Source organism: Bhargavaea massiliensis (genome assembly GCF_018390575.1).
Lineage (GTDB): Bacteria > Bacillota > Bacilli > Bacillales_A > Planococcaceae > Bhargavaea > Bhargavaea massiliensis.
The window spans coordinates 1-115,343 of the sequence record NZ_JAHBCJ010000006.1 but is presented as its reverse complement, the minus strand read 5'-3'; the positions used below and the strand labels follow the sequence as shown (position 1 = coordinate 115,343).

Sequence of the window (115,343 nt, the reverse complement as noted above, 5' to 3'; positions counted from 1 at the left end):
AAAGCCCTGACTTTGAAAGGGAAGAGGCCCTTGTTCTGCAACGTGAAGCGCTGCTGGAAAAACGGGTGAGGCTGGACAGGATGATCCAGACTCTGGAGAAAACCATACAAGATGCGAAAGGAGAAATTGAAATGACGGATCAGGAGAAATTCGACGGGTTCGACTTCACGAAGAACCCCTACGAGGAAGAAGCCAGGAAGCGATGGGGGGATGAAGCGGTCGACCGTTCCAATCAGACACTGGCCAACATGGGGCCGGAAGGACAGAAGCAGATCGGCGCACAGATGGAGGCACTGTTCAGGAAGCTAGCGGCGATGAGACTCCAGGATCCGGCCTCTGATGAAGTCCAGCAGGCAATCGGCGAATGGCATGCGTTCCTGAACAGCATGGGCCACACTTATTCGCCCGAAGCCTTCAAGGGACTGGGACAGCTGTATATCGAGGATGAGCGGTTCACCAAAAACATGGACAAATTCGGAGACGGATTCGCCCGGTTCATGGCGGAAGCGATGGAGATCCGGGCAGACCGGATGCAGAGCTGAATCACCTCCATTATAAAAGGCTTTCCGGAACTGCTGTTCCGGAAAGCCTTTTTTCTATGGCGGTATCTCAGACGAGATAAACCGCAAAATTCAGGATGAAGAGGACCGCAATCACGTAGAGCGGCTTGGCGACTTCCCGAGCCCGTCCGCTTGCCAGTTTCAATAGCGGATAGAGGATGAACCCTACGGCAACCCCATCCGCAATGCTCTGGGTAAACGGAATCATGGCGATCAGGAAGATCGCAGGAAACGCCTCAGTCAGATCGGATGTATCCAGGTCAGTGATATTCTGAACCATCAATCCTCCGATGATCAATAAAATCGGGGCAATTGAATTATCCGGAATAAACTGGATGACCGGAATGAAGAAAACCGACAACAGGAACAGAATTCCTGTCGTGACCGCGCTGAGCCCGGTGCGTCCGCCCGCTGCAATGACAGCTCCCGTTTCCGCAGTTGCGACCGGCGTGCTCGAGCCGAACAGGCCGGACAGCATGGCGGACAGCGAAGTCGCCTGAAGGGCCCGTTCCGCCTTTTGCGGACGGCCCGCGGCTGCGGTATGTGCCTGCACGAGACCGATGTTCTCGAAGACGGTCACCATCGTCAGGGAAAACGTTCCGACGATAAACGCCATGGACAGCACACTGTCAAACGACCATGCAGCAAACACATCGCTGTATGAAGAAAGTGAAATTTCATCGTTACCGGAAGCATCAGGCAAAATGCCGAACAGTGCCGCGATGACGGTTCCCGCAATCATCGCCCAGAGAAAGTGTCCGGTGATGTTGCGCACAAACAGGACGAGTGTGATGATGAGCGTCAGGACCGTGGCGATCAGTTTCGGATCAGAGAGATCGCCCAGCGCAATCATGGAACTTGTGCCGCGGTCGATGACGCCGCCTTTCTCCAGGCCGATAAAAATCAGGAACAGTCCGATTCCGACCGTGATGGCCACTTTGAGTGATTGCGGAATCACCCGGTTCAGGATGGCCCCCAGTTTCGTGAAGGCGACCGCCACGAACAAGACACCGGAAATGAACACAAGTGTCAGGGCTGTCCGGTAATCCAGTCCCATTGAATGGACAAACGTATAAGTGAACATGACGTTGATGCCCATTCCGGGAACAAGGAGAATCGGCGCGTTGGCCCAAAAGCCCATTAGAAGGCAGCCGACGAACGAAATCAGGATCGTGGCAATCATGGCGCCTTCAAGTGGCATCCCGGACTCGGCAAGGATAAACGAGTTGACCGCTATGATATAGGCAATCGTAAAGAAGCCGACAAACCCGGCCATCACTTCTGTACGGACGGTTGTCCCGTGTCCCTTCAAATCAAAAAAATCTTTTCTCATTGTGAAACCCTGCTATTCAATTATCCCTCTCCCTACCCGCTTCACTCCGTAATGGAGTAAGCCACAATTCTCTATTATACAGCGGATTCTCGGAAAATCAAAGAACCCCCTCCGCGGTTGCGGAAGAGGGAAGGAGAGACCGATCAGGCTTTGCTGCTTGAAGCGACATCTTCGGTCAGTTTCTCAAGCTGGTCAATCAGGCTTCCGATATAGGCGATGGTGTCACGGAGCGGAGCATCCGTCGTGATGTCGACGCCCGCCATTTTTGCGAGTTCAACCGGTGATTTTGTGCCGCCGGCACGCAGGACCTCCAGCCAGTCGTTCACAGCAGGCTCGCCTTCGTCCAGGATCCGCTTGGATACTTGTGTGGAAATCGTCAGGCCCGCACTGTAAGTGTACGGGTATAGGCCCATGTAGTAATGCGGCTGTCGCATCCAAGTGAGTTCGGCGCCTTCTTCGATCGTGATGTCACTGCCCCAAAACTCTTCAAGCACACCGCGCTTCAGTTCATTCAACACGCCTGCATTGACGCTCTGCCCGTCATCGATCCGCTCGTAAACTTTGCGCTGATAGGCGGCTTCGAGAAGGTGGGTGACGAAATTGTGATAATAAGTCCGCGCGACGATGGAGGCGATGACCCAGCGCTTGAACCTCGGGTCATCCGAGTTCTTAAGCAAGTGGTTGGCCATCAGCATTTCATTCATCGTCGATGGAGCCTCGATAAAGTAAAGGGATGGCCGTGCATTGAAGATTCCCTGATGTTTGTGGGCATTATAAAAATGGCCGGCATGGCCGAGCTCGTGCGCCAGGACGAACACATCCTCCATGCTGCCTGACCAGGAAATCAGGATATATGGGTGTACGCCATACGGGCTGGAACAAAATGCGCCCGTCGATTTACCTTTGTTCTGCGCGAAGTCTGTCCACCGTTCGTCATAGGATCGCTTCAGCATTTCCGAATAGTCATCGCCCATCACCGACAGGGCGTCAAAAATATACTTTTTGGACTCGTCGATTGTAATTTTCGGTTCGTACGACGGGTCAAGCGGTACTTTCAGGTCAGCGAAGGTCATCCTGTCGATCCCGTGAACACCCTGAAGCAGTTTGGCATACCTGCGCATATGCGGCGCCAATTCGTTCATGATGAGGTCGATCTGGCGATCATACAGCTCCCGGTCCACTTCCTGGTTGAACAGCAGATAATCGAAGACCGTGTCAAATCCGCGAAGATCGGAAGTTGTCTTCTCCGTTTGGAGGTGGGTGTCATAGGTCTTGGCGGTTGTGTGCTGGTATTCGGCCAGCTTCGAATAGAACGCTTTATAAGCAGCACGGCGTTTTTCCGTGTCCGGATCGCTCTCCCAAGTTCCTTCAAACAGGTTGTAGCTGTTCGGGAACTGCTCTCCGCCTGCTTCGAAATCCGGGAAGTTCATGTCGACAAGCTTTGTGACATTGTAAAGTTCATAAGGCGCATCAAATACGGAAGAAAACGCGGCAAGCACTTTTTCCACTTCCGGATGGAGCTTGTGTGGCTTGAATCGGAGAATATCTCTTAAATAAATGCGGAAGTCCTCAGATTGCTCCATTGCGTTCTTCAGCTCTTCTTCAGGAAGCTGAGAAAGCTCACTTTCAAAAAAACTCATCTCGGAAGAACTTTTTGCCATGAGCGAGCCAAAAGCCGCCCCTCTCATCTGATGGTCGCTGTTTGTCTGATCTTCGCTCTGCAAAAGGCTCACATAAGTACCGGCAGGGACGATCAATTCATAGAGCGAGGCGTAATCCTTGAGTGCTGCAAGAGCGGAAGCAGAATCCGTGACCTTGCCCTTGTATTGTTCGGAAAACTTGCGGACAGCTTTTCGGATCTCATCCAGCCTTGCTTCGTAATCGGATTCCGAAGCAAACAGGTCCTTCAGGTTCCATGTCTCTTCGAGTTTCACTTCTGAACGCGGAATTGCGGACAATGGTGTTTCCCCCTTAGTCTTACGGTAGTCGAATTAATTGTATAACATTCATAACTTTATTGAAAGCAGATTCTGAGCTTTCTGACTTAATGGATGACGTTATCCCTTTGGTTATTTAGGGAATAGAAAAAGAACTAAGTGACAGAAGAGGTGTACTGATGACCAAACAGATTCCAGAAATCAAGATGATCGACAGTACGGTAAACGTGGTCACCGAAGGCTACAACTTTGTCGGCAAGCGGATGTCCCAAATGGATACCGACGTGTTCGAGGCGAGGATCCTGGGCAAGAAAATGATCGTCATGACCGGACGGGACGCAGCGGAATTGTTTTATGATGAATCCAAGATCAAGCGGGAAGGCGCGATGCCGAAACGCATCCAGAAAACGCTGTTCGGCGTTAATGGAATCCATACGAAGGATGGACAAAAGCACAAGATCCGGAAAGCGATGTTCATGTCGATGATGACCGACGAGAGGCTGGCACAGCTCCGGACGATCCTTCAGGAAGAGTGGAAGCGCAAGGGCCTGGAAATGGAGCAGAAAAAGCGGGCCGTCCTGTTTGATGAGTCAGAGGAACTGATCTTGAGGGCCATGTGCCGATGGACAGGCGTCCCGCTGACGGATGCGGAATCCTGGCGGCGGGCCTATGAGGTCGGTGTGATGATTGATGCTGCGGGCGGCGTCGGTAAACGATACCGGGAAGGAGAAAAAGTTCGGACGGAGACGGAAGGTTGGATCCAGGAAGTGATCGAAGCGGTCCGGGACGGCAGGATGAACGCTGAGGAAGGCACTCCGGTTCATACCGTCGCTTTCCATGAGGAAGAAGGGGAACTGCTGGATGCCCATATGGCTGCCATCGAACTCCTCAATGTCATCCGGCCTGCCGTCGCAGTCGCCCGATTTGTCGCGTTTGCCGCACTGGCCCTGCATGATTTCCCGGAATGGAAGGACAAGCTGGCCACCACCAAAGAGCTGAACAACTTTGCCAACGAAGTCCGGCGTTTTTATCCGTTCACGCCATTCCTTCCGGCAGTTGTCAAAGAAGACTTTGAATGGAAAGGCTATCAGTTTAAAGAAGGCCGTCATGTGATCCTGGATGTGCATGGCATCAACAGGGATCCGCGCATCTGGGAAGAGCCGGAGACATTCAACCCCGACCGGTTCAATGACTTTGTCGATGACCGGTTCAACTTTATCCCGCAGGGCGGCGGTGATCCGGATACCGGCCACCGGTGCCCCGGTGAACCGATTACCGTCATGATTATCGAAGAAAGTGTGCGGTACCTGACAGAAAACCTGTCCTACTACGTTCCGGAGCAGGACCTCACCATCAACATGGTCCGCATGCCGACCTTGCCGAAAGACCGCTTCATCATGGACAATATCAGCGTGAAGGAAAATTAAATCAAAGTAGTGGTCCAGCGGATATGTACGGAATTAGAAGAAATTTTTCTGGTCCATTTTGTTATATAAAACGGTTAGTACCTCGGAAACCCCATACATCACGGGTAATCCGAGGTCTTTTTGTAAAAACTGCCCAATTCACAAGGCGAGTGCTCTGGAAAAAGCAAGGGCTTTCGGTTTTCGAGCTATTTTATAGCATGTCCATAAATCCTTAAAACCATCTGGTGTCTGTTGCCGAGACGATCAGCGATATTAGGAACAGGCATTGGATGAGTCTCGGTAAAGGATGGGTTTCAATAAAAAGTAATAAGTATGTCGAAATCACAAAAAAGTTACGACAAACCGCCGTACCGACAGCAGAAGAAAATAAAACATCTCGTTTTGTTTATGGCGAACAAGTCGGCGCAACATGAAAAAAGAATTAGATAATTATGCTCACGACAATACTGAATAATAATGAGGATTAACACAATACGCTTGGCACTAAAAAAGAGAAAAGGGGTAAGGTACATGAAGAAAGTTGCTGTTTGTTTGCTAGTGATTTCATCGCTATTTATGTTTATGAAGATTGATAGAGTAAGTGCAGATCAGCTGAAAACTGAAAGTGTAACCGTTAAGAAAACAAATGTTGTTTTCCAAGATTTTATTGAAAATGCTCCAATTGATGATATTGATGTTATTCAAACATCAGGCGATGTTATTTCAAAAGGAATAAGTATGGAAATCAAGAAGAATTTAGAACATCAAAATTATGAAGCAGTTCTTAGAGGGCTAGAGGAACACGGATTATCTTTGCGATATATTGAAGACAATACTAATCCTATGTTAATCCAACCATACTCAATAGGTTCGACAGTAAACCGCACAGTTCATGTTTATCACTTGGAATATGACAATACAAAAAAGTTTAGAAAAGAATGGTCAACTGCTTTAAAGATTAGTTATAGAGAGAATTCAAATGGTACTTTTACAGCATTAGGTAATCCAACAGTAAATGTAAGCGCTAACTTTGGAGCAGCATTTACTGAAGAGGTCAGCAATATTTCAACGGGATATCGATACACTAGTGGTAACAGAGGAATTGATTTCTATGCTTCTTACAGAATGCGAGGAAGGGTAGTGATTCCAATTGAAATTGGAGGCGTCGAAATCCCCTTAGGGAAATGTTATGATTGGGGATATGTAAATCCAACATATAAATTAAGATAACGTTCACAAGAGAATCATTGCTAATAGAGGGGAGAGTCCGCTTAATGAATAATAACAGATTAATAGGCCTGTTTGTGAGCTTTCTCGTTATTTTAAATGGTCTCTTTATAGGATTAGAACTCTACAAGGAAGCGATTAGAAATCAGTGGGCCAGTAACCAACTGAAAGCCAACGTTGCTTATATGGAACTTAACACATTAAACAACTGGACTGTTTATATTGAATTCGCATTGTCAATTTATATTATTACTGTTGCAGTTTGGCTTATGATAAAAAATCAGGGATTTCTTAAAAAAATTCTAATTGTAAGTGCATTAACTCAAGTCGTTTTTTTGATCGTCGGATGGTTGTTGGCGTTGTATATCGACACTGCGGTATTTAATCTGACTCAACAACTTTTAGGACCAAGCTTTATAGTAGGGGTCTTAATTGTTTATCAAATCATAAGACATACTTGGTTAAACGCCAGAACTTATCAGAAAGTAAATTGAGTTTTTTAATAACAGGCAAAGAAAAGCAAAATGTTTTTCTTTGCCTGGTTTTTGTTTGTCTATTAGCAACTGTATAGACAGAAGTATTTGGAATTTAATCACTGATGAAACCGAATTTAATGTTAACTAAACTCAATTTCAGTTGATTTAACACACATTAGTGTGTCTTACACCTTTGGACGTTTGGTAATCATACGAGGTACAGCTAAGCAATCTCAGTAAATGCATCTGTGGCCAAAAGCGATGCGTGGCCAACAAAGCTCTTCCTGCGACCCTATTCCTTCCCTGTCTCTTTTAATTTGCTAGCAGGAAATCCGGAAAAGCTGTCGAAGAGGGGAAGAAGATAATGGGGAAATAGGAGGGATTTAGATGGTGCGAGAAGCAAAAGAAATCATCCATGCCATCCAGGATGAGTATCCGGACGATTTCGCCTGGTGCTACGGGTGCGGAAGGCGTAATGCAAAGGGCCATCATTTTCGGACGGGTTGGGAAGGGGACGTAACAGTCACCTACTACGATCCTGCGGGCGATGAGCTGGCTCTTCCGGGATTTGTTTACGGAGGCGTCCTTGCCTCACTCGTTGACTGCCACGGAACTGGCTCCGCGTCCCTTGCACTGCACAGGAAAAACGGATTTGAACCGGGTGACGGGGAGGATCCGCCAAGGTTCGTCACTGCATCTCTTCATGTGGACTTCAAAAAACCGACTCCCCACGGAAAGCTCCTGAAAGCGACGGGGCAAGTGGAGGAAATCCATCCGAAAAAGTTCAAGGTAAACGTTGAAGTTGAAGCGGACGGGGAAGTATGCGCTACCGGCGAAGTGGTGGCTGTCGTCATGCCTGATACATTCTTGCAGAAATAAACCACAACAGGAGAAACCGCCCGATCAATCGATCGGGCGGTTTCCCTGCTAACGGAAAACTTGCTTCAGGTACTGCGCTGACGAAAAAAGTCATCCATCTCGCCATTTGCAGATGATCGGCCAGACTGCCGTTGCCTTTCCGGCTAAGGTGTCACACCAGCGACCACCAGAGTTACAGTCAGGCTGTCAAATGCACTTTCACAAAAAACTTACTGTACGCCACAGTCTTTGCCGGCTGTCCTCCGGGTTTCCATTGGCACCATCTCCTGAGTCACGTGCACAGATTGTCCGGAAACTCATTCCGGTCGTTCGTTGCCGAAAACCTAAGCCAAGTCAGGCGGGTTTTCTTGTGTCCTCCTGGTGTCCATTGTCTACCATCCCCTGAGTCCATTGCATAAGCTGTCCGGATTCACTCCGGTCAATTGCTGCGGCAGATACTTGCCTCGATCTGCCTATTTTTTTGTCCTCCTGGTTTCCATGATCCATCATCCTTTTGATGATTCGTCTTGCGGATTAACGGACAGAACCGAGCGGATCGTGTGGCGTTGACGAGAGAAAGCTTCGTCATATCTAGCAAATTTTCCGACAAGGCTGTGCAGTTCTCCACCTTCTGCAGCAATCAAATCGATGCATCTGGTGGTGTTCGCCTTGTACTGTTAGATTACCCGGCAAGATTTGGAGTAAACATTTCAAGTTGGATTTTTTTAAAGTTTTTTAGAAGACGAGTTACTTTCCTTGCAAGTGAAATCCTGTTAGCATTATCTTTAATTCAAGATAAGGAAGAAGGGATCCGATTGAAACATATTTACCAGGAAGGCAAAGAAGGCAAACCGACGCTTCTTCTTCTGCATGGCACAGGTGGAACAGAACATGATCTCTTGCCGATCGGAAACATGATTGATCCGGATGCCGGCATCCTGAGTGTGCGGGGCGAGGTGCTTGAAAACGGCATGCCGCGATTTTTCAGGCGGCTGGCGGAAGGTGTGTTTGATCTGGAAGACTTGGTCGTGCGGACGAAAGATCTGAACAGTTTTATCGGCCAGGCGGCAGACGACTATGGGTTTGACAGGAAAAACGTGATTGCTGTCGGCTACTCGAACGGTGCAAACATTGCAGCAAGCCTGTTGTTCCATTACGAGGATGCTTTGAAAGGGGCAATTCTTCACCATCCGATGGTTCCGATCCGGGATAAAGAACTTCCCCCCCTGAATGGAACGTCTGTCTTCATCGGCGCGGGCACCAACGACCCGATCTGCCCGATGGAAGAAGCAAAGGATCTGAAGAGCTTGCTGGAAGATGCAGGCGCAGAAGTCCACGTCCACTGGGAGAACTTTGGCCATTCACTGACCCGCACGGAAATCGGGGCGGCCGCCGATTGGTATCACAATAAATACTAAGAAAAAGCTCCTGTCCCCGCCGGGGAAGGAGCTTTTTAAAATGGGAGCAGAGATGATGCCGGCCCGGAATCCGCAATGATGGACTCCAGCGATTTTAGGGGAATCGGAAAATAAGGGAAGCCATATACGTACGGAGTCAGCTCATACAACTGGAAGAACACTGTGAGGGAATGGTCGGCCATATAGAAATCCTGGCCCGGAGAGATTGACTCAAACGGTTCAAGTTCCGGAACTTCCCATTCTTTGATCAACCCGCCGATCATACCTGACAGCACTTCGGTATATCCGCTGTCCGGCTTAAAAAGGTCCCCCAGGCGATAGCGTTTTCCGGTGCGGACATCAAAGGTCAATGCTTTGGCCAGCGTCAGCCCATGAGCCCCGCCTGTGAAGGAATAGACGACGAGAAGAAGGCTGAGCACGTCCCGTTCGTTCGTCTTCACTTCATAATACCCCGTCATCTCGACAAGGTTTTGATTCCCGTAACCGAGTTGCTGCAGGAGCAGTGCGAACTCGGTCACGATCTCCAGGTTGATCGCAGACTGGGCTGCCGGGTTGGCCAGTCCGGTCACCTGCGGATACACCAAGTCGATTTTTGGAGATTCCATACGTACGGGATGGGTCACGATTTGTACGGGCAAGTCAAACGGAATCGGAATCATCCTTCCTGTTTTCTTTATTCCATGCTCCGGAGAAAGTTTAGGTGTCATTCTTTTGTAAGAAGTCTGAAGACGGCGGGTGCTCTCCGGGCAGTATAATACAGATACCAACAGCCCGGAGGGGGAGATCATGATGAAAACGACGACACCGCTGACAGATCTGGAAATTGCGAGCCGCGCAGAAATAAAGCCGATCGGGGAGATTGCGGAAAAAGCAGGAATCCCGGAAGAAGCACTTGAACCATACGGCCGATTCAAAGGGAAAATCGATGTGGACAAGCTGCCGGCATCAGATGCGGACGGAAAGGTCGTACTTGTGACGGCGATCAGCCCTACTCCGGCCGGCGAGGGAAAGTCGACAGTGACCGTCGGCCTTGCCGACGCATTCTCCCTGCTGGGCGAAAAGACGATGGTCGCCCTGCGGGAACCGTCTCTCGGTCCGGTCATGGGGATGAAGGGCGGCGCTGCTGGCGGCGGCTATTCTCAAGTGTTGCCGATGGAGGACATCAACCTTCATTTCACAGGGGATATCCATGCAATCACAACAGCCAATAACGCTCTGTCCGCACTGATTGACAACCACCTTCATCAGGGCAACACACTAGGCATCGATCCGAGGAGGATCACCTGGAAACGTGTTCTGGACATGAACGACAGGGCGCTTCGCCATGTGACTGTCGGTTTAGGCGGCCCGTCAGGCGGCATTCCGAGAGAAGATGGATTTGATATTACCGTAGCTTCTGAAATCATGGCCGTCTTCTGTCTGGCAAAGTCGCTGGATGACCTGAAAGAGCGGCTTGCACGCATCGTGATCGGCTATACGTATGGAAAAGAACCGGTGACGGTCCGTGATCTGGGTGCGGAGGGTGCACTGACTCTTCTGCTCAAAGAGGCATTCAAACCAAACCTGGTGCAGACGATCGGCGGTACGCCTGCGCTGATCCACGGCGGCCCGTTTGCCAACATCGCACACGGCTGCAACTCGCTCGCAGCAACAATGACAGCGAAACGGCTTGCGGATATCGTCGTCACTGAAGCCGGTTTCGGCTCCGATCTGGGTGCTGAAAAGTTCATGGACATTAAGGCACGCCAAGGAGACTTCAAGCCGGATGCAGTAGTCATCGTCGCAACTGTCCGGGCACTGAAAATGCATGGCGGTGTTCCGAAAGCAGACCTTTCCGGCTCAAATGCGGTTGCGGTCACAGAAGGACTCCCGAACCTGGCAAAGCATATCGACACGATCCGCTCGTTTGGCATCGAACCGGTCGTTGCTCTGAACCGATTCATCACCGATACGGAGGATGAAATCGAAACGGTTCTCGACTATTGCCGGGAACATGGTGTCCGGGCAGCGCTGGCCGATGTGTGGGCTAAAGGCGGAGAGGGCGGTACCAATGTCGCCCGTCTTGTTCTGGAGCAGATCGGGGATGGCAACCAGTTTGCCCCGGTGTATGACGAACTCGATGCTTTCGAAGATAAAGTGGCTGCCGTTGTCACAAAAGTTTACGGTGGGGCAGGGGTTAACTTCACAGACCGTGCACAAAAGCAGCTGGCCGACATCAGGAAGCGGGGCTGGGACATCCTGCCGGTCTGCATGGCGAAGACCCAGTACTCGTTCACTGACAATCCTTCTGTACTCGGACGTCCGGAAGGATTCACGATTACCATCCGTGAACTGATCCCGAAACTTGGGGCGGGGTTCATCGTCTGTCTGACCGGCGATATCATGACGATGCCAGGCCTTCCGAAAGAGCCTGCCGCCATGCGCATGGACGTCGACCATGATGGTAATGCGGTCGGCCTGATGTAAACACGCATAAAACGGACCTCCCAAAAAATGAGAGGTCCGTTTTTCTATGCTTGCTGTTTGGAAGTATCGTTAATCCACCGTTTGATGGCGGCTGCTGTTTCTGCTGCTGTTAGTAACGTACTGTCAATCCTCAGATAATGGATGTCCGGGAGGAGCCGCTCTACTTCGCCGGTTTTCGAATTCAGCCGATGTTTCCTATGAGTATCCAGCAACTCATTTTTGGAGAATCCAAGATCACGTTTGGACGGTTTGGCCAGCAGCCGGTCCTCTCCGACATTCCTTTCAAGACGAATGTCCAGAGAAGCCTCCAGCTCAACATAAAAGACACTGCCGCCCGCTTGAAAGAACTGCACGAAACAGGTTCTTCCTTGTTTCATCTGACAGGCGAAACGCTTCTTTTGTGTACCCGAGAAATCGTGCGAACAAATCGATTGTCTGGTGATTATAGAGAAGCTGCGCATCCATATGTTTTTCCGGTTCTCTGCCAACCGTCATTTGACCGACGGCTTGGGGACCGGTGACCAGAATCAGCTCCATATCTGTACCTCCTTCAGGATCGCAGGCTTTCCTCGACATACGCTCTTGTGATCGACCTGTCACTTTTAAGAAGCTGTTCGGGTGTTCCGGTGAAGAGAATGTTGCCGCCCGCACTGCCTCCTCCGGGGCCCAGTTCGATTAGGTAATCTGCCTGCTTCATGACATCCAGACGATGCTCGACCAAAAACAGACTGTTTCCTTCATCGACAAGCTGATGAAACAGGTCCATCAGCTTTAGCGTATCGTCGGGATGGAGCCCTTCGGTGGGCTCGTCCATGATGAAAACGACACCTTTCTCATTCAGATGACTCGCCAGTTTCACCCGCTGCAGCTCACCGCCTGAGAGGGTGGACATCGATTGGTTCAGACGGATATAGCCGAGTCCTACCCGATCAAGCGAGATGAGCTGTTCCTTGAACGGTTCGCTCTCGAAGAAAACGATGGCTTCCTGTACTGACATGCCCATCACATCGGCAATCGACTTTCCGTCCACCCGGTACTGAAGTACTTCGGATGCATACCGGGTGCCATCACACACTTCACAGACTGTTTCGATCGGGTCCATAAAATGCATGCCGGTCACGATGATGCCTTTTCCGCCGCAGGCAGGGCAGGCCCCTTTGGAATTAAAGCTGAACAGGGAGGCTGGCGCACCGGTTTCTTTGGCAAACCGTTTCCGGATGTCATCGGAGATGTCCAGATAGGTTGCCGGTGTCGAGCGGGATGTGGCTCCGATGGCTTTCTGGCTGATGGAGACGATCGGGCCTGTCCAATCCTGCTCGAATAGCTGCATGAATGAACTTTTTCCGGATCCGGCAACGCCGGCAATCACGGTGAGTACCCCTAATGGGAGGTCAACCATGACATCTTTCAGATTGTGCAGCGAAGCCTGTTCAAGGCGGTGCCATCCCGAAGGCTTCCGTGGATGGGTGTTCAGAGGAACAGACTGCCGCAGGGACCGGCCGGTCATCGTGCCGGATGCCAGAAGGTCCGTGTAGCTCCCGGTAAAAACTACCTCACCGCCATGTTCGCCGGCATGCGGTCCCATGTCGATGACGTAATCCGCCAGCCTGATGATTTCGGGATGATGCTCGACAATCAGTACGGTATTCCCATGGTCCCGCAGCTTCAACAGTGATTTGATCAGGCGTCTGATGTCAGAGTGATGAAGTCCGGCACTTGGCTCGTCAAATACGTAAACCATATCGGTCAGGGAGGAGTTGATGTATTTCGCGATTTTTGTCCGCTGTGCTTCACCCCCGGACAAGGTGCTGATGCCTCGGCTGAGTGTCAGATAACCAAGACCGATATCGACCAGCGCGCGAAGCCGAAGTTCCAATTCCTTATTGAGTTCGCTTGCCACCGGATCGGTGATGGAACGGATAAATGGGACGGTCTCCTCAATGGGCATGGCTACGACGTCGGCGATGCTTTTGCCAAGGATTTTACAACTCCGGACTTTTTCATTGACCCGGGTGCCGTCGCATTCCGGGCATTGGTAAGTCGTCACCATTTGATCAAGCAGCTTCTGGTGGCGTTTGCCCTCTTTTTGGGTGATGACGCTCCGGTACATGCGGGGGACGATCCCTTCGAACTTGGCGGATTTGGGCCAGTTATCCGGCGGATTCTTGAGCTTGATCTGCGGGGAGTAAAGGAACAGCTCCAATTCTTCCGGAGAATAGTCGCGGATTTTCTTGTCCAGATCAAACAGCCCGCTGTAGGCGTACCGTTTCCACCGCCACGCGCCAGTGGTAAAGGCGGGGAAGTTGATGACTCCTTCATCATTCAGCGACTTATCGAAGTCGATCAGCCTATGGACATCCAGGTCCGTCACTTCTCCGATACCTTCACACCTCGGACACATGCCGGATGGGTGGTTAAAGGAAAAGGCGTCGGAGTAGCCGATGAACGGCTGGCCGGCACGAGAGTAAAGCAGCCGGAGCTGGGCGTAGATATCCGTGTAAGTCCCGACTGTCGAGCGTGAATTTTGAGCAGGTTTCTTCTGATCGAGGATGATGGTCACTGGCAGGTTCTCGATCCTGCCGACCCGTGGCCTGCCGTACTTCGGAAGGTATTGCTGGACGAAACTTGGAAACGTCTCATTTAGTTCGCGGCGGGATTCAGCGGCGATGGTATCCAGGCAGAGAGAAGATTTTCCGGAACCGGAGACGCCGGTGAAAACGGTGATTTTCTTTTTTGGCAAATCCACTGAAACGTTTTTCAGGTTATTTTCACTTGCATCCACGATTCGGATGAATTCCTGGCTGGCAGCTGGCATGGTGACACTCCTTCAAGGCAATCATTTAAATAATTTGTCCCTTATGGGGTACTGTACACTATCGGGAAGGGGATGAGAAAGATGTCATTTTGTCCAAGGATCTGGCCGGAAGACCCTGTTCCGCCGGGGGAACGAGATTGCAGAGAATGCGGGCTTGATCAGCAGGGGACGAGGATGGTATGGGGAGAAGGGAATCCCGAAGCTCCCATCATAGTGATTCTCGACAACCCGGGGGCACGGGAAGACCGGGAAGGCAATCCGTTCGTATGCGGAACCCGCCAGACTTTGCAACAGGCCATTCATGAAACCGGATTGGACAGCAAGTTGTTTTATGTGACGTATATTTTAAAGAGAAGGCCTATCAGGAAATATGATAAAGAAAAGACGAGAGACATTTGTATGCACCGGCATTTGGATGAACAGCTGCGAAATCACCGGCCGGCACTGATTCTCTGTCTCGGCAATGTTGCCGTGCAATCGTTTTTCGGGGATTCCGACCTGGACGTCAAGGGACTGCGGGGCAGTTGGTATGATGTAAACGGCTATTCCACAACCGTTGCCTATCATCCATTGGCCGTCAGGCGCCGCCCTAATCTCTATCAGCTATTTCTCGAGGACATGGCGCTCGTCAAAAGCAAAATTGATGTGAGCTGATCCGGCCACGAAAAAAAGCTGCCCGGCATCGCCGGACAGCAGCAGAATCAGATCAGCAGGCCGAACAGGTAGCTGTCTTTATTCAGTTCTTTATAAGGGAAGCCGAGGGTGTCCATGCGTTCGATCAGGCCCGAGTAGTCTTCCCGGTGCTTGATTTCGATCCCAATGAGGGCCGGCCCGTTTTCCTTGTTGTTTTTCTTAGTATATTCGAACGTTGTGATGTCATCATCGGGTCCGAGTACGCTGTCGAGAAACTGTCGCAGCGCACCGGCACGCTGCGGAAAATCGAGGATGAAGTAATGGAGAAGTCTTTCATGTATGAGGGATTTTTCCCTGATCTCCTGCATGCGGCTGATGTCGTTGTTGCCTCCACTGATCACACAGACGACCGTTTTTCCTCTGATTTCATCTTTGTATTCATCAAGCGCCGCGATCGGTAATGCCCCGGCCGGCTCGGCTACGATGGCATGCTCATTGTAAAGATCAAGGATTGCGGTGCATACCTTGCCTTCTGGAATAGGGAGGATTTCGTCCACATACTCGCTGCAGATTTCGTAAGTAAGGGTTCCCGGTCTCTGGACGGCAGCCCCGTCGACGAACTTGTCGATGGAATCAAGTGCGGTGACCTGTCCGCTCTCAAGGGAAGCTTTCATGCTGGCGGCGCCCGCGGGCTCCACGCCAATCATTTTCGTCTGCGGAGAAACGTTCTTGATATAGGTGGCAATCCCTGACATCAGGCCTCCTCCGCCGATGGATGCGAAAACGAAGTCCGCGGGCTCTTCGATGTCATTCAGGATTTCAACTGCTACCGTTCCCTGTCCGGCCATCAGGACAGGATCGTCAAACGGATGGATAAACAATTGGCCATGCTCCTCCTTATAGGCCAGAGCGTGGGCAGATGATTCGTCGAACGTATCCCCGGTCAGGATGATTTCCACTTGGTCACGCCCGAACATTTTTACCTGGTTGATTTTCTGCTTCGGCGTGGTCTGCGGCATGAAGATTTTCCCCTCGATGCCGAGTTCGGCGCATGCATAGGCGACGCCCTGGGCATGGTTCCCTGCACTTGCGCAGACGACTCCTTTTTCGCGGGCTTCCTGTTCAACAGATTTGATTTTGTAGTAGGCGCCCCGGAGCTTGAACGACCGGACGTGCTGAAGGTCTTCGCGCTTGACGTATATCCGGCAGTCATACTTTTCGGAAAGCCGTTTGTTCAGCTGAAGGGGAGTGTGCTCGACGACTTCCTTCAGCTTCTGGTAGGCGATGAGGATATCCTCCACGTGCAGCAGTTTTGTCCGTTCATTTGTAGCTGGCATTTATAACACGACCTTTTTTGAAAATTGAATGGCTTTATTCTAACACGCCCGAAGCCAAATCACACGGTAATTATCTAAAGATTCTACAACAATTATATGGGTGAAAAATAACCTTGTTATTGGAAAGCGCTTGCATGGCCCGGGACATTGCCGTACAGTCGGATTAAATAGCAGAGGAGGTCATGAGATGGGGCAAAAAAGTTTGGAAGAGGCAAGGGAGCTTGACCGTCAGGACAGCCTGCAAGACTTTCGCAAGGAATTTTACATACAGCCGGAAACGATTTATATGGATGGTAATTCACTGGGCCTGATGTCCCGCCGGGCAGAGAAGGCGCTAATCAGCCTCATGGATTCATGGAAGGCGCACGGCATCAACGGCTGGACGGGAGGAGAGCGTCCGTGGTTCTATCTCCCAGAAGAGCTTTCGGCCAAAATGGCGCCGTTTGTAGGGGCGAAGGCAGAGGAAGTCATGATGACCGGGTCGACCACGTCCAATCTTCATCAGATTCTGGCGACATTCTTCCGGCCTGAAGGGAAGAGGACGAAGATCCTCGCGGACGATCTCAATTTTCCGAGCGATATTTACGCGATCAAAAGCCAGCTGGAGCTCCATGGGCTGGATCCGGAACTCCATCTGGTCAGCGTGAAAAGCCGCGACGGCCATCTGATCGAAGAAGAGGACATCATTAGTGCCATGTCGGATGAAATAGCAGTCGCCATTCTGCCATCGGTCCTTTACCGGAGCGGCCAGGTCCTCAACATGCCGGCACTGACGGAAGCAGCGCACCGGCACGGAATCCTGATCGGATTTGACCTCTGCCACTCGGTCGGTGCGATGGAGCATGCCCTTCATGATTGGGACGCCGACTTCGCCTTCTGGTGCACCTATAAATATCTGAACGGCGGTCCGGGCTCGACAGGAGGGCTTTTCATCCATGAACGCCACTTCGGTACCGCTCCAGGTCTTGCCGGCTGGTTCGGCTCAGATAAGAAAAAACAGTTTGATATGGAACATGATATGACTGCCGCTGCACATGCAGGTGCTTATCAGGTGGGGACCCCCAACATTTTCAGCATGGCACCGCTTGCCGGCTCGCTGGAGCTTTTCGCAGAAGCGGGGCTCGGACGGCTGCGGGAAAAGTCGCTTAAGCTGACTCGCTTCATGATGGATCTGGTTGACCAGGAGTTGGACGGTCACGGGTTCAGGGTGGCCAATCCTCGGGAAGATGGGCGTCGGGGAGGCCATGTCTATCTGGAGCATGAAGAGGCTGCACGTATCTGCAGTGCGCTGAAAGCGGAAGGTGTCATTCCTGATTTCAGGGCACCAAAAGGTATCCGGCTGGCGCCGGCTGCGCTCTATAACTCATTCGAGGATGTCTATGAAACCATCCGGATTCTCAAGAAGATCATGGATGAGGAAGCGTACAAGAAGTTTGAAAACAAACGCGGCATCGTCGCCTGACAAAGGAGGGGCGTGCAATGCCCAAGAAAATTTCTGACCTGAAAAAAGCACTTGAACAGGAAAAGGACATCCATACGGACTTCAGGGAATCGATGACTTATGGTGAATACCTGTCACTTGATCAGATTCTTTCTTCTCAAAAACGCCTGTCCGGGCACCATGACGAAATGCTGTTCATCATCATTCATCAGGTGAGTGAACTCTGGATGAAGCTGATCCTGCATGAGCTCAGGTCTTCCATTGAAGACATCGGAAAAGACGATATGCAGCCGGCGTTCAAGAAGCTGGCAAGGGTATCGAAGATCCAGTCGCAGATTATCCAGGCCTGGGATGTGCTGTCAACCATGACCCCGGCAGAATATCTGGAATTCCGGGACAGTCTGGGACGTGCTTCCGGTTTCCAGTCGTACCAATACCGGCTGATCGAGTTTGCACTAGGATACAAGTCGGAAGCCATCCTGAAAATCTATGAAAAAGATGTTCAGGTCCACCACGAACTAAAAGAGGCTTATGTGGAACCAGGTCTCTATGATGCTGCCATCGGGGCACTTTCCAGGGCCGGTTTCCCGATCAATAAAGACCTGCTGAACAGGGACTATTCGGTTGTTTATGCAGGAGATCCGACTGTCGCGGCGGCCTGGGAAGAGGTCTACCGGGATGTCGGCCGTTACTGGGATTTGTACCAGCTGGCGGAAAAAATGGTCGATGTGGAAGACTGGCTTCAACAGTGGCGGTTCCGCCATATGAAAACAGTGGAGCGCATCATCGGATTCAAGAAAGGTACGGGAGGGTCGTCCGGTGTCGGTTACTTGAGGCAAGTGCTTGACCATCGGTTCTTCCCGGAACTTTGGGATTTGAGGACAACGCTCTGAAAGGAGGAAAAACAGATGGAAACAGGCAGATGGATCGATATAACTCAGCCGCTTACGAATGATATGGCCCACTGGCCGGGAGACACGCCTTTCCGTTTTGATCTTGGGGTTACGAAGGAACAGAGCGGCTCGGTCAACATTGGGGAGATCCGGACGAGCCTGCATATGGGGACCCATGCGGACGCACCATTTCATTTTGACGAGGCGGGCAAAAAACTCCATGAACTGGACGTGAACACTTATATCGGCAGGGCAAGGATCATCGATGTCACCATGTATACATCACTTGGGCAAAACGAACTGGAAGGCTACGACTTGGAAGGGGCGGGGCGTCTTCTCCTGAAAACATCGGAAACAAACAATCCGCTTGTTTTTCCGGAGTCGTTTATCGAGCTGCGGCCCGATATCGGCCCGTATTTGAAATCTGTAGGAGTTTTCCTTCTCGGAATCGATGTCCCGTCAGTGGACCGGACGGACAGCAAGGAACTGCAGACCCATCACTCACTTGGAGACAACGGCATCCATATCGTCGAGAATTTGATGCTGGCTGATGCTGAACCGGGGGATTACGAATTTATCGCGTTGCCGCTTGCCATTCATGGAGCTGACGGGAGCCCGGTGAGAGCCGTCATCAGAAAGATCTAAAAGGCCGGAGAGGAAGTTCTTATAACGGTAAAGACTGCAGATACGGAAGAGGAATTCCTCAGCCGGATCTGCAGTCTCTTTATTTTTTCGATTTGTCCAACGTGTTCGGATTAAGGGAAAGGCATAATGACCCATCCAAGAATAAAGATGACGGCGGTGAAGATTCCCAGGTAGACGGCTATTCCGATACCCCATAGCCCAAGTGACCGGCTATTCCTGCCGAAAAGCGCAATCAGGCCCGAGATGAGTATGGAGGAAATCCAGAATGACAGCTGTTCCATAAATGACAAATCATAACCGGACAGCATGGATATGTTAAGAAGCGCCAGCGCAATGATTCCCGTGATGACACTGAACCATCCGAGCACCTGAAAAGATTTAAGTTTTACTTTGTTCAATTCCATAATTTCACCTCACCCAATTTCATATGTCGGATCATTTGCGAATCTTTTAATGCTTCGACCTCCTGCTTGGGTCCGGTGATCACCGCACCGTATGCGGTGAAGCCATTTTGCTCGATAAATTCAATTCGTTCCTGAAGTTTCAGGTTTTTATGCGACGATACTTCTGCTGCAAGTTCCTCGTACGGCTGAAGTTCCTTGAGCAGCTGCAGGAACGTCTCTTCGTGTGACATTGAATCCCGGAAAGGCGACCAGTATGTCCGGTCAGGCTGTACCGGGTAACCGAGCGGGGAAACCACATCACCATCCGCACTCAACATCTCATCTTCTGTGCCGGTGTAGATGGCTGCCCATACAACGTCAATGCCGGGGAACTCTTTTCTAACATCGATCACTTTATAAAGATCATTGAATGACAAGTAGGCTTCGACAACGGTTTCGTCCGGCAGTCCGGCGAGTACCTGCCAATTGTGATCGCTGTTGAATTCCGGCATTCCCTGTGCCGGATGGACGAGCCACTGATTGGTTTGAGTGGGGTATTTTGGAGGTGTCCTGTCCAGGTTTGAGGTCATCTTCTTATCCACAAGATTGTCCAGAACAAAATGAAGATCATAATGGCGTACCGGATAAAGTTCACTGCCAATCTGCTTGTACTGGTCAAATGAGAGATCCATCGAAAACAGTGAGAATTCCATCTCAAATTCCATCTCTTCCAAAGCGGTGTTCGGCTCGGTCAGATAAAGGACTTTACTGGCAGTATCCATCAGTGTCGTGGACTTCGTACCGAATGCGTAATAGGCGAATGTCAGCATATAACTGGTCGGCACAATCATCAATGCTATTGTGAACGTCGACAAAATCAGTTTCCACCTGGAAACAGTCCGCATTTTTCCAGTAAGCCCGGTTTTATTAGCGCTGCCGATTTGCTCGTTGTATGAACCCATTCCTTCTCCTCCATTTCAATCAATATCAGTTTTCAGCCACGAAGCGAAGACCTCTTATGGTATCTGGATTCGGGAGACCGGGTTTGTGGTATAGGCTACTTAAGTTTTTTTGAATCCCTCCTTACCATTAACGGTTACGGTTCCGGAAAGTTTCGTAAATATGGTAAATTACTGCATGCTTCAGTATCGCTCGCCTTTTTATACTGGACAGCGCGAATTCTGCAATAAAAATAATGATTTTGAAGGAAAAGGTAATTGACAACAGCACATTCCGTATAATACATTACAAAAGCAGTAATAAGGCGAAGGAGGACCGGCGACACGCCCAAATCGGAAAACAATCAAAAGCGCCTGAGCTGGGGAAATCAGAACACAGTCCCAGCAGACGAGGTGGAGGTTCATCGACAATTCGGCGGATGCCTCCCGACCGTGATGTCCGGTTGTCATGCTTTCCAGCAAAACACACAAGTGATTGTGTGAGACAGAGGGGAAAGCCGGCATCAATTTCCGCATGCGGGAGCAGGAATTGCCTGCTCGTGCGGAATCAATCCAACTTGCACGAACAGCGCCCACTGGCCGTTTTGTAAACGGTAAACAGGACGCTTATTTGACTTTGACTGATATTGGAGGAATTGAATATGTGCGGAATTGTAGGCTATATCGGTGAATTGGATGCCAAGGAAATTCTGTTGAGAGGCCTGGAAAAGCTGGAATACCGCGGATACGATTCTGCGGGGATTGCCGTTGCCGGCGAAGAAGGGGTATCTCTCTTCAAATCCAAGGGACGGATCGCCGACCTGCGAATCATTGTGGATGATTCCACTGAAGCCCAGACCGGAATCGGCCACACCCGCTGGGCGACTCACGGTGTGCCGAATGTGAAAAACGCTCACCCCCACCAAGACATATCCGGCCGTTTCACGCTCGTACACAACGGAGTTATCGAGAACTATGAGAAGCTCCGCCGTCAGGAACTGGCAGATGTTCAGCTCGTCTCAGATACCGATACAGAAATCATCGTCCAGCTGATCGCCAAGTTTGTCTTCGAAGGAATGACAACGGAAGAGGCGTTCGCTGAGGCGCTGGGTATGCTTCACGGTTCATATGCAATCGCCCTGCTTGATGAAGAAGAGCCGGACACAATCTTCGTCGCCAAAAACAAGTCGCCGCTTCTCGTCGGCCTGGGAGATGGATTCAACGTGGTCGCATCTGATGCAATGGCGATGCTTCAGGTCACTGACCGGTTCGTCGAACTGCATGACGGAGAAATGGTGATTGTCACGAAGGAAAATGTCCAGATCCGCAAGATTACCGGTGAAGCGGTCAGCCGTGAAGCATACAAAGCCGAATTGGATGCCTCGGATATTGAAAAAGGGACCTACCCGCATTACATGCTGAAGGAAATCGACGAACAGCCTGCTGTTTTAAGGAAGATCATCCAGGCCTATCAGGATGAAAACGGAAATCTCAGCCTCAAGCAGGAAACACTCGAAGCGATTAACGGTGCCGACAGGATCTATGTCATCGCTGCCGGAACAAGCTACCATGCGGGTCTTGTCGGGAAAGAATACTTCGAAAAGCTTGCAGGGGTGCCGACTGAAGTCCATATTTCCAGTGAATTCGGCTACAACATGCCGCTCCTGTCTGAAAAGCCACTGTTCGTCTTTATCTCCCAATCGGGGGAGACGGCAGACAGCCGACAAGTTCTCGTCAAGGTTAAGGAACTCGGCCATCCGTCCCTTACTGTGACGAATGTTCCCGGTTCGACTCTGTCGCGTGAAGCGGATCATACGGTCCTGCTGCATGCCGGTCCTGAAATCGCGGTGGCTTCGACTAAAGCCTATACCGCCCAGGTTGCGGTGCTCGCCATTCTTGCAAGTCTTGCTGCTGAAGCGAAAGGCAAGGAGATTGGTTTTGACCTGATTCAGGAGCTGGGCATCGCTGCGAATGCCGTCCAGACAATGATCGTAAGGAAAGAGGAAATGGAAGGTCTCTCCTTCGACTTCCTTGAACTGAGCCGGAATGCATTCTTTATCGGACGTGGCCTTGATTATCACGTCAGCCTTGAAGGCGCACTCAAGCTCAAGGAAATTTCCTATATCCAGGCAGAAGGATTTGCCGGAGGGGAACTGAAGCACGGGACCATTGCCCTGATTGAGGAAGGGACGCCTGTGTTTGCGCTTGCCACCCAGGAAGCCGTCAGCCCGAATATCCGGGGGAATGTCAAAGAAGTCAGTGCCCGAGGAGCCAAGTCGTGCATCATCTCGATGGAAGGCATTGAAGAGGAAGGCGACCGAATCGTCATCCCGTCCGTTCACCCGATGCTGACACCGCTTGTTTCGGTCATCCCTCTCCAGCTGATCAGCTACTATGCTGCTCTCCACCGCGGGTGTGACGTGGATAAGCCGCGTAATCTGGCGAAGTCTGTGACTGTAGAGTAATTGTAAGGAAGGCTCCGGTATGTTTCCGGAGCCTTCCTTTATATAAGCCCACATTAGCTCTTCGGTAAAAGGAGGGATGGGATGCTTGAGATAAATCCTGGGGATTTTGTATTGAAGCCTGCAATGGCAACTATCCACTGCGAGCCGGATTGGAGATGGAAGAAAAGAAGTCAGCCCATGCCAAACTACGATCTTTTCTATGTATGGACCGGGGAAGGTACGGTCGTGTTGAACAACAGGGCTTATGATGTGGAAAAGGGGCATTGCTTTTTATTTCGCCTGGGCGATCATACGGAAGCCGTCCATCATGCCCAGAATCCTTTCGTTCTGACTTATATTCATTTCGACTTGGCATGCATCCCAAGACAGGTTCCGAGTCCTCACAGAGTTTTGGCGGACCCGATCAGCTTTGAGTCATTGCTCAGCCGGTATGTCCGGTTGTTTCTGGTTGACACGTATGGTGCCGAAACCGAAGGGAAACTGATTCTCAAACAACTCATGATTCATCTTCTGAGGGAAGAACACGAATGCGCATCAAAGGAAATGAACAGCACCAGCCGACGGTTTGAAGAGACCATTCTTGAGATCGCAAACTATATCCGGCAGCACCCGGCGGAGCCGCATACGGTTAGAGGCCTGGCGGAGCGGGCACATCTTTCCGAACGCTACTTCTCCCGGAAATTCAAAGAGATTATTGGCCACACTGTTAAGTCTTACGTGATCCTCTGCAGAATTAAACGGGCCGAGCACCTTCTCCATTTTACCGGGCTGAACGTGACGGAAGCCGCACATGCGCTCGGTTACCGGGATCTTCATTTTTTCAGCAGGCAATTTAAGCAATATACCGGGAAAAACCCGTCGGATATCCGGTGACATAGGAAAATCATAAGGCTGGATGGAGTCAGAGAAGAAGGACTCCGTTCAGCTTTTTTTGTATGGAAAAGAAGCAGGTTTTAAATCTGTGCAAAAAAGTGCAAATCTTTATCCGAAACCTATAAAGACTTTTCCTTTTAACCGCAATAACATAAGACTGTGGAAAGCAGTCTGAACGGAGGCGGATAGCGTTTGGACTATATACGGAACAAATTTGCCGAACGGATCGGGGGTTCCCGCTTCGGGATGGGCAATGAGGTTTACAAGTTCGAGAAAATCAAGCGGGCCAAACGGGAAGCGCTGCAGAGAAATCCGGACAGAGCATTGATCGATTTGGGTGTCGGAGAACCGGATGACATGGCGGATGACGCTGTGCTCAGGGAACTGATGATCGAAAGCAGAAAGCCGGAAAACCGGTTTTATGCCGACAACGGGATACCGGAATTCAGACGGGCAGCAGCTGTTTACATGCATGAAGTGTTCGGAGTGGCCGGCCTCGATCCGGAAACGGAGATCAATCATGTGATCGGGACAAAATCTGCCCTGGCCATGCTGCCTCAAGTGCTGATCAATCCCGGCGATGTGTCGATTGTCACGACCCCAGGCTATCCGGTCCTCGGAACCCATACCCGATATCTCGGAGGAGAAGTTGTTGAACTCCCGCTTCTTGAAAAAAACGGTTTTCTGCCGGATCTTCATTCTTTGTCGGAAGAGATCTTGAAAAAAGCAAAGCTGCTGTACCTGAACTATCCGAATAACCCGACCGGCGCGGTTGCCGACGATGCATTTTTTGAAGAGGTTGTCCGGTTTGCAAAAGCGCATGAACTGATCGTCGTCCATGATGCCGCTTATGCAGCATTGGTTTTTGACGGCAATCAGCCGCTCAGTTTCCTGTCAGTTCCGGGAGCGAAAGATGTCGGGGTAGAACTCCATTCGCTTTCCAAGTCGTTCAATATGACCGGATGGCGGATCGGCTTTATCGCGGGGAATGCCAGGTTGGTATCCGCCTTCGCGGCAGTGAAGGACAACAGCGATTCGGGCCAATTCATCCCGATCCAGAAAGCGGCTGCCTATGCGCTGGCCCACCCGGAAATCACGGAAAAAACAGCCGTAAAGTATGCGGCGAGGCACGAAAAACTGTCTTCCATCCTCCGGGAAAGCGGATTGGATGCGGTGAAGCCTAAGGGATCGTTCTTCCTTTATGTCAAAGCGCCTGCCGGAGTGGAAAACGGTCCGACGTTCTAGAATGCTGAAGCGTTCAGCCACTATCTGATCCAAGATCACTCCATTTCAACCGTGCCCTGGGATGATGCGGGATCTTACGTGCGCTTTTCGGTGACATTCGAAGCCGACGGACCGGAAGAAGAGCAAATGATCCTGAATGAAATCAGAAGCAGGCTCCTGACATGCAAGTTCTTCTTTTAAGGAGGTGAGAAGTTGAAGTTCACGAAGATGCATGGTCTCGGAAACAATTATGTAATTTTCAACCAACTGGATGATCCGGGCAATGTCCTGGAAGAAGACCGGTATCCGGCACTGTCCAGGAAAGTCTCACAGATCAATTTCGGAATCGGTTCTGACGGAATCATCCTGATCGGCTCCTCGGAAAAAGCGGACTTCAAAATGAGGATCTTCAACGAAGATGGTTCGGAAGCGAAAAACTGCGGCAACGGGCTGCGTTGCGAGACAAAGTACGTTTACGATCACGGATACGCCGGCGGGCGGAATTTCACGATCGAGACATTGGGCGGGATTGTCAGCGCAGAAGTTGAAGAAGGCCGGACAGTTGACGACCATGTCAGCTTTGTAACAGTGGACATGGGGAAGCCGGGACTGCAAAAGGGATTGATTCCCATGCAGGGGGATCCGGATGCCCGGACCATCGATGGACTTCACACCTTCGGCGAACAATCACTGCGCATCACCTGTATTTCAATGGGAAATCCGCATGCGATCATCTTCACTGAAGACGTAAAGGCCGCCGAAGTTGAGCGCCTGGGTCCGCTCATCGAATATTCCAGTCTGTTCCCGGAACGGGTGAATGTCGGATGGGTGGAAGTCAAAGGTCCCCGGAAAATCGAGTACCGGGTCTGGGAAAGAGGATCCGGCATCACGATGGCATGCGGCACAGGCGCCTGTGCGGCCGTTGTCGCGGCGTCGCTTAATGGACTGGTTGATCTTTATCAGCCAATCACTGTTCATTTGCCCGGAGGTGACCTGGAGATCATCTGGGACGAAGAGGGGCATGTGCGAAAAAGAGGTGAAGCCGCTTATATCTGCTCAGGGGAACTCATTGCCTGAACGAATTTGAAAAAGAAAAGGAGCTGGGGGGAAATGGATAAACAGCGAGTGATGGAAATGGTGAAGGAAGAGAATGTGCGGTTTATCCGCCTGCAGTTCACAGACCTGTTCGGGACGATCAAAAATGTAGAAATACCGGTCAGCCAGCTCCCGAAAGCACTGGACAACAAAATGATGTTCGACGGCTCTTCGATTGAAGGGTTTGTACGGATTGAAGAATCCGATATGTATCTTTGCCCGGACCTGGACACGTTCGTCATCTTTCCGTGGACGTCCGAAAAAGGGAAGGTTGCCCGTCTGATCTGTGATATCGCCCATCCCGACGGAACGCCTTTTGAAGGGGATCCGCGCGCCAACCTCAAGCGTGTGCTGAAAGAGATGGAAGAACTGGGCTTCACCCACTTTAATCTTGGGCCTGAACCGGAGTTCTTTCTATTCAAACTGGATGCAAACGGGAATCCGACGCTCGAACTCAATGACAGCGGAGGCTATTTCGACCTTGCCCCGACAGATCTGGGGGAAAACTGCCGCCGCGATATCGTACTGGAACTCGAAGAAATGGGCTTCGAGGTAGAGGCTTCTCATCATGAAGTGGCCCCCGGCCAGCATGAGATCGACTTCAAGTATCAGTCCGCACTAAAAGCCTGTGATGATATCCAGACATTTAAACTGGTCGTCAAAACGATTGCCAGAAAACACGGCCTCCTGGCGACCTTCATGCCGAAACCGCTGTTCGGCATCAACGGCTCCGGCATGCATTGCAACCTGAGTTTGTTCAAAGGGGAAGAAAATGCGTTCTATGACCCGGAAGGTGCGATGGAAATGAGCGATACAGCCCGACACTTTTTGGCGGGGATCCTGAAACATGCTCCAAGTTTCACGGCCATCACGAATCCGACTGTGAATTCCTATAAGCGGCTTGTTCCCGGCTATGAGGCGCCTTGCTATGTCGCATGGTCCGGAAGAAACCGGAGCCCGCTTATCCGGATTCCGGCATCGCGGGGGTTAAGCACCCGTGTCGAAGTCAGAAGCGTAGATCCGTCCGCAAATCCGTATCTGGCGATGGCCGTACTTCTTTCTGCCGGGCTGGATGGGGTCAAGAATCAGCTGGAAGCACCGGAACCGATCGACCAGAACATCTACGACATGTCCAGAAAGGAGAGAAGCGACAACGGAATCATCGATCTTCCGTCCACACTGGCTCACGCCCTGGATCTGCTGAAGGAGGATGAAGTCATCATTAATGGCCTGGGTAGCCACTTGTTTGAGCACTTTGTGGAGTCCAAGGAAATTGAATGGGATATGTTCCGCACCCAGATCCACCCTTGGGAGCGGGAACAGTATCTGACTCAATATTGAGCCGCGGCAGCCTGTGAAAACATCTTAGAAAGAGTGAGCATACATGTGTGGAATAACCGGTTGGGCAGATTGGCAGCAGGATCTCAGACAGCAATCGCCGGTGATACAGTCAATGGCCGCCACACTTTCCAGGCGGGGCCCGGACGCGCTGAATATTTGGTGTTCCGAGCATATGGCCCTTGGCCACACAAGGCTTACCGTCGTGGATCCTGCCGGCGGGTCGCAGCCAATGACCAAGGAGTCACAGGGCCGTACTTACCGGATTGTCTACAACGGTGAGCTTTACAATACGGAAGAGATCAGAAATGAACTGATCGGCAAGGGATATCCGTTTCATTCCCGGTCCGATACCGAAGTGCTGCTGACTGCTTATATCGAATGGGGAGAGCAGTGCCTGGAGCGGCTGAACGGAATCTTCGCCTTCGGAATATGGGATGAAACGCTGGATCGGCTATTTCTGGCGAGAGACCGGCTCGGCGTTAAACCGTTATTTTACCGGGCCGGTGCCGAATCCCTGATGTTTGCTTCCGAAATCAAAGCGATTCTGAAGCATCCGGAAATCAAAGCGCAAGTGGACCGCGACGGATTAAGGGAAGTGTTCGGATTGGGTCCGTCACGCAGCCCGGGAAATGGAATTTTCCGCGGAATCGATGAACTCCCGCCTGCGCATGCCCTGACCTTTGACAGACAAGGTATCCGGAAATGGCGATACTGGAATGTGGAAAGCAGGAACCATGACCATGATCTCGCAGAAACACTGGATAGAGTTTCGTTCCTCGTAAAAGATGCCATTCAGCGTCAGCTTATCGCAGATGTTCCGGTCTGTACATTTCTGTCAGGGGGACTAGATTCCAGTATTATCACAGCCGTGGCAGCCGAGCAGTTCCGAAAAGAAGGAAGAGGGAGGCTGAACTCGTATTCCATTGACTATGAACAGAATCTTCACTATTTCAAATCAAGTGTTTTTCAGCCGGATCAGGATGCGCCGTGGATCGAAAAGGTGTCGGACTTCATTGGTACAGACCATCATTCAAAGGTGATTGATCAGCAGACACTGGTCAACGGTCTGGACCGGGCGGTACTGGTCCGGGATCTTCCCGGGATGGCTGATGTGGATGCATCTCTCCTATGGTTTTGTAAACAGATCCGACAGGACCACGTCGTTGCTCTTTCGGGGGAGTGCGCAGATGAGATATTCGGGGGGTACCCTTGGTTTCACAAGTCTGACCTCCTACAGGGCAACCGGTTCCCATGGATGACTTCACAGGAAGAAAGAGAAGAGTTGTTGCGGGGAGATTGGCGGAAAAAGCTATCACTGAAGGAATATATTCAGGACCGCTATGATCGGACAATCGCTGAGGTGCCCGTATTGGATGGAGAGGACCCGACAGAGGCCAGGCGGAGGGAAATGTTTTACTTGAATATGACCTGGTTCATGCCGACATTGCTGGAGCGAAAAGACCGGATGAGCATGGGAGCGGGGCTTGAAGTCCGTGTCCCGTTTGCCGATCACCGGCTCGTCGAATATGCCTGGAACATTCCGTGGGATATGAAGATGTTGGGGGGCCGTGAAAAGGGAATTCTGAGAAAAGCGATGGAAGGTGCTCTCCCGAAAGAAATTCTCGACCGCAAAAAGAGTCCGTATCCGAAAACCCATCACCCGGCATATATGAGACTCGTGAAAGAAAAGCTGCGGGACATTCACGCGAAGCCTTCACCGCTCTGGGAAATTGTTTCGAAGAAGAAGGTCAAAGAAATCCTCGACTCGGATGGTGCCTCTTTCAAGGCCCCTTGGTTTGGCCAATTGATGACGGCTCCGCAACTGATTGCCCATCTTTCTCAAATCCATACATGGCTTGATCATTACAGAATTGACCTTGTAGAAAGCTGAACAGGATGGGGGATTGCCCCCCTATCCTATTACAAAAATACGGGAGGAATGGGTATGGCGGACTTGTTTTATCTGAACAGTGTGTGGATCATGCTGGGTGCTATTTTGGTGATTTTCATGCAGGGAGGGTTCATCCTGCTTGAAGCAGGTTCCACACGTATGAAAAATGCGGGACATATCGCCGGCAAAACGATCTTTTCATTTGGAATCGCTGCAATCGTTTTTTGGGCAGTGGGCTACGGGTTCATCTTTGGAGAAAACAGTAATTTCTTCATCGGGATGAGTGATTTCTTCTACCCGGGCGAGGAAATTCCGGGGAGTCCCTATTCTACCGTTGCGTTCTTTGTCTTCCAGCTGGCGTTTGCAGGCATCGCACTGACCATCGCGTTTGGAGGATTTGCAGAGCGGGCAAAGCTGTCTGTCTACCTCGTTTTCGCAGTGTTGTTCTCTGTCCTGGTCTATCCGGTCATCGCCCACTGGATCTGGGGAGGGGGCTGGCTTGCGGAGCATGGCAAACAGGACTTTGCCGGATCGACGGTTGTTCACCTGACAGGCGCAATGGCAGCCCTGGCGGCCACCATTCTCCTGAAACCCCGGATCGGCAAATACAACAGCGACGGCACGGCCAACAATCTCAGCGGCCACAACCAGGTGTACACGGCTTTGGGAGTTCTGATTCTTTTTATCGGCTGGTTCGGATTCAATGCGGGGAGCACCTTGGGGGTCGAGGACGGTTTCTTCGCATTCGTCGCCCTGAATACCGCGATGGCTGCGGCTGCCGGTGCGGTCAGTGCATTGCTGATTTCCTGGGCGGCTTTGGGGAAATCCGACATCCCGACCATGTTGAACGGAACACTTGCCGGATTGGTTGCCATCACCGCATCCTGTGCCTTTGTGGAAACATGGGCATCCGTCATCATCGGAGCCGTTGCGGGAATCATGGTTTTCTACAGTGTCAGATTCTTTGAAAAGCTGAAAATCGACGATCCGATTTTTGCTCTCTCCGTGCATGGGATCGCAGGCGTATGGGGCACTTTGTCGACCGGTATCTTTGCCACACAAGAGCTGGCTGTTGTCGGGCAGGCAGGCCTTCTTTATGGAGGCGGTCTTGAACAGCTGGGAGTGCAGGCAATGGGCATCACGGTATCCGCGGGTTACGCTTTTGCCGTATCCTTCCTGCTCCTCCTTGGCATGAAAGCAGTCATGAAGGGCCTCCGGGTTACCGAAGAACAGGAACTGGCCGGCCTCGATATCAGTGAACATGGCAGTTATGGGTATCCCGAAGCATTCAACCGGGATGATTCGGACTCTGTCCTTCCACGACACCTGCTGAATGCCCAGCTTCTGAAAGAATAATGATTTGACAAACAGACCCACCGGGCCTTCCGGTGGGTTGCATACTGAGGTTGGATAGAGGGGGGAAATGATGAAACAGGGATACTTGATCTTGGAAACCGGAGAGGTATTTGAAGGTGTTCTGGCCGGGGAGTTTTCGGTAGAAGCAGAAGGTGAAGTCGTCTTTAATACGAGCATGAGCGGCTACCAGGAAATCATTACAGACCCTTCCTATGCCGGTCAGATCATTGTCTTCACCTATCCGCTGATCGGAAATTACGGGGTCAGCGGGGAAGATGATGAAAGTGTGTCCCCTCACTTGAGGGGAATTGTGACCGGAGAGATGTCGTCTGACCTGCATCATCACCGGGCGACCGGCTCACTGGAGGGAAGAATGGAGGAAAATGGGCTTCCTTGCCTGACGGATATAGATACCAGAAGTTTGGTCAGGACCATTCGGAAAAAAGGAACGGTCCGGGGTATCATTTCCGAACGGAAAGATGCCGCGGTTCTGTCCGGTGAGGATGGCGCGATGTATGATCGGGTGACTACGAAAAAGGTGAAGACCTACGGGAATAGAGGGCCGCATGTGGTACTTCTGGATTTTGGCTATAAAAAGTCCATACTGGATTATCTTCTTGAACAACGGTGCAAAGTGACCGTTGTACCTTACCATCACTCCATACAAGACATCCGAGGTCAGAATCCCGATGGGGTCGTCATCAGCAACGGACCGGGAAATCCGGAACATGCAGCCGATCAACTGGAGAAAATCCGGGAGCTCTCAGAAACGTATCCGACCCTCGGGATCTGTCTTGGCCATCAGCTGATTGCAATGGCCTACGGCGCGAAAACAACAAAGCTCCTCTTCGGCCATCGCGGGGGGAATCATCCTGTAAAGGATCTGAAAACAGGAAAAGCCTACATCACCTCACAAAATCACGGGTACGTCGTGCAAGAAGAGACGATCGACAATGATTTGTTTGAAGTGTCATTCCGAAATATAAACGACGGCAGCGTGGAGGGCCTGCGACATAAGAAAAAACCGGTTCAGGCCGTCCAGTTTCATCCGGAAGGGCATCCCGGTCCTCTGGATACGGTGTTCATATTTGAACAATTTGTCGGCCGGCTCAAGGAAAGACAGCTGTCTGGAACATCAATAAGATGACAAAGATCAGGCATTCTGCATTCACGCAGGGATGCCTGATCTTTCGTTTTGAATAGGGAACGGCGTGGCTGCATTTTTTCTGATCGGTGATTTCCCGTTGCTCAGGGATGGTCAAATGTATGGTGATGCCTCTGTTGAATTTGCAGACGAATCTAAGCAGGTTATCAGGAAAGTTGGAGCCATTACCTGGAAATGCACTTTTGGACAGCTCTCTATCAATGCCACGAATATTAACAGTAACTGCATAAGTTCGTTGATAGCCATTAACATTTCTATGGGGTAAAGTGAACCCAAAGGAGATGAGCGGGATGATCGGCACCAATATTCGTGTGTTAAGGAAGCGGAACAAACAGAGCCAGGAATATTTGGCGGAGCGCCTGGGGGTATCCAGGCAGACGATCGCTAAATGGGAGTCGGGGGAATCACTTCCGGACGTGTATAAATGCCGCGTGCTCGCGGATCATTTTCAGGTGTCCCTGGATCAGCTCTCGGGGGATTTGACAGAAGAGGAAGCGAATCGTTTGGCGCCTCGCGGAAAACACTTTTTCGGAGTGGCCCAGGTGAATGAGGCCGGGGCGCTCAAAATTCCTGCACAGGCGCTGGAGCGGTTCGGGATCCGTGCCGGAGACCAGATGGTCGTGCTCGGTGATGACAGCTCGATGGGAATTGCCCTTATGAAGCGTGACACAGTCCTCGGCTTTGCGGAAATGATACGGAATGCCGAGCCGGAAAGAGGGGAATGAAATGAGCAGAATCGTTTTCTTCTCTTTGCCGGCACACGGTCATACGAATCCGACTCTGGCGGTAGTAAGGGAGCTAACGGAGAGGGGACATTAGGTCTGGTATTACTCATTCAGGGAGTTCCGGGAGAAAATCATAGCAGCCGGTGCCAAGTTTATCGGGTGTGATAAATTTCTTCCTCAGGCGACGGATATTGAAATCAGTAAAAAAGCCGGTAAGGACTTTGCTGCGCTCATTGAAATGACCGTGGACACGACACTGGCGATGCAGGAGAAAGTGCTTCAGGAACTCTCATCCGCCATGCCGGACTGTATTGTGTCGGATTCAATGAGTATATGGGGAAAGCTGTATGCACAGAAGCTGGGCATTCCTTATATCTGCTCGACGACCACTTTCGCATTTAATCAGCATACTGCCAAGATGATGAAACCGGGATTCAAGGAAACGCTAAAAATGATCATCGGAATGGGAAGGATACGGGGGAAAATCAAAGAACTGCAACAAGCCGGTTATGAAGTGAACAGCTTTACATCTCTGATCGAGAATGACAATGATACGGAGACGATCGTGTTCACCACCAGGGAATTTCAGCCGCTTGCCGAGACATTTTCCGATCGGTTCGCGTTTGTTGGCCCTTCTATATCGGAAAAAGGCAAAAATACTGTGGAGAATGAGAAACCCGGCACATTGGTGTATGTCTCGCTTGGAACGGTCCTGAACGACACCCATTTCCATAGGAACTGCATCAGCGCTTTGGCAGACATCAGTTCTGAGGTGGTCATGTCGGTCGGAGAGAAAACCGACATCGGGCAATTTGGAAAGCTTCCGGATAATTTTACTATAAAGAAAACAGTCGATCAGATAGCGGTTCTTGGACAGGCAGACCTCTTCATTACTCACAGCGGGATGAACAGTGTCAGTGAAAGTCTGTATCAGGGTGTCCCAATGGTCCTGTATCCGATGCACAGTGAACAGAAATTTGCTGCACAACGGGTTGCTGATCTGGGTGCAGGGATCCTTCTTAAAAACGACCGGCCGCAGACAATCAGGGAAGCTGTCCATCAGGTCCTGGAGGATCCACAGTATCGAAGAAATGCCGCCACGCTTTCCGGGCAGTTCAGGAATGCAGGCGGTGCTGCGGCGGCAGCTGAAGTAATATTGTCGAGGATCAAAACTGAGGAGCCATGAAAAACCGGGGTTGTCCAGAAAGTAAGTTTGAATGAATAAAAAGCAAACAGCACGGACTCTATATCTTAAATGCAACATAATGAGTTAATATTCCGATAAAATAGCTATTCAAAGCTTGAACGCAATCCTTACTATCATCATGGAGCACGTCTACTGTGGAAGGAGAAGATTCGTCTATGAAACTAGTCGGTGTTTCCGGCGCTCTTGCCGGTGAAAAAACATCCGCTGCTGTAGGCAGCGTTCTTGCCGCTGCCCGACTATTGGATTCCAGTATCGAAACGGAAATGATTGATCTGAGGGAATATGAAATTGAGTTCGCCGCCGGCCTTCCGCTGGCAGCTTATAATGAAGACACCTGGAATGCCGTTAAAAAAATCCAGTCCGCCGATTTTCTTGTTTTCGGGACCCCCATCTATCAGGCATCCCTTACAGGGGCCTTGAAAAATCTGTTCGATCATATGCCGGAACATGCATTCAGAAACAAGGTGACCGGAATGGTGGCAACCGGACAGACGGAAAAACATTTCCTCGTACTCGAATATCATCTCGGTTCCATCCTTTCCTATCTGAAAGGACTGATTCCCACAGACAACGTCTTTATCCTGAACGATGCTTTTGATATCGAGACGGATGAACTGATGGATCAACGGATTCTGGAGAGAATTCGGAAACTGGCCGAAGAGATGATCCAATTGCAGTACGGTATCATGAACAGGGGCTAATCCTCCCCATGTAACTGATACTCCTAATCTAAGGGAGGGATTGGATTGGAAATAGATCGGTACCTGCAACGGATGAATTGGAATGGCCCGATTCAAGTGAATATGGACACGCTCCTTCAACTTCAGGAACATCACATGCTTCATATCCCATTTGAAAATCTGGATGTGATAAAAAAGTCCGGATTCCGCTTGATGTGGAGACTTAATTCAGGAAAGTGGTGTTGAATCATCGGGGCGGTTTTTGCTATGAGCTGAACGGATTACTCAACTGGCTGCTCCGGAGTTTAGGCTTCAATAGCCGTTTGGCATCCGCTACAGTCAAACGGCCGGATGGCGGCTGGACTCTGACGGGAAGTCATGCCTGCCTGATCGTTGAAATGGAGCAGCCTTACCTTGTCGATGTCGGCTTCGGTGATTCAGTCAGGGTCCCGCTCCCGTTATCGGGGGAGGAGAGGGAAGATGTCAGCGGAACTTACCGGATGGCAAATTCAGGGGATGGTAAATTCGATCTTCAACAATATATGAAGCAAGAAGGCTGGAAAACGCGCTATCGCCTCGATACGGCCCTCAGAACACTCAATGATTTTGAGGAGGTCTGCCAGTTCAACCAGTCTTCCCCCCGTTCCCCGTTTACAAGACAGCCACTTGTTTCGTTGGCGACTCCGGACGGCAGGGTGACACTGTCGGGGAACACCTTTACCACAACACGAAGTGGTGAAAAGCAAAAAACGGTGATCGACGACAAGAATATGGCATGCGTACTGAAACAGTATTTCGGAATTGAACTGGACCTGAATCATTAATCGAAACCATCTATTGGGGCAGGGGATAGAAATTGAAGACAGTTAAGCTTTATCAATATGATGCTTTCAGCACTGAGCCAGGCAAGGGGAACCCCGCTGGAGTTGTGTTGAATAGTAAGGGTCTTTCAGATTCTGATATGCAGGAGATCACTGCAAAAGCAGGATACAATGAGACAGCGTTTTTGCTGGATTCGGATCTGGCTGATTTGAAGATCCGTTTTTTTACACCAGGTTATGAAACGGATCTTTGCGGCCATGCGACCATGGCGATGGTCTATGCACTTGCCGGCAGAGGCAAGCTGGACGGCAAGGAGCTGCTGACGATTGAGACGAAGGCAGGCATTCTGCCTATAAAAGTGACCAGGAACCAAGACGATGAGTGGTCCATTGCGATGAAACAGGCAGCTCCGAAGTTCATTGAATACGAAGGATCAAAAAGAGAGCTGATGCATTCGATCGGACTAAAGGAATCCGATCTTCATCCGACTTTCCCGATCCTATATGGAAGTACAGGAAGCTGGACACTTCTCGTTCCGGTCAAACATCTTTCGGCATTTCAGGAAATGAAGCCGTATAATCAGCGGTTCCCTGATGTCCTGCAGGAATTGCCCCGAGCCTCCATTCATCCGTTCTGCCTGGAAACACACGATCCGGCCGCGGACATGCATGGCCGGCATTTCAGCTCGCCTTATGCCGGAACAGTGGAAGATGCCGTCACAGGCACAGCCTCAGCAGTTATGGGAGCTTACTACGCCAAGTTCATCCAAACGGGATTCACCGGCCGTTTGGATCTGGTGGTAGAACAGGGACAGGAAATCGGAAAAGACGGACGTGTTGCTGTACAAGTCTCGATAGATCAAGAGAACCTTGATGTTCAGATCACCGGAAAAGCAGTGTATGTGAAAGAGTTAAGTATCTTATTATAGGTTGCCTAATAAGCGAAAACCATAAGAAACGGCACGGACGTTGCGAGATACCTGCGAGAAAAGCCGGGCTGTCGAGGTCCGCTTCAGGCGGAGCTCGGTGCCGGTCCGCGGTAAGCGATCAGAGTCCGTGCCGTTTTGCACTATGATTCGTTTGTAATCCGGGTTTTTGGGGCAGTTATCCTTCCAGTGCCTGCAACAGATCTTCCTTTAGGTCTTCTACATGCTCAATTCCGACCGAAACACGCAACAGATTATCAGGAGCAACCGCATGGACGCCTTCAAGCGAAGCCCTGTGCTCGATCAGGCTGTGTGTTCCGCCAAGGCTTGTGGCCCGTATAAACAATTTCACTTTTGCAGTGACCGCCATAGCCGCTTCCTGTCCGCCTTTTACCTGGAAGGACAGCATACCGCCAAAGGAGCTCATCTGATTTGCCGCTACCTGGTGTCCCGGATGTTCAGGGAGTCCAGGATAATGGACGGCTTCCACATTCGGGTGCTGTTTCAGGAAATCTGCAATTGCCGAAGCATTTGAACAGTGGGTCACCATGCGCAGGGGAAGTGTTTGAACGCCACGCAGGGCAAGCCAGCAGTCGAATGGGGAAGGAACGGCCCCTTTTGCCTGTTGGACAGCCTTTAATCTGGCAAGCATCGGGCTATCTGTTTTTGCGATGACAGCCCCGAGGAGCAGATCGCTGTGTCCGCCAATGTACTTGGTCACTGAGTGAAGTGAAAAATCCGCACCGAGGCTGAGAGGCTTTTGAAGAACCGGTGTTGCCCAAGTATTATCGACAACAGAATATGCGCCGGCTTCGCTGGCCAGCTTTGCCACTGCCTGAATATCGGTCACTTTCAGCTGGGGATTGGAAGGAGACTCCATCCAGACGATCCCGGTCGGTGCCGCATGGATGGCTTCCTCCACTTGGTTGAGATCGGTCATGTCTGCAAACACAACATCGAAGTTTGTTCCGATATCCGTATCCGTAAGGAGGGAACGGATGCCATGATACATATCATCGGGCATCACCATGCGCCGGGGTTTATCGGCAGGCAGTGATTCGATCAAGGAAGAAATCGCCGCCATCCCGGATCCGAATGTGACGGTATCGAATCCCTCTTCGAGCGATGTGAGGCAGTCTTCCAAAGCCCTGCGATTCGGGTTATCAATCCGGCTGTAGATATATTCATTCGGATAAGATCCGTCTCCCGCACGTTCGTATGTTGAAGAGAGATGGATCGGCATGGTGACCGCACTTGTTGATGGATCAATTGAACGTCCGGCGTGGATGGCTTTTGTTTCTAAACGCATATGAATGCCCCGCTTTCCATGGTATGTATGAAGGTTTTTTGTGTTGGCCCAATGACCTTCCCAACTCCATTTTACACGAATTTCATGCAAGTCCGACTTAATAATAAATGGTGCCTTCTGTAAAAGCACCGTTATGGTCATATAAAGCCGGGGATGATACATTCACCTATAAGATAGAAGTTAAAGAAGGGATTTTCAGCCAGTATGGACATTCTGCGCGTCGCACGGAAAACCCGCCAGTTTTTTTTGGACTGGCCGATCCGGGAAGGTACAGGGCTGCAAGAGCGATATCAAGTGTCTGACGTGATCGGAGCGGGCAGTTACGGCATCATTTATCTTTGTACCGATCTGCGAACCAAAGAAAAGACGGTTGTAAAGCAGCTGCGGCCGAGCAGGCGGTACAGCAAAAAAGAAATTGCCATGTTCAGGAAGGAAATGGCGATCATGAAAAAGCTGGATCATCCGAATCTGCCGGTGTTCATCGACGATTTTTCGGATGGTGACCAGCACCTTTATTATGCGATGACGTTTATTGAAGCAGATAACCTGGAAGAGCAGATTTTTTCCGGGCAACAATCGTTCGATGAGGAAGCGTCCTTGCAGATCCTATACCGTCTTCTTAAAATCGTCGAATATCTTCATGGGAAGGGGATCTATCATCAGGACCTGCGGATCCCGAACATTTTAATCAGCCATGGCGATCTTTATCTGATCGATTTTGGGCTTTCAGTTTGTGAAAACGAGGCTGTAAAGCCGGCCAACCAATGCGGAAAACATAACAGCATCGAACAGCTCAGGCTTCAGGATTACTACGATCTGGGGGAAATTTTGCTTTATCTGCTCTACACCACTTACACACCGAAAAACAAAAAAGCTCTTCCTTGGACAGAAGAGCTGAGTTTAAAAAATGAAACCGTCCATCTGCTGAAACGGCTGCTGGGCATCATGGAGCCTTACGGAGAAATCAGTGACATCGCCGCAGATCTACAAGATGCAGTTTCGAGTATCGGGACCATAAGTTAGCTGCTGCTCCGTCCGCGCCTTTTGTAGTATTTGCTTCCGTTTAGCGGGGAACGGTTGTATCTCCGGCTGCTTGAGCTCCCGCGACGATCATGATGTCTGCGGGAGCTGCTTCCGCGTGACAGGTTTTTCAGCTGTTTCATGATTTTTTTTAGCATGTCAGGCCTCTTTTCCTGTTTGAAATGGTGTTCAGTATAACATGGTGGGAAAATGATGTGGTGTCATGGCTATTCGTCATAGTTTTCCCGTCTTGATCTATAACTACGCAGGAAGAAAGGATTTTATCATTTAAAGAAAACCTTCCAAGAAAGGCTATCCGCCTGTCCCGGAAGGCTTTTCGTTTATTCTGCTTTTCCGATGCCCAGTGTTTCCGCCAGCAGTGCGATTCCCATCATACGATTTTCAGCACCATAGACATTGGGGACGATCGTCACTTCATCCGCATGATAAGTATTGGCAGTTTTTTTGATCTCTTCTGCTACATGTACGGGTGTTCCGATAAACATACGTTTCCTGTTGTGCCGGATCTTTTCCCTCTCCAGTGCACTAAATCCTCGCGCCAATGCTGTTTCCACAGCCGGATAATAAGGCGGGGGACTGGAGGACTCCACAGACAGCAGCCAAAGATCAAATGCCTTGGCCAGTGACTCCGCCTTTTCTGCGGTCTCTGCTACGACCGCGAAAACGGAAATCATGACCTTTGGACTGCTGAGAAGGGGAGAGGGGTTGAAATGATTCCTGTAGTGACTGACCGCTTCAAGTCCGCCCTCAGGCTTCCCGAGGTGCGCAAAAGCATATGCCATGCCCTGACCGGCAGCGATTGCTGCACTGCCCTGGCCGGTTCCGAGAAGCCACATCTCCGGAACGGTTTCGATGACCGGCATGGCAGTAAGGTCCTTAAAGCGGTGATTGGCTTTCGGTTCCGAAAGAAAATGGCGAATATCCTCAATCTGCTGCTCATAAGATAAGCGTTTTCCTTTTGATTCATTCATGGCCCGGTTGACGAGCCGGTAGCTGGGTGATCGGCCGATTCCAAGGTCGATCCGGTACGGGTGCAATGCTTCCAGGACACGGAAATTCTCGGCGACTTTATATGGGCTGTAGTGGGGAAGCATGACACCGCCGGAGCCGATCCGGATGTGTTCTGTTGAATCGGCAAGGTGCATCATCAGCATTTCAGGACTGCTGCCGGCAATGGAGCGCACGTGATGATGCTCTGACACCCAGAATCGTTTGTAGCCCAGCTTTTCCGCCAGTTTGGCCAGCTCTGTTGTATGGAGAAGTGCATGGCGCGCATCCGATCCTTCATCGATGGGGGAATAGTCAAGGATGTTGTAGGTGACCAATCGTCATTTCTCCTTTTTTCTCAATCACTTCGATTTCACTTTACCACAGGGTACGGCCACTGGACCGAATGACAGTCTCAAATAATAAGGCTTGAGGAAAAGGGAACAGAAGCATAAATATCGAAATGAATGATGGAAATCAGGAAATATCAGGAGGGGTCGGAATATGTACAAGGAAGCGCTGGTGACGATTGAATCGGCTTTTCCGCTGAGCGGAACATTGACCATGCCGGAAGAAAAACAGGACACTTATCCGGCTGTGCTCATCATCGCCGGTTCCGGCAAGGGGGATCGTGACGGCAACCTCAAGAACCTGCAGATGAATGTCTATAAAGAGCTGGCGGAATTCCTGGCAACACAAGGGTACATGACGCTCCGCTATGACAAACGCGGCACTTACAAAAGCAAGGGTTCATTCAATGAAGCCGGCCTTTCCGACCTGATTGATGATGCCGTCGAGGGGGTGCGCTTCCTGAAGCGGCATCCAAATGCTGACCCGGAACGGATCCTCATTCTGGGTCATAGCGAGGGTGCCATGATCGCGCCGGCTGTCCATAACCTGGAGCCGGTGGACGGAATGATTCTTCTGGCCGGGGCAGCAGAGCCGTCCGCAGACCTCATGCCGAGACAGAATGAGATGGCTTATGAGGAGATGAATGAGACGGACGGACTGAAAGGCTGGATTTTCAGGACATTCAAGGTGACAGACCGTGCAAGGAAGCAAAACGAACAGATCTTCAGCAAAGTGGCGAACTCCGACAAGCCGGTTATGAGAGTGAAGGGAATCAGGTTGAACGCAAAATGGCTGCGGGAGACATTGGACTACGATGTCGTGGAATACCTTACGCGTGCGGATTGTCCCGTCCTTGCAGTGACCGGCAGTAAGGACCTCCAGGTACCGCCTGAACATGCCCGGCTCATCGCGGAAACGGTTCCTGGCGAGTCAGAATGGCACATCATTCCTGACATGAATCATCTGCTGAAAGAGTATGAAGGCGAGCATACGATGCTGGGGCTCCTGAAGGAATATAAGTCCATTGCCGATAGTCCGCTGTCCCCGGGGCTGACTGCCATCATTGGGGATTGGCTGGCAAAGCAACGATCGGTGCGACCGGGGTAAAGACAGCGGGCCGGAACCATTCCGGACCGCTGTTCTTTCATGTAAATGGTAAAATGGGAACAACAATCGGAGGGGTTGAGTGACAATCGCATCCATCATTGAATTTCAGAACGTGACCAAACAATACGGGGACGGCACAAAAGCCGTAGATTCCCTTAATCTAGAGATAAAAAAAGGTGAGTTCATCGTCCTGATCGGGCCGAGCGGATGCGGAAAGACGACGACCCTCAAGATGATCAACCGTCTGATCGAACCGACAGCCGGATCCATCCTGATCAACGGAAAAAATGCCGTTCGTTATGATGTTGACCGGTTGCGTTGGAACATCGGCTATGTTCTGCAGCAGATCGCCCTTTTTCCGCATATGACTGTCGAAGAAAACATCAGAGTGGTCCCGGATATGAAACGGACGGAAAAGGGGACAATCAAACAGCGCGTACATGAACTTTTGGAACAGGTCGGTCTGGATCCGGCCGTTTTTGCACACAGAAAGCCATCCGAATTATCCGGAGGCCAGCAACAGCGTGTCGGGGTCATCCGGGCATTGGCGGCAGATCCGGAAATCCTGCTGATGGACGAGCCGTTCAGTGCGCTGGATCCTGTGGCAAGGGAAAAACTCCAGGATGACATGCTGCATCTGAAAAGGTCATTCGGCAAGACCACCGTGTTTGTCACCCATGACATGGGCGAAGCGCTGAAATTGGCCGACCGGATCTGCCTGATGCGTGATGGAAAGATCGTTCAGGCCGGAACGCCCGATGAACTGAGGAGGAATCCATCCGGAGAGTTTGTCCGGGAGTTCATCGGGAGCAGAAAAGACCCTCTGCAAGATGTTCTGGATCTGAGACATTGGGTTTCCGGCTCTCCTTACATAACTCCGAAACCGCAGACCGTTCTTTCCGCGGATATCCGTGCGGACCGCCTCGTCAGCGTGATGGCCGATTATGAAGCAGTTGGCGTGGAAGACGGAGGCGAGCTGATCGGCATGATAGATCGGGCCGCGGCTTTCCGCCTTCTTGCTGCCGGAAGGAAAGGGGCCGGTCAACATGACTGAGTTTTTATCCGCCTTCGACCAGCGGAAAAGCGACTTATGGACCGCGCTGCTGGAGCACATCGAGATATCCTTCATCGCTTTACTGTTTGCAGTCCTGATCGCGTTGCCGGCCGGTATCTGGCTGACCGGAAGAAGGAAACTGGCTGAAGGAATCCTCGGAGCTGCCTCAGTGATCCAGACCATCCCGTCTCTTGCCCTTCTCGGATTATTGATCCCTCTCGTGGGCATCGGGCGAATACCGGCCGTCATTGCACTGACGGCTTATGCACTGCTGCCCATACTCAGAAACACCTATACGGGAATCCGGGAGATCGATCCGTCCCTGATCGAAGCGGCAAAAGCGATGGGCATGAATACCCGCAGGAGACTCCTGAAGGTGGAGCTGCCCCTTGCCATGCCGGTCATCATGGCGGGCATCCGGACATCCACCGTCCTCATCATCGGAACGGCTACGCTTGCGGCACTGATCGGCGCAGGGGGGCTCGGTGACCTGATCCTCCTCGGTATCGACAGGAACAACACATCCCTGATCGTACTCGGTGCAATTCCGGCAGCAATGTTAGCCATCGTCTTTGACCTGATCCTGAAGAAATTCGAGGACATGCCATTCAGGAAAAGTGTGTTTGCCATTTCAGGGATTTTCGCGCTTGCGGCACTTGTGCTGGCAGTGCCTCTATTCAACAAGGGCGATGAAAAACTGGTCATCGGCGGAAAGCTCGGTTCAGAACCGGAAATTCTGATCAATATGTACAAAATCCTGATTGAAGAACAAACCGATCTGGAGGTTGAGCTAAAGCCGGGGCTTGGAAAGACAAGTTTTGTTTTTAATGCACTCCGTTCGGGCGAGATCGATATCTATCCCGAATTCACCGGAACGGCAATTTCCGAATTCCTGAAGGAGACCGCAGAAAGTACGGATAGCCGGGCAGTCTACGAGCAGGCCCGCGACGGCCTGTCGGAACAATTTGGCATGGCCTTGCTGGCCCCGATGCAATACAACAATACCTATACGCTTGCCGTACCGGAAACTTTTGCGGAGGAAAACGGCTTGAATACCATCTCCGACCTGAAAAAAATCGAAAGTCAGGTCCGTGCCGGATTCACGCTGGAATTCTCAGATCGGGAAGACGGCTATCTCGGCATCCAATCCCTATACGGCATTGAGTTTCCCGAAATTGTCACGATGGAGCCAAAGCTCAGGTACACGGCAATTGAATCAGGGGACATCAATCTGGTCGATGCGTATTCGACGGATAGCGAAATCGAACGGTACAACCTGAAAGTGCTGCAGGATGACCGGCAGCTGTTTCCGCCTTATCAGGGAGCCCCGCTTATGCAGGAGGAAACTGCTGAAGACTACCCCGAAATTGTACGGGCGCTGAATGTACTGTCCGGCAAAATCTCAGACGATGAAATGCGCGAAATGAATTATCGGGTCAATGTTGACGGAGTTCCTGCAGAAGATGTTGCCAGGGACTTTCTCGAATCGGCAAAGCTTATAGAATACCAGTGAGCCTGATCCTGTGTCCGATTTTGCGGCACGGGATCAGGTTTTCCCTATTTGAAACCATTTCCGGCTCCATACGTAGACTCAAGGCAGGATAAACAAATCGTCTAAGGAGAGGACATCGATGAAAAAAGCGGAGGAAACCATACTGGAGACAGTTCCGGAAGGCTCATCGATCTATGAGCTCGTCAGGACCGGGTTTGCAAAGAAAAAATTCAGGCTGCTGGATATGCTGTTTGATGAAACGCTGACATTAACTCGGGCAGTGGGCCAACTGAAAGACAAAGAGGCATACTTTCTCGTGACCAGCGGAAACCATGCCGAGCTCGTCACGGTCAGTGGGGATTCCATCTCAGAAAGGGAAGACGCAACAGCTGAAGCTGCCGGGAAAAAGACCTTCGCCCTTGGCGGCTATAGATATAAGCGCTACCGGAAAATCCGGTGAACCATTCACCGATCCCACGTCTCCCTGTTTAGGTGCAAAAGGTTAAAGGGGATAGAAGTATAGCAGGATTGAGAAGGTGGGATGGATGTGTTCATCAATTATCGAAACTGGGAGGTTCCCGGCCCTGAACAGGCTTTATGGAGATACGTGGATTTCACAAAATTCGTAGATCTGCTGATCAATCGTTCCCTGTTCTTCAGCCGCATCGACCGCTTTGATGACCCATTTGAAGGAAACCCGGTTTCGGGCTTTCTCGAGTCGGCCAGGCGACGGGGAGACAGGAAGGGCATTGAAGAATTTTACGAGCAGAAAAAAATGCTGAAGGGACTCCGGAAATACAGTTTTGTAAACAGCTGGCATATGAATGACTACGAATCAGTCGCCATGTGGAACCTCTATTTGCAGAGCGATGAGGGGATTGCCATCAGGACGACATACCGGCGGCTGCAGGATGCGTTTCTGGATAATCGTGATGTGACAGCAGGGGTTGTGAAATATGTTGATTTCAATGAGGTTGAAAACAGCAGTGATCACCTGAGTGATTATCTTTTCCTGAAGCGGAAATCATTCGAGTTCGAGAATGAACTGAGGCTGTTTCTTCTCTATGACGACATTCCGGATCCTGAGGAACTAAAGACCATCGTGCGCGGGCCATATGAATACGGGACCAATATCGGTGTAGATTTATCCGTTCTGATCGAATCTGTCTATCTTTCACCGACTTCGCCGGAGTGGTTTGAAGATCTGGTCAGGGGCCTGCTGGCCAAATTCACCGATCTCGATTTGCCGGTCTGCAAGTCGGAACTGAGCAAGCTGCCTAAATAATGGCGGCTTGTCCGCTTAATGATTAGATTGAGCTATACTGGTCTATATACAATGTTGCGGATGGAGGCTACGGGATGAACAAACTGGTTCACTTTTCGACGGGCAAGCCAAAAACCCTCAAATTGGCCGGCGGCAAGGAAATGGTGTCCGGAATTGCCAAGGAGCAAACGGATGAGGCCTATTTATCACGGGACGGATTTACCGGAGACGGGGTGGCTGACACGAAACACCACGGCGGTCGCGACAGGGCCGTCTGTATTTATCCTCATGAACACTATGATTTTTGGGAGAAGGAATTCGGTGTGACACTACCGGCATCTGCCTTCGGTGAAAATCTGACGGTCACCGGCATGACGGAAGTCGAGGTACACATCGGGGATATGTACCGGGTCGGCGAAGCCCTGATTCAAGTCACCCAAAGCCGGGTTCCGTGCAGCACCATTTCCCGCAGGCTCGGGATTCCTGAGATTCTGCCAAGAATCATTGATACCGGCTTCACCGGCTATCTGTGCAGGGTCATCGAGGAAGGAACAGTCAAAAAGGATTCGGTTATGAGCCGCATTAATATTCATCCTGCTGGCATTACGGTACAAGAAGCTAACGATGCCTATTTCAGAAAGTATAAAGACCGGAAAGTGGTGGAACGCGTACTATCCGTGGAGGCACTTGCTGATAAATGGCGGGAAGGCCTGGAAAAGCGCGCAGGCTTGCTGAAGGGACAATAAGGGAGTGGGGCAGCCGTAGGTGGCTGCTCTTTTTGTTTGCCTGCATTGACAGTCCCTGAAGAGGGTAAAACGAATAAATGCTTCGGTTTGCACCATATGGATCAGACTGGCATAATGTATATATGAACACATAGTCATATAATGGGTTCAGGAGGAGATTTTATGGGCCATCATCATCACGGTCATTCTCACAGTCATGCGTCATCCAATAAAAAAGCATTGTTCTGGGCATTTATACTGATCACTGCGTTTATGGCTGTTGAATTCATCGGCGGCTTCCTCACGAATAGCCTTGCGCTGTTATCGGATGCGGGCCATATGCTGAGCGATTCGGCGGCACTGGGTCTCAGCTTTGTCGCCATTCTGCTTGGTGCCAGAAAGGCGACAGGAGTGAAGTCGTTCGGTTACCGCCGGTTTGAAATCCTGGCGGCCGCTGTCAATGGCATCGCACTAATCGTCATCGCAGCGGTGATCATGTTTGAAGCGGTGCGCCGTTTCATGGCCCCGCCGGAGGTGCAGAGCACCGGCATGCTAATCATTGCGGTCATCGGATTGCTCGTTAATATTGCCGCAGCCATCATTCTTATGCGGGGTGAGAAGGACGACAATCTGAATGTGCGGAGCGCATTTCTGCATGTAATCGGCGATATGCTCGGCTCTGTAGGGGCGATTGCAGCTGCCATCCTGATGATTCTCTTCGGCTGGTGGATTGCCGACCCGATTGCCAGCATCATCGTCTCGGTCCTTGTGCTGGTGAGCGGCTGGAGGGTGACGAAGGATGCCGCCAATGTCCTGATGGAATCGTCACCTGATGGAATCGACCCCGAAGAAATCCGGAAGTCCCTTGAACAGTTGGATGAAGTGACCGATGTCCATGACCTTCATGTCTGGTCGATTACGCCGGATGAGCCTCTCCTCAGCTGCCATATGACCATCAATGACCACGGGAATCCGGACCGGATACTCCACAACGCCCACCGGATCCTTCACGACCGGTTCTCGATCGAACACAGCACCATCCAGCTTGAGACTGACGGAGGCGGCTGCCCAAGCCCTCATGGAACGTGTAACTGAAAAAGGTGATCCGCTGGCTGACTGCGGATCACCTTTTTCGCTATTCCTTAAATTGGGCAATATAGTCCTCGTATCCGTCCATCCATTCCAGCTGCGGCCAATCACCGGTCGGGTGATTGCGCTCGTTCTGCTGGCGCTCACCGGGAGTGGACCGGCCTTTCTTCACATATTCCTCGAGATCGTTCATCAGAGAGTCGATGATATCGGGATGCTGGTCGATGACATTAGAAGTTCCTCGACGTCCCGGCTGAGGTCGAACAGTTCGGAAGGCTTCAATGAAACTTCCGGGCCAATATCGTCCATGCTTTCTCCATCGGTAACAAGATTCAGTTTCCAGTGGCCTCTCCTTATGGAAAGTCCTCCTTTGCCCGAAGAGTGGACAATATCATTGCGGACGGGCTCGTCCCGGCCCTCCCGGAATTGGATACCGAGTCTTCCGCTTCATGGTCCTCAAGTTCTGCACCGGTCAGCTCGGCCAATGTGCAGTACAGATCCGACAGGCTCACCATATGGTTGGAGGAGGAACCGCTCCTGATCACTCGGGGATAAGAAATGATGGTCGGCTCCCGGTGCCCGCCCTCCCAAATGTCCGACATTTTCTCACGGAAATGATAACTCGGATCGTGTCCCATCTAGTCGAAGCCCATCTGGGGGGGTCCATGGGTAATGGGCTTCGAATAGTCGATGTCCAGCCCTTCCAAGTCGATCAGCCCGACACTCGGGTCAAAGATGCCATCACGTCCCATCCGGGTCCCGGGAACATGAAACTCCTCGGTATCCAGGCCGAATTTTTCAAAGTCATACCCGCCCTTAAGTTGCCAGCCGAGCCCGAGATGCCATTTGCCGACTGCAGCCGTTTGATACCCCTGTTCCTGCAGCATCTGGGCCATCGTCCTTATATTCTCTTCGACCACCGGTTCGGAGTCACCGGGGCAGACGAAACTTTTCAGCCGTGAGCGCCAATTATATCTTCCGGTTAGCAGGCCATACCTCGACGGAGTGCAAAGTGCCGATGTTGCATGAGAATCCGTAAACCGCATGCCGGCATCCGCCAGGGCATCGATGTTTTCTGTACAGATTTTGGAATCGGGGTTCCGCAAGACGGGGAGGGGCCAGTCAGAGAAGTAACGGTGGATCCGTTTTTGATCGATCCATTTGGTGTTACGAATGAATCATTCTGCGAATTTGTCAGGCAGACCGGCTACATCACGGATGCTGAACAGTTCGGGTGGTCGTTTGTCTTTCATCTGCTGGTCAGTGACAGGACTGCCGAAACGGTGACTGGAAGTGTCCCGCAGGCGCCATGGTGGCTTGCGGTTCCGGGAGCTGACGGGCGGCATCCGGAAGGCCTGGACTCGGGAATAGATAATCGGATGAATCATCCAGCGGTCCATGTTTCCTACCGGGATGCATTGGCCTACTGCAATTGGGCCGGCAAACGCCTGCCGTCCGAGGGGGAATGGGAGTTTGCCGCAAGAGGGGGCCTTGAGTCCAAAAAATATCTGTGGGGAGATGAGCTTATGCCGGATGGAAAGCATGAATGTAATATTTGGCAGGGAGAATTTCCGATGCACAACACAGCGTCTGACGGATATGTCGGAACGGCTCCCGTGCAATCTTATTCACCAAACGGATACGGCTTCTATAATATGTCCGGCAATGTATGGGAGTGGTGTTCGGACTGGTTCACAGAACGCCGGGCCGGACACCAGAATCCCGGGGTCCGGAAAAGGGAATGGCGAAGGTGACGAAGGGCGGATCTTATCTTTGCCATGATTCATACAGTAACCGTTACCGGGTCGCCGCCCGATCGTCGAACACGCCTGATAGTTCGACAGGAAATACCGGCTTCCGCTGTGTGGCTGATCCCCCACAGAACCGGCTCGCTTCCGATGCGGGAATCTGACATATGCAGCCTGGTACAGATCAAAACAGGTGATCCGCAGGGGTGCGGATCACCTGTTTAATGATGTCTTGCGTGGCCAATTGCCTGCCGGAGAAGGTCCACGACATGTTCGTCATCGATGGAATAGTGCAGGGAAGTCCCCTCTCTGCGATACTTTACGAGCCGGAGATTCTTCAGGAAGCGCAGCTGGTGGGAAACGGTACTCTGGAGCAGAGATAGCCGGGCAGCGATTTCATTAACCGGGTACTCGTGCTCCGAAAGAAGATTCAGGATCCGCAGCCTGGTCGGATCCGACAGTGCCTTGAACGTCTGGGAGACGATAAAAAGAGTCTCCTCATCCAGCTCATTTTCATCGTATGGCGTGATATTCGTCTCGTCCTGCATGTCGCTGCCTCCTTGTTGCCTCCATTATAACAAAAGATAAAAGGCAGCCCTGTCACGCAGGACCGCCTCCGTACTTTAATATTCAATCTGATCCTCGATCTTCCCGTCCTCATCATGGATGATGGCCATGCTGCCGTATTCCTCGGCCAACTTTTTGGCGCGGGCAACGACATCGGATTTGTCATTCTCCTGCATCATCTGCTCTTCTTCGCCTTCTTTTTTCAATGCCCATTTGCCGTCGGCCGGGACGACGTGATAGTTGGCCTTGTCGGTCCCTGCACGGTCTCCAAAGTACTTGTCCGGTCCGTTGTCATTTCTTCCTGGCATTCTGAACCCTCCCTATCCTTGATAGTTTGTGTTTTCCCCGTTTGCCTCCGGTGAAACGGCTGTCGAAATAGGCGAGAACACAACTTGTTTTGACTATCTTTCTGAATGGGAAGGAATCGGGATCGGCGGCGCAGAAAAAGCCGGCATAGTCAATCGTTCCATTGGGTCCTTGAAGAGATGATATGGGGGAGGTATACAGGAGTTGGTGAAGCGAATTTATTTTTTCACGGGGTTTCCGGGGTTTCTCGCAACACGGATGATCGCCAGGCTGGCCGAGGAGGAGCCGGAATCCGAATTCGAGCTGCTTGTCCATGAGTCTGCCATTCCGGAGGCGGAGCGTGTTGTTCAGAGGCTCAGGGGAAACAAACGCACCAAACGATTCAGGATCCATGCCGGCGATATTACGAAGACCAATCTAAAATTGGAGAAGGCAGTTTCTGAGCGGCTGAAAGAGGCGGTGACTCATGTCTTCCACCTGGCGGCCATATACGACCTTGCTGTCCATGACAGGATCGCACAGTCTGTCAATGTCACGGGGACACGGAATGTGAACCTTTGGGTTCTTGAATGCAAGTCGATTGAACGGTATGTCTATTTCAGCACAGCTTATGTTTCCGGCGACCGTAAAGGCACCATCTATGAAAATGAGCTGGCGCTTGGCCAGGATTTCAAAAATCACTATGAAAAGACGAAGCATGATGCGGAAGTGCTTGTCCAGTATATGAGGGACCGCATACCGACGACAATCATCCGTCCGGGCATTGTGCTGGGAGATTCGAAAACCGGGGAAACAGCCAAGTTCGACGGTCCCTATTTCATGATGCGCTACCTGGACAAGTTTTCGCGGATTCCGATTCCCTATGTAGGCAAAGGGGAGGCGCTGATCAATCTGGTGCCGGTTGACTATATTGTAGAAGCGACCGTTTATCTGTCCCGTCATCCTGTCGGAACGGACAAAGTGTATCATCTGACTGATCCGAACCCCTACCAGGCAAGAGAAGCGTTCCGGCTGATTTCCAAGGCGCTTACCGGGAAAGCGCCTTCATTCACGATGCCCCATTCGACTGTCCGGATCATGCTGTCATTTCCTTCGTTGCGGAAATGGGTAAAAGTGGAAAAGGAGACGCTGGACTACTTCCGGCTTGAGGCTGTGTATGATTGCACGGAAGCCCAGAGGGACCTCGAACCGGCAGGCATCAAATGCCCGGACTTTGCCGACTATATCCCTGCTGCGGTGGAATACTACCGGCTGCACAGGAATGATCCTGCCAAACTAATCGAAGTCGTCTGAAGTTCCGAAACTTTCTCCTACCATTCGGCCCCGGAATCGTCTATCATTTGGGTATTGCGGTTTATCCATATGCCTTCATATAGACAACCTGCCAAGAAGGGGGAAATCGGACATGCCGATCAACATACCGAAAGACCTTCCTGCCGCAAAAAAGCTGAAGGAAGAGAAAATATTCGTCATGGACTCGGACCGGGCTGTTTCCCAGGACATCCGTCCTCTGAACATCCTGATCCTGAATCTCATGCCAGAGAAAGAACGGACAGAGCTCCAGCTGCTGCGGCTCCTCGGGAATACGCCGCTGCAGGTGAATGTCACGTTCATGACGATGGCGAGCCATCAGTCGAAAACAACGAGCAAGTCCCATCTGGATGCATTTTATGTCACGTTCGATGAAATCAGGCATCGGCGGTTTGACGGAATGATCATTACGGGTGCGCCAATCGAACATCTGGATTTTGAAGAAGTGAACTATTGGAGCGAACTGGCGGAAATCTTTGAATGGTCGGACCAAAATGTCACCTCACTCCTGAACATCTGCTGGGGCGCACAGGCCGCGCTCTACCATTTCTATGGAATCGGAAAGCGGCCGCTTCCCCAAAAGTGCTTCGGGGTATACAGGCATACCATTTCGGACCCGACTGTCCGGCTGGCACGCGGATTCAATGACCTGTTCGTCGCGCCCCATTCACGCTATACCGAGGTGGATTCGGAAGAAATCCGGAATCATCCGAAGCTTCAGCTGTTATCCGAATCGGACGAGGCGGGTGCATTCATCATCGTATCGAAAGATGAAAGGCACATCATGATCACCGGACACCTGGAGTACGATGCGGATACGCTTGCGATCGAATACCGGCGGGATCAGGATAAGGGCCTGGGCACAGCCATCCCCGAGCATTACTTCCCGGACGACGACCCGGAGAACATCCCGCTCAATACGTGGCGCTCCCATACGTTCCTGCTGTTCTCGAACTGGCTAAATTATTATGTGTACCAGGAAACGCCATACGTCTGGGAATGACCGGGGAGGAGAAGTCCGAATGTATGAGCAGAAAACGAAACCGACCGACAGCAGTGTCATCGAATTCATCGAGCAGATCGAACATCCGCGGAAGAAAGAGGATGCCTATCGCCTCCTCGATTTATTTGCAGAGACGACCGGCAGGGAAGCAGTGATGTGGGGTCCCAGCATCATCGGATTCGGAAAATATCACTATCGATATGCTACGGGCCATGAGGGTGACGCGCCGCTTGTCGGGTTTTCCCCGAGAAAGGCGAAAATCAGCCTTTATGTGACAGTCGACAATGCGGAACGGGAAGAACAGCTTTCGCGATTGGGAAAGCATACGTCCGGCAAAGCGTGTGTGTATGTCAACAAACTCGATGACATCGACCAGAATGTCCTGAAGGAGATCATCCGGAGCTCGATCGGTTTTCTAGAGAAGACATATCCCGATGGCATCGAATAAAGACAAGGAATCTGCTGACGTGCAGGTTCCTTTTTTGTCGTGGGGGTAAAGTAAGAGCGGACAGCAGGAGGGATGCAGATGAAAAAACAATGGTGGCTGCTGATGTTCATCCTCTTCCTGCCTGGGTGCGGAGGAGAAGCTGATCAAGAAAATGGAGGCGAAGCCGGAGAGGAGCTGATGGGCGAGCTTCTTGGTACCATCTCGGAAGTGGACTCCTATGAGCTGGCTGTTGAGATCAAGGCAGAAACCGCGGACGGGAAGCAGGAAGCGACCTCGGGAAAGGTCAAAGTGGCAGACTTCGATATGCCGGAGTTGCACGCTGTCTATGAGAGGATGCCCGAAGTGGTTTCTCGGACGAATACATCCTCACTTGAATACTATCAGGCCGGGGAACGGCTTGTGATCAATCTGGGGGATGGATGGACAAACAGGAGTACTGAAGATATCACTGCTGATGATCTGCCTTCGGTCAGCTATATGGACATTGTACAGCTGCTGCGTGAAGTGGAAGGGGAATTGGGGACCGATCATGCAGAGGATCGTCTTGTCTATGAAGGAGACAGCCAAAAGGTGTTTGAAGCATTTAAGAAGACACTGTCCATCTCATTCCGGTCGATCCGGCCGGAAAAGGCAAGCAGCCGGCTTGAGGTCCGTCTGGACGGCAATACTTCGATGATGAAAGATTTTTACTATACCGTTACGGGTTCGGAAAAGGGACAGACCGAAACTATCAGTTATCAGCTGAATTACCACCGGATCAACAAGGTGGAGGGTATCGATATCCCTGGGGAAGTACTGGACGAGATGAGCGGGACGACCACTCACTGATGCAAGGTTTCCCGGGTGGATATTCGGGTAAATAGAGAGTATAGAATATGTTCCTCTGCAAAAGACGCCCACGGCAAGCAGCCGCGAGGCCTCTTTTGTGTATGTGCGTTGCATCTCCACACTTGATACAAAAAAGCCTGCCGAATTGTCGGTCAGGCTTTTCCGGCTTTCAGGTGTCCTCGGCAACTTTCCGTGTTGATGGATTTTCATAGAGTGAACTTCCACTAAAGTAGCCCGTAATGATTTTCCTGAAGATCCGGAATGAATCAAGGACAGGGCGGTAGTGGGAACTGGCATTGTGATCCAGGTAGATGGTCCGGATGTCCACTTCACGGATGTCCACCTCTTCCCGTACCGCGTGGATCAGCGTGTTCATTTCAAAATCATACCGGTCTCCACGGATCGTCATGAGCCATCTGAGCTCTCTGCGCGGGATTCCCCTCAAGCCCGTCTGGGTATCTTGCAGCCGCCTGCCGAATAATAGCCGGAACAGCCGGGAGGTCAGCCTGTTTCCAATCAGGCTTCTGGAAGGGATGTCGGGGTGGACAAAGTCCCTGACCCCGAAAACCAGACCCCGGATCGACCCGGCTGTTTCCCTGGCAACTTTAATCACATCTTCGACGGCATGCTGCCCGTCGGCATCGGCAGTCACGACCTGGGCGACTTCTTCACATTCCTCAAGAACATGCCTGAACGCTGTTTTCAGTGCGGCTCCCTTGCCCAGATTCCGTTCGTGTATAAGTACGGTGCAACCTTCCATGCTGCGAATCGATTCAAAGACCGGTTTCGAATAAAGTGCGCTTCCGTCGTCAACCACAATGATCAGGAAATCTCCTTGTTGTCTGAGCTGCCGGATATAGCCCGGCAGGCCGCGATCCGGATTATAAGCGGGAATGATGATTGCCTGATTCATGTTCGTGCCTCCTTCCGGTTACATGGTTACTGTCCTATACCCGTTTTCACGGCTGTATACAAAGGATCCGAAACTTCCGTCAGACCGGCCATGAAAAACTTGAAACCGTAAGGGGATGTCGACCGTAAATAAAAGCAGGGGTGATAAGCGTGAAGACCTATGACCGTCCGAAGATGGACATTCCGAAAACCCTATTTGAACGCATGATGGACGGAGCCGCGATAGGCGCATTTGTTTGGATCGTCGCTTATCTGGTGTCTGCCTGGGGGATTTTGCCGGCAGAAATTCCGGCCCATTTCAATGGGGCAGGTGAAGTCAACCGCTGGGGATCCAAATGGGAACTTGTGATGCTGCCCATCATCGCGGGCCTGCTCTGGATCGGGATGACGCTCCTTGAGAAATACCCGGAAAAGCATAATTACATGGTAGAATTGAATGAACATAACATCGAGTTTCAGTACCGCAATTCCAGAATGATGCTAAATGTCCTCAAGAACCTGGTCGTGCTGGTCTTCGTTTATCTGAGCTACCAGATAACTCAAGTGGCAACCGGCGAAGAAATTTCACTCGGAATCGGATTTCTTCCGGTTTTCCTGGTGCTCATGTTTGCTCCAATGATTATTTTTATGATCCGGTCATTCCGCAACCGGTAACGAAAGGAGGGGCCGGCATGCCCGTCTGTGCAAATTGCCGTCATCACTGGTCATTCAGGGAGACATTGCGGGCAATGTATACCCTGAAACCGACGATGACCTGTCCAAACTGCAGAAAGGAACAGCATCTGACTGCCGCCTCCAGAAAACGGGGAGCTTTGATGCCGTTTCTGGTTGTGATCCCCATGCTGATCAATATGTTTTTCGATTTAAACTGGCTGGCTGTGATCGGGGAAATGCTGATGATTGCAGTCATATTCAATTTGGTTTACCCGAGGCTGATTGACCTCACTGAAGAAGAGGAACCGATATGGTAACGGAAACCCGGGATAAAGCGAAGGGGCAGAGGAAGAAAAGCCTCGGACAGACATTGGCCGGGCTTGGCATCGGCATTGTTCTATGGCCTGTATTCCTCCCTTATCTGTTTATCCACGAACCGGTGATCGACCTTCAGAGTACAGTGATTATCCTCGCGGCCATTGTCGTCAGTGCGGTGCTCGCCCTGATCATCCACGAATTCGGGCATGCAATCGCCGGAGCTGCATCGGGCATGACATTCATGAATATGAGCATTGGTCCGATCGTCCTGATCCGGTCGGGCGGAAAAAAACGGATCGTTTTTCAGAAGCCTGCGCTCGGTTACCTGGGACGTGCCATGCTGCGGTTTCCTGAAGGGGTATCTGGACGGGAGATGGAGTCACGGCTGAAACGCTATGTGGCCGGAGGACCTGCGGCGAATCTGGCAGTGGCAGCCTTTTCGGTTGTGCTCGTTTACACGATTTTGCCATCCGGTGTTCTGCTGACCTTTGCCATTGTCAATCTCCTTCTGGGAGCAGCAAACCTGATTCCGACCGACAGCAAAGGAATGATGACGGACGGAAAGCATTTGTCCATGCTATCAGGTAAAACGCCGGGCAAAGAACTGGTGCTGATCAGTTACCGTCTGATGCAGGAAGATGCGGAAGGCACAGATTGGAGCCCGGAAACAGTTGCTGAAGCAGAGGAACTGATCAGGCTGCAGCCTGATCATCCGCTGACGCCGGCCTTGTATGCGTCACTGTCCCCCTATTACATACCTGAAAACCTGTCAGTAGCCGAGGTTCTGGGCCGCGGAATCGCATTCCGCGAACGGGATCAGAAAATCGATCCCCTGCAGGACATGGCAGACATCGCGATGGTCCATGTGCTTTATGCTGCCGGCAAGCTCGCTTCCGAGCCGGAAATCCGAACGAAGCTTGTTCAGATTGGTAATGCCGAAAAGGTCACCAGGCTGTTCCGCGATGCTTACTTGGCATACTTGGATGAGCAGCCCGGGCAGCTCAGCAACTGCCTGGATGAGCTTGAACGCGTACTTGGCCAATGGCATTCGCTGTATCTGGAAGGAATGTATGAAAAAGGACGCGTTCTTGCATTAAGACAGTTTCTCAATGATCCTCACCATCAATGAGCAGAGCACGCCAAGGATAAACCGGCCGGACGGATCCCCGCAAGCAGCAGTTGCTTGCGGGAATCCATCCGGTTTCTTCTATGTACGTGAAGAGCGGGGGCGATTATACTGGGGAAGATACGGAATAACGATAATGGAGAGAAGCAATGATACTGGTAATTGATAACTTCGATTCGTTCACTTTTAATCTTGTCCAATACCTGCGGCGCATCGGAATGGAAGTTTCAGTACGCCGGAATGATGAATTGACCACTGAAGACGTCCGGAAAATGGCACCCGAGGCGATCCTAATCTCTCCCGGCCCGGGGAATCCGGATACTTCAGGCGTCTGCCTGGAGATTGTCCGCCGATTCCATGAAGAGATTCCCATCCTCGGCGTCTGTCTCGGACAGCAGGTGATCGCCCGAGCATTCGGCGGTACCGTCGGAAAAGGCATCAGTCCGGTTCACGGCAAAACTTCCCCGATCACACATGATGGCTGCGGTGTATTCGCGGGACTTCCTTCACCGCTGAGGGTTGCCAGGTATCACTCCCTGGTGGTTGAGGAGAAGACACTTCCGGACTGTCTAGAGGTATCCGCCAGAACAGCAGAGGGGGAGATCATGGCGATCCGTCACAAAGTGTTTCCGGTAGAAGGCGTCCAGTTCCACCCGGAAGCCCTCCTTACTGAGAGGGGTCTGGATATGCTGAGGAATTTCTTTTTGCGGGTGAGCAGACCGGAGGTGATCCGCCATGCAGAATGACGGACAACAGCCTGTTTTATCATTTGAGTATGTATCTGCTGACGGGACAGTGGTCCCTCGTACATTCCGAAACCCCATGAAAGTGATCCGTGCTGAACAAGTTGATGAAGTGATTCCCGCACTCCGGAGTGTCCAGGAAGCTGTGGACGCCGGCTGGTATGCCGCCGGTTTTCTCTCTTACGAAGCAGCACCGGCCTTTGATCCGGCTTATCGGGTAAAGGGGGGGCATACGATGCCGCTCCTATGGTTCGGAATTTTTGAGGAACCTGAGTACAGTGCTCTTCGCCCGTCCGGACCATTCGAAGTTTCGGATTGGAAGCCGGATACCGGGGAGCAGGCATACAGAGAGGCTATCGGGACCATCAAACAGGCAATCGGGTCAGGAGAGACCTACCAGACGAATTATACAATCAGTTTGCTCAGCCAGTTCCGGGGAGATGATGTCGCGCTGTTTGAGCGCATGAAACGCGCACAGGCCTGCAGCTACAGTGCATACATCAACACGGGCGAACATGCCGTGCTGTCCGCGTCCCCAGAACTGTTCTTCCGGATAAAAGACGGTCGCATTACGGCCAGGCCGATGAAGGGCACAGCCAAAAGAGGAAAAACATCCGAAGAAGATTATTCCCTGGCACAATGGTTGGCCCATTCCGAGAAAAACCGTGCGGAAAATGTGATGATCGTCGACCTTTTGAGAAACGATCTTGGCAGGATTGCCAAGACGGGAAGTGTGGAGGTTCCAAAGCTTTTCGAAATTGAGCGCTACCCGACTGTGCACCAGATGACTTCGACGGTGGAGGCGGACCTGGAGGCGGGATCAGACCTGATTGATGTATTTGGCGCGCTATTCCCATGCGGATCCATCACAGGTGCGCCCAAAGTCAGCACGATGGAACTGATCTCAAAGATCGAACAGGCTCCAAGAGAAGTTTATTGCGGTGCCATCGGGTTCATCACCCCGGAGAGGGAGGCCGTGTTCAATGTCCCGATCCGCACGGTCGTCATTGACCGGGTATCCGGGAATGCCACTTATGGGGTAGGAGGAGGCATTACATGGGATTCGACAAGCGAAGAGGAATACGGAGAAATCCTGGCCAAGTCGAGCTTTCTTGAACTGGACCGGCCGGAGTTCAGCCTTTTGGAAAGCCTCTTGCTCGAGGATGGTTGCTATTTCCTGAAAAAGGCGCATCTCGACCGGATGTCCCGCTCCGCAAGATACTTCGGTTTTCCGTTTGACCGGGAATCAGTCTCAGAAAAGCTGGAACAGATGGCGGACAAGCAACCGGAAGGCCACTACAAGATCCGCTGCCTGCTTGGGAGGGACGGGTTGCTGTCCGTTGAAGCTCAGGAGATTGCTGCCACACCGAACCTGCCCGAAGTGACACTCGCCGATCGTCCTGTCGACAGGGAAGATCCGTTCCTTTACCATAAAACGACGCATCGTGCGGTTTATGAGGAGCACGCAGTACCCGGCAGTTTTGATGTACTCCTTTGGAATCAGGACGGGAAACTGACCGAGTTCATCAATGGCAACCTGGTGCTGGAAATTGGTGGCCGGCGCTGGACGCCTCCAGTGACCGCCGGACTGCTTGCAGGCACTTACCGTGAGGCTCTGCTCGAACAAGGCATCATACGGGAAAGAGAGCTGGACCTGTCCGACCTGGAATCATCCACAAGAATGTGGATGATCAACAGTGTCAGGAAATGGGTGGAAGTCCGTCTCGTGAATAAACTGAAGGGGTAGATGGAACAGGGGCCATGCGCAACGACGATCATGGTGTCGCTGCTGCTTCCCAACAGGGAAGAGCCTGCGCTCAGTGCATGAACCCAACAAAGCACAAAAGGAGACTCCATGGCGGGAGTCTCCTTTTAGAATTCAGTTTACGGGCTCTGCGAATTTCCGTTCGAATGCATCGATGCTGATTCCGGAATCCAGGACCTGCTTGGAATATTCTTTGGCGGCGAACAGGGAGTGGTCGCGGTAGTTTCCGCACTCCAGTGCGGAAACGGCCGGTACAGTTTCTGTTTCAATCACTTTTTCAAGTGTCACCTTCAGTGCACGTGCGATATCCGCAGGATCGTGCTCATCCCAGATAATCATATAGAAGCCGGTCCGGCATCCCATTGGAGAAATATCGACGATCCCTTCGATTTCATCCCTCATATAGGTGGCGAGCAGGTGCTCAAGTGTATGGACCGCCGACGTCGGCATGGCGTCTTTGTTGGGCTGGAGGAAACGGAGGTCATATTTCTGAAGCGATGCGCCTTTGGTGTGCTGTTCCGTGCCTGCCAGCCGGACATACGGGGCAATCACTTTGTTATGGTCGAGAAGAAAGCTTTCGACTTGTGCCATCGGGCCATCATCCTTTCCTGAATCATTTCCTACTTATCATATCAGACTAAAAATACAAAATAAACCATCTAAACTTTCCAGGCAGAAACCGAGTTGAAGTGGTTCCCAATACTGATCCGGCGTGGTATGATATTTCCTGTTTTGATTCTAAAAAAAGGAAGAAGGAAATGCGATGTCTGCGACTGCAGTTGGCGGTCAGGAAAAAAAGCTGAGCCTGTTTCATCTGACGTGGCCGATTTTTCTTGAGTTGTTTTTGTTCATGCTGATGGGATTGACCGATACCTTCATGCTGAGTTCGCTGTCGGATGATGCGGTCTCCGGAGTCGGAGCTGCCAACCAGTATATTCATATCGCAATCCTGGTGCTTGAAGTTGTCGGGAACGGAGCGGCGATTGTCGTCTCCCAGTACCTCGGTTCCAAGCGATATATAGAAGCCGCAAAAATTTCCGGTTTGGCGGTCTCGCTGAACCTCCTCGTCGGTCTGGGACTCAGTGTCATGTTTATGTTGTTCACGAATCGGCTGATGACCGCAATGAACCTCCAGGGAGAGGTGCTGGCCCACGCAGAGGCCTACTTGTCGATTGTCGGCGGTGCCATCTTCCTGCAGGCCATTATCAATTCCCTTGCTGCCGTGATCCGGGTGCACGGTTTTACGAAGCAGACGATGTTCGTCTCTCTCGGGATGAACATCATTCACGTGGTCGGCAACTATGCCCTGATTTTCGGGAAGTTCGGTCTTCCCGAACTCGGCGTGCAGGGTGCCGCGATTTCTTCCGTCGGCAGCCGGCTCATTGCCGTTTTCGTCTTTTTCTGGCTGTTGTACAGGGTGATGGAGTATAAGGTCGAATTCAGGTATTACATTACCTGGACCCGTTCATACATTACAAAAATCCTGAACATCGGGCTACCTAGCGCGTTCGAGCAGATCTTGTATCAGGGATGCCAGCTCGTCTTCCTATACTATGTAACGCATCTCGGCACAGAAGCGCTTGCCGCCCGGCAATATGCGGTGAACATTTCGATGTTCAGCTATCTGTTCGCTCTTGCAATCGGCCTCGGTACTTCAATCATCACCGGGCGCCTTGTCGGGGCGGGGAACAAGGATGAGGCATATAAAGGGCTGTGGAGAAGCCTGAAATGGGCATTCCTGTTTACAATCATCATGGTCGCTGTTGTCATGACGTTCCGTTATCCGCTGATGCGGCTCTTTACGGACAATGAGTCAATCATCGAGCTGGGGGCTTCGGTTCTCCTCCTGGCCTTCCTTCTGGAGACCGGCAGGACGTTCAACATCGTCATCATCAACTCCCTGCGTGCATCGGGCGATGCCAAGTTCCCGGTCCTGATGGCGGCACTTTCGATGGTCATGATGAGCCTCCCGCTCGGTTACTTCCTCGTCTTTGTGATGGACCTTGGTCTCGTCGGTGTCTGGCTTGCAATTGCAGCTGACGAATGGACCAGGGGGATTTTCATGGCCCTCCGGTGGAAAAGCCGTGCCTGGGAACGGCATGCCCTCGTCGATGATGACGTGCCGCCAGCCCCTGAACTTGCCTGACGGAAAGAGGGTTATTCAAATTTTATAACTATAAAAACAGCAGCCGGTTCCTGCAAAAGAGGAACCGGCTGTTGTATTTCATATTGAGGTTTCATCTGAAAATCGATTCGATTTCGTGACGTTCGTCTTCTGAAAGGTGCACTTCAAGCGTCTTCAGGTTGTCGAGCACCTGCTCGGCACGCTTGGCACCCGGGATGATCGAATCGATCGGCCCTTTTCCGAGATAGTAGGCAAGGACGATATGTGCAATTTCCGCATTGTGGGCTTCAGCGATCGGACGCAGCTTGTTTACGCGCCGTACATTTTGTTTGAACGTCTCTCCCTGGAAGCGTGCCTGGCTTTTCCGGAGGTCGTTGAATGTCTCATTGCCGCTGTACTTCCCGGCAAGGAGGCCTGCGGCGAGCGGGTAGTAAGGGACGAAAGAAATGCCGTGCCCGGATGTGTACGGGAAGTATTCTTCTTCTGCGCCGCGTTCAAGAAGATTATATTCTCCCTGAAACACATCCACGTAGCCATCCTGGTTGGCTTCCTTCAGTTGTTCCGGGGAAAAGTTCGAGACGCCGATCGCACGGATCTTGCCTTCGTCCTTCAGTTCTTTCAGCGCACCGACAGCTTCGGCTTTCGGTGTATCCTCATCAGGATAGTGGATATAGTAAAGATCGATATAGTCTGTCTGGAGGCGCTTCAGGCTCTTTTCCACTTCTTCTCGGAGGAAGGCCGGGGAGTTATCGACGACAATTCCGTCCCCGGTTTGGCGGTGTGCCCCTTTTGTGGCAAGCACCAGCTCCTGCCGTCTTCCGGATTCACGTACGACTTCACCGACAAGTTCTTCCGAACGGCCCATGCCGTAGATAAATGCAGTATCCAGAAAATCGATGCCATGGCTGATTGCCGTACGGACAAGTTCCTTGCCTGTATCTTCATTCAGATTCGGATAGAGGTTGTGTCCGCCGACCGCGTTTGTACCAAGGCCGATTGGGTTTACGCTAAGCCCTGATTTTCCCAAGTTAACCTGTTTGCTCATGTACGCCATCCCCTTAATCTGTTGGATTACCTACTCAAGTGTAGGGCAGACGTTAAGAGGATTCAATTTTTTGATATTGATGCCGGGGAGCAGTTGACCGATACCAGCTGCGGAACAGCAGGATGATGATGACAAGATCCACCAGGTCACCTCCGTAATACATGAGCATGGCGCCTTCGCGGACCTCGTCGGGTGGAAAACCGGGCAGCGGCTCTGCATAGATGAATTTGCTCAGAATGCCGTGTGCCGCAAGTGCGAAAATGAAAACAAGCGTCCGGAACAGATGGCTGCTCGGATGAGGGGCAGGGTCAATATAAATCATCGAGATTGTGAACAGATACCCCGCCGCAAATACATGGAGGTGGATGAGCAGGTAAAGCCAAAGGTGATGGTGCATCAGCTGGAATAGGGGAGTGGCGTATAGCAGCCAGAGTCCCCCGATGTTCAGCACGGACGCTGTGATGGGATTCCGGTAAAATCGGGCGACAGGATGCCGGAGCATTTTTGTCACCCTCCTGGCCGCAGTGACAGGGAGTGCACGGAGAAGAAGAGTGACAGGGGCAGAGAGGGCAATCAGGAGCGGAGCAAGCATCCCGAGGAGAAGGTGGCCTGCCATATGAAGGCGGAAATCGTGGTGGGCCGCCTCTGCAAACGGTCCGGCAAAAACGAGCGCCGCCATCAATGTTCCGGACAGCCACAAAATCAACCTCCAAGCCGGCCAGTGCTTTAGCCGCCTGATCCTGTTGGTCCGGAGCATCAGGGTAAAGTACCCAACCGCTCCTGAAAGCGCGAATAACACGACCAGAACCTGCAGGACAGGGGGCAGGAAAGGCTGCTCATGATGCAAGCGTCTCGCCTCCACTTACCCTTATATTGTCTTTCTTGGCACTGCGGATCAGGAGAAGCCCCGCAATGATCATGATGACGGCAGTGATGTTCCAAATCAGGTCGTATGGCAAAATATCAACGTTGTAACGGATCTGATGAATTCTCATCAGCTTATGCTGGATGATGCCGTCATACAGCTGGAATCCGCCTCCCCCAAGCAGCTTGCCTCCCCAGAACATCTTGTGCCAGAACGCATGGCGGCGCATCAGGTCTGCAACCAGATAAAGGCCGCCCACTGTGGCGAACCAGCTGAATGCATGGAAAAGTCCATCTGAAATCAGGCCGACGGACGTCGTCGATTTGTCGTAAAACTTATGCCAGTGAAGCAATTGGTGGAAGATGGTTTCATCGATAAACGCGACAAACCCGAGGCCGAACAAAATGCCGGCCCACAAATTCTTTTTACGATGGCTATATCTGTGATCAGGTGACATGGATAAATGCTTCCTCCTCTCCGGTGGCGACAGGGAAGTATAAGACAAGTATTGCCTTGTATGGATGCGGGTAAACCGGTGGCAAGGTTGACAATGATCAAGCAGCAAGATAAAATGAATGATATTCAGTCATGCGTAAAGTGATGATCATCTGGAGGTGGGTTGGTGGATAAACGTGAACGGATCATTCAGGCTGCCGTTGAAGTATTCCGGGAAAATGGCATAGAGAAAACGAAGATTTCCGATATCGTGAAAAAAGCTCAGATTGCCCAGGGGACATTTTATCTGTACTTTCCATCCAAGCTTTCCGTCATGCCGGCCATAGCCGAAAAAATGGCCGCGCGGATGGAGGAGGCAATACGGCAAAGTGTAAAGACAGATCGGGAATGGACCTTACAGCTGCAACAAATGATCAGTGCCGTTTTTACCGTTACCGGTGAGTACCGGGATGTCTCCACTCTCGTTTATTCCGGACTTTCTGCGACAGAGCATGTTCGGGAGTGGGAAGAAATCTACAGCCCTCTTTATGAGACGGTCGCTTTAGTCATTGAGGAATGGGAAAGAGCAGGGGAGATCCGGAATATAAATCCAAACAGGACCGCAAAGCTGGTGATTGGCCTTGCAGAATCAGCGGCAGAGCAAGTCTATCTGTTTAATTCGTTTGACGCGGAAGAGGAAAACAGACAAAAAGAAGCTGTACTTGAATTTATCACTCACGCTTTACAATCGTAAGGCGTCAATTTTTTGCTTACAAATGAATGATAGTCATTCAGTTCTAAAAGGAGGCTTTCGCAGAATGAATAAATCATGGTTTTATGTACTGCTCACTTGTACGTTTGAGCTTTTGTGGGTGTATGGGTTCAGCACTGCGGACAGATGGTGGCATTGGGCTATAATCGTCGGAATCATTGTCATTGACTTTCATTTTCTCGCAAAAGCGTGCGAGCAGTTGCCGACAGGTACGGTCTATGCGGTTTTCGCAGCGGCAGGGGCTGTGGGAACTGTGTTGATGGATGTGTATTTGTTCGGGGGAACGATGAACGGAGCCAAGCTGTTCTTTATCCTATTGCTCGTGGCAGGTGTGATCTTTCTTAAGATGGCTGATGGAAAAGAAGAAAAGGAAGTGAGAGCGTAATGGGCTGGATGTTCGTGGCAGTTGCCGCTTTTTTTGAAGTGCTTGGTGCAGTCGGTTTGAATTTGTACAGCAAAAAGAAAAACAGGGTGAATCTGCTGATGTATGGCGGAGGATTCGGATTATCGTTCGCTCTCCTGTATCAATCATTTGCTTATCTCCAGTTAAGTGTAGCTTATGCGGTCTGGGTGGGCCTCGGAACAGCGGGAGCCGTCGTGCTGAATATGCTGCTGTTTGGCGAATCCAAGAATTTGCAGCGGATTCTCAGCCTGCTTGTCATAGTCGCGGGTGTGGTCGGTTTGAAAATGGTGTCATGAAAAAGCCTGCTCCGTTTATTGGAGCAGGCTTTTGTTTGTCCTGCAGAAATTTCGCTTTGGGTGGCGATCATTATTTGCACTGACCGTTGCCTGAAATCAATGTCTTCACAGAAGTGAGAGCCGGGAGGCCCATTGGTCCGCGTGCATGGAGTTTCTGAGTGCTGATTCCGAGTTCGGCACCGAAGCCGAATTCGAAGCCGTCAGTGAAGCGGGTGGAGGCGTTGTGATAAACGGCAGCGGCGTCCACGCCGAGCTGGAACTTTCTTGCTTCCGGAGTGCTTGCCGTCACAATGGCTTCCGAGTGCCGGGTTCCGTACGTATTGATGTGAGCGATCGCCTCCTCAGTGGAAGAAACAACTTTAACGGCGACTTCAAGGTCAAGGTATTCCAGTCCCCAATCCTCGTCTGTAGCGACAAGTACACCGTCAGCGAGGGTGACGACTGCTTCATCACCGTGGACGACGACCCCTTCCCATTGGAGGGCAGCGACGAGGTCGGCAGTGTGTGGCCATTTCTCGTGAATCAGGATTTTCTCCGCAGCATTGCATACGGAAGGGCGCTGCGTCTTGGCGTTCACCGCGATACTGATCGCCACCTCTTTATCTGCGGATTCATCGATGTAAACGTGGCAATTCCCTGCACCTGTCTCAATCACAGGAACGGTCGCATTGTCGACCACGGTCCGGATCAGGTTTGCGCTGCCCCGTGGGATAAGTACATCCAGGACATCGTCCATCTTGAACAGCCGGGCTGCTGTCTCGCGGCTCGTGTCTTCCACAAGCTGTACGGCCTCTTCCGGGAGTCCGGCCAATACGAGGGCTTCTCGGATGACACTTACGAGAGCCGTGTTTGAATGGATGGCAGAAGAGCTGCCTCTTAAAATCACCGCATTTCCTGTTTTCAGGCAGAGGGACGCCGCATCAACCGTGACATTCGGCCGTGCCTCATAGATGATCCCGACCACTCCGAGAGGGACACGCACGGTAGCCAGCTTTAATCCGTTTGGCCGTTCCCATTCTTCCAGAACCTGGCCGACCGGATCAGTGAGACCTGTCAGGTCGATCAGTGCTTCGGCCATTTCTTGGATGCGTGTTTCGTCCAGCATCAGGCGGTCAAGGAGAGAGTCGGATAGCCCTGCTGCACGTCCGGCTTCCAGATCCGCACGGTTCGCATCGAGGATGGACGGCATGTGGTTCAGGAGTCCTTGGGAAATGGCCTTTAGTGCCTGATTCTTGACTGATGTCGGTAGCCCGCACATAACAGAAGCCGCTTCCTTTGCCTTTTTCCCTTTGACCTGAAGCTCATCGGCTTGTGTAATCTGTACGTTCGTCATCGAACCGCCTCCTTGGTTTTTAGATGGATCCACCGGTTGCAGTGGATGACTTCAGGTGTGGTACCGCCGGAAATCTCCATGGCTTCATCTCCTGTTTTACCGATGATTTTGCTGATGGTGTCGGCGGGGTAATTCACCATGCCTCTGCCAATCAGTTCGCTGTTCTCATCCAGGACATTGACTACTTCGCCTTGTTTGAAATTGCCGTTCACAGAAGTGATACCGACGGGGAGGAGGCTGGTGCCTTTTCCGGCAAGAGCGCGTGCTGCACCGCTGTCCACTATAATGCTCCCAGCAGGCACTGAGCAAAGGGCCATCCAGCGCTTGGAATCTTTGCCGGACATAAGTGATGAGATACCGATATAAGTGCCGTCGCCTCGTCCTTCCACGATATCGGTGAGTTTTTCGGGTCCATCTCCCGTCCCGATGAAAACATGGACGCCCAGGCTGCCCGCCGTCCTGGCAGCAAGCACCTTCGACCGCATTCCGCCGGTACCGACCGAAGATCCCGCGCCAGAAGCCTGCCGGAGAAGACCCTCATGGATTTCTGGGATGAAGGTGTATTTTTTGGCATCCGGATCGGTGTTCGGATTACCGTCATAGAGGCCGTTGACATCAGTGAGAATAGCCAGGAAATCCGCATGGACAAGTCCCGCAACGAGTGCGGAGAGCATATCATTGTCTCCGAACGTAATTCCTTCGACCGACACTGAATCGTTTTCGTTCACAATCGGCAGGGCCTCCCTGTGAAGAAGTTCTTCAAGCATTCTCCCGGTATTGTGGAAGCGTTCCTTCCGCATCAGGTCCTGCCTGGTGAGCAGCAGCTGTGCAGTTACAATGCCGTGGCTCCGGAAGGCATCGGTATATGCCTGCATCAGCAGCCCCTGACCGACTGCAGCAGCGGCCTGTTTGCCGGCGGTCGTCCCCGGGCGGGCGGCATACCCCAAATCCCTGAAACCTGCCGCTACGGCACCGGATGACACGAGGACCACTTCATGGCCGGTCTTCCTGAGCAAAGCGATGGCAGCCGCATGCTCCTGGACCTTCGGTTTCGACAACCCGCCGCGTGTATCTGTCAGTGAACTGCTGCCGATCTTGACGACTACCCGCCTTTTTTTCATCCGAAAACGCCCCCAATGCGAATGTTAAGAATGATTATGCAACATTTTAGATATTTAATCAATAACGAATTGGCGCAAAAATTATTTGCCTATCGATTGATGAAACTTTTCCTTTGTATAAATCGTAAGCTTTAAAAACAGTCAGAGGGAGCTGGTGATGATGCCGGAAGCAATTTTTATTGTAATGATCGTGATGACGATTCCGCTTACTGCAATTATTACCGATCATAAGAGAAGGATGGCCGTGTACCAGGCAGACAGGCTCCAGGACGAAATTGAACTTGAGAAACTAAAACAGCAGAACTTTATTGCCGAAACGGAAAAGATGAAACTTGAGCTGGAAAAGATGAAGTTGGACTACACGGCTGATTTTCCGGTAAATAAAGCTCCGACCGGGACCGTACGAATACCTGATGCAGCGGATGGCAAGTAAGCATCTGCTGTTTTTTTGATTGTCTGAACCCTCGGCACGGAAAGAAGTCTTTACAGGAAAAAAGAGACTATGATAATATTAGTTAGCGAAACTAACTATTTGCATGGAGGGTTCTATGGGACTGAAACCACATCAGGTGTTTTTCAGAAGGTACACGGACCTTTATCGGCCATTTATCCAAAAGACTGCGCATGTTCTGGCAAAAGAAGGGCTGACTGTGCCGCAATGGTCGGCTCTCCGTCTGATTGCAGAACATGAAGAAATGACACCGGCGGAGCTTGCGGCACGTCAGTATGTAGAAAAGCCGACCGTCTCCAGAACGGTTCAGCAACTAATGGAGATTGGACTGATTGAAACCATGCCGGGGGAGGACCGGAGAGCAAAGAAGATCCTGCTGACCGGTTACGGACACCAAGTCTACGTGAAAGCGTCCTCGGCTATTGAAAAGCTGGAACGGGAAGTGATTGGTGACCTTTCTGAGCAGGAGCTGAAAGCCATGTCCGGACGCTTCATGGAGATGCGCCGCCGCCTATAGTTGCAGGCGCTTTTTTGTTGGGGTATTTCTTTTTTGATCTGTAAGAGTAGAAAGAGGTTGTTTATGCAAAAACATAAGCTTTGGACAAGAGATTTTATTTTCTCATCACTTATTAATTTCTTCCTGATCATCGTGATGTATCTGTTGATGGTTACAATCGGTCCATTTGCGGCGGACAGGTTCGGGGCTGATGCCGGCACGGCCGGTCTTGTTTCCGGATCTTATATCATCGGGGCGTTGATGGCGAGGTTTGTTGCGGGCCCTCTCGTCGAAAAAATCGGGAATAAGAAAGTCCTTCTTGCCGGGACCCTGCTTTATGTCATTGCCGGCGCCACCTACTTCCTGGCATTTAACCTGCCGTTGCTTCTTTTGATTCGCTTTATCCATGGCATGGGGATGGGAGTCGGATCCACCGCAACGGGCTCGATTGTTGCCCGGGTTCTGCCCCCTGACCGCAGAGGGGAAGGGATTGGATATTACAGCCTGAGTAGTGTTCTCGGCGCTGCTTTGGGTCCATTTCTGGGAATCTTGCTCGCGAAGCACCTGCCGTTTACGGTGCTCTTCCTGTTTTGTACGGTCCTTGCCCTGCTCTCATTCCTTCTGGCTTTGATGATCAAAGTGGACGGGGACTTGGAAAACATCGGGCAAAGGGAAAAGGAGCCATTCAGCATCTGGTCGGTTGTCGAGAAAAACGCACTTCCGATCGGTCTGGTCACTCTGTTTATCGCCATCGGGTATGGCGGAGTGCTGAGTTTTATTATGTTCTACGCAGAAGAAATGGATCTGGTTACGGCTTCAAGTTTCTTTTTCCTCGTCTACGCCATTACGGTTCTGTTGTCACGTCCATTCACAGGGAAACTGTTGGACTTGAAGGGCGGGAATATCGTGATCGTGCCTGCACTTCTTTTGTTTGCATGCGGCCTGTTTTTGCTGAGTGAATCGGTCACAGGTTTTATGCTGCTCGGAGCAGGTGTGCTGATCGGCCTTGGTTTCGGAAACTTCCAGTCAAGCGCGCAGGCCATTTCGGTCAAAATTGCCGAACCTCACAGGATGGGGCTTGCTACGTCCACTTTCTTTATCTTTCTCGATTTTGGTGTAGGATTCGGCCCATACATTCTTGGAAGCCTCGTACCGATCGTCGGCTATTCCGGGATCTATAAGCTCCTGGCCGGAATTGTCCTGTTCGCACTCGTCTTGTATATGATGGTTCACGGGATGAAAGAACACAGGGAGAAAAAGACTGCTTAAAGCACGAAGGATGCCCATTAAGGCATCTCAGACTGTAGACAAAGTGAGTGGATTACTCCTTTGTCTGCAGTTTTTTGTTTTCCGGAGAATCCTCCGGATTTCCGCTGCGGGCCCGAGCTTACCGCGGGCGTTGCCTTAGCCGGCGCCAGTACGAAGACTGGCGTCTGTGCGCATCGCGAAGCGTTGCGCAACATCCTGCGGGGTCTTCGGCTAACGCTTTTCCCGCAGGTGTCTCGGGCCCTCCGCTACAATCCGCCATACGGCTGATTGAGGCAAACGGTTCCTGTTTATATAATCGAGTTAACAGACTACAAAACGGGTGATAAATAAGCTGTCAAAATCGAATGGTTCCCATCGTGATCAACTGGAAATGGTTTCGCTGGACGAGATGGTCCCTGAGGACCACTTGGTCAGGAAGCTTGAGAAGGCGATCGACTTTTCGTTCAATTACGAGACTGAGAGGATCTGTATTCGGACCGTGGCCGTCCCAGCATCGATCCGGTTGTCCTCATCAAGCTGCCATTTCTCCAATACACCTTTGGCATCCGTTCGATGCGCCGGACAATCGAAGAGGTCAATACGAACGTGGCTTACTGCTGGTTCCTGGGTTTCGGCTTCTATGCTAAGGTGCCTCATTTTTCGACGTTGCTTGCTCAGTGCACGCAGAGCCAGAACCATGTAAAAGTCATCACCCGGCATATCTGGCAGGACTACCTCGATCATGCAGAAGCCATCCGGCTCACCCCGGAAAACAAAGAAATATATACAAGGCGGAAAGAGACCGTGGAACGCGGTTTCGGAGATGCCAAGGAAAAGTGTGGCATGCGATGGACAACCCTTGCAGGAGATGCTTACTTTTGCTGCCTTGAACCTGAAGAGATTGGCCAATTGGACTTGGAAGTCACCAGAACCGGCCTGACGGCCGGACATCCCAAGGGATTTCGAGGGAAAAAACACGCACAATATCCACGTGAATGACAAAACGGATCCAGAAAATTTCTTCTGGGTCCGTTTTGTCTACAGTCTGGGATGCCCATAAAGGCATCTTTTTTGTTTTCCGGAGACGGAATCGGTTGAATCATGTATAATCGCTTAAAGCCGGAGGACGGCCCTGTTGCTCAAGGGTGAACCGGCCGTGCATCCCTGCCTTCTGAACCATGACAAATGAACGATTTCGACAAAATTCGAAACTTATGGCATCAAAGGAGAGGGAAAATTGATATTCTATAAATAGTTTTAATGATTACTCGGATCGTGCCATCCGGCCGTTCCGGAAACGGAGGAACGTCATGGTGAAAAATGAATTCGTAACAGCGATCAACTGTATGGACGGCCGTGTTCAGGAACCGGTCCTAAACTGGATGAAACAACGCTACAATGCGCTTTATGTGGATATGATCACAGAAGCCGGACCGAATAAATTACTTCGGAGCGACAATAAAGTGCTGATTGAGAACATCTATGACCGTGTCCGTGTTTCAACTGACCGTCACGGATCCCAGTATATCGCCATTGCAGGTCACCATGACTGTGCCGGATATCCGGTAAGCGCTGAGAAGAAGAAAGGCAAAATCCTCGATTCCGTAGAACTGATTGAATCGTGGGATCTGGGCTTTAAAGAAATCGCAGGACTCTATATTAATGATAAATGGGAAGTTGAAATTGTATGCATCAAGACCGCTGATCCTGCCGTAGAGGCTGAGGCCTGATCGGTCTGGAGGCTGAAAGCTGGTATGGAAGAACTGACCGCGCACATCCTGAAGTTGGAACAGTCACTGCTGGACACCTCAGTCAGAAATGATCCGGATCGTTTCGGCCCATTGCTGGATGATTCCTTTTTTGAATATGGAAAGTCCGGCAGGCGATTTTCGAAAGCGGATTGTCTGGCAGACGGAACGCTTGGAAGCGTAAACATCCGCATCCGTCAATTTTGCCTGCACCGAATTGGCGAACGTGCGGTTCTGGCCGTTTATCGGACAGAGGACATGGAAACCGGAAAAATGGTAAACCGGAGTTCGATCTGGGAGTCAGACGGAATTACCTGGAAGATGAGGTTTCACCAGGGGACACCGGTACCGGTCAATTAGCGAAGAAGAAATGGCGGAATCGTGAAAAAGTCAGGCTCCGCAGACACTCCATACACAAATTTAGCAATGAGTATCTGTCACAAAATCCGGGTATGGGGTACAATGTAAAATGAGGGGTTACGCCCGGATGAAGTTATTGAATTGGTGTTAAGGAGGAACTGCCTTGAATTACATGGGAGATACTTTACTTCCGATTCTGATCATCGTATCGATTGTTGCATTTATCGGCATCATCGGTCTTGGGATCATGAAAAACTGGCGCTGATCAGATACGGCAAAAAAACGGGAGCTGCAGATTCGTTCTGCAGCTCCCGTTTTCATTTTCGGAGAGAATGGTTCATTTTATGATCATCACCGGGCAGTCTGAACGTTTCATGACTTTATGGCTGACACTTCCGAGGACCATTTCCTGAAGCGGGTTCAGCCCACGGCTCCCAATGACGAGCAGATCGAAAGAATGGGCGTTTGCATGGGAAACGATCGCCGGGCCCGGTTCCCCGTGAAGGATATTTACTTCGTACGGGACTTGGCTCGTTTTCAGTGTCTCTTCAGCTGGGAGGAGACGCTGTCTTCTTTGAATCTCCAGTTCAGAACGGCCTCTTGCATGCAAAACGGCCTCTTTCGATTTTGAGAAGTCGGCCACATAGGCAATTTCTACGGCGCCATTCATCGCCTTCGCAAGTATGGCGGCATGTTCGGCGGCCCGGATTGAATGGTCTGAGCCGTCAACCGCCAGAAGTATTCGCTTGTACACACAATCTCCTCCTCTGTCTCTGGCAGGACTGCTATAGTATCTTCCCTAAGCGTTGGCACTTCACACCGGAGCATGATCCTATAGGGAAAAGTTTCCGCCCGGCAGCAAGAAAATGCTTCCTTTAAGTACGTGAGACTTCTTGAACGGGTGTGGGCAAGAGATCAATTGTTTATCTGCCTGATCATCTGCATCCGTTCATTAAACAGGGACGGGTAGGAAAGGAAGCCGAGAAGAATGCTTGAAACAACAGCGGTTGTCAGAAGAAGAAACAGAATCAAAAGCTGAAACTGGACTGCCTGTACCGGATCGGCACCGGCAATGATCTGGCCGCTCATCATACCGGGCAACTGGACGAGCCCCATCGTTTTCTGGCTTTCGATCGTGGGTATCGTACTCGCCTTGATGGCATCCGTCAGCTGCGTATGAACGGCCTGCTTCGGTGTGCCGCCCAGGGAGAGAATCAGTTCCGTCCGGTTCCGGTGCGTCTCCATCTCAGAGGTGAAACGGTTCAGGAATAGGATGGAGAGGACCATTGAATTCCCCACGACCATGCCGCTGATCGGAATGATATACTGTGCGGTTGCCGGCACGATTCCGAAACCTAGCAGAATCCCTTGTGTTAGCCCTTCAACCGCAATGATCGTCACGGTAATCTTCCACAAAATCCCCGGAATGGCTTTGCCCTTTTTCGATGCATTGTGGACCGCGGCAAAAATCATAAGAGCGATCATCAGCAGCATGTAGATATAGCTGTCAGAGTCAAAGACGAACTTCAAGATATAGCCGACCGCGAACAGCTGTATGATTGACCGGACTGTTGCGGTGAGTGTATCTTTTTCCAGCCCGAGATTCAGAGTCCGGGAAAGCAGCAAGGGGATCAGGACGAAAATAAGCGTCAGCGACAGGGCAACCGGGCTCATTTCAGTTCCCCCCTTACGAATTGTCGTACCCGTTCATCGACGGGGTCTTCAAGGATCCCGCTTTCTCCGGTCTCGACCAATTCCCCGGCGATCAGCACCCAGGTGTAATCACCGATGGAAGTGGCCTGCTCAAGATTATGAGTGATCCAGATGATCGTCGTTCCGTATTTCTCGTTGATACGTGTGATGAGTGACTCGATCTCGCGTCGTGATCCACGGTCGAGTGCAGAGGTGATTTCATCCATCAGCAAAATATCGGAGTGATTGACCAGTGTCCGGGCAATTGATACTTTTTGCCGCTGCCCGCCTGACAGCTCGGTTGCTTTTTTGTGGAGATAATCTGCCGGCAGGCCAACGTCCTCAAGCCAGGAAACGGCATCTGTTTCGGGAAGCTCCTTTTTCTGAAGCCGGAGCGGCAGGGACAGATTGTCATAGACGGACCCGTTGACCATAGGGGCATCCTGGAGCGCCATTCCGACTTTTCTCCGGAGCGCTGTCGGTTCCATGGATCCGATGGGCCGGTCTTCCACAAGGATCTCTCCTCCTGAGTCCGGGGTGAGGAGGCCATTGCATAATTTGAGGACAGTTGTTTTTCCCGCTCCTGAGGGGCCGACCAGCGTTGTAATTTGTCCTGCGGGAAAGGATCCGGTAATGGGACCGATAATCGGATTTCCATCAATTGAATATCGGACATCTTTAAAGTGGATGGCCGGTTCATATGTTCTCACAAGGCATCGCTCCTGAAACCTAAATTAGAATAATAATAATGTATAGCAGTTCTGCTCCGGATTAAACCGATAACTATTAGAGGGGAATACGCGGCAAGTTTAACTTCATCATTCGAACCGTCAGTTTGCATTTATAAAAGCCGAGTGCCTGAATGACGAAATCACGGAGCTGAAAGATGAAATTTGAGAGGCGTATGACGAAACCGGTAAAGATCCCGGCAACTTCCGGAGGCCGGACAAGAAAAAGCAGGCGGGAAGATGGTTTTCCCGTCTGCTTTTTATCAGTTTCTTAATTCGTGTCCTGCTCCGCGGCGGCTTCTCCTGCCGAGACCTGTCTGCCAATACGTTGGATCTGCTGCCGGACTTTCCGGTAGGCGTCATCCATATTGTCCGCATCGATGAAAATCTGACGCTCATCGTTTTCATCCAGGCCTGCGGAATGTTCGTAGCGCGGGTCATAATAATACTCCAGAAGAAGAAGGAATGCTTCCCGGAAACGGTTTTCGTCAAGGTGATTCCGGATCTCCTTGGCAATGGGCGTATGGATTCTGCGCTCGATTTTGGAGAAGGCTTCAATGAATTTTTCGGGATAGGCTTCGGTATCATAATCGTTCAGGATATTCTGCACGCGTTCTTCAATCGGCAGGCGGAGGAACAGATGCAGTCCCTCATGCTTTTTGCGGTCGAAAAACTCGGGAAGAACAACTTTCCCGATTCTCCTGCTTTCCCCCTCGATGATGACATAGGGCGCGTCTTCATATTTCTTCATGGCACCGACCAGGAGGGCTTCAAATTTCTTTTGGTTGCTCGGCTCCATGCCGATTGCCCCGAAAATGGAACCGCGATGTCCGGCCATTCCCTCCAGGTCCATGACGGGGAAGCCGTCTTTTTCCAGACGGTGGAGGATTGCTGTTTTGCCTCCGCCCGTGTATCCGTTTAATACAATGAGAGGCGGGCAGAATTTCGCCTGCTCAAGCTCGGAAACTACCCACTGGCGATAAGTACGGATGCCGCCGATGAGCCTGCTGGCACGCAGGCCCATCAGGTCTGTCATCGTCGCGGCGGTTTTGCTCCGCATTCCGCCGCGCCAGCAGAAAACGGTAAACGGCCGGCCAAGGCCGCGGAATTCATCAACGAATTCCGGCAGTTTGGCGGAGAAAATCTCCAGTCCACGCTTCATAGCGGCTTGCTGGCCCTCTTGCTTGTAAATCGTGCCGACTTCCGCCCGCTCTTCATTGTCGAAAATCGGGATGTTGATGGCGCCGGGCATCGTGCCCTCGGCGTATTCCTTCGGAGAGCGCACGTCCACGAGGGCGTGATTGCCGTTCTGCCGCAGTTTAAATAATTCGTCGAGTGTAAGTTCTCGCTTCATGATTCATCTCTTTCCTTTGGTGGCTTACAAAACCCGGATTTTTCCTGCGTGTTCTTCAGTTACTTCACCGATGATATGGGCGTCCACTCCATTTTTCCGGAGCGCAGCCAGCAGTTCGTCTGCCTGGCTGCCGTCCACGGAGGCGAGCAAACCGCCAGAAGTGACCGCGTCACACAAAATCCATTGCGAAGTTTCATCCATTGTATCCGGGTAAGTGATACCGTCCGCCACATGGGCGTGGTTGTTCTTTGTCCCTCCCGGAACGGCGCCCTGTGCGGCGAGTTCTCGCGTGCGGGGGAGGACTGGGACATCCTGCGAGCGGATGATCAGTCCGTTCCCGCTTCCTTGTGCCATTTCTGTCGCATGTCCAAGGAGCCCGAAACCGGTCACATCGGTGGTGGCATGGACGTCGTAATCGTTCATCGTTTCTGCCGCGGTTTTGTTGAGCGTTGTCATCACGTCCGTCACTTCCCGGACGTCTTCTTCCGAGAGGAGGTCACGTTTCAGGGCAGTCGTATAGATTCCGACACCGATCGGCTTTGTCAAAATCAGTTTGTCCCCGGGTTTCGCGCCAGCATTAGTACGCACTTTGGACGGGTGGATCGTGCCTGTGACGGCAAGCCCATACTTCGGTTCCTGATCATCGATTGAATGGCCGCCGACAAGCGTGACGCCGGCTTCCTTCATTTTATCCGCCGCTCCCCGCAGGATATCGGCAAGGATTTTCTTGTCGAGGTTGCCGATTGGGAACGCGACAATGTTCAGAGCCGTGACAGGTGTTCCGCCCATGGCATAAATGTCACTGATGGCATTGGTTGCGGCAATCTGTCCGAAGTCATAGGGATCATCGACAATCGGCGTGAAAAAGTCGGTCGTCTGGACGAGAGCGAGGTCATCTGTCAGCTTATAGACACCCGCGTCATCGCTTGTGTCGAGACCGACAAGCAGATTCGGATCCGGTACGGCTGCGGGAAGTTCCCGTAGCACACCCGCGAGGTCTGCAGGTCCGATTTTGCATCCGCATCCGCCTTTTTTGGTCAGTGTAGTCAATTTGATTGAAGACATGTCATCCCGGCCTTTCTTTGCCAAGTCTTTTCATCCAATCATATCATAACGGCACTTTCCGGTAGGGGAGTGACGCTCCGGTATTCATATTGTTAGGAGAAAATGGTATACTATATTATTGCAGAGAAGCTTAAATCCGAAAGAGAGTGGATTTCATGGGCCGTAAATGGAACAACATCAAAGAAAAGAAAGCTGCAAAAGACCAAAGCACCAGCCGTGTGAACGCAAAGTTCGGGCGTGAGATCTACGTCGCTGCGCGGCGCGGCGAACCGGATCCCGAATCCAACCAGGCACTAAAAATCGTGCTGGAGCGCGCGAAGACGTATAACGTTCCGAAGCATATCGTTGACCGGGCCATCGAAAAGGCAAAAGGCGGCTCTGATGAAAACTACGACGAATTCCGTTATGAAGGCTTCGGTCCCGGCGGCTCGATGGTGATTGTGGATGCGCTATCGAACAACGTCAACCGGACGGTCTCGGAAGTACGGGCGGCATTCGGCAAGAATGGCGGCAATATGGGGGTCGCAGGTTCGGTTTCCTACATGTTCGACTCAACGGCTGTTTTTGTCATTGAAGGCAAGGGAGAGGAAGAGACCCTCGAGATGATGATGGAAGAAGACATCGAAGTCCGCGACGTGTTCGAGGATGAGGGCAGCGTGATCGTATACGCCGAACCTGAGGATTTCCACGCAGTGCAAGAGGCCTTCAAGGAAAATGGCATCAACGAATTCCAGGTGGCCGAGCTCAGCATGCTTCCGCAAACGGAAGTTTCTCTTAGTGAAGAGGACCTGGCCCAGTTCGAAAAAATGATCGACGCACTTGATGATCTGGAAGACGTTCAGCAGGTCTACCACAATGTCGACCTCGGCGACGAATGATGGAATAACCGCCATACCCGCCTTCCAAGGAAGGCGGGTTTTTGCATGGAAGGAGCAACAAGATGAAGTTTGTTTCGTGGAATGTAAATGGCCTTAGAGCCTGCGTGAAAAAAGGGTTTCTTGATTATTTCAATGAAGTGGATGCGGACATCTTCTGTGTGCAGGAGACGAAGCTGCAGGAGGGCCAGATCCATCTCGATATGGATGGCTACCAACAGTACTGGAACTACGCGGTTAAAAAGGGTTACTCCGGCACTGCGGTGTTCACGAAGTATAAGCCGCTGTCGGTCCGTTACGGACTTGGCGAGGAAAATGTCCAGGACGAGGGCAGGATCCTCACCCTCGAGTTTCCGGCTTTTTACCTGATCACCGTCTACACCCCCAACTCGCAGCGGGATTTGGCGCGTCTGCCGTTCCGTCTTGAGTGGGAAGACCGTTTTCTGGAACATGTGAAACAGCTGGACGAGGAAAAGCCCGTGATTCTGTGCGGCGACCTGAATGTCGCCCACCGGGAGATAGACCTGAAAAATTCGAAGACGAATGTCGGCAATTCCGGCTTCACCTTCGAGGAACGCAGAAAGATGACCGACTTGCTTGATTCAGGCTTCATCGATACATTCCGGCATTTCTATCCTGACCGGACGGGTGTTTATTCGTGGTGGTCTTATATGAATAAAGTCCGCGAACGCAACATCGGCTGGCGTATCGATTATTTTCTCGTCTCGGAGCGGCTGGCGCCGCTTTTGACACACGCGGATATCCATTGCGACATCATGGGAAGCGATCACTGTCCCATCGTCCTCGAAGCCAATCTCGCACCGGGGCGTGTATGGGTCTGAGCCTTTTTTCCTGTGAGAAGGAATTCTGAACCGTCCTGCCGAAATGATGGCAGGGCGGATTAATTTTTTTCTGAGGGGGAGACGAATGGCTGATATTGCTGAATTGAACAGAAACGGAGAAGGGCTGACGGCTTACCGCGAAGTCAGATACCCTCATGAAAAAGCAGAGGTGTGGGCTTATCTGACCGATAATGACCGGCTTTCCGGCTGGTTTGATGAGCTTCGGATGGGTGAAGCGGGCGAAGGCGGACATTATTTGTTTGACATGGGGGAGCACGGAAGAGAAAAGCTTGAAATCTTCAGATTTGAGCCTGGAGAGACCGTAGAGTTTGATTGGTTCGGTGATGTGGTCCGGTTCGATCTGGTCGCGGACAAAGGCAGCACTGTCCTCGCTTTCAAGGAAACAGTCAGGAAACTGACGGAACAGACAGTAAAAGATTTGGCCGGTTGGCATGTCTGCCTGGATGTGATCGGTACCCTGTTGGACGGAAGACAACCGGAAAATCGACATGCTGACTGGGAAAAATGGCATGAGGCGTATAGCCTGGCAGTTGGCGAGTTATAGGAGGCGGGCCGTGGGGGCCGTGTCATGGACGTGGGGCATCCCCGGTGGATCCGGCAAATCAGAACAACCGAAGGAAATGATGGGGCTTTTGTCTCCGTCATTTTTTTATACCGGAAAATAACTAAATTAATTCGATAGATTTGAATTAACGGAAATTTCAATTATAATAGTCACATATACATATAATGAATGCGCAAAGAGAACTCGGGGTTTCCGCCTCTGCGGCAAGTTGCCGTCAGCGGGTTCCATATAAATATCAAAAAAGGGGGTCAATCGTTATGAATGCAATTCTGGTTGCCTTGATTGGGATGGTTGTCTTCGCGCTGGGTTATCGCTATTATTCAAAGTTTGTTGCGGAACGCATTTTCCGTCTTGATCCGAATTATGTCACTCCGTCCCACAAGTACAAAGACGGCGTCGACTTTGTCCCGACAAACAAATTTGTCCTGTGGGGGCATCACTTTACATCCGTTGCCGGAGCAGCCCCGATTCTCGGGCCGGCGATTGCCGTTTACTGGGGATGGCTGCCGGCTTTCCTGTGGGTCGTTCTCGGCACGGTGTTTGCGGCAGGTGTCCATGATTTCGGGACACTGGCGCTGTCGGTCCGAAACAAGGGGCAGTCCGTCGGGACGATTGCGGACCGGCTGATTGGGCAACGGGCCAAGATGCTGTTTTTGTTCATCATCCTCATTCTGGTGCTGATGGTCAACGCGGTATTTGCCTGGGTCATCTCCAATCTGTTCATTAAATACCCGGCAAGTGTGCTGCCGGTATTTATCCAGATTCCGCTGGCAGTCTGGATCGGATACGCCGTCTATAAACGCCAAAAGAAAATGCTCGTCCCGTCCCTTATAGCCCTTGCAATTATGTATATTGCGGCAATTGTCGCCAGCCAGGTAAGCTGGCTGCAGGTCGACCTCGTCTCCATGATGGGCGGCGAGGAAGGGGCAGGGCTGTTCGGTCTCGGTGCGGTGTCGTCTGCCTTCTTCATCTGGATCGTGATCCTCATGATCTATGTGTATATCGCCTCGACCCTTCCGGTCTGGAAACTTCTCCAGCCGCGTGACTTTATTAACTCCCATCAGCTCGTAGTCGGTCTCGGCATTTTGTACCTCGGCCTCATTTTCACGAATCCGAAAATCACCGCCCCGGCCGTCCATGCCGCGAATGATGTTTCCTGGTTCCCGCTCCTGTTCATTACCATCGCTTGCGGGGCCATTTCCGGATTCCACGGCCTCGTGTCGTCCGGTACATCATCCAAGCAGCTCGATAAGGAGACCGATGCCCGATTTGTCGGCTATCTCGGAGCGGTCGGCGAAGGTGTCCTTGCGCTGATCTCCATCTTGGCTGTAGTGACTTTATTCCCGAGTGCAGCGGCATTTACGGAAGCCTACAGCAGTTTTGGCACAGCCAATGCCGGCGGACTCGGAAACTTTGTTGAAGGCGCTTCGGGCCTTGCGGGAGGGCTCGGCATCCCGGCCAGTGTGGCGACGACGATCGTTTCCATTATCATTATCAGCTTTGCGGCGACAACACTCGATTCTTCCGTCCGGCTCATGCGCTATATCATCGCCGAAATCGGCATGGAGTACAAGATGCCCGTGCTGGCCAAAGCTCATGTGGCGACATCAGTGGCCGTCCTGTCCAGTGCCGCACTCGTCCTGATCCCGAAAGGACCGAACGGATTCGGGTCCGGCGGATATCTGCTTTGGCCTCTGTTCGGCACGGCAAACCAGCTGCTTGCAGGCATCAGCCTCATGCTGATTGCAGTCTGGCTGAAAAAGCTGGGCAGAAATTACATGGTTGCACTGATTCCGATGATCTTCCTCCTGTTCATGACGCTCATCGCCATGTTCCAGCAGGTGTTCTTCGAATGGTCGATGTGGGGAACCAACTCGAATATGCTGCTGTTCGTGTTCGGAGCCATCATCTTCGTATTTGCGGTCTGGATCATCTTGACTGCGTTTAATGTCCTGACGAGGGGCATTGATCAAAACTTGCCGGTGGAAGACTGAAGGGTGGAACTGGGGCCGTCCCAAGCGGCCCCTTTCTTTAATGGGAGGTGGATCCGATCGAGCTGACGGAGAAATTAAAGAAACTGATCCGGTATTACGAGGAAGTGATCAGCCTGCCACACAAGCGGGAAATTGCAGCGGAACTCCGGGATGAAGATGATTTGTTCCTGCTTCTCCTGTATTCCGAGATGATCGGCATCCCAAATCCGGTCTATTACTATACACTGGAGCTGTACCCGTACATGATTGAGAAGTTTCATGATTGGCACCTCCGGATGGGGATGGAGAAATCTCCGTTAACCGGGATCCGATGCTGCTGAGGGGAGGATCAGAATGGATGTTTTGAGCAAAGAAGTGATCTTTGTCGGGGGAAAGGGCGGAGTCGGAAAATCCACTTCTGCTGCGGCCATTGCCCTCAGGTCAGCTGCAGACGGGCATAGGACCTTGCTGGTTTCCACTGACCCGGCACATAATACGGGGGACATTTTCGGGAGGGAATTGGACGGGGAGGTCACAGAAGTGGCTGAGCGCCTGTCCGCGCTGGAAATCGATCCGGACAGGGAGACCGAGGCCTACATCGGAACCGTGAAGGACAATCTGAAGGGGGTTGTCCACTCCGCGATGGCAGACGAAGTCAGCCGGCAACTGGACACCGCAAAGGCTTCCCCCGGTGCGGATGAAGCGGCGCTGTTTGACAGGCTGGTGACCATCCTCCTCGAGGAGCGGGACCGGTTCGACCGAATCATTTTCGATACCGCTCCGACGGGCCATACGATCCGTCTGCTTACGTTGCCCGAGCTGATGGGGGTCTGGATCCGCGGCCTGCTTGATAGAAGGAGGAAGACCAACGAAAACTATTCGGCTCTGCTGAATGACGGAGATCCAGTGGAAGATCCCATCTATGATGTCCTGAGGGAACGGCAGGACCGCTTTACCCGCGTGAGGGAGATTCTCCTCGATCCCGATAAGACCGGCTTCATCTTCGTCCTGAATCCGGAGCGGCTGCCCATTTTGGAGACGGAAAAAGCGGTAGCGCTTCTCGGCCGCCATCATCTCCACGTCCGGACCCTGATCGTCAATAAGGTGCTGCCGGAAGAGGCGGACGGGGAATTTCTCCGAGAGCGCAGGTTGCATGAACGCGGGTATCTGGAACTGATCAACAAAACATTCAAGGAGCAGGAATTGATCTCTGTGCCTCTTTTCCCGAGGGACATCGCCTCGATGGAAGATTTGGAGGCATTCAGCCAACATTTTAAGGCAGGTGGACAAATTGAAGGCATTCGTTTATGAAATGGGAAAATGGAAAATGAAGGAGATGGAGGATCCGGTCGCCGGTCCGGGTGAGGCGGTCGTCTCACTGAAAGTGTCCGGGCTGAACCGCCGTGACCTCTATATACCGGGACGCCTCGGACCCGACAAGGAAGCGGTCGTCATAGGCTCTGACGGAGCGGGTGTCGTCAGCGGGGTCGGGGAAGGAGTAAGCCGTTTCAAGAACGGCGACGAAGTCATCATCAACCCGGCCCTCGGCTGGATGGAGCAATCGGCTGCCCCTCCTGCCGGTTTCGAAATCCTTGGCATGCCGGACAACGGGACGATGGCCGAAAAGATCGTGCTCCCGGCAGACCAGCTGGAGCCGAAGCCCGCCGGACTGTCATGGGAAGAGGCCGGCGTCCTGTCGCTTGCTGCCATGACGGGATACCGGGCTCTGGTCACCCGGGGACAGATTGAGGCAGGCCAGACAGTGTTTATCCCGGGGGCGGGAAGCGGCGTGGCAACTTATCTGATCCAGTTTGCCAAGGCGCTCGGGGCCAGGGTCATCGTTTCCTCCAGAAGCGCGGACAAGCGCAGCCGGGCGGCTGAAATCGGCGCGGACCTCGCCATCGACACGAATGCGGACTGGAAAGCGGAACTGAAGGATGAATCTATCGATCTCATCATTGATAGTGTGGGTGAAGCGACGTTCAACCGGGCGCTGGAGGTACTGAAAAAAGGCGGACGGATCGTTACATTCGGCGCCACGACGGATGATCACATCCGTTTCGACCTGCGCTCTTTCTTCTACGGACAGTATGATCTCCTCGGCTCGACAATGGGGAACCGGGAAGAACTGCGTGACCTGCTGAAATTGATGGAGAACAAGGACATCCATCCGGTTGTCGATTCGGTTTATCCACTGGATGACATCCGGGAAGCGATGGATAAACTGGAGAATAGCACGCAATTCGGCAAGGTGGCCATACGCATTGCGGAATAATTAAGCGGAAAACAAAAGACGCCAAGCCCTATCGGGCCGGCGTCTTTTGAATGCCGTTCACATCAGTCAGCGCCTCTGCCATGTCCTCCTGACGGCCTTTTTTGACTACAGATAGGTCTCCATTCGTCTCAAGAATGACTGCTTCGACTTGTTCAAGTGAGGCGATTCCCTGTTCGCGGACGCTTTGCAAGATCTCAGTCCGGTGAACCCGGGTCTTCCGCATGGCTTCTTCCCGGAAGGCGCCATGCGCATACAGGGCCTCAGGAGAGCCCTTTATCAGATTCCTTGCTGTTTTCCATCTGACTGTCATCCAAGAAACAAGGAACTGCAGAAGCAGAAGAAGACCCAGAGCGGAAATCCCGCTTGCAAGGGACGTCTTTTTATCCAGCAGAGTCGTCGCTAGTACGGAGCCGAGTGCAATCGTCACAACAAAGTCAAACATATTCATCTTGGATAAGGACCGTTTGCCCGAAATTCTCAGGCACACAATCAGCAATACATATGAAATGACTCCCGTGGAAAGAATTCTGCCGATGTCTTCCCAACCGCCAAAAAACATCTATACACTCCTCCTGTCTATCAGTCGTTTACCACGGATGATTGTCGGCAAACCCATATGCCGGAAAGCAAAAAAGACAGCCGGATGCGGTGAATCCGGCTGTCTTTTTGCGTAGTCAGTTAAATGTTGATTACTTTCCCCGGAACCATCCGTTTTCATGGAACCGGGCAACGGCTTCAATCCGATTGCCGACATTCAGTTTGTCGAGGATGGTGGAAATGTAATTTCGAACGGTTCCTGTAGTCAGGAACAGTTCCTCTGCAATCTCCTTGGTTTCTTTGCCTTTAGCGATCAGTTCCATCACTTCGGTTTCCCTCGCTGTCAGGGGGTTCGGGTTGCTGAATGCCATATCGACCAGTTCAGGTGCGTAGATTTTGCGGCCGCCTACGATCGATCGGATCGAATCGGCGAGATCTTCACTCGGGCTATCCTTCAGGAGGTACCCGTCGACATGTGCATGGCGGGCCCGCTCAAAGTAACCGGCCCTGGCGAATGTCGTCAGGATGATGATTTTGCATGGATGGTCTTTTAGCTCATCTGCGGCATCCAGTCCGGTCATGACCGGCATTTCAATGTCCATGATGCATATATCGGGGTTGTGTGCCCTCACGAGCCGGACTGCCTCCGCGCCGTCAGCGGCCTGTCCGACAACGTTCATATCCTCTTCAAGGTCAAGAAGAGAAGCAAGCGCGCCAAGAAGGAGACGCTGATCTTCCGCAATCACTATCCTGATCATCCGATCCCTTCCTTTCTCCCTTCCTGGATCACATCCGGGACTTCGATGAGCAGGCGTGTCCCGCCGGCAGGCCCGTTACCTTCCACATGAAGGGTTCCGTTGACAAAGTCCAGTCGTTCTCTCATTCCCCTCAGTCCATTTCCCCGTGAAGGCCCTCCGCTGATTCCGATGCCGTCATCGCATACTTCCAATTGAATGCCCGCATTGGTCTCTGAAAGCCGGATCGTACAGGATGAAGCCTTGCTATGCCGGACAATATTCGTGACCGCTTCCATCAGGCACATTCCGAGAACATCATCGATCAGCGGCCCGGGCTTGAACTCATTTGGGTCATTGTCGATGGTGACGTCAATTTCAGCAGCGCCGAGTGTTTGCACGGCTCTGGCCATTTCGATTTCGAGTGTGGTGCCCCGCATGCCGGAGACCAGGTCACGCACTTCCTTCAGCGCGGTCCTTGCAGTCTGCCGGACATCGAGCATTTCCTTTTCGGCACGTTCTATGTCCCTCCCGGCAAGCTTTGACGCGAGATCACTTTTCATCCCGATCAGTGAAAGCTTTTGCCCGAGTGTGTCATGAAGATCCCTTGCGATGCGCTGACGCTCTTCGTGAACAAGAAGTTCGCCGATCAGGCGGTTGGCATCTTCAAGTTTCTCTTCAAGAACTTCCTGGCGATGCCGGTTGTATTTATGGAAAGGGATCAGGATGACGCCGATGACCGACATGATCAGGAACGGATACTGTGTCCTGAATATCTCGGGTTCGGTGAAGATGACCAGAACAAGCGCCGCGACGGATGCTGCGATATTAAACGAGTAAAACAGGAAAAACGGTGTCCGCCGCCTGGTTTCCCCGATAAACAGGGCCAGGAACAGGAAAAAGTAGATGTAGCCGAATGCCACGGTCAGCGTGAAGCTGATCAGTATTTCGAAGATCAGACAGGTGTAGCGGACTCCTGTGTTCTGGGTGAAAGAAAATTTGTAGGCTACCAGGAAGAGCGCGAACAGAATGATTCCGATGCCGATCTCTCTTGCTGACATGGTCCTGAAGATGAAGAAGAAGGGCATAATCAAAAAGAAAACCCATGCGTAAATATTGAACCAGCGGTTTTTGGGATACAATTGATACCATTTCTGCACGGATGCCCTCAGTCCCATCAGTCTGTTTTCTGCATTATACCAGACTCCGGAAATGCGGACAGCCGCACCGGATTGATCCGGGCGGCTGTTCATCAGGATTTCCTCGCATCAGGCTTTGGCCGGCTCATGGCTTCGCCCAGTGCGGCGCGTGTGCGTGCCGGCGCGGAGGTCTTCAGTTCACGGAACGTGATGAATCGCTTGTTCGCTTCATCAAATAGCTTGAATCGGAGGGACTCCAAGCTGGTTTTGAGAGTGATGGTCGTCGCTTTCTGCAATGGCTCGACAGACTCATGGGCTTCTTCCAGCTTGTAGTTCGGTACGCGCGGTGCCAGGTGGTGGACATGATGGTAACCGATATTACCGGTCACCCATTGGAGCACGAGCGGGAGCTTGTAGTAGGAGCTTCCGTCAACGGCAGCCTTCACATAATCCCACTCAGATTCATCCTCGAAGTAGGAATCCTCGAATTGGTGCTGGACGTAGAACAGCCAGATTCCGAGCATACCGCCCACAAACATGATGATGCCCTGGATCAGGAGAAATGCCTGCCAACCGACGAGCAGGGCGGTTGCCGTGTAGAGGACTACGACTGCGATATTGATGAACCAGGTGTTCCGGCGTTCTTTCGGCTTCGCATCTTTGCGGTTAAAGCGTCCGGATACAAGGAACAGATAAAGCGGACCGAATCCGAACATAACGATCGGGTTCCGGTAGAGCCGGTAACCAAATTTCTGGAGCGGAGTTGCCGCCCGGTACTCTTCGACAGTCATGACCCAGATGTCACCCGTTCCGCGCTTGTCCAGATTGCCGCTTGTCGCATGGTGGATCGAGTGCTCGCGCTTCCATTTTTCATAGGGGAAGAGTGTCATAATACCTGTGATCGTTCCGAGTGTGTCATTTGCCTTTTTGTTCTTGAAGAACGAACCGTGCGTGCAATCGTGGAAGATGATAAATGTCCTGACGAGGAAACCGGCTGCGATGACCGAAAGTCCGACGGTAAGCCAGACGGAGACCGACAGGCTCATATAGGCCAGCACCCACAAAAGGAAGAAGGGCGGGATGGTATTCAGTATCTGGATCACACTCGCCTTTTTGTCGGTGGTCTCAAATGGCTTGACGCTTTTACGGAGTTGGATCGTTTTTTCTCGGCTCATAGTTTTCCTCCCGATGGTATTGATGATGTATTTATCGTACCCGGAAGCAGATTCTGAAAACAGGCATAGGTGTAAACAGTTGCGTATGACAAGTGTCATGGTTGCCCCGGCATGTTCAGGGAACGTAAACTATAAATAGGAAGAAAACGGGGGGATGAAAATGATCGGGCTCGACAAAATCCGGGAAGCTGCGGAGGAAATCAGTGATATGGTCCACAGGACACCGGTGCTGACTTCATCGATGCTAAATGCGCAAACAGGAAACGAGGTGTTCCTGAAGGGGGAACATCTGCAGAAGACCGGATCATTTAAGATCCGCGGAGCTTCAAACAAGATTCTGAAGGTGGTCCGTGGAGGTGTCCGTCACGTGGTGGCCGCGTCTTCGGGAAACCATGGGCAGGCGGTCGCCTATATAGCAGGGAAGTCGGGCGTGCAGGCGACCATCGTGGTGCCGGAAGATGCCTCGCCTGTTAAAATCTCGGCGATCGAAGCATACGGGGGCAGGGTGGTCAGATATGGCCTTACCTCGGCTGAACGGATTCCGGAAGCAATCAGGATTGCAGAAGAGACCGGCGGCTTGTTTGTTCCCCCATATGATGATCCGGACATCATTGCGGGGCAGGGGACAGCAGGGATGGAGATCGTCTCCCAAATCCCCGGCTGCGAAGCGGTTTTCGTACCGGTAGGCGGAGGGGGACTGGCAGCCGGGATCGTCTGTGCAATCAAACAGCTGAATCCGGAAATCATCGTGATCGGGGTGGAACCGGAATTGGCGGACGATACGAAGCAGTCTCTTGAAGCAGGCATTAGAGTCCCAATCGGCCCGACCCGGACAATAGCGGACGGCCTCAGGACTTCAATTCCCGGGGAACTGACATTTCCGATTTTGCAGCAGCATCTCGATCAGCTCATCACGGTTTCGGACGAAGAGATTGCGGAAGCGTGCAGACTCCTGTTCCAGGCTGCCAAACAGGTAGTGGAACCATCGGGAGCGGTAGCGGTCGCCGGACTCCTTACGGGTAAGTCGGGCATCACAGGAAAGAAAACGGTCGCTGTGCTATCGGGAGGAAATGTTTCCGCCCAAGGTTTCTCGGAAATACTGAATGCCTGACGGACGATAGCCGGGCGGCTTCCTCTTCTTCGACAGTTCAGTGACAACAGTCCGCCTCTATTCATTGATACAGCTTTACTGTGGTACGATCAGGTAGACAAAACAGATAAACGGATTGGAGTGGCACAAACCTATGACCAAGGAAATGACGGAACAGGAATTCCTTTCGATGATCAAGCCGGGAGATGACCTGGTTGTCCCGATTGCCAACGGGGAACCGTTCCGCCTTCTGGATATTCTGGAAGCGCATGCGGATCATTTCGAAGGCGTCAGGATCCATCAGATGCATGTGCTTCGTGAACGTCGCTATATTAAAGGCGAATTTGACGGAAAGCTGAACCATGTGTCTTATTTTCTCAGCGGTGCGACCCGGAAGGCTTACCACAACGGCACCATCGAACTCGTTCCGAACAACTTTTCCGATGTTCCGTATCTGTTGAGGCGGACTACCAAACTATCACTGGTCATGGCAAAGGCCTCTCCGATGGACGAGCACGGATACTTTTCACTCGGTACGAACGCGGACTATGTGGCGGAGTTTATCGGTAATGTTCCGTTTGTCCTTGAGGTAAACGAGCATATGCCGAGGACATTCGGCCAGAACCAGATCCACATCAGCCAGATTAAAGGCTTTATCCGGCATGACGAACCGCTCGTTCAGGCGGAAGCCCCTCCGATAAGCGAGAAGGACATTGCCATTGCGGAAAAAGTTGCGGAGCGGATCAAGGACGGGGATACCATCCAGGTCGGTATCGGCGCAATTCCGAATGCTGTCATGTCGATGCTCAAAGATCGTCGCCATCTCGGCATCCATACAGAGATGCTGACAAGCAGTGTCGTTGACCTGTATAACTCCGGTGCAATTGATGGTACAAGGAAAGTGACAAACCGCGGAAAAATCATCTGCACGTTTGCGCTGGGCGATCAGAAATTGTACGATTTCCTCCATAATAATCCGGGGGTCGAATTCCAGCCGGTCCATATCGTCAACAATCCGGCGAGAATCGCTCTTGAGGATCATATGGTCTCGATCAACGCCTCCACGGAAATCGATCTGTATGGCCAGGCAGCTTCTGAAACAGTCGCCGGAAAGTACTACTCGCTGAGCGGTGGCCAGGCGGACTTTGCAAACGGCGTCCGTTTCTCCAAATACGGCAAAGGCTACATCTGCCTCCATTCCACGGCAAAAAATGATACGATATCGCGAATAAAGGTCGCCCTCACACCGGGTTCTGTCGTGACGACCTCCAAAAACTCTGTCGGTTCCATCGTTACTGAATACGGGGTTGCCGACCTGTATGGTCAGCCATTTTCTGAAAGGGCACGAAGGCTCATCTCCATCGCCCATCCGAAGTTCAGGGAAGAGCTGGAGTTTGAAGCGAAGAAAGCCGGTTTCTTTATCTGACATCCGGGAGAGGACAGCATGGAAAAGAGGAATCTGCAACTCTGCAGGATGACTGCAGGGAAAGGGGCGTCCGCGAGCCAACAGACAGGTGCGGGCGGTAAAGGGGAATGAACGTTTACTATCAACTGATCTTGTATGTGCATGTGTTTAGCGCAACACTTTCCATCGGTCCGTTCTTCGTCCTCATCCCGCTGATCGGGCGGATGAAGTCGGCCGATGAGGCCGCATTGGAAGTCCAATTGGCAGTATTCCAGTCGGCGGTCCGAATCGTCAAGCACGCAGGACACCTGCTTGTCCTGTCCGGCGCGCTGCTGATTGTTTCATCCGGATACAGTTGGATGACCTCCTGGGTGGCCATGACGATTCTGGTCATGCTGGCATCTGTCGTTTTCCTTGCAAGTGCATTCAAACCTGTTATCCGGAAAATCAGGAAGAGGGAGGCTGACCGCGGTCGGCTTTTGGGCGAACTGAACAGAAAGCTTTGGACGTATATTTTGCTGCTGATGCTGATGCTTTATTTTATGGTCGTCAAGCCGCAGATTTGGTAAATATTAAAATGGGACGGAGAGGTTACTTTACCTCACCGTTCCATTTTTATTATATGTAATTCTGTTGTTTTCAGAAAATTATTGCAAGTGTTTCAAATTGTCCATATAATTGAAGCAGAAGAACTTCTTTGAGCAGACACCTGCGCGATGCAAAATCATCACAAAAGGGGGATGACCATTGAAAAAGAAGTTTTGGTGGCTTACCGTAGTGTCTTTAACGATGCTGGTTCTTTCTGCGTGCGGGAGCGAAGGCGGCAGCGCAAGTGAAAGCGGAGCGAATATAGCGATCGGTCCGCCTGCAAGTGCGACAAATGGCCTTTCCAAGGTGATTTTTGAAGCATACGGGCTGGAGGAGGGCGATTATAAAGAATTCCAGGAAGGTTTCGGGGATGCGGCTGATGGCGTGCAAGATGGCAACATCGACATCTCGATCGGGATTCTCGGCCTGCCTGCCGCAAGCATCGAAAACCTGCAATCGGCAACAGGTGATGTGAAACTGATCAGCCTATCTGACGAAGCAGTCGCCCACATTGAAGAAAACACCCAATACAAGGCGATGACGATTCCTGCAGGCACATATGACTTCCAGAAAGAAGACATCCAGACCGTGACGGCATACGCCATTCTGATGGCCAATACAGATACGATTGATGAAGAGACCGGGTATCAGCTCACCAAGACCATGATCGAGAAGGCAAACGAAAACACTCATGCCCAAGCAAAGGAAATGACTCTTGAAAATGCCCTCAAAGGATCGGAAGGTTTGCCCATCCACCCGGGCGCCAAGCGCTATTATGAAGAACAAGGGCTGACCGTTGAAAATCCGGTTGCAGAAGTAAAGGTTGACGGGACCAAGAAAGAATTGGTCCTAGGCACAGGAAGCCAAGGCGGAACGTACTATCCGCTCGGGGGAGAAATGGCCACCATCTGGAACCGGACTATCGACGGCATCAATATAACCAATACGGAGACAGGTGCATCCATTGAGAACATGGCGACCATCCGAGAGGGCAATATGGATCTCGGTATGACCGTCCATGAGACTGCACTGTTCGCGGTAAACGGAGAACAGGATTTCGAAGGCAATAGTGTTCCAAATGCAGCGTTTATCGGGCACATTTATCCCGAAGTCGTCCAGATTGTCACTAGGGAAGCAAGCGGAATCTCCGGTCTTGAAGATCTGAACTAAGTAAAGGGGAAGACAAAGGGGAGGCTGATTGCCCTCTTTGTCTTCTTTCTTGAAAGGAGGAAGAAGGGATGGGAATCAAAGGGCAACAAGTGGACGCCCGTGAAGTGCTCGAAAAGTATGATCGGGAAAGCCATGTTAGGACCAATCTCGGAATATGGGCGTGGATTGTCACTTTTTTGGGGGTTGCACTGACTGTTTTCCATCTCTATACAGCCTATTTCGGAATATTGCCGTCCCAGAAACAAGGTGCGGTCCATTTGGGTACTGCATTGGGAATCATCTTTCTGCTTTTTCCCGCTAAGGCCGGCCTTCAGAAAAAGCAAAATGGGGTTCCGTGGTACGATGTTTTACTGGCCTTTACCGCTATGTATGTCACTTACCACAAGATCTTCTTTTTTGATTCGATTCTGCAGAGCAGGATCTCCGGTTACAGTACACCCGATATGATTCTATCAGTAGCCGGTATCCTTCTCGTATTGGAGGCGACGAGGCGTACCGTCGGGCTGCCTATTGTCATCGTCGCATCTGTGATGATTGTTTATGCGGTATTTGGCAAATACGTCCCTACCCAGATCCTCTCCCATGCGGGATTCTCTTTCGAACGGACTACTACAAATTTGTGGTACAGGGAGAGCGGGGTATTCGGAACCCCGATACAGATCTCCGCAAAATTCATTTTTCTGTTTCTGTTCTTCGGAGTCATGCTCGTCCATACGAAGATCGGACAATTTTTTAATGATGTCGCCTACTCTTTAACAGGAAGGTTTACAGGAGGTACTGCAAAAGCGGCAGTTACGGCAAGTGCGCTTCAAGGGATGATATCAGGAAGTTCTGTCGGTAATACGGTCGCTTCCGGCTCTTTTACAATTCCCATGATGAAGAAATCGGGTTTCAAGCCAGAATTTGCAGCTGCCACGGAAGCGTCCGCCTCGACCGGCGGGCAAATCATGCCACCGCTGATGGGAGCCGCCGCTTTTATCATGATGGAATATCTTGGAGTCCCGTATACGGATATCATGGCCGCTGCGGTTATTCCGGCCATCCTTTATTTTTCGGGGATATTCATAGGCACCCATTTTGAAGCGAAGCGGCTTGGGATAAGCGGCATGCCGAAAGAACAGTTGCCGATTCTTAAACGGCTTATGATAAAAGACGGCTACATGCTCCTGCCCCTTTTGGTGATCATCGGCACGATACTCATTGGCTTTACACCACAGCGTGCGGCGCTGTATGGCATCCTTTCTGCGTTTTTGGTGAGCCTGCTCAGAAAGGACACCCGGATGTCCCTCCGGAGTACGATCCGGGTGCTTGAGGAAGGTGCCCGCGTGGCCCTTCCCGTCATTGCTGCTGTGGCAACAGCAGGCATCATCGCCGGCGTGGTCAGCATGACCGGGCTCGGATCCAAATTCGCGGCGGGTATCATCGCGCTGGCAAACGGATATTTGATCCTGGCACTGATTTTCACGATGATCGCCTGCATAGTTCTCGGAATGGGTCTTCCAACGACCGCCAATTATGTGGTCACCGCAACGATTGCCGCTCCCGCGCTGATCAATGATTTTGGAGTAGCTCCGATCGCGGCCCATATGTTTGTCTTTTATTTTGGTATTGTGGCGGATATCACACCGCCTGTTTGTCTCGCTGCCTATGCAGGAGCCGGAATTGCGAGGGCCAATCCGTTCAAGACAGGCGTGACAGCTGTAAAGCTTGCCATAGCGGCATTTATCATTCCGTTTATTTTTGTATATAACCCGATCTTGGTCGGTGTTGACGCAACCTTCGTCGGCATCTCCATTGCGATCCTGACGGCACTCATCGGCATGGCAGGAGTGAGCAGCGGGCTGATCGGATATTTTGTCAGCCACTCCAATTTACTGGAGAGAATGACACTGATCGTTGGAGGGTTATGCTTGATTGATCCAAGCATGATCACCAACATTGTTGGAATTCTCTTCATTGCAGGAGTCTGGGCATTCCAGCGGAAAAAAGAATCGGAGAATCGGCCGCCGCGACTGGTATGAACGCTGATTTTAGAGAAACGAATAGGCACATGAAAAAAAGCCCTCCTCGAGAAGACAGTGCAGTTCCTGTCCCACTAGAGGAGGGCTTATCGTTTGTTTCGCAAAAGAGTAGTTCATCGCATACTCGAATAACGCCAACGTGCAAATTCACATACGTTTAGTACACCATAAAAAGTAAAATCATTTCCTGGGCAATCGTACAAAGCACGAAGTGAAATCAGGCGTCGATCGCTTCGTTCACAGCTTTATCATCGTCGGTCGGACATGATCGAAGGCCGCTGCCACATTTCTCTACAAGGGATATTAAAAGAAAAGATTCAGGATCAGGTAGCATAGGGCTGCAAGAAGGCCGACACTCGGCATGGTGATGATCCAGGTAAGCACAATTTTTCGGGCTACCCCCCATTTAACCCCCTTGACCCTCTGTGCCGAACCGACACCCATGATGGCAGAGGAAATGACATGAGTGGTACTGACCGGCAAGTGGATAAGTGTCGCACCGAAGATGACTGAGGCAGAGGCTAGGTCTGCTGCGGCCCCGTTGACCGGACGGATTTTCATGATCTTCCCCCCCACGGTTTTAATAATCCGATAGCCTCCGATCGACGTGCCCAATCCCATGGCCGTTGCCGCAGAGACCCGAACCCACATCTGGATGTCATCAGTGGTCTGCCAGCCGACAGCAATCAGTGCCAAGGTGATGATCCCCATCGTTTTTTGGGCATCATTTGTTCCGTGTGTAAACGCCTGCAAGGCAGCGGTGCCGACCTGTAATCGGCGAATTCTTCGATTAGTCGCGGTCAGTGTAGCCCGCTTGAGAAGAAGTTTGAAAAGGGACATGACGAGAAAGCCCATCGAGAGGGCGATCAGCGGCGAGAAAATCAGGGCCTGAAGAATTTTGACGAAACCGCTATAGTTCAGGCTATTGAAGCCGGCCGCTGCAATGGCAGCTCCGGCAATTGCACCGATAATGGCGTGGGATGAGCTCGATGGAATTCCAAAGTACCAGGTGATCAGGTTCCACGCAATCGCTGCAATAAGCGCAGCCAGGATGACAACCGCCCCGTTGGACAAGGCAAACGGATCGACGATATCCTTCGTGATGGCCTTGGCGACTCCCGTGAATGTGATGGCTCCGATAAAGTTCATGACTGCAGCCATCATTACAGCGGTTCTGGGAGGAAGAGCTCTCGTCGAGACAGAGGTGGCAATCGCATTGGCCGTGTCATGAAATCCATTGATGAAATCAAAGGCCAAAGCAAAGATGACGATCAATATGGTGAGGATAACCAGTAAATCCATTAGCCGACCTCCAGTCCCTATGCATTGCGCATAATAATGGTTTCTATCGTATTGGCTACGTTCTGGCATTCGTCAGCAATATCTTCAAGCTGTTCGTAAATATCCTTGAATTGAATGATACGGATCGGGTCTTTTTCGTTCTTGAATAATTCTTTGATGGAGGAGCGGAGCACGTCATCGCATTTGCTTTCGTAATCTTTGATCAGCACGGCATGCTCGTGCATCCCTGTCAGATTTTTGCGCTTCAGCTTCTCCATCGCCTTGACGATTTCGTCTGTACTTTGCCGGATATAGCGGATGAACGTATTCATCGCCTCATCAATCTCGGCGAGCGCAAACATATCAAAGTGTGCGATGCATTCTTCGATTCCGTCGAGAACATTATCCATGCTGTTTGCCAGAGCCAGGATGTCTTCACGTTCAATTGGAGTCATAAACGATTTGTTCAGCATCACGATCAGTTCATGTATGAGTTCATCGCCATCTGTTTCGTACTTTTTCATCGTAGCACTGATTTCCGGCAGATCACCCAGCGATCTGATCCGGAATTCATCTGCATACTGAGTGGCTTGCTGGACATTGACCGATATCCTAGCCAGCAATTCAAAAAATGGATCGTTCTTTTTTCGCTCGAACATTCGATCCCTCCTAGGTTGTTTAAGAAGCCCCACTTTGCCTTCTGAAGGAGTTATACCCGTTTTGTCTTGAATTCAGATGCAAATTCGGGAAATGATTGCCTGACAGGAATCCAAAAATGCGAGCAACAGATGATCTGCCGCTTTGTCGCGTTCAGATTCATGTTGCTCGCTGATCATACGTTAACCGGTCGGTGAATTAAAATCAGAGTGAACTGTCGTCAACCGTGTCGAGCCATTCCGTGATCGGGCCAATAACTGACTCAATGCAACCGTCCTCGAATGGTGACAGCAAATTAGCTTCCTTTACAAGATCCGTAAACGGCAGGGAGCCGCCGAGACGGCAGAGGTGCAGGTAATCTGCCCATGCTGCGTCCCGTTCCTCTCTGGAGCGCTTCCAAAATTGCAGTGCGCAGATCTGGGCAAGGCAGTAATCGATATAATAGAACGGAACTTCATAGATATGAGCCTGACGCTGCCAGAATCCCCCTTGTTCAAGATACTCGAGGCCATCGTAGTCACGATGCGGCAGATATTCGGACTCCAACTTTTTCCAGGTGGCTTTCCTCTCGTCGGGTGTCATGCCAGGGTTTTCATAAATGAGATGCTGGAATTCATCGACAGCCACGCCGTATGGCAGGAATAACAGGGCAGAGCTGAGGTGGCTGAACTTATACTTTTCTGAGTCTTCCTTGAAGAATTGTTCCATCCAAGGCCACGTGAAGAATTCCATGCTCATCGAATGGATCTCAGCCGCTTCGCTGGTCGGCCAGATATATTCAGGTACCCCGATTCCGCGGCTGGAGTAGACCTGGAACGCATGGCCCGCTTCATGGGTCAGGACGTCGATGTCATCGGATGTGCCATTAAAGTTCGAGAAGATGAACGGGGAATCATAGTTATCAATGAACGTGCAGTAACCGCCGCCTTCCTTTCCTTTCTTGGCGATCAGATCCATCAGGTTCCGTTCCAGCATGAATCGGAAGAACTCAGAGGTTTCCGGCGAAAGCTCATCATACATCTTTTTCCCGTTTTCGATGATCCAATCCGCGTCGCCCTTCGGAACCGCATTGCCGGTGATGAAGTTGAGCCCTTCGTCATGGAAGGCGAGGCGGTCCACACCGATCCGGACTGCCTGCCGGTCGTACAGTCGGGTGGCGAGGGGGACGATATGCAGCTTGACCTGTTCCCGGAAGTTTTTCACCATTTCCCGGTCATAGCCAATCCGGTTCATTCTCAGGTAACCGACATCGACAAAGTCTTTGTAGCCGAGAGACTGGGCAATCTGATGACGGACATTGACCAGCTTATGATAAATTCCGTCAAACTCTTTTTTGTGGTCTGCAAAAAAGCCGAATCTCGCTTCGTTGGCAGCTCTACGTGTTTCCCGGTCTGTCGATTGGGTATAGGGGCCGAGCTGTGCGAGTGTAAGTGTCTCCCCGCCGAAGTCAATCTGCGCCGACGCGATCAGCTTGGCATACTCGGAGGCCAGTTTGTTTTCTTGCTGGAGCAGCGGGATCGCTTCAGCAGAAAATGAACGGATTTTTTGATCGGCAAGGGTGAAAAGTTGGGTGCCCCAACGCTTTTCAAGTTCTTCCCGATATGGGCTTGCAACGAGCTCCTTATAAAATGCGGTGTTCAGTTCGTCAAATTCAGGCCCTATATCGTTGAAATAATCGCGCTGCTCTTCATAGTAAACATCATTCGTGTCAATGGAAGAGCGGATGTACACCAGATTTGAAGCAGTAGAAAAGTCATCGGCCAGCCGGTTCAGTTCCCGGATCACAGCGTCCTGGGCTTCAGCGGAATTGGCATGCCGGAACCGGTCAAGGTGTTTGTTCCACTCAGTCCTGAGTGCCTCCATTTCCGGCCGCTTGTATTCATAGTCCTTGAATGTGGTCAACGCAACCACTCCCTTTTGAGAGAAATGTCTTCTTTCTTATTTTTGATGAACGCAGACCAAATTGCAATGGTAATCGGCGGACGATTTCGAATAATCCGTTCATCAAAAAAACTCCCCCTCCGCGCAGGCGGAAGGGGGAGGGCTTGAGCCGTTCAGCTATAGAGTTCAAGAGCATTCATAAGAGTAGACTGTGTTTTGATGCCGCGGAATTCAATACCCAGCTGTACGGCTGTTTGGGCGATTTCCGGACGGATACCGGAAAGAATCGCTTCCACGCCGATCAGACGGAGTGCATCAATCAGCTGGAACAGCTGGTGGGCAACCATCGTATCGACGATTGGAACGGCTGACAGATCGATGAAAAGCATGTCGAGCTTTTGCTCCGCAGCCTGTTCAAGACTGGTTTCCAGAATGACGCGGGCGCGATATGTATCGATGTCGCCGACCAGGGGCAAAATCCCGATGCCGCGTTTGACCGGGATGACCGGGCTGCTCAACTCAGTGATCATTTGTTGCTGGGATGAGAGAATGTTTTTATGCGCTTCTTCAAAATGCCGGGCGAAGTTTTCCGTGATGAAGTCGAACGCATCATTGACGAGATTGCTCCAGTAGAAGGCGTCATCAATCGTGAAATTCTGTTTTTCCGAACGGATATATTTTTTTACGCAGTTCCAGTAATCCGTCCGAATCACCCGGAACTGTGAAATCGTTTCATGCATTGTCACGCCGCTCTTCACCCAGTCTGTAGCGACAGATTCAGACCATTCATCAATATGTAATTTAAAGTCATCATCCTTTTCGATGAAAATTCGGCTGACAGTCTCGATGAGCTTGTCGTGCTGCAGGTGCAGCTTTCCTTTGTCACCTTTGTGGAAGACAGACTCCGAACCGTTGCCGGCACTTTGAGCGATCCAGTCTTTTGCCAGCTCATCCTTCCTGCCGATGATATACTCGTAAATGTCCTCCCGCTTTCCCACACTATAACAACCTTTCGTCATATATTTACCGATAGTCGTGCATCCGTTTCTTATTTTAAAGGAAGGAAGGCGGCGATGCACGGGATAAGGTTGTATCAATGACTTTTCCAAAGGGCGGGTTACCGTTATAATGTTAAGTGAAAAGAATTCTCAGCCGGATTTAAATAGGAGTGAACTATGTTGGAGAACGGACAAGAAGTATTTGATATAACGATCGTGGGCGCAGGTCCGACCGGACTTTTCGCTTCATTTTACGCAGGCATGCGGGAGATGAAAGTCAAAATCCTCGACAGCCTTCCGCAACTTGGCGGACAGCTTTCAGAACTTTATCCGGATAAATATATTTACGATGTAGGCGGCTTTCCGAAGATCCTTGCGAAAGATCTCGTGGCCAATCTTTCCGAGCAGGCCCAATATGGCAAACCTGAAATCTGCCTGGGCGAAACGGTACTGGCAGCAAACCGGGACGGCGATCAGTTTGTCATTGAAACGGATAAGGGCGTCCATTATTCCCGCACGGTTCTTATCACCGCCGGCGTAGGGGCATTCCAGCCGCGTAAGCTGAATGTCGAAGGGGCAGAAAGATTTGAAGGCAAAACATTGCACTACGGCGTCAAAGATTTGTCCAGCTTCAAAGGAACGCAAATCTTGGTATGCGGGGGAGGCGACTCAGCGGTTGATTGGGCACTTATGCTTGAAGGAGTCGCGGACAAAGTGACCCTTGTTCATCGTCGCGAACGCTTCACGGCGCATGAAACCAGTGTCACTAAACTGCATGAGTCGACCGTCGATGTGAAGACATCGCATAATGTCAAAATTCTGCAGGGTGAAGAAGGACGGCTTGATGAAGTCGTACTGGTGAGCAAGGAAGGCGACGAAACAAACCTCCATGCCGATCATGTCATCGTCAACTATGGGAATGTCTCTTCCCTCGGACCGCTCAAAGAATGGGGACTGGAAATGGATAAAAACTCGATTGTCGTCAATACCAAGATGGAGACGAATATCGAGGGGATTTATGCCGCAGGCGATGTGACCACTTATGACGGCAAAGTCAAACTCATTGCTGTCGGTCTTGGAGAGGCTCCAATCGCCATCAACAATGCGAAAGCCTTTTTGGATCCAAAGTCCCGAGTTCAGCCGCTTCACAGTACATCTGTATTCAAATGACAGGCTGGGCACAGGCAATGGCGGTAATCCGCTATATCCGTACCGAGAGGTCGATCCGTCGATTGCAGCAGCGAACAGAAGATGTTGAATGCGAACTGATTCTGACCGAACATGCAGTCATTTCGTCGGAGCGTGAATTTCCGCTGTCGAAAGTATGGGATATGAGTTCACGGGCAGCGACGAGCCGCTGCTGGTTCCTGTACCTCCATACCGATGAAGGAGTGTTCGCCTTCAGGACAGAGGAACAGCCGGAACGTTTTATCGGCTTGTACAGGAAGATGAAGGAATAAAGGAACGGGGCTGTCCGTAAATACCGTTTCAGCTTTTCATCCGGCAAGCGGTACAGCACAGGGAGACTCCTCGAAACGTTCGCAGTATCTTTGCGCGAAGCGGTTTCGAGGATTTTTTCTGCCGGCATGGGCCCCTTGAAGCCGGGCCGGAAATTCCGGACAAGGCCGATCCAGGGACGAAATTTCGGATGACGGCAAGGGGAGTGACCGCTTTTTCGGACTTGTTTTCTTTTCGGCTGCCGGAGATTACCGCTGATTTCCGCTACACATCCGCTCCTTTTTTTGTTATATTGGTGAGTGGCATTTTTAATCTATAGGGAGAAAGGGAATGGTGTCGGATTATGGGAAAATTCACACACAGAGTCCTCTTGTATTATAAATACGTGCCGATTGAGGATCCGGAAACTTTTGCACAGGATCATCTTGCGTTTTGCAGGGAGCTTGGGCTAAAAGGCCGTATCCTCATAGGCAGTGAAGGCATTAACGGAACGTGCTCCGGCACGGTTGAACAGACACAGAAATATATGGATGCGATGCATGCGGATGAGCGTTTCAGTGACATGGTATTTAAAATTGACGAGGCTGAAGGCCATGCTTTCAAAAAAATGCATGTCCGCCACCGCAAGGAGATCGTCAACCTCAGCCTTGAGGAAGACGTAGATCCGAATGAGCTGACCGGTGAATATCTGGAGCCGGCAAAGTTTCTCGAGCAGATGCAGCGTGATGACGTTGTCGTCCTAGACGCCCGTAATGATTATGAATATGACCTTGGCCATTTCCGCGGCGCAATCCGTCCTGAAGTGGAAACATTCCGCGAGCTTCCGGATTGGGTCCGTGAAAACCGGGAAAAGTTTGAAGGCAAGAAAATATTGGCCTACTGCACAGGCGGCATCCGCTGTGAGAAGTTCACAGGATGGCTGAAGCGTGAAGGCTTCGAAGATGTGGCGCACCTCCATGGCGGAATCGTGTCATACGGAAAAGACCCTGTTGCCAAGGGGCAGCTCTGGGATGGCCAGTGCTACGTATTCGATAATCGCATCGCCGTGCCGGTCAACCAGGTGGAGCACGTAGTTGTCGGCCGCGACCACTTTGACGGGACGCCATGTGAACGGTATGTCAACTGTGCAAACCCTGAATGCAACAAAAAGATTCTCGCTTCCGAAGAAAATGAACTTCTCTATCGCCGCAGCTGCACTGATGAGTGCCGAGAACATCCTCGCAACCGTTACTTCCTTGAAACCGGTATGACCGAAGCGGAATGGCAGGAGAAAGTCGACGAACTTAAAGCCCAACAGGCATGACGCATGAACCCGTACTTTGGTGCGGGTTTTTTGCTGTCTGTTTTCTCTTGGAAATCCGGCAGCTGCTGTTTCTTTCCGTGCTATACTGGAGAAGTTGATTTAAATCTGGAAGGATGGTATGGGTTTATGGAATGGAAAAATATATATCGCGGCCTGATGATGGGCATCAGTGATCTGATTCCGGGAGTGAGTGGGGGGACGATTGCACTGATTCTCGGCATTTACGATCGGTTGCTGTCTGCCATCAGCGGTTTTTTTAGCCGGGAGTGGAAAAAGCATCTCATGTTTCTTATCCCTCTTGGTGTGGGCATCGGAGCAGCCCTGCTGCTGTTCAGCCGGCTGATCGATTATTTGCTGACATATCATATCGTTCCGACGCAATTCTTTTTTATCGGCCTGGTCCTCGGTGTCTTGCCTTTCCTATCAAGGGAGGCTGGGATAGCACGGAATTTCGGGCCTGTTCACTATGTGCTTCTTGTCGCAGTCGGAGTCTCGCTTGCCGCCACTGCTTTCCTGAGTCCGGCTGAATCTGAACCAATCCGTGAGCTGAATGCATCCAATGCTCCAGGTCTGTTTTTCGCCGGCTGGCTTGGCAGCATGGCGATGCTTTTGCCCGGAATCAGCGGATCATTTATCCTGCTTCTGCTTGGCGCGTACTCAACGGCAATTGCGGCACTGTCTGATCTGAACCTTCCGATCATCGCGGTGATCGGGGCCGGAGTCGGTGTTGGCTTCATCGTCAGCAGCAAGGTGATTCATTTTCTGCTCAGCAGGATACCGACTGTGATGTATGCCATTATCATCGGCCTGATTGCCGGTTCGGTGTTCGTCATTTTCCCGGGAATTCCCGGGGATTTCCTTGCCGCGCTGATTAGCCTCATTACTTTCGGGGCCGGCCTGTTCCTGACGTCATTGATCGGCAGGGAAGGAAAGAATCAAGAAATTCCATGAATTCTGACAGGTTCGGTTCGTGCGCTTGCACGGACCGTTCTTTTTAATGTATAACGGATTACAGTATAGGCTGGGAGGGGGATTTGCGATGTGCGGAAGGTTTACTTTATACATCCCTTATGGGGAACTGATCGAGAGATTTGCGGTAACCCGGACATTCGAAGAGGAAGAGTATTTCCCGAGCTACAATATTGCCCCGACCCAGCAGGTGGTGGCCGTGATCAGTGACGGCCGCGAAAACCGGATGGGCAAGTTGCGCTGGGGTCTCGTTCCGGGGTGGGCGAAGGATCTGAAGGTCGGCAGCCGGATGATCAACGCGCGTGCAGAGACGTTGGCGGAAAAACCGAGCTTCCGGCAGGCATTCGAGCGTCGCCGCTGTATCATTCCGGCCGACTCGTTCTATGAATGGCGAAGGGAAGGGGAAGTCCGCAGGCCGATGAGGATCAGGCTAAAAGAAGAGCCGGTGTTTGGCATGGCCGGGCTGTGGGAAACGTGGATTTCCCCGGATGGAGAGAAAGTCCATACATGCACAGCCATTACCACACAGCCAAACCGGCTCATGGAAAAGATTCATGACCGGATGCCGGTGATTCTGGCTCCGGAGAATGAAGGAGAGTGGCTGAATCCCAATAACAGGGATGTGGAGTCGCTGAGCCGCCTGCTCGTCCCTTATGACGCGGACAAGATGGAAGCATATGAGGTCTCTCCTGATGTAAATTCTCCTAAAAATAACAGCCCTGAACTGATTGTGCCGTTTTGCTGAACTCTCATTAAAGTTTATCAGCCTTTAAATTTTGTCAAGTATTGCTCTATCGTAATCAAAAAAATATTAGTATAATATACTCAATAAAGACTGAAGAGTGAGTCTTTGGGTCGAAAAAAGCACCCTAACGATGATTTTCATGACGAGAGCGGGATGTGAAATGAAGAATAAAGAGTTGTTCCAGGCAAACAGTGGCGGATATCTATATACTGTGCTCCATGTCGAAAGCGGACATTATTGTATGACTGCAAGCGGCGAAAAGGATTCCCTCAGATATCCCTCGTCTTTGGATCACACAGTCCATGACATGGTGCATTTCAAGGATATACCACTTTTTTTTGAAAGGGTCCGCCATGCACATCGCGGTGAAGAATTCATCCCCTTCTCTGTTAGAGGCAGAGACGATTCTCAGTTGCCGATGTATGTGGAGCATTTGGAACGGATTGATGAACTGCATGCGTTATTAAGGGCATTTCCGATAAAGAAAGGACTAGTTGAGATCGCACCAGCCAGCCCATCGGCAACCTGGAGCAGCCCTTTTTTTGATTTTATGGATGAAGCGGCCATTCTTTTAAAAACCAATGGCGAAGTCATGAAAATCAACACAGCTTTTACGAAAGAATACGGTTGGACGGAGGATGACCTTGTAGGAGGCATCCTGCCGTATGTGCCGAAGGATTTACAGGAAGAGTTCGAGCTGACGCGGAACCGTCTGTTGGCAGGGGAGAAGAAAGTCGTCCTCGACACAGTACGGCTGAAGAAAAACGGCACCCGAGTACCGGTCAGCATCCGCGCATATCCCGTTTTTGACAGTGGAGACCGTCTGGCTGCCACGACTGCCATGATTGTCTCCAAAGATTCGGCTGCAGCCACCCAGTCTCTGATTCAGTTGCAGGAACGGATCATCAAGGACCGGGATCAGCTTATCATCGATATTATGGAAAATACCGGCCTGGGTGTCGGACAGTACGATTTCATTCATAAACGCTTTGTTTATCTGAGCCCGGCAATAAAGAATTTGTTTGAGGTGGAACTAAACGAAATTTATGCCGATGGTCTGTCATTTCAAAAACATATCCATCCGGATGACAGGGGGAATATGGCGAATGTACTCTGCAATGCCGGTTCTTCCGGGGAAATGGATTATCGTGTGATCGTACCCGGCAAGGGGCTAAAGTGGTTGCGCACGAAATCGGTGCCGATTCGGAACAGTGAAGGGCGTGTCCTCAGGCTGATCGGGTTCACACAGGACATTACCAAGCAGAAATTTTCGGAAGAAGTCAATCTGAAATGGGAAAAACTTGGAATGGTCGGCCACTTGGCCGCCGGTATTGCCCACGAAGTGAGAAACCCCCTGACATCTGTAAAAGGGTTTATGCAACTGATGGATGAGACGGGTTCAGCCGGGGCATACACCGACATTGTTTTGGATCAATTGGATCGCATTGAACAAATTGTCGATGAATTGCTGATGCTGGCCGAGCCCCACCAGGGAGATGAAATGAGGCAGGCCGATCTGAAAAAGATACTTTCAGAAGTGATCCGTCTTCTTCGGGCGGAGGCAAGAATGCACAATTGCGAGATCCAATTTAAGGTTCCGGAAACAAATCTCCCGGCCTTCTGCAAAATGGATGAGATCAAACATGTCATCATCAATCTGGTGAAAAACTCGATAGAAGCGATGCCTGATGGCGGGGTGATCCATCTTGCCGCCTGGGACAGCGCCGACGGGCCAATCATCGAAGTCCGGGACGAAGGGGTCGGCATTCCCGAGGAACGGCTGCCCCGACTGGGTGAACCATTTTATTCGAATAAAGAAAAAGGCACCGGCATGGGGCTCATGAAAAGCTTCAAAATCATAGAGCGTCATGGAGGGACGATTGAGTTTGAAAGCGAGGAAGGAAAGGGCACGACGGCAAGAATCCGACTGCCGCGTGTGAAAAAAACCACTTCTCCGTAACTAATCTATTAATAGAGTGTAATAATATGTTTTCGTTTCTTCATCGATTTGTCATGCCACTGTAACATAGGCGTGGTAGAGTTGGTGTCGTTGAAGAAAGGAGACATTTACCATTATGAAAAAAAGCTTGATTGCGCTGACGGCAGCGCTGACCCTGGGTGCAGGTGCAGGAACGGCTTCGGCTGCAGAGCATACGGTCTCTAAGGGCGATACACTCTGGTCGATCTCTCAGGCCAATTCTGTCACAGTCGCACAGCTGAAACAGTGGAATTCCCTTTCCTCTGATTTGATCTATCCGGGAGATGTCCTTACTACCTCCTCGGACAGCAATGCCACACAAACCCAACAGAAAGCGCCAGCTGCGTCTACGCCAGCAGCGAATGCTTCCACATATACCGTCAAAAGCGGCGATACGCTTTATCGCATCGCAACCAACCATGGCATGAGCGTCAACACGCTTATGGGGCTGAATGGCCTCAGCAGCTCGCTCATCCATCCTGGACAATCTCTGAAGATATCCGGCAAAGCAGTCCAGGCAAGCACATCGAACACGGCGTCCGCTTCCAAGCCTGCACCGTCGGCAACTCGTGAACTGTCTGTTCGCGCAACTGCTTACACGGCATATTGCAACGGTTGCTCCGGAGTTACGGCTACGGGCATTAACCTGAGAGCGAATCCTGACCAGAAAGTCATCGCAGTAGACCCTAAAGTCATTCCGCTCGGAACGAAAGTTTGGGTTGAAGGCTATGGTGAAGCCATCGCCGGAGACACTGGCGGCGCCATCAAAGGCAACCGCATCGATGTCTTTATTCCGAACAAGAGCCGCGCGCTGCAGTGGGGTTCCAAAACAGTTAAAGTGAAGATCCTCAACTGATAGATACTGTAAAACAGCCATCCGGCCCACCTGACATCAGGCGGGCCGGATGGCTGTTTTTGTGTATCAAAGACTGGATTTATCTGCCTTCGCCCGTCTCAATCCCGATAGCACGTAGGCGGCTACGGAAAGGAGGACCACTCCTGTGAGAAGGAAAGCGCCGTGCGCGTCCAAGTCCAATAGCCCGATCAGGCCGGAGCCAGCGACTACGCCAATCGAGAAAAACGCATAAAAGTACCCATAGGCTTTTCCGCGATAGTGGGCATCTGTCGAATCGATCAGCAAAGAATTGACTGAAGGGAACAGGAAGGCAAATCCGATCCCGTACAAGGACATGGCCGCATAAAGCAGCGGGAGCTGTCCTGCTATGGACAGGAACAGCATGCTCGAGCCCATGAGCGCGATACCGAAAGCGAGTGTCGCCTCTGGCCTGATGCGATCAAAGAGCCGGTTGGTCGGCAGGATGAAAATCAGGATGGCGACGACTCCGAAGACGCTGAGCAAAAAGCCGCTCGTTTTCGTATCGAACCCGATTGCTTCCACGCGGAGCGGAAGGACGAGAGCAAGCACACCCTGGGAGAACATCAGGAAAAAGGCACCTGCAAAGGCCCGGATCACGCCGGGATGGCGGAACAGGTCCCTTACCGGAAAGTGTCCGGAAGAACGGCCGGTTTTGGCCATCCCCTCTATTTGTTTTTTACTGCCGCCGAGTATAAACACGGCAAGTACCGCAAGTGCCAGGAGAAAAATCCCATTCATCAGCATGATGAACGGTGCACCGGTTCTTGAAGCGATGATCCCGCTAAGGGCGGGACCGGCAATCGCGGCCAACCCGACAAAAGCCCCAGACAAAGCCGAGTTCCTTCCGCGCTTTGATTCTTCCGAACGGTTGGCGATGAATGTGAACGCTGCTGGAACGATCAGTCCCTCCATGAAGCCGTGGACCACACGCACTGCCAGGAGGGCGTTCGGCGTGTCTGCGGGCGTGTAGAGGAAAAGGGCAACAGACGAAAGCAGAAGTCCCGCAATCAAAATCGGAAATGGACCGAGACGGTCTGTCGCGAACCCGGAAAATACGTTGCCGATCGTGTTGGCAAATGAATAGATTCCGACAACAAGCCCCGTGACAAAAGGAGTGGCACCGAGCAGTACGGCATGAGGGCTCATCACCGGCAGCTGGCTGAACAGGTCGAAGAACGAAAAGAAAATGATGAAATAGATAAAGACACGCATGGCTAGGCCTCTTTCGGGTTACATGGTAAATTCACTTTATCACGAGGGCATTCAGACGTCATCCATTTGCAAGCCGGTTGTTTATCCGATCAGGCCGGAGGCAATAGTAGTAATGTTGCACAAACACTATGAATTCAAGGGAGTTGTCTGTATGGACCCAATCAAACTGGCAGTCATTCACTACAGCTCGACCGGAACCAATCACAAATTGGCTCATTGGGCGGGTGAAGCGGCGCAGGAAGCAGGGGCGGAAGTTAAAGTCCTGAAGGTTGCCGAAACGGCTCCAGAGGCGGCGATTGCCTCCAATCCTGCCTGGAAACAGCATTATGAATCGGTCAAGGATGAGCCGGAAGCCAAGCCGGAAGACCTGGAGTGGGCGGATGCCGTCATCTTCAGCGCACCGACCCGTTTCGGGAGCAAGTCTGTCCAGATGCAGCAGTTCTTTGACCTGACCGGCGGACTCTGGGCACAGGGCAAGCTTGTCAACAAAGTATGCAGCGCCATGTCATCCGCCCAAAACCCGCACGGCGGACAGGAAGCGACCATCCTCTCCCTCTACACATCGCTGTTCCACTGGGGCGCCATCATCGCCGCTCCGGGCTACACGGATCAATCGGTATTTGCCGCTGGCGGAAACCCGTACGGCACGAGTGTCACAGTCGATCAGGACGGCAACATGGTCGAAGGAGAAGATAAAATCAAAGCGGCTGTCCAGCATCAGGCCCGTCGTACCATTGAAGTCGCCAAATGGGTCAAGCAGGGTTCCAACGGCTGAATCTGAACATTGTGTGAACCGCCTCCAATCCGGGGGCGGTTTATTCCTGCCGCAGAAGGAGAGGGATACTGCGGCCGCGTATAATAGAAGTAAACGAAAGTGGAGGGTGATCCGATGACCGCTGTCGTCCGCAAATCCGCAAATCCCGTCTGGCTGATCCTGCTGTTGCTTGTCCTTGGATCCAACCTGATTCTATACAGGACCGACTTTGGCGGCTATGTGCTTTCAGGGGCATCCGGGGCGGTTGTGATCGGCTCCCTGATCGACCTGGCAATCGTGGCACCTCTCCTGTTCCTTGCTTGGACAAGATCAATCACGCTGAAGGGATTCCTTTTCGGTGCGGCAACGGGACTGATCGCGGCACGGTTCCTTATTCCTGCCGAGTGGCTGGGCAGCTACACGCCGATCACCTATATCGGCTTTGCTGCCGAAGGGGCATTTATTCTGCTGGAGCTGGTGCTGGTCGTCTCGCTGTTTGTCTACCTGCCAAAGATCATCCGGACAACCGGTGAGGATGAGAAGCCTCTCCTTTTTGCGTTTCCTGCCGCCGTCAACAGCCATATCCGCAGCCATCCGATTATCCATGCGTTCTGTTCGGAGATGCTGATGTTCTACTATGCATTCGGATCATGGAAAAGGAAGCCCTGCCTGAACGAGGATGCGTTTACCCTCCACAGAAACTCCAGTCACATGGCCATGCAGATGATGCTCATCCATGCCATTATCATCGAAACGATCGGCATTCACTGGTGGCTCCATGATAAGTCGCTTGTCCTGTCAATCATCCTTCTTATCCTGAACGTATATTCGGTCATCTATCTGATTGCGGACATGCAGGCAGTCCGGCTCACCCCGTCGGTTTTCGGCAGCGACCGCCTTTACCTGTCCCTCGGCATGTCCAACAAGATGGAAATCCGTTATTCGGACATCGAAGAAGTGGTGACGGACGTGGAAAAACTGTCCGGCAAGCTCTCCAAAGATACCGCAGCGTTCATCGCCAGAGACTTTGAGGCGGGCCGTCCCGATGTCCTGCTCAGGCTGAAGCATCCGGTTTCCGCAACCCTGTTTATGGGAATCCGCAGACCTCATCGTGCGGTCGCGGTCAGGGTGGATGACAAGGATGCGTTCATCAGACGCCTGGAAAAAGAGTTGGATAATCATTGATGGCCAGCTTTTCCCAAAATGTTTTGAAAACATTTGCTCCATCCACTATAATTTGAATGACACATGTTTAGGAGGTCGAAGTAATGGTCCAGCTTGACGAACAGCTACAGATGCTAAAAGACCTGACAGATGCAAAAGGAATTCCGGGCAACGAACGGGAAGCCCGCGAAGTGATGAAGCGCTACATCGAACCATTTGCCGATTCGATCGATTATGATGGCCTCGGCTCGCTGATCGCAGAAAAGAAAGGATCCGCAGAAGGCCCGCGCGTGCTGGTGGCGGGCCACCTTGATGAAGTCGGCTTCATGATTTCCAAAATTGACGACAAAGGCTTTCTCAGTTTCCAGACAGTCGGAGGCTGGTGGTCGCAGGTTATGCTCGCGCAGCGTGTAACGATCGTGACACGTGATGGCCGTGAACTCACCGGAGTCATCGGCTCCAAGCCGCCGCATATCTTGTCTGCCGAAGCTCGAAAAAAGCCGGTCGACATCAAGGATATGTTCATCGACATCGGCGCTTCCTCAAAAGAAGAAGCGATGGAGTGGGGCGTGCGTCCGGGAGACATGGTTGCCCCTTACTTTGAATTCACGGTCATGAACAACCCCGATTATTTGCTGGCAAAAGCCTGGGACAACCGGATCGGATGTGCTATTGCAATCGATGTTCTGCGCAAGCTGAAAGACGAGCAGCACCCGAACACCGTCTTCTCGGCAGGAGCCGTCCAGGAAGAGATCGGCCTGCGCGGTGCCCGGACAGTCGCTGCCAAAGTGAAGCCGGACATCGGCTTTGCCGTGGATGTAGGCATCGCAGGAGATACACCGGGCATTTCTTCCAAAGAGGCAACCGGCAAGATGGGCGACGGCCCGCAGATCGTCCTGTTTGATGCATCGATGGTCTCCCATAAGGGCCTGCGCGACCTTGTCGTGGATACGGCCGAAGAACAGGGAATCCCGTACCAGTTTGAAACGATTCCGGGAGGCGGTACGGATGCCGGATCCATCCACCTGGCAAACGAAGGTGTCCCGTCACTCGCCATTTGCATCCCGACCCGCTATATCCATAGCCATTCGGCCATCCTGCATAAAAAAGATTACGAGCACGCAGTACAGCTGCTTGTGGCAGTTATCAAGAAGTTGGATCGTGAAACGGTCGACCGGCTAACATTTGAATAAAAAGCAGCTTCCCCGCCATCCCTGACAGGTTGGCGGGGGAGTTTTTAATTTATAGTCCATGAGAAGAAGAAAAAATAGTTATAAAGAACCGCTTGATTTAATATTTATACAATTGTATAATAATTCAACAAGATGAATAAACGGAAGGGTGAGTTGAATGTTCATGACGGGGATGCAGGAAATGGTATTGGTTGAAAGCCTGAAGGGAAAAGATCTGCTGGCACTGGACCAGCTTTCGGGCGCTGAAGTAGAAGGCCTGGTGGAACTGGGGGTAGTGCTGAAAAAACTTGGTTCGGAGGGCCGTTATCCGAAACTGCTCGCCGGTAAGATTCTCGGTATGATTTTCGAAAAACATTCGACCCGAACCCGGATTTCTTTTGAGTCAGGGATGATCCAACTCGGAGGGCATGCGATGTATATGAATTCACGTGACCTTCAGATTGGCCGCGGCGAATCGGTCTACGATACCGCCCACGTGCTGTCCGGGTATTTGGATGCCATCATGATCCGCGCCAATAAGCATACGATGGTGCAGGAGTTGGCAGACGAAGCCAGCATTCCTGTCATCAACGGCCTGACGGATATTTATCATCCATGCCAGGCGCTTGCTGATCTCCTGACTGTGCGCGAGGTGAAGGGTGAGCTGAAAGGCCGTAAAATCGCCTATGTCGGAGACGGAAACAATGTCGCACATTCTCTTGTCATCGCCGCCGCGCATACAGGCATGGAGATTGCGGTAGCAACCCCGGAAAGCTATGAGCCATCACCCGATGTAATGGAAACCGCGGTCGCCATTGCCGGCAAGACCGGTGGGCACGTCAGCTGGACATCGGATCCGGTAAAAGCGGTCAGCGGGGCGGATGCGGTCTATACCGACACATGGACCAGTATGGGGCAGGAAGAGGAAGCGGCTGCAAGGCTAGAGGCGTTCAAGGGCTTCATGGTCGATGATGACCTCGTCAAGTATGCGAAGGCCGACTATATGTTCCTTCACTGCCTGCCGGCACACCGTGGCGAAGAAGTATCGGCATCCGTCATCGATGGCCCGAACTCCTACATTTTCCAGCAGGCCGAAAACCGCCTTCATGCACAAAAAGCGGTTCTTGCATCGATTCTTTAAGTGAACACGTAAAAAGCCGCCGGGACCGGCGGCTTTTCATGTTGGATTACTGTACCTTCTTGCCGAATGCGCTTTCCAGGTCGGCCAGGACGTTCTGCTTTTCTGCTGCGTCAGCCTGCTGCCAGAATTTCTCGAAAATCACGCCGAGACCGGGCAGAAGATGCTCTTCGCCCCGGGAGATAGCGTCATCGATGACGCCGCGGATGTCTTCCGCCGAGTTTCCCTGCATATTGGCCGTAATGGCATCGCGGATCTGGAAGTTCATGTTCATCACCCTCCTGGGGAAAGGTTTTCCGTTTTGCTCGCCGGCTATACATCTGTTTTGCTACACTTAAGCAAATAACGGATGACGGAAGGTGTCACAGATTGAAGCGGATTGAATCCACACAAAACTCGCTCGTGAAGCATTGGAAGAAGCTGGTGAATACCAGGAAAGAACGGGACAAAACCGGAGAGTTCCTGGTCGAAGGGGAACATCTGGCGGAAGAGGCCCTGAAAAAAGAAGGGTCGGTGCTTGCCTTGATCGTCAGGGAGGATGTCACGATACCTGGCTACTGGGAAACCGATGAGATCCAGCTGATCGAAATCACTTCCCAGGTCGAACGGGAAATCACGGACACTGAACATCCTCAGGGAATCTATGCGCAATGTCGGATTCCGGAAGTGACCGCGGAAGAGCAGGCAAGCTGGAAGTCCCTGCTTCTTGTCGATGCCGTTCAGGATCCGGGCAACATCGGCACGATGATCCGTACGGCCGATGCGGCAGGAATCGATGCGGTCATTCTCGGTAAAGGCAGCGCTGATCCGTATGCGCCTAAAACGGTCCGCTCCGCTCAAGGTTCGCATTTTCATCTCCCTGTCATGCGGGGGGATCTAAGGGAAACGGTCCATGCGCTGAAAAATAGGGGGATCCCGGTTTACGGGACTGCACTTGAAGGAGCCGTCGCTTACGATGAGCCGGGCAAGAGCGATACATTCGCGCTGATCGTCGGCAACGAAGGGAGCGGCGTCGACCCGGGGCTGCTGGCGGAAACGGACAAAAAACTCATGATCCCGCTGCGGGGGCTTGCCGAATCACTGAACGTGGCGGTTGCGACAGGCATCCTTCTTTATGCGCTGCGTGACTGAACCGGCTTGACCCCCGCAAGAATGTTCCGATATACTGGAGAAGTAAATGACCAAAGACATTGAGCGGGAAGAGTAGGCGGCCCATCTGATGACAGGGAGCCGGCGCCAGGGACTGGAAGCGCCGGTGATCGGATACGCTGAAGTTCACCCCGCGAGTTGCCGCCGGGACCAGCATCAGCTGTAAAGGCGAGCCGGCACACAGCCGTTATCCTGTCCAGAGTGACCGCACCCATGTGCGGTAATCAGGGTGGTACCGCGAATTCAGCCTCGTCCCTATGTTGGGGGCGGGGCTTTTTGTATACCTGAAAACGGAAGGGCAGGCGGCAGTCTGGTTAATGAAAGGAGAATCCGAATGGAGCAGCAACTGCAGCAGTTGAAGGAAGAAGTGCTTCAGGCCATCGCATCAGCGACGGATGTGAAGTCGCTGAATGATGTCCGGGTCAAGTACCTGGGCAAGAAAGGGCCGATCACGGACCTGTTAAAGGGAATGGGGAAGCTTCCCGCAGAGGAACGTCCGAAAATGGGGGCGCTTGTCAATGAAGTGCGCGGCGAGGTGACCGAGAAGCTGGAAAGCCGGATGACAGCGCTCGAGGAAGAAGCGGTCACGAAGAAATTGGCTGCCGAGTCGATCGACGTGACGCTCCCGGGCACTCCTGTAAAGAGCGGAAACCATCATCCGCTTACCCGCATCATCGAGGAGATTGAAGACTTCTTTATCTCGATGGGTTACGAAGTCGCAGAAGGGCCGGAAGTGGAGAAGGATTACTATAACTTCGAAGCGCTGAACTTGCCGAAAGGCCACCCGGCACGAGATATGCAAGATTCGTTTTACATTACCGAGGACATTCTCCTCAGGACGCATACTTCACCTGTTCAGGCACGCACGATGGAAATCAAAAAGGGCAAGCCGTTCAAAATCATTTGCCCGGGTAAAGTGTACCGCCGGGACAACGACGACGCGACCCACTCCCATCAGTTCACACAGATCGAAGGGCTAGTCGTCGGCGAGAATATCCGGATGAGCGACCTGAAAGGCACACTCGATCGCTTTGCGAAAAAAATGTTCGGCGAAGAACGCGAAATCCGACTTCGCCCAAGCTATTTCCCGTTTACGGAACCATCCGTTGAAATGGATATTTCTTGCTTCAAATGCGGCGGATCGGGCTGCAACGTCTGCAAAAAAACAGGCTGGATCGAGATTTTGGGAGCCGGCATGGTCCACCCGAACGTACTCCGCATGGGCGGCTATGATCCGGATGTGCATTCCGGATTTGCTTTCGGAATGGGGCCTGAGCGGATCGCAATGCTGAAATACGGGATCGAGGACATCCGTCATTTCTACACGGATGATCTCAGGTTTATCGGACAATTCCGCAGGACGGAAGGCTGAGGAGGGCGACAGATGAAAGTTTCACTGAACTGGTTAAGCGATTATGTAGATATTGAAGGTGTGGAGCCGGCTGAGCTGGCGGAAAAAATTACAAGGTCCGGCATCGAAGTGGATGCTGTCGACGACCGCTCGGAAGGGCTGAAAAACATTGTTGTCGGCCATGTGCTGGAGTGCAATCCGCATCCGCAGGCGGACAAGCTGAACATCTGCCGCGTTGATGTCGGCGAGGAAGAGCCGAGCCAGATCATCTGCGGTGCGCCAAACGTAGCCGCCGGACAGAAAGTCGTTGTTGCGCGGCCGGGCGCACGCCTTCCGGGCGGCGTAAAGATCAAGAAGGCGAAATTACGCGGGGAAGAATCCCACGGCATGATCTGTTCACTGCAGGAACTCGGGTTCGACGGGAAAGTTGTACCGAAAGCTTACGCATCAGGCATTTATGTGCTTCCTGAAGATGCCCATCCGGGCGAGGACGCGCTTCGGCTCCTCGACTTGGATGACACAGTGCTCGAATTCGATCTGACGCCCAACCGCTCCGATGCACTCAGCATGCTGGGCGTGGCCTACGAAACCGCTGCGATTCTTTCGAAGGATGTGAGGCTTCCAGAAACAGCGCATGCTGAAGCGGCAGAGCCTGCATCCGGACACCTGAACCTCCGTGTTAATGCACCGGAAGCCAACCCGCTCTACGCGGCGAAAGTCGTCCGGAATGTCCAAGTCGGGGAATCCCCGGAATGGCTGAAGGCCCGGCTCATGGCGTCCGGCGTCCGTCCGCTCAACAACATTGTGGACATCACGAACTATGTGCTAATGGAGTACGGCCAGCCGCTCCACGCGTTTGACTATGACCGGCTCGGCACAGGCGAGATCGTCGTCCGGCATGCGGCAGAGGGTGAAGTTATCGAGACGCTTGACGGCACGGAGCGGAAGCTCGAACCGCATCACCTGCTGATTACGAACGGCCGTGAGCCGGTTGCCATCGCCGGGGTCATGGGCGGGGCGAACTCCGAAGTCCATGACGGCACCACGACAGTTGTGATCGAAGCGGCCTACTTCAGCCCGGCATCCGTCCGGAAAACGTCACGCGAACTGGGCCTCAGAAGCGATGCCAGCACGCGCTTTGAAAAAGGGGTCGACCCGAACCGCGTCATCGAGGCCGGCGAGCGGGCCGCTGCCCTCATGGCCGAACTTGCGGGAGGAGAAGTGCTTTCCGGCACCGTCCTGTTCGACGAACTGGACAAAGAGCCGAAGCGGGTCACCGTTTCCCCCGACTTCATCAATGAGCGTCTCGGAATGAAGATCCCGTTCGAGGAAATGGAAGAGATTCTGAACCGACTGCAGTTCCCGTACGAAGCGGTGAACGGACAATTCGTCATCGACGCCCCGACACGGCGAGTGGACATCACCATCCCGGAGGACATCGTGGAAGAAATCGCTCGGCTTTACGGCTATGACGAAATTCCTGCGACGCTGCCGGTGACGGAGTCGCTTCCAGGCGGGCTCACCCCATACCAGAAAAAGCGCCGTGCAGTACGCCGTTACCTGGAAGGCACCGGATTGTTTCAGGCGATCACTTACTCGCTGACATCCGAGCCGGCATCACAGAAGTTTGCACTCGAAACCGCACCGGTCACTCGTCTGCTCATGCCGATGAGCGAGGAGCGGAGCACGCTCCGCCAGAGCCTGCTGCCGCACCTGCTGGAGGCGGTCACCTATAATACCGCGCGCCAGACGAGTTCGGTTGCGCTCTATGAAGTCGGCTCCGTCTTCCTTGGGGAAGGCGAAGATGGTCTGCCGACGGAAGTCGAGCACGCTGCAGGGGCTGTAACCGGCGAATGGTCCGGAGGCGGCTGGCAGGGCGGACAAAAGACGGTGGACTTCTTTGCGGTGAAAGGCATTGTCGAGGGACTGGCCGCGGAGCTCGGGCTCTCGGGCAAATTGTCCTTCCGCAAAGGCGAAATGGACGGACTTCATCCGGGCCGCACTGCCGATGTTCTGCTGGACGGCGAGCGGGTCGGCATCATAGGCCAACTGCATCCGTCCGAACAAAAAGCGCGTGACCTTAAGGATACGATCGTCTTTGAAATGAACCTTCACCGCCTGCTTGAAGAAGAGATGGAACCGCTCCTTTACACGCCGGTGCCGAAGTTCCCTTCGATCAGCCGGGATATCGCCCTTGTCGTGCCGAAGGCCATCCAGTCCGCGACACTGGAAAGTACGATCCGGGCCAATGCCGGAAGCATGCTGAAGGGTGTCCACGTCTTTGACGTATATGAAGGCGACAGGATGGAAGAAGGCATGAAATCGATCGCATTCTCGCTGACTTATCAGGATCCGGAGCGCACGCTTACGGACGAAGAAGTGTCTGAAGCGCACAACCGTATCGTGGCAGCCCTTGAAGCAGAAGGTGCCCAGATCCGGAACTGAAGATGGACAAAGCCCTGCCGGGTTGCCGGCAGGGCTTTGTGAGTGAGACCGGCTGCCTTGTTGATCTTTCATTATGGCAGATATAAAAAACGTCCGGCATCAGCAGGACACAGACTGTAGACAAATCGGGGCTGTCCAATAAGTCATTAATACGATAAAAACAGCAAACGGCACGGACTCT

The 115,343-nt window shown here is 51.7% G+C and carries 114 protein-coding genes and 5 pseudogenes (1 of these 119 running past the window's edge); 81 read left to right on the top strand and 38 right to left on the bottom strand.

What is annotated here, in order from left to right:
- Positions 1-542, top strand: partial view of a MerR family transcriptional regulator gene (locus KHA84_RS10545; protein ID WP_213423477.1) — the 3' portion only. 208 nt of this gene lie to the left of the window's left edge; the window shows 542 of its 750 coding nt (coding positions 209-750); its start codon lies beyond the left edge, outside the window; the stop codon is at positions 540-542.
- A 67-nt stretch (positions 543-609) separates the two neighbouring features.
- On the opposite strand, the gene KHA84_RS10540 is transcribed toward KHA84_RS10545, so the two are convergent.
- Positions 610-1,893 (bottom strand): NCS2 family permease, encoded by a 1,284-nt coding sequence (locus KHA84_RS10540; protein WP_213423476.1) that lies wholly within the window; start codon positions 1,891-1,893, stop codon positions 610-612.
- Positions 1,894-2,036: 143 nt separating this feature from the next.
- A complete protein-coding gene (pepF, locus tag KHA84_RS10535; protein WP_213423475.1) occupies positions 2,037-3,851 on the bottom strand; it encodes an oligoendopeptidase F in 1,815 nt (604 codons plus the stop codon).
- Between the two features lie 158 nt (positions 3,852-4,009).
- Here pepF and KHA84_RS10530 point away from each other — a divergent pair, with 158 nt between their 5' ends.
- The 6 genes from KHA84_RS10530 to KHA84_RS10505 all read left to right on the top strand — a co-directional run bounded on the left by KHA84_RS10530 (position 4,010) and on the right by KHA84_RS10505 (position 9,215).
- A complete protein-coding gene (locus KHA84_RS10530) occupies positions 4,010-5,257 on the top strand; it encodes a cytochrome P450 (protein WP_213423474.1) in 1,248 nt (415 codons plus the stop codon).
- A gap of 269 nt (positions 5,258-5,526) precedes the next feature.
- Complete coding sequence (locus KHA84_RS10525; RefSeq protein WP_177168315.1) at positions 5,527-5,670, top strand: hypothetical protein; 144 nt, start codon at positions 5,527-5,529, stop codon at positions 5,668-5,670.
- Between the two features lie 97 nt (positions 5,671-5,767).
- On the top strand, positions 5,768-6,466 hold the full coding sequence (locus KHA84_RS10520) for a hypothetical protein (RefSeq protein WP_213423473.1): 699 nt from the start codon (positions 5,768-5,770) through the stop codon (positions 6,464-6,466).
- Between the two features lie 44 nt (positions 6,467-6,510).
- Positions 6,511-6,957 (top strand): hypothetical protein, encoded by a 447-nt coding sequence (locus KHA84_RS10515; RefSeq protein WP_213423472.1) that lies wholly within the window; start codon positions 6,511-6,513, stop codon positions 6,955-6,957.
- A gap of 369 nt (positions 6,958-7,326) precedes the next feature.
- Complete coding sequence (locus KHA84_RS10510) at positions 7,327-7,818, top strand: PaaI family thioesterase (protein ID WP_213423471.1); 492 nt, start codon at positions 7,327-7,329, stop codon at positions 7,816-7,818.
- Between the two features lie 794 nt (positions 7,819-8,612).
- Positions 8,613-9,215, top strand: a complete 603-nt coding sequence (locus KHA84_RS10505) for an alpha/beta hydrolase (RefSeq protein ID WP_213423470.1) — start codon at positions 8,613-8,615, stop codon at positions 9,213-9,215.
- Between the two features lie 35 nt (positions 9,216-9,250).
- Here KHA84_RS10505 and KHA84_RS10500 read toward each other — a convergent pair whose 3' ends face one another.
- Positions 9,251-9,874, bottom strand: coding sequence for a DUF3298 and DUF4163 domain-containing protein (locus tag KHA84_RS10500; protein ID WP_213423469.1), 624 nt, complete (start codon positions 9,872-9,874; stop codon positions 9,251-9,253).
- 130 nt (positions 9,875-10,004) lie between these two features.
- Between KHA84_RS10500 and KHA84_RS10495 the strand changes: the two genes are divergently transcribed.
- Positions 10,005-11,681, top strand: a complete 1,677-nt coding sequence (locus tag KHA84_RS10495; protein ID WP_213423468.1) for a formate--tetrahydrofolate ligase — start codon at positions 10,005-10,007, stop codon at positions 11,679-11,681.
- A gap of 44 nt (positions 11,682-11,725) precedes the next feature.
- Here KHA84_RS10495 and KHA84_RS15625 read toward each other — a convergent pair whose 3' ends face one another.
- Genes KHA84_RS15625 through KHA84_RS10485 form a run of 3 tightly spaced genes read right to left on the bottom strand, consistent with a single transcriptional unit; the run spans position 11,726 to position 14,496 of the window.
- The gene (locus KHA84_RS15625) at positions 11,726-12,034 is read right to left on the bottom strand and encodes a hypothetical protein (RefSeq protein WP_419465598.1); all 309 of its coding nucleotides are present in this window, start codon (positions 12,032-12,034) and stop codon (positions 11,726-11,728) included.
- Positions 11,994-12,218: a hypothetical protein gene (locus tag KHA84_RS15620; protein ID WP_419465597.1), complete on the bottom strand. Its 225-nt coding sequence runs from the start codon at positions 12,216-12,218 to the stop codon at positions 11,994-11,996. The genes KHA84_RS15625 and KHA84_RS15620 overlap by 41 nt, the downstream gene beginning before the upstream one ends.
- Before the next feature lie 13 nt (positions 12,219-12,231).
- Complete coding sequence (locus KHA84_RS10485) at positions 12,232-14,496, bottom strand: ATP-binding cassette domain-containing protein (protein ID WP_213423467.1); 2,265 nt, start codon at positions 14,494-14,496, stop codon at positions 12,232-12,234.
- Between the two features lie 174 nt (positions 14,497-14,670).
- Here KHA84_RS10485 and KHA84_RS10480 point away from each other — a divergent pair, with 174 nt between their 5' ends.
- A complete protein-coding gene (locus KHA84_RS10480; RefSeq protein WP_336511140.1) occupies positions 14,671-15,150 on the top strand; it encodes a uracil-DNA glycosylase in 480 nt (159 codons plus the stop codon).
- 47 nt (positions 15,151-15,197) lie between these two features.
- Here the strand turns inward: KHA84_RS10480 and ilvA are convergent, their stop codons facing one another.
- Complete coding sequence (gene ilvA / locus KHA84_RS10475) at positions 15,198-16,466, bottom strand: threonine ammonia-lyase IlvA (protein WP_213423465.1); 1,269 nt, start codon at positions 16,464-16,466, stop codon at positions 15,198-15,200.
- A 187-nt stretch (positions 16,467-16,653) separates the two neighbouring features.
- Between ilvA and kynU the strand changes: the two genes are divergently transcribed.
- Genes kynU through kynB form a run of 3 tightly spaced genes read left to right on the top strand, consistent with a single transcriptional unit; the run spans position 16,654 to position 19,445 of the window.
- Complete coding sequence (gene kynU / locus KHA84_RS10470) at positions 16,654-17,928, top strand: kynureninase (RefSeq protein ID WP_213423464.1); 1,275 nt, start codon at positions 16,654-16,656, stop codon at positions 17,926-17,928.
- 17 nt (positions 17,929-17,945) lie between these two features.
- A complete protein-coding gene (gene kynA / locus KHA84_RS10465) occupies positions 17,946-18,800 on the top strand; it encodes a tryptophan 2,3-dioxygenase (protein WP_092051748.1) in 855 nt (284 codons plus the stop codon).
- Positions 18,801-18,815: 15 nt separating this feature from the next.
- A complete protein-coding gene (gene kynB, locus KHA84_RS10460) occupies positions 18,816-19,445 on the top strand; it encodes an arylformamidase (protein ID WP_092051745.1) in 630 nt (209 codons plus the stop codon).
- 110 nt (positions 19,446-19,555) lie between these two features.
- Here kynB and KHA84_RS10455 read toward each other — a convergent pair whose 3' ends face one another.
- On the bottom strand, positions 19,556-19,849 hold the full coding sequence (locus KHA84_RS10455) for a hypothetical protein (protein WP_092051742.1): 294 nt from the start codon (positions 19,847-19,849) through the stop codon (positions 19,556-19,558).
- On the bottom strand, positions 19,840-20,790 hold the full coding sequence (locus KHA84_RS10450) for an anti-sigma factor (RefSeq protein ID WP_213423463.1): 951 nt from the start codon (positions 20,788-20,790) through the stop codon (positions 19,840-19,842). Before KHA84_RS10450 ends, KHA84_RS10455 begins: the two co-directional genes overlap by 10 nt.
- Before the next feature lie 638 nt (positions 20,791-21,428).
- Between KHA84_RS10450 and glmS the strand changes: the two genes are divergently transcribed.
- The 14 genes and pseudogenes from glmS to KHA84_RS10385 all read left to right on the top strand — a co-directional run bounded on the left by glmS (position 21,429) and on the right by KHA84_RS10385 (position 36,538).
- The gene (glmS, locus tag KHA84_RS10445) at positions 21,429-23,231 is read left to right on the top strand and encodes a glutamine--fructose-6-phosphate transaminase (isomerizing) (RefSeq protein WP_213423462.1); all 1,803 of its coding nucleotides are present in this window, start codon (positions 21,429-21,431) and stop codon (positions 23,229-23,231) included.
- An 81-nt stretch (positions 23,232-23,312) separates the two neighbouring features.
- Positions 23,313-24,104 (top strand): helix-turn-helix domain-containing protein, encoded by a 792-nt coding sequence (locus KHA84_RS10440; protein WP_213423461.1) that lies wholly within the window; start codon positions 23,313-23,315, stop codon positions 24,102-24,104.
- 246 nt (positions 24,105-24,350) lie between these two features.
- Positions 24,351-25,529, top strand: a pseudogene (locus KHA84_RS10435) (LL-diaminopimelate aminotransferase).
- A gap of 12 nt (positions 25,530-25,541) precedes the next feature.
- Positions 25,542-26,405 carry a diaminopimelate epimerase gene (gene dapF, locus KHA84_RS10430; RefSeq protein ID WP_272875292.1) on the top strand — a complete coding sequence of 288 codons (864 nt, stop codon included), beginning with the start codon at positions 25,542-25,544 and terminating at the stop codon, positions 26,403-26,405.
- A gap of 33 nt (positions 26,406-26,438) precedes the next feature.
- Entirely contained in the window at positions 26,439-27,764 is a 1,326-nt protein-coding gene (glnA, locus tag KHA84_RS10425; protein WP_213423460.1) for a type I glutamate--ammonia ligase, read from the top strand.
- 43 nt (positions 27,765-27,807) lie between these two features.
- Complete coding sequence (gene asnB / locus KHA84_RS10420) at positions 27,808-29,655, top strand: asparagine synthase (glutamine-hydrolyzing) (protein WP_213423459.1); 1,848 nt, start codon at positions 27,808-27,810, stop codon at positions 29,653-29,655.
- A 54-nt stretch (positions 29,656-29,709) separates the two neighbouring features.
- On the top strand, positions 29,710-31,011 hold the full coding sequence (locus KHA84_RS10415; protein ID WP_213423458.1) for an ammonium transporter: 1,302 nt from the start codon (positions 29,710-29,712) through the stop codon (positions 31,009-31,011).
- 70 nt (positions 31,012-31,081) lie between these two features.
- A complete protein-coding gene (locus KHA84_RS10410; RefSeq protein WP_213423457.1) occupies positions 31,082-32,158 on the top strand; it encodes a carbamoyl phosphate synthase small subunit in 1,077 nt (358 codons plus the stop codon).
- Between the two features lie 308 nt (positions 32,159-32,466).
- On the top strand, positions 32,467-32,901 hold the full coding sequence (locus tag KHA84_RS10405; RefSeq protein WP_213423456.1) for a helix-turn-helix transcriptional regulator: 435 nt from the start codon (positions 32,467-32,469) through the stop codon (positions 32,899-32,901).
- A gap of 106 nt (positions 32,902-33,007) precedes the next feature.
- Positions 33,008-34,087: pseudogene (locus KHA84_RS10400) on the top strand (macrolide family glycosyltransferase); the annotation flags it as partial.
- Positions 34,088-34,263: 176 nt separating this feature from the next.
- A complete protein-coding gene (locus tag KHA84_RS10395) occupies positions 34,264-34,809 on the top strand; it encodes an NADPH-dependent FMN reductase (RefSeq protein WP_213423455.1) in 546 nt (181 codons plus the stop codon).
- 72 nt (positions 34,810-34,881) lie between these two features.
- Positions 34,882-35,034 (top strand): arylamine N-acetyltransferase, encoded by a 153-nt coding sequence (locus KHA84_RS15575; protein WP_336511143.1) that lies wholly within the window; start codon positions 34,882-34,884, stop codon positions 35,032-35,034.
- A complete protein-coding gene (locus KHA84_RS10390) occupies positions 35,031-35,612 on the top strand; it encodes an arylamine N-acetyltransferase family protein (RefSeq protein ID WP_272875291.1) in 582 nt (193 codons plus the stop codon). The genes KHA84_RS15575 and KHA84_RS10390 overlap by 4 nt, the downstream gene beginning before the upstream one ends.
- Before the next feature lie 32 nt (positions 35,613-35,644).
- Positions 35,645-36,538, top strand: coding sequence for a PhzF family phenazine biosynthesis protein (locus tag KHA84_RS10385; RefSeq protein WP_213423454.1), 894 nt, complete (start codon positions 35,645-35,647; stop codon positions 36,536-36,538).
- Positions 36,539-36,713: 175 nt separating this feature from the next.
- Here KHA84_RS10385 and KHA84_RS10380 read toward each other — a convergent pair whose 3' ends face one another.
- Complete coding sequence (locus KHA84_RS10380) at positions 36,714-37,844, bottom strand: trans-sulfuration enzyme family protein (RefSeq protein WP_213423453.1); 1,131 nt, start codon at positions 37,842-37,844, stop codon at positions 36,714-36,716.
- Between the two features lie 204 nt (positions 37,845-38,048).
- On the opposite strand from KHA84_RS10380, the gene KHA84_RS10375 reads away from it, so the two are divergent.
- The gene (locus KHA84_RS10375) at positions 38,049-38,867 is read left to right on the top strand and encodes a serine/threonine protein kinase (protein ID WP_213423452.1); all 819 of its coding nucleotides are present in this window, start codon (positions 38,049-38,051) and stop codon (positions 38,865-38,867) included.
- A gap of 338 nt (positions 38,868-39,205) precedes the next feature.
- On the opposite strand, the gene KHA84_RS10370 is transcribed toward KHA84_RS10375, so the two are convergent.
- Entirely contained in the window at positions 39,206-40,210 is a 1,005-nt protein-coding gene (locus KHA84_RS10370; protein ID WP_213423451.1) for an LLM class flavin-dependent oxidoreductase, read from the bottom strand.
- Positions 40,211-40,376: 166 nt separating this feature from the next.
- Between KHA84_RS10370 and KHA84_RS10365 the strand changes: the two genes are divergently transcribed.
- The 7 genes from KHA84_RS10365 (at position 40,377) to KHA84_RS10335 (ending at position 46,960) form a co-directional block, all read left to right on the top strand.
- Positions 40,377-41,330 (top strand): alpha/beta hydrolase family protein, encoded by a 954-nt coding sequence (locus KHA84_RS10365; protein WP_213423450.1) that lies wholly within the window; start codon positions 40,377-40,379, stop codon positions 41,328-41,330.
- A 94-nt stretch (positions 41,331-41,424) separates the two neighbouring features.
- The gene (locus tag KHA84_RS10360) at positions 41,425-42,384 is read left to right on the top strand and encodes an ABC transporter ATP-binding protein (RefSeq protein ID WP_213423606.1); all 960 of its coding nucleotides are present in this window, start codon (positions 41,425-41,427) and stop codon (positions 42,382-42,384) included.
- The gene (gene opuFB / locus KHA84_RS10355; protein WP_213423449.1) at positions 42,377-43,897 is read left to right on the top strand and encodes an osmoprotectant update ABC transporter permease/substrate-binding subunit OpuFB; all 1,521 of its coding nucleotides are present in this window, start codon (positions 42,377-42,379) and stop codon (positions 43,895-43,897) included. Before KHA84_RS10360 ends, opuFB begins: the two co-directional genes overlap by 8 nt.
- Before the next feature lie 118 nt (positions 43,898-44,015).
- Positions 44,016-44,336, top strand: coding sequence for a hypothetical protein (locus KHA84_RS10350; protein ID WP_213423448.1), 321 nt, complete (start codon positions 44,016-44,018; stop codon positions 44,334-44,336).
- Between the two features lie 87 nt (positions 44,337-44,423).
- Complete coding sequence (locus KHA84_RS10345) at positions 44,424-45,161, top strand: hypothetical protein (protein WP_213423447.1); 738 nt, start codon at positions 44,424-44,426, stop codon at positions 45,159-45,161.
- 74 nt (positions 45,162-45,235) lie between these two features.
- Positions 45,236-45,886 carry an MOSC domain-containing protein gene (locus KHA84_RS10340; RefSeq protein ID WP_213423446.1) on the top strand — a complete coding sequence of 217 codons (651 nt, stop codon included), beginning with the start codon at positions 45,236-45,238 and terminating at the stop codon, positions 45,884-45,886.
- Positions 45,887-46,048: 162 nt separating this feature from the next.
- Positions 46,049-46,960 (top strand): cation diffusion facilitator family transporter, encoded by a 912-nt coding sequence (locus tag KHA84_RS10335; RefSeq protein ID WP_213423445.1) that lies wholly within the window; start codon positions 46,049-46,051, stop codon positions 46,958-46,960.
- Between the two features lie 40 nt (positions 46,961-47,000).
- On the opposite strand, the gene KHA84_RS10330 is transcribed toward KHA84_RS10335, so the two are convergent.
- From KHA84_RS10330 to KHA84_RS10320, 3 genes are all read right to left on the bottom strand, one after another.
- Positions 47,001-47,147, bottom strand: a complete 147-nt coding sequence (locus KHA84_RS10330) for a hypothetical protein (RefSeq protein WP_213423444.1) — start codon at positions 47,145-47,147, stop codon at positions 47,001-47,003.
- A gap of 160 nt (positions 47,148-47,307) precedes the next feature.
- Positions 47,308-47,592, bottom strand: a complete 285-nt coding sequence (locus KHA84_RS10325; protein ID WP_213423443.1) for a hypothetical protein — start codon at positions 47,590-47,592, stop codon at positions 47,308-47,310.
- Positions 47,593-48,000 (bottom strand): sulfatase-like hydrolase/transferase, encoded by a 408-nt coding sequence (locus KHA84_RS10320; protein ID WP_213423442.1) that lies wholly within the window; start codon positions 47,998-48,000, stop codon positions 47,593-47,595.
- Positions 48,001-48,057: 57 nt separating this feature from the next.
- Between KHA84_RS10320 and KHA84_RS10315 the strand changes: the two are divergent.
- Positions 48,058-48,866: pseudogene (locus KHA84_RS10315) on the top strand (formylglycine-generating enzyme family protein); the annotation flags it as partial.
- 57 nt (positions 48,867-48,923) lie between these two features.
- On the opposite strand, the gene KHA84_RS10310 reads toward KHA84_RS10315, so the two are convergent.
- Both KHA84_RS10310 and KHA84_RS10305 read right to left on the bottom strand, forming a co-directional pair.
- Positions 48,924-49,250, bottom strand: a complete 327-nt coding sequence (locus KHA84_RS10310; RefSeq protein ID WP_008299585.1) for an ArsR/SmtB family transcription factor — start codon at positions 49,248-49,250, stop codon at positions 48,924-48,926.
- Between the two features lie 75 nt (positions 49,251-49,325).
- A complete protein-coding gene (locus KHA84_RS10305) occupies positions 49,326-49,577 on the bottom strand; it encodes a DUF2188 domain-containing protein (RefSeq protein ID WP_213423441.1) in 252 nt (83 codons plus the stop codon).
- A 205-nt stretch (positions 49,578-49,782) separates the two neighbouring features.
- Between KHA84_RS10305 and KHA84_RS10300 the strand changes: the two genes are divergently transcribed.
- From KHA84_RS10300 to KHA84_RS10285, 4 genes are all read left to right on the top strand, one after another.
- Positions 49,783-50,868 carry an SDR family oxidoreductase gene (locus KHA84_RS10300; RefSeq protein WP_336511139.1) on the top strand — a complete coding sequence of 362 codons (1,086 nt, stop codon included), beginning with the start codon at positions 49,783-49,785 and terminating at the stop codon, positions 50,866-50,868.
- Between the two features lie 112 nt (positions 50,869-50,980).
- Entirely contained in the window at positions 50,981-51,889 is a 909-nt protein-coding gene (gene metA, locus KHA84_RS10295; protein ID WP_213423439.1) for a homoserine O-acetyltransferase MetA, read from the top strand.
- A 19-nt stretch (positions 51,890-51,908) separates the two neighbouring features.
- Positions 51,909-52,337, top strand: coding sequence for a DUF1801 domain-containing protein (locus tag KHA84_RS10290; RefSeq protein WP_008299579.1), 429 nt, complete (start codon positions 51,909-51,911; stop codon positions 52,335-52,337).
- Positions 52,338-52,415: 78 nt separating this feature from the next.
- Entirely contained in the window at positions 52,416-53,165 is a 750-nt protein-coding gene (locus KHA84_RS10285; protein WP_213423438.1) for a hypothetical protein, read from the top strand.
- Positions 53,166-53,334: 169 nt separating this feature from the next.
- Here KHA84_RS10285 and KHA84_RS10280 read toward each other — a convergent pair whose 3' ends face one another.
- The gene (locus KHA84_RS10280; RefSeq protein ID WP_213423437.1) at positions 53,335-54,078 is read right to left on the bottom strand and encodes a glycosyltransferase family 2 protein; all 744 of its coding nucleotides are present in this window, start codon (positions 54,076-54,078) and stop codon (positions 53,335-53,337) included.
- Positions 54,079-54,227: 149 nt separating this feature from the next.
- Between KHA84_RS10280 and KHA84_RS10275 the strand changes: the two genes are divergently transcribed.
- The 5 genes from KHA84_RS10275 (at position 54,228) to pabB (ending at position 58,665) form a co-directional block, all read left to right on the top strand.
- The gene (locus tag KHA84_RS10275) at positions 54,228-54,731 is read left to right on the top strand and encodes a DUF1648 domain-containing protein (protein WP_213423436.1); all 504 of its coding nucleotides are present in this window, start codon (positions 54,228-54,230) and stop codon (positions 54,729-54,731) included.
- A gap of 17 nt (positions 54,732-54,748) precedes the next feature.
- On the top strand, positions 54,749-55,048 hold the full coding sequence (locus tag KHA84_RS10270) for a TIGR04104 family putative zinc finger protein (RefSeq protein ID WP_213423435.1): 300 nt from the start codon (positions 54,749-54,751) through the stop codon (positions 55,046-55,048).
- On the top strand, positions 55,042-56,178 hold the full coding sequence (locus KHA84_RS10265; RefSeq protein ID WP_213423434.1) for a M50 family metallopeptidase: 1,137 nt from the start codon (positions 55,042-55,044) through the stop codon (positions 56,176-56,178). Before KHA84_RS10270 ends, KHA84_RS10265 begins: the two co-directional genes overlap by 7 nt.
- Positions 56,179-56,324: 146 nt before the next feature.
- Complete coding sequence (locus KHA84_RS10260) at positions 56,325-56,921, top strand: anthranilate synthase component II (RefSeq protein ID WP_213423433.1); 597 nt, start codon at positions 56,325-56,327, stop codon at positions 56,919-56,921.
- Positions 56,911-58,665, top strand: a complete 1,755-nt coding sequence (gene pabB, locus KHA84_RS10255) for an aminodeoxychorismate synthase component I (RefSeq protein WP_213423432.1) — start codon at positions 56,911-56,913, stop codon at positions 58,663-58,665. The genes KHA84_RS10260 and pabB overlap by 11 nt, the downstream gene beginning before the upstream one ends.
- A 132-nt stretch (positions 58,666-58,797) precedes the next feature.
- On the opposite strand, the gene KHA84_RS10250 is transcribed toward pabB, so the two are convergent.
- Positions 58,798-59,274 carry an S-ribosylhomocysteine lyase gene (locus tag KHA84_RS10250; protein ID WP_213423431.1) on the bottom strand — a complete coding sequence of 159 codons (477 nt, stop codon included), beginning with the start codon at positions 59,272-59,274 and terminating at the stop codon, positions 58,798-58,800.
- A gap of 172 nt (positions 59,275-59,446) precedes the next feature.
- On the opposite strand from KHA84_RS10250, the gene KHA84_RS10245 reads away from it, so the two are divergent.
- Positions 59,447-60,829 carry an MATE family efflux transporter gene (locus KHA84_RS10245; protein WP_213423430.1) on the top strand — a complete coding sequence of 461 codons (1,383 nt, stop codon included), beginning with the start codon at positions 59,447-59,449 and terminating at the stop codon, positions 60,827-60,829.
- A 91-nt stretch (positions 60,830-60,920) separates the two neighbouring features.
- On the opposite strand, the gene KHA84_RS10240 is transcribed toward KHA84_RS10245, so the two are convergent.
- Genes KHA84_RS10240 through KHA84_RS10230 form a run of 3 tightly spaced genes read right to left on the bottom strand, consistent with a single transcriptional unit; the run spans position 60,921 to position 63,175 of the window.
- A complete protein-coding gene (locus KHA84_RS10240; protein WP_213423429.1) occupies positions 60,921-61,853 on the bottom strand; it encodes an aldo/keto reductase in 933 nt (310 codons plus the stop codon).
- A 52-nt stretch (positions 61,854-61,905) separates the two neighbouring features.
- Positions 61,906-62,700, bottom strand: a complete 795-nt coding sequence (locus tag KHA84_RS10235) for a cytochrome c oxidase assembly protein (protein ID WP_213423428.1) — start codon at positions 62,698-62,700, stop codon at positions 61,906-61,908.
- The gene (locus KHA84_RS10230; protein ID WP_213423427.1) at positions 62,690-63,175 is read right to left on the bottom strand and encodes a DUF2243 domain-containing protein; all 486 of its coding nucleotides are present in this window, start codon (positions 63,173-63,175) and stop codon (positions 62,690-62,692) included. The genes KHA84_RS10235 and KHA84_RS10230 overlap by 11 nt, the downstream gene beginning before the upstream one ends.
- Positions 63,176-63,337: 162 nt before the next feature.
- Between KHA84_RS10230 and KHA84_RS10225 the strand changes: the two genes are divergently transcribed.
- From KHA84_RS10225 to KHA84_RS10215, 3 genes are all read left to right on the top strand, one after another.
- Positions 63,338-63,907, top strand: coding sequence for a TetR/AcrR family transcriptional regulator (locus KHA84_RS10225; RefSeq protein ID WP_213423426.1), 570 nt, complete (start codon positions 63,338-63,340; stop codon positions 63,905-63,907).
- A 64-nt stretch (positions 63,908-63,971) separates the two neighbouring features.
- Positions 63,972-64,310: a DMT family transporter gene (locus KHA84_RS10220; RefSeq protein WP_213423425.1), complete on the top strand. Its 339-nt coding sequence runs from the start codon at positions 63,972-63,974 to the stop codon at positions 64,308-64,310.
- Positions 64,310-64,624, top strand: a complete 315-nt coding sequence (locus KHA84_RS10215) for a DMT family transporter (RefSeq protein WP_213423424.1) — start codon at positions 64,310-64,312, stop codon at positions 64,622-64,624. The genes KHA84_RS10220 and KHA84_RS10215 overlap by 1 nt, the downstream gene beginning before the upstream one ends.
- A gap of 70 nt (positions 64,625-64,694) precedes the next feature.
- On the opposite strand, the gene KHA84_RS10210 is transcribed toward KHA84_RS10215, so the two are convergent.
- The gene (locus KHA84_RS10210) at positions 64,695-65,957 is read right to left on the bottom strand and encodes a glutamate-5-semialdehyde dehydrogenase (protein ID WP_213423423.1); all 1,263 of its coding nucleotides are present in this window, start codon (positions 65,955-65,957) and stop codon (positions 64,695-64,697) included.
- Positions 65,954-67,078, bottom strand: a complete 1,125-nt coding sequence (gene proB / locus KHA84_RS10205) for a glutamate 5-kinase (RefSeq protein ID WP_213423422.1) — start codon at positions 67,076-67,078, stop codon at positions 65,954-65,956. Before proB ends, KHA84_RS10210 begins: the two co-directional genes overlap by 4 nt.
- A gap of 160 nt (positions 67,079-67,238) precedes the next feature.
- Here proB and KHA84_RS10200 point away from each other — a divergent pair, with 160 nt between their 5' ends.
- The 7 genes and pseudogenes from KHA84_RS10200 to KHA84_RS10175 all read left to right on the top strand — a co-directional run bounded on the left by KHA84_RS10200 (position 67,239) and on the right by KHA84_RS10175 (position 71,381).
- Entirely contained in the window at positions 67,239-67,511 is a 273-nt protein-coding gene (locus tag KHA84_RS10200; RefSeq protein WP_236823244.1) for a hypothetical protein, read from the top strand.
- Between the two features lie 115 nt (positions 67,512-67,626).
- Positions 67,627-68,046 carry a MarR family winged helix-turn-helix transcriptional regulator gene (locus tag KHA84_RS10195; protein WP_213423421.1) on the top strand — a complete coding sequence of 140 codons (420 nt, stop codon included), beginning with the start codon at positions 67,627-67,629 and terminating at the stop codon, positions 68,044-68,046.
- A gap of 63 nt (positions 68,047-68,109) precedes the next feature.
- Positions 68,110-69,294 carry an MFS transporter gene (locus KHA84_RS10190; RefSeq protein WP_213423420.1) on the top strand — a complete coding sequence of 395 codons (1,185 nt, stop codon included), beginning with the start codon at positions 68,110-68,112 and terminating at the stop codon, positions 69,292-69,294.
- Positions 69,295-69,664: 370 nt separating this feature from the next.
- Positions 69,665-69,939, top strand: a pseudogene (locus tag KHA84_RS15615) (transposase); the annotation flags it as partial.
- Positions 69,937-70,213: pseudogene (locus KHA84_RS15610) on the top strand (transposase); the annotation flags it as partial. The pseudogenes KHA84_RS15615 and KHA84_RS15610, both read left to right, overlap by 3 nt.
- 370 nt (positions 70,214-70,583) lie before the next feature.
- A complete protein-coding gene (locus KHA84_RS10180; RefSeq protein WP_092098660.1) occupies positions 70,584-71,003 on the top strand; it encodes a carbonic anhydrase in 420 nt (139 codons plus the stop codon).
- Positions 71,004-71,027: 24 nt separating this feature from the next.
- On the top strand, positions 71,028-71,381 hold the full coding sequence (locus KHA84_RS10175) for a nuclear transport factor 2 family protein (RefSeq protein WP_213423419.1): 354 nt from the start codon (positions 71,028-71,030) through the stop codon (positions 71,379-71,381).
- Positions 71,382-71,718: 337 nt separating this feature from the next.
- Here the strand turns inward: KHA84_RS10175 and KHA84_RS10170 are convergent, their stop codons facing one another.
- The 5 genes from KHA84_RS10170 to selD form a co-directional block, all read right to left on the bottom strand.
- Positions 71,719-72,135, bottom strand: a complete 417-nt coding sequence (locus KHA84_RS10170) for a universal stress protein (protein ID WP_213423418.1) — start codon at positions 72,133-72,135, stop codon at positions 71,719-71,721.
- A 161-nt stretch (positions 72,136-72,296) separates the two neighbouring features.
- Entirely contained in the window at positions 72,297-73,055 is a 759-nt protein-coding gene (locus tag KHA84_RS10165; RefSeq protein WP_213423417.1) for an ABC transporter permease, read from the bottom strand.
- Positions 73,052-73,783, bottom strand: coding sequence for an ABC transporter ATP-binding protein (locus KHA84_RS10160; RefSeq protein WP_213423416.1), 732 nt, complete (start codon positions 73,781-73,783; stop codon positions 73,052-73,054). Before KHA84_RS10160 ends, KHA84_RS10165 begins: the two co-directional genes overlap by 4 nt.
- 289 nt (positions 73,784-74,072) lie before the next feature.
- Entirely contained in the window at positions 74,073-75,155 is a 1,083-nt protein-coding gene (gene mnmH / locus KHA84_RS10155) for a tRNA 2-selenouridine(34) synthase MnmH (protein WP_213423415.1), read from the bottom strand.
- Positions 75,156-75,179: 24 nt separating this feature from the next.
- Positions 75,180-76,220, bottom strand: coding sequence for a selenide, water dikinase SelD (selD, locus tag KHA84_RS10150; RefSeq protein WP_213423604.1), 1,041 nt, complete (start codon positions 76,218-76,220; stop codon positions 75,180-75,182).
- A 155-nt stretch (positions 76,221-76,375) separates the two neighbouring features.
- Here selD and KHA84_RS10145 point away from each other — a divergent pair, with 155 nt between their 5' ends.
- The 7 genes from KHA84_RS10145 to KHA84_RS10115 all read left to right on the top strand — a co-directional run bounded on the left by KHA84_RS10145 (position 76,376) and on the right by KHA84_RS10115 (position 82,771).
- On the top strand, positions 76,376-77,098 hold the full coding sequence (locus KHA84_RS10145; RefSeq protein WP_213423414.1) for a YebC/PmpR family DNA-binding transcriptional regulator: 723 nt from the start codon (positions 76,376-76,378) through the stop codon (positions 77,096-77,098).
- 62 nt (positions 77,099-77,160) lie between these two features.
- Positions 77,161-77,937 carry an exodeoxyribonuclease III gene (locus tag KHA84_RS10140; protein ID WP_213423413.1) on the top strand — a complete coding sequence of 259 codons (777 nt, stop codon included), beginning with the start codon at positions 77,161-77,163 and terminating at the stop codon, positions 77,935-77,937.
- A gap of 85 nt (positions 77,938-78,022) precedes the next feature.
- Positions 78,023-78,502 (top strand): SRPBCC domain-containing protein, encoded by a 480-nt coding sequence (locus KHA84_RS10135; protein ID WP_213423412.1) that lies wholly within the window; start codon positions 78,023-78,025, stop codon positions 78,500-78,502.
- A 278-nt stretch (positions 78,503-78,780) separates the two neighbouring features.
- Positions 78,781-80,517, top strand: a complete 1,737-nt coding sequence (locus KHA84_RS10130; RefSeq protein WP_213423411.1) for a carbon starvation CstA family protein — start codon at positions 78,781-78,783, stop codon at positions 80,515-80,517.
- A 62-nt stretch (positions 80,518-80,579) separates the two neighbouring features.
- Positions 80,580-80,837 carry a cory-CC-star protein gene (locus tag KHA84_RS10125; protein ID WP_213423603.1) on the top strand — a complete coding sequence of 86 codons (258 nt, stop codon included), beginning with the start codon at positions 80,580-80,582 and terminating at the stop codon, positions 80,835-80,837.
- A 13-nt stretch (positions 80,838-80,850) separates the two neighbouring features.
- On the top strand, positions 80,851-81,807 hold the full coding sequence (locus KHA84_RS10120) for an ArsA family ATPase (protein ID WP_213423410.1): 957 nt from the start codon (positions 80,851-80,853) through the stop codon (positions 81,805-81,807).
- Positions 81,788-82,771, top strand: coding sequence for a zinc-binding dehydrogenase (locus KHA84_RS10115; RefSeq protein ID WP_213423409.1), 984 nt, complete (start codon positions 81,788-81,790; stop codon positions 82,769-82,771). Before KHA84_RS10120 ends, KHA84_RS10115 begins: the two co-directional genes overlap by 20 nt.
- Before the next feature lie 28 nt (positions 82,772-82,799).
- Here KHA84_RS10115 and KHA84_RS10110 read toward each other — a convergent pair whose 3' ends face one another.
- The 4 genes from KHA84_RS10110 to desA all read right to left on the bottom strand — a co-directional run bounded on the left by KHA84_RS10110 (position 82,800) and on the right by desA (position 86,356).
- Positions 82,800-83,330 (bottom strand): DUF421 domain-containing protein, encoded by a 531-nt coding sequence (locus KHA84_RS10110; protein WP_213423408.1) that lies wholly within the window; start codon positions 83,328-83,330, stop codon positions 82,800-82,802.
- Between the two features lie 130 nt (positions 83,331-83,460).
- Complete coding sequence (locus tag KHA84_RS10105) at positions 83,461-84,066, bottom strand: response regulator transcription factor (RefSeq protein ID WP_213423407.1); 606 nt, start codon at positions 84,064-84,066, stop codon at positions 83,461-83,463.
- The gene (locus tag KHA84_RS10100; protein WP_236823243.1) at positions 84,063-85,295 is read right to left on the bottom strand and encodes a sensor histidine kinase; all 1,233 of its coding nucleotides are present in this window, start codon (positions 85,293-85,295) and stop codon (positions 84,063-84,065) included. The genes KHA84_RS10105 and KHA84_RS10100 overlap by 4 nt, the downstream gene beginning before the upstream one ends.
- Positions 85,295-86,356 (bottom strand): Delta(5) desaturase DesA, encoded by a 1,062-nt coding sequence (desA, locus tag KHA84_RS10095; RefSeq protein WP_213423406.1) that lies wholly within the window; start codon positions 86,354-86,356, stop codon positions 85,295-85,297. The genes KHA84_RS10100 and desA overlap by 1 nt, the downstream gene beginning before the upstream one ends.
- Before the next feature lie 154 nt (positions 86,357-86,510).
- Here desA and KHA84_RS10090 point away from each other — a divergent pair, with 154 nt between their 5' ends.
- From KHA84_RS10090 to KHA84_RS10070, 5 genes are all read left to right on the top strand, one after another.
- Positions 86,511-87,467, top strand: a complete 957-nt coding sequence (locus KHA84_RS10090) for a threonine ammonia-lyase (protein WP_336511135.1) — start codon at positions 86,511-86,513, stop codon at positions 87,465-87,467.
- Between the two features lie 133 nt (positions 87,468-87,600).
- Positions 87,601-88,872: an acetyl-CoA hydrolase/transferase family protein gene (locus KHA84_RS10085; protein WP_213423405.1), complete on the top strand. Its 1,272-nt coding sequence runs from the start codon at positions 87,601-87,603 to the stop codon at positions 88,870-88,872.
- Between the two features lie 107 nt (positions 88,873-88,979).
- A complete protein-coding gene (locus tag KHA84_RS10080; protein ID WP_213423404.1) occupies positions 88,980-89,420 on the top strand; it encodes a hypothetical protein in 441 nt (146 codons plus the stop codon).
- 178 nt (positions 89,421-89,598) lie between these two features.
- Positions 89,599-90,609 (top strand): TAXI family TRAP transporter solute-binding subunit, encoded by a 1,011-nt coding sequence (locus KHA84_RS10075; RefSeq protein ID WP_236823242.1) that lies wholly within the window; start codon positions 89,599-89,601, stop codon positions 90,607-90,609.
- Between the two features lie 68 nt (positions 90,610-90,677).
- Entirely contained in the window at positions 90,678-92,630 is a 1,953-nt protein-coding gene (locus tag KHA84_RS10070; RefSeq protein WP_213423403.1) for a TRAP transporter permease, read from the top strand.
- Positions 92,631-92,933: 303 nt separating this feature from the next.
- Here the strand turns inward: KHA84_RS10070 and KHA84_RS10065 are convergent, their stop codons facing one another.
- The 4 genes from KHA84_RS10065 to KHA84_RS15520 form a co-directional block, all read right to left on the bottom strand.
- On the bottom strand, positions 92,934-93,932 hold the full coding sequence (locus tag KHA84_RS10065; RefSeq protein WP_213423402.1) for an inorganic phosphate transporter: 999 nt from the start codon (positions 93,930-93,932) through the stop codon (positions 92,934-92,936).
- 17 nt (positions 93,933-93,949) lie between these two features.
- On the bottom strand, positions 93,950-94,570 hold the full coding sequence (locus KHA84_RS10060) for a DUF47 domain-containing protein (RefSeq protein WP_213423401.1): 621 nt from the start codon (positions 94,568-94,570) through the stop codon (positions 93,950-93,952).
- 202 nt (positions 94,571-94,772) lie between these two features.
- Entirely contained in the window at positions 94,773-96,470 is a 1,698-nt protein-coding gene (locus tag KHA84_RS10055) for a M3 family oligoendopeptidase (RefSeq protein ID WP_213423400.1), read from the bottom strand.
- 152 nt (positions 96,471-96,622) lie between these two features.
- A complete protein-coding gene (locus tag KHA84_RS15520; RefSeq protein ID WP_336511133.1) occupies positions 96,623-97,447 on the bottom strand; it encodes an STAS domain-containing protein in 825 nt (274 codons plus the stop codon).
- Positions 97,448-97,624: 177 nt separating this feature from the next.
- Between KHA84_RS15520 and KHA84_RS10045 the strand changes: the two genes are divergently transcribed.
- From KHA84_RS10045 to KHA84_RS10015, 7 genes are all read left to right on the top strand, one after another.
- Positions 97,625-98,617, top strand: coding sequence for an NAD(P)/FAD-dependent oxidoreductase (locus tag KHA84_RS10045; protein WP_213423399.1), 993 nt, complete (start codon positions 97,625-97,627; stop codon positions 98,615-98,617).
- A 17-nt stretch (positions 98,618-98,634) separates the two neighbouring features.
- Positions 98,635-98,907, top strand: a complete 273-nt coding sequence (locus KHA84_RS10040) for a hypothetical protein (protein ID WP_213423398.1) — start codon at positions 98,635-98,637, stop codon at positions 98,905-98,907.
- A 341-nt stretch (positions 98,908-99,248) separates the two neighbouring features.
- Complete coding sequence (gene trhO / locus KHA84_RS10035) at positions 99,249-100,208, top strand: oxygen-dependent tRNA uridine(34) hydroxylase TrhO (RefSeq protein WP_213423397.1); 960 nt, start codon at positions 99,249-99,251, stop codon at positions 100,206-100,208.
- Between the two features lie 126 nt (positions 100,209-100,334).
- Positions 100,335-101,159, top strand: coding sequence for a DUF368 domain-containing protein (locus KHA84_RS10030; RefSeq protein ID WP_213423396.1), 825 nt, complete (start codon positions 100,335-100,337; stop codon positions 101,157-101,159).
- Positions 101,160-101,247: 88 nt separating this feature from the next.
- Complete coding sequence (locus KHA84_RS10025; protein WP_213423395.1) at positions 101,248-101,922, top strand: SOS response-associated peptidase; 675 nt, start codon at positions 101,248-101,250, stop codon at positions 101,920-101,922.
- Positions 101,923-102,052: 130 nt separating this feature from the next.
- Positions 102,053-103,882, top strand: a complete 1,830-nt coding sequence (locus KHA84_RS10020; protein ID WP_336511132.1) for an ATP-binding protein — start codon at positions 102,053-102,055, stop codon at positions 103,880-103,882.
- A gap of 115 nt (positions 103,883-103,997) precedes the next feature.
- Positions 103,998-104,756: a LysM peptidoglycan-binding and 3D domain-containing protein gene (locus KHA84_RS10015; RefSeq protein ID WP_213423393.1), complete on the top strand. Its 759-nt coding sequence runs from the start codon at positions 103,998-104,000 to the stop codon at positions 104,754-104,756.
- A gap of 66 nt (positions 104,757-104,822) precedes the next feature.
- Here KHA84_RS10015 and KHA84_RS10010 read toward each other — a convergent pair whose 3' ends face one another.
- A complete protein-coding gene (locus KHA84_RS10010) occupies positions 104,823-105,989 on the bottom strand; it encodes an MFS transporter (protein WP_213423392.1) in 1,167 nt (388 codons plus the stop codon).
- Positions 105,990-106,140: 151 nt separating this feature from the next.
- On the opposite strand from KHA84_RS10010, the gene wrbA reads away from it, so the two are divergent.
- The 4 genes from wrbA (at position 106,141) to argF (ending at position 110,220) form a co-directional block, all read left to right on the top strand.
- The gene (gene wrbA, locus KHA84_RS10005) at positions 106,141-106,764 is read left to right on the top strand and encodes an NAD(P)H:quinone oxidoreductase (protein ID WP_213423391.1); all 624 of its coding nucleotides are present in this window, start codon (positions 106,141-106,143) and stop codon (positions 106,762-106,764) included.
- Between the two features lie 114 nt (positions 106,765-106,878).
- Positions 106,879-107,928, top strand: a complete 1,050-nt coding sequence (locus KHA84_RS10000) for a beta-carotene 15,15'-monooxygenase (RefSeq protein WP_213423390.1) — start codon at positions 106,879-106,881, stop codon at positions 107,926-107,928.
- Positions 107,929-108,011: 83 nt separating this feature from the next.
- The gene (locus KHA84_RS09995; protein ID WP_213423389.1) at positions 108,012-109,100 is read left to right on the top strand and encodes a M42 family metallopeptidase; all 1,089 of its coding nucleotides are present in this window, start codon (positions 108,012-108,014) and stop codon (positions 109,098-109,100) included.
- Positions 109,101-109,257: 157 nt separating this feature from the next.
- Positions 109,258-110,220, top strand: a complete 963-nt coding sequence (argF, locus tag KHA84_RS09990; protein WP_236823240.1) for an ornithine carbamoyltransferase — start codon at positions 109,258-109,260, stop codon at positions 110,218-110,220.
- A 46-nt stretch (positions 110,221-110,266) separates the two neighbouring features.
- On the opposite strand, the gene sspI is transcribed toward argF, so the two are convergent.
- Positions 110,267-110,485 (bottom strand): small acid-soluble spore protein SspI, encoded by a 219-nt coding sequence (gene sspI / locus KHA84_RS09985; RefSeq protein WP_213423388.1) that lies wholly within the window; start codon positions 110,483-110,485, stop codon positions 110,267-110,269.
- A 101-nt stretch (positions 110,486-110,586) separates the two neighbouring features.
- Between sspI and KHA84_RS09980 the strand changes: the two genes are divergently transcribed.
- From KHA84_RS09980 to pheT, 3 genes are all read left to right on the top strand, one after another.
- On the top strand, positions 110,587-111,348 hold the full coding sequence (locus KHA84_RS09980) for a TrmH family RNA methyltransferase (RefSeq protein WP_213423387.1): 762 nt from the start codon (positions 110,587-110,589) through the stop codon (positions 111,346-111,348).
- A gap of 352 nt (positions 111,349-111,700) precedes the next feature.
- The gene (gene pheS, locus KHA84_RS09975; RefSeq protein ID WP_213423386.1) at positions 111,701-112,738 is read left to right on the top strand and encodes a phenylalanine--tRNA ligase subunit alpha; all 1,038 of its coding nucleotides are present in this window, start codon (positions 111,701-111,703) and stop codon (positions 112,736-112,738) included.
- 12 nt (positions 112,739-112,750) lie between these two features.
- Complete coding sequence (gene pheT, locus KHA84_RS09970) at positions 112,751-115,162, top strand: phenylalanine--tRNA ligase subunit beta (RefSeq protein ID WP_213423385.1); 2,412 nt, start codon at positions 112,751-112,753, stop codon at positions 115,160-115,162.
- Positions 115,163-115,343: the final 181 nt, after the last annotated feature.

Excerpts from the sequence above, each read along its gene's own strand:
- KHA84_RS10540 (WP_213423476.1), bottom strand. The coding sequence starts at position 1,893 with ATGAGAAAAGATTTTTTTGATTTGAAGGGACACGGGACAACCGTCCGT.
- KHA84_RS10530 (WP_213423474.1), top strand. The coding sequence starts at position 4,010 with ATGACCAAACAGATTCCAGAAATCAAGATGATCGACAGTACGGTAAAC.
- KHA84_RS10525 (WP_177168315.1), top strand. The coding sequence starts at position 5,527 with ATGAGTCTCGGTAAAGGATGGGTTTCAATAAAAAGTAATAAGTATGTC.
- KHA84_RS10520 (WP_213423473.1), top strand. The coding sequence starts at position 5,768 with ATGAAGAAAGTTGCTGTTTGTTTGCTAGTGATTTCATCGCTATTTATG.
- KHA84_RS10515 (WP_213423472.1), top strand. The coding sequence starts at position 6,511 with ATGAATAATAACAGATTAATAGGCCTGTTTGTGAGCTTTCTCGTTATT.
- KHA84_RS10510 (WP_213423471.1), top strand. The coding sequence starts at position 7,327 with ATGGTGCGAGAAGCAAAAGAAATCATCCATGCCATCCAGGATGAGTAT.
- KHA84_RS10500 (WP_213423469.1), bottom strand. The coding sequence starts at position 9,874 with ATGATTCCGATTCCGTTTGACTTGCCCGTACAAATCGTGACCCATCCC.
- KHA84_RS10495 (WP_213423468.1), top strand. The coding sequence starts at position 10,005 with ATGAAAACGACGACACCGCTGACAGATCTGGAAATTGCGAGCCGCGCA.
- KHA84_RS15620 (WP_419465597.1), bottom strand. The coding sequence starts at position 12,218 with ATGGAGCTGATTCTGGTCACCGGTCCCCAAGCCGTCGGTCAAATGACG.
- KHA84_RS10485 (WP_213423467.1), bottom strand. The coding sequence starts at position 14,496 with ATGCCAGCTGCCAGCCAGGAATTCATCCGAATCGTGGATGCAAGTGAA.
- KHA84_RS10480 (WP_336511140.1), top strand. The coding sequence starts at position 14,671 with ATGGTATGGGGAGAAGGGAATCCCGAAGCTCCCATCATAGTGATTCTC.
- ilvA (WP_213423465.1), bottom strand. The coding sequence starts at position 16,466 with ATGCCAGCTACAAATGAACGGACAAAACTGCTGCACGTGGAGGATATC.
- kynU (WP_213423464.1), top strand. The coding sequence starts at position 16,654 with ATGGGGCAAAAAAGTTTGGAAGAGGCAAGGGAGCTTGACCGTCAGGAC.
- kynA (WP_092051748.1), top strand. The coding sequence starts at position 17,946 with ATGCCCAAGAAAATTTCTGACCTGAAAAAAGCACTTGAACAGGAAAAG.
- kynB (WP_092051745.1), top strand. The coding sequence starts at position 18,816 with ATGGAAACAGGCAGATGGATCGATATAACTCAGCCGCTTACGAATGAT.
- KHA84_RS10455 (WP_092051742.1), bottom strand. The coding sequence starts at position 19,849 with ATGGAATTGAACAAAGTAAAACTTAAATCTTTTCAGGTGCTCGGATGG.
- KHA84_RS10450 (WP_213423463.1), bottom strand. The coding sequence starts at position 20,790 with ATGGGTTCATACAACGAGCAAATCGGCAGCGCTAATAAAACCGGGCTT.
- glmS (WP_213423462.1), top strand. The coding sequence starts at position 21,429 with ATGTGCGGAATTGTAGGCTATATCGGTGAATTGGATGCCAAGGAAATT.
- KHA84_RS10440 (WP_213423461.1), top strand. The coding sequence starts at position 23,313 with ATGCTTGAGATAAATCCTGGGGATTTTGTATTGAAGCCTGCAATGGCA.
- glnA (WP_213423460.1), top strand. The coding sequence starts at position 26,439 with ATGGATAAACAGCGAGTGATGGAAATGGTGAAGGAAGAGAATGTGCGG.
- asnB (WP_213423459.1), top strand. The coding sequence starts at position 27,808 with ATGTGTGGAATAACCGGTTGGGCAGATTGGCAGCAGGATCTCAGACAG.
- KHA84_RS10415 (WP_213423458.1), top strand. The coding sequence starts at position 29,710 with ATGGCGGACTTGTTTTATCTGAACAGTGTGTGGATCATGCTGGGTGCT.
- KHA84_RS10410 (WP_213423457.1), top strand. The coding sequence starts at position 31,082 with ATGAAACAGGGATACTTGATCTTGGAAACCGGAGAGGTATTTGAAGGT.
- KHA84_RS10405 (WP_213423456.1), top strand. The coding sequence starts at position 32,467 with ATGATCGGCACCAATATTCGTGTGTTAAGGAAGCGGAACAAACAGAGC.
- KHA84_RS10395 (WP_213423455.1), top strand. The coding sequence starts at position 34,264 with ATGAAACTAGTCGGTGTTTCCGGCGCTCTTGCCGGTGAAAAAACATCC.
- KHA84_RS15575 (WP_336511143.1), top strand. The coding sequence starts at position 34,882 with ATGAATTGGAATGGCCCGATTCAAGTGAATATGGACACGCTCCTTCAA.
- KHA84_RS10380 (WP_213423453.1), bottom strand. The coding sequence starts at position 37,844 with ATGCGTTTAGAAACAAAAGCCATCCACGCCGGACGTTCAATTGATCCA.
- KHA84_RS10375 (WP_213423452.1), top strand. The coding sequence starts at position 38,049 with ATGGACATTCTGCGCGTCGCACGGAAAACCCGCCAGTTTTTTTTGGAC.
- KHA84_RS10365 (WP_213423450.1), top strand. The coding sequence starts at position 40,377 with ATGTACAAGGAAGCGCTGGTGACGATTGAATCGGCTTTTCCGCTGAGC.
- opuFB (WP_213423449.1), top strand. The coding sequence starts at position 42,377 with ATGACTGAGTTTTTATCCGCCTTCGACCAGCGGAAAAGCGACTTATGG.
- KHA84_RS10350 (WP_213423448.1), top strand. The coding sequence starts at position 44,016 with ATGAAAAAAGCGGAGGAAACCATACTGGAGACAGTTCCGGAAGGCTCA.
- KHA84_RS10340 (WP_213423446.1), top strand. The coding sequence starts at position 45,236 with ATGAACAAACTGGTTCACTTTTCGACGGGCAAGCCAAAAACCCTCAAA.
- KHA84_RS10335 (WP_213423445.1), top strand. The coding sequence starts at position 46,049 with ATGGGCCATCATCATCACGGTCATTCTCACAGTCATGCGTCATCCAAT.
- KHA84_RS10330 (WP_213423444.1), bottom strand. The coding sequence starts at position 47,147 with ATGAACGATCTCGAGGAATATGTGAAGAAAGGCCGGTCCACTCCCGGT.
- KHA84_RS10325 (WP_213423443.1), bottom strand. The coding sequence starts at position 47,592 with ATGGGACACGATCCGAGTTATCATTTCCGTGAGAAAATGTCGGACATT.
- KHA84_RS10320 (WP_213423442.1), bottom strand. The coding sequence starts at position 48,000 with ATGCGGTTTACGGATTCTCATGCAACATCGGCACTTTGCACTCCGTCG.
- KHA84_RS10310 (WP_008299585.1), bottom strand. The coding sequence starts at position 49,250 with ATGCAGGACGAGACGAATATCACGCCATACGATGAAAATGAGCTGGAT.
- KHA84_RS10305 (WP_213423441.1), bottom strand. The coding sequence starts at position 49,577 with ATGCCAGGAAGAAATGACAACGGACCGGACAAGTACTTTGGAGACCGT.
- metA (WP_213423439.1), top strand. The coding sequence starts at position 50,981 with ATGCCGATCAACATACCGAAAGACCTTCCTGCCGCAAAAAAGCTGAAG.
- KHA84_RS10290 (WP_008299579.1), top strand. The coding sequence starts at position 51,909 with ATGTATGAGCAGAAAACGAAACCGACCGACAGCAGTGTCATCGAATTC.
- KHA84_RS10285 (WP_213423438.1), top strand. The coding sequence starts at position 52,416 with ATGAAAAAACAATGGTGGCTGCTGATGTTCATCCTCTTCCTGCCTGGG.
- KHA84_RS10280 (WP_213423437.1), bottom strand. The coding sequence starts at position 54,078 with ATGAATCAGGCAATCATCATTCCCGCTTATAATCCGGATCGCGGCCTG.
- KHA84_RS10270 (WP_213423435.1), top strand. The coding sequence starts at position 54,749 with ATGCCCGTCTGTGCAAATTGCCGTCATCACTGGTCATTCAGGGAGACA.
- KHA84_RS10265 (WP_213423434.1), top strand. The coding sequence starts at position 55,042 with ATGGTAACGGAAACCCGGGATAAAGCGAAGGGGCAGAGGAAGAAAAGC.
- KHA84_RS10260 (WP_213423433.1), top strand. The coding sequence starts at position 56,325 with ATGATACTGGTAATTGATAACTTCGATTCGTTCACTTTTAATCTTGTC.
- pabB (WP_213423432.1), top strand. The coding sequence starts at position 56,911 with ATGCAGAATGACGGACAACAGCCTGTTTTATCATTTGAGTATGTATCT.
- KHA84_RS10250 (WP_213423431.1), bottom strand. The coding sequence starts at position 59,274 with ATGGCACAAGTCGAAAGCTTTCTTCTCGACCATAACAAAGTGATTGCC.
- KHA84_RS10245 (WP_213423430.1), top strand. The coding sequence starts at position 59,447 with ATGTCTGCGACTGCAGTTGGCGGTCAGGAAAAAAAGCTGAGCCTGTTT.
- KHA84_RS10240 (WP_213423429.1), bottom strand. The coding sequence starts at position 61,853 with ATGAGCAAACAGGTTAACTTGGGAAAATCAGGGCTTAGCGTAAACCCA.
- KHA84_RS10230 (WP_213423427.1), bottom strand. The coding sequence starts at position 63,175 with ATGTCACCTGATCACAGATATAGCCATCGTAAAAAGAATTTGTGGGCC.
- KHA84_RS10220 (WP_213423425.1), top strand. The coding sequence starts at position 63,972 with ATGAATAAATCATGGTTTTATGTACTGCTCACTTGTACGTTTGAGCTT.
- KHA84_RS10215 (WP_213423424.1), top strand. The coding sequence starts at position 64,310 with ATGGGCTGGATGTTCGTGGCAGTTGCCGCTTTTTTTGAAGTGCTTGGT.
- KHA84_RS10210 (WP_213423423.1), bottom strand. The coding sequence starts at position 65,957 with ATGACGAACGTACAGATTACACAAGCCGATGAGCTTCAGGTCAAAGGG.
- proB (WP_213423422.1), bottom strand. The coding sequence starts at position 67,078 with ATGAAAAAAAGGCGGGTAGTCGTCAAGATCGGCAGCAGTTCACTGACA.
- KHA84_RS10200 (WP_236823244.1), top strand. The coding sequence starts at position 67,239 with ATGCCGGAAGCAATTTTTATTGTAATGATCGTGATGACGATTCCGCTT.
- KHA84_RS10195 (WP_213423421.1), top strand. The coding sequence starts at position 67,627 with ATGGGACTGAAACCACATCAGGTGTTTTTCAGAAGGTACACGGACCTT.
- KHA84_RS10190 (WP_213423420.1), top strand. The coding sequence starts at position 68,110 with ATGCAAAAACATAAGCTTTGGACAAGAGATTTTATTTTCTCATCACTT.
- KHA84_RS10180 (WP_092098660.1), top strand. The coding sequence starts at position 70,584 with ATGGTGAAAAATGAATTCGTAACAGCGATCAACTGTATGGACGGCCGT.
- KHA84_RS10175 (WP_213423419.1), top strand. The coding sequence starts at position 71,028 with ATGGAAGAACTGACCGCGCACATCCTGAAGTTGGAACAGTCACTGCTG.
- KHA84_RS10165 (WP_213423417.1), bottom strand. The coding sequence starts at position 73,055 with ATGAGCCCGGTTGCCCTGTCGCTGACGCTTATTTTCGTCCTGATCCCC.
- mnmH (WP_213423415.1), bottom strand. The coding sequence starts at position 75,155 with ATGAAGCGAGAACTTACACTCGACGAATTATTTAAACTGCGGCAGAAC.
- selD (WP_213423604.1), bottom strand. The coding sequence starts at position 76,220 with ATGTCTTCAATCAAATTGACTACACTGACCAAAAAAGGCGGATGCGGA.
- KHA84_RS10145 (WP_213423414.1), top strand. The coding sequence starts at position 76,376 with ATGGGCCGTAAATGGAACAACATCAAAGAAAAGAAAGCTGCAAAAGAC.
- KHA84_RS10140 (WP_213423413.1), top strand. The coding sequence starts at position 77,161 with ATGAAGTTTGTTTCGTGGAATGTAAATGGCCTTAGAGCCTGCGTGAAA.
- KHA84_RS10135 (WP_213423412.1), top strand. The coding sequence starts at position 78,023 with ATGGCTGATATTGCTGAATTGAACAGAAACGGAGAAGGGCTGACGGCT.
- KHA84_RS10130 (WP_213423411.1), top strand. The coding sequence starts at position 78,781 with ATGAATGCAATTCTGGTTGCCTTGATTGGGATGGTTGTCTTCGCGCTG.
- KHA84_RS10120 (WP_213423410.1), top strand. The coding sequence starts at position 80,851 with ATGGATGTTTTGAGCAAAGAAGTGATCTTTGTCGGGGGAAAGGGCGGA.
- KHA84_RS10110 (WP_213423408.1), bottom strand. The coding sequence starts at position 83,330 with ATGTTTTTTGGCGGTTGGGAAGACATCGGCAGAATTCTTTCCACGGGA.
- KHA84_RS10105 (WP_213423407.1), bottom strand. The coding sequence starts at position 84,066 with ATGATCAGGATAGTGATTGCGGAAGATCAGCGTCTCCTTCTTGGCGCG.
- KHA84_RS10100 (WP_236823243.1), bottom strand. The coding sequence starts at position 85,295 with ATGAACAGCCGCCCGGATCAATCCGGTGCGGCTGTCCGCATTTCCGGA.
- desA (WP_213423406.1), bottom strand. The coding sequence starts at position 86,356 with ATGAGCCGAGAAAAAACGATCCAACTCCGTAAAAGCGTCAAGCCATTT.
- KHA84_RS10090 (WP_336511135.1), top strand. The coding sequence starts at position 86,511 with ATGAAAATGATCGGGCTCGACAAAATCCGGGAAGCTGCGGAGGAAATC.
- KHA84_RS10085 (WP_213423405.1), top strand. The coding sequence starts at position 87,601 with ATGACCAAGGAAATGACGGAACAGGAATTCCTTTCGATGATCAAGCCG.
- KHA84_RS10080 (WP_213423404.1), top strand. The coding sequence starts at position 88,980 with ATGAACGTTTACTATCAACTGATCTTGTATGTGCATGTGTTTAGCGCA.
- KHA84_RS10070 (WP_213423403.1), top strand. The coding sequence starts at position 90,678 with ATGGGAATCAAAGGGCAACAAGTGGACGCCCGTGAAGTGCTCGAAAAG.
- KHA84_RS10065 (WP_213423402.1), bottom strand. The coding sequence starts at position 93,932 with ATGGATTTACTGGTTATCCTCACCATATTGATCGTCATCTTTGCTTTG.
- KHA84_RS10060 (WP_213423401.1), bottom strand. The coding sequence starts at position 94,570 with ATGTTCGAGCGAAAAAAGAACGATCCATTTTTTGAATTGCTGGCTAGG.
- KHA84_RS10045 (WP_213423399.1), top strand. The coding sequence starts at position 97,625 with ATGTTGGAGAACGGACAAGAAGTATTTGATATAACGATCGTGGGCGCA.
- KHA84_RS10040 (WP_213423398.1), top strand. The coding sequence starts at position 98,635 with ATGGCGGTAATCCGCTATATCCGTACCGAGAGGTCGATCCGTCGATTG.
- trhO (WP_213423397.1), top strand. The coding sequence starts at position 99,249 with ATGGGAAAATTCACACACAGAGTCCTCTTGTATTATAAATACGTGCCG.
- KHA84_RS10030 (WP_213423396.1), top strand. The coding sequence starts at position 100,335 with ATGGAATGGAAAAATATATATCGCGGCCTGATGATGGGCATCAGTGAT.
- KHA84_RS10025 (WP_213423395.1), top strand. The coding sequence starts at position 101,248 with ATGTGCGGAAGGTTTACTTTATACATCCCTTATGGGGAACTGATCGAG.
- KHA84_RS10020 (WP_336511132.1), top strand. The coding sequence starts at position 102,053 with ATGATTTTCATGACGAGAGCGGGATGTGAAATGAAGAATAAAGAGTTG.
- KHA84_RS10015 (WP_213423393.1), top strand. The coding sequence starts at position 103,998 with ATGAAAAAAAGCTTGATTGCGCTGACGGCAGCGCTGACCCTGGGTGCA.
- KHA84_RS10010 (WP_213423392.1), bottom strand. The coding sequence starts at position 105,989 with ATGCGTGTCTTTATCTATTTCATCATTTTCTTTTCGTTCTTCGACCTG.
- wrbA (WP_213423391.1), top strand. The coding sequence starts at position 106,141 with ATGGACCCAATCAAACTGGCAGTCATTCACTACAGCTCGACCGGAACC.
- KHA84_RS10000 (WP_213423390.1), top strand. The coding sequence starts at position 106,879 with ATGACCGCTGTCGTCCGCAAATCCGCAAATCCCGTCTGGCTGATCCTG.
- KHA84_RS09995 (WP_213423389.1), top strand. The coding sequence starts at position 108,012 with ATGGTCCAGCTTGACGAACAGCTACAGATGCTAAAAGACCTGACAGAT.
- argF (WP_236823240.1), top strand. The coding sequence starts at position 109,258 with ATGTTCATGACGGGGATGCAGGAAATGGTATTGGTTGAAAGCCTGAAG.
- sspI (WP_213423388.1), bottom strand. The coding sequence starts at position 110,485 with ATGAACTTCCAGATCCGCGATGCCATTACGGCCAATATGCAGGGAAAC.
- pheS (WP_213423386.1), top strand. The coding sequence starts at position 111,701 with ATGGAGCAGCAACTGCAGCAGTTGAAGGAAGAAGTGCTTCAGGCCATC.
- pheT (WP_213423385.1), top strand. The coding sequence starts at position 112,751 with ATGAAAGTTTCACTGAACTGGTTAAGCGATTATGTAGATATTGAAGGT.